The sequence below is a fragment of the Cellvibrio sp. BR genome (assembly GCF_000263355.1).
Classification (GTDB): Bacteria; Pseudomonadota; Gammaproteobacteria; order Pseudomonadales; family Cellvibrionaceae; genus Cellvibrio.
Genome location: NZ_JH668200.1, coordinates 749,729 through 865,071, shown reverse-complemented (window position 1 = coordinate 865,071; position 115,343 = coordinate 749,729). Strand labels below are relative to the sequence as shown.

The following is a 115,343-nucleotide window of genomic DNA, read 5'->3' as shown; positions in this document are numbered from 1 at the left end:
GACATCCGCTGTGGTATCGGTCATGGCCGGTGCACTGGATGCCGCTGCCGAGCTGCTCGTGGCGATAGCCTGCAGGCGTTCACCCAATTCGCGGATACTCAGGTTCTGTATTTGCAGGCCATCCAGATTGCCATTTACCTGGCTATTGAGCGCCAGCGCGGGGGCATCGGGCAGCTGGATCGCCCCCTCTACAGTCGCGCGATAGGCCTGCCAATTCCCCTCGGCTTTGAGCAGACCGCGTGTTACCGGCGCAGTTTTCTCTGCCATCCACCAGGCGGCGGGCAGGGTTTGGGCGGGCCACTCCAGCACCAGTTGCAAGGCGGGTGCAAGATCCAACTCGCGCTGTTCGTTGACCAAAGCCCCCGAGGCCTGGGCGCTCAGCTGCACCGGCGAGTCAAGTTGATTATCCAGCTGCAGCTGCAACAGGCTGCCCTCCAGCTGGCTCAGGCCGCGATAAAGTAAGCCCTCGGTGTTAGCGTCTGGCGCGGGCTGTTGCCACTGCCAGTTCAGCGCCGCATGGGAATCGTAGGGGTAATCCAGACTGGTGCGGCCGGTCAGGCGCAGTTGGTAGTCGCGGTGAATCAGGCTCAGGTCGCGGTAGCGCAGGTGAAAAGTACCCAAGCTTAAATCGCCACTGAGCCTTTCCCACTGCAGCGGCTGCTCACCTTGCTGGAAGCTGATGTGGCGCAGATCCAAATTGCGCAGTTGCACCCGCACCGGTAGCCGCAGGCTGGGCCAAGCGCTAAAAGGGGCGGCAGCGGGTTGCTCCTCCGGAGCGACGGGTAGTTTCAGGCTGATGCGCTGGGCGCTGAGGGAATCGATCATCAACGCGCTGTAAAGCAAGTCGATAGGACGCCAGCGAAAAGAGACCTGCTCGGCGTGAAACTCCACCTCGCCCTGCTGGTAATCCACCGTTTCGATATCCAGGCCAGTGCGCAAGTTGCCCGTCATAGGCCCCAGGGCGACATCGGCCAGCGCCGCAAGACGCGTGACCACCCAGCGGCTGCCGGTTTGGGTTTCCAGCAGCGCACTCAGGGTCGCAAGCAGAATTAACAGCAGCGCGACAAGACTAAAAAAACCAATTGCGAAACTTGCGTAAGGTCATGATTACAAATCCGGCCCCATGCTGATGTGCCACATCCAGGACTTTTCATCGTCCAGCGCTTTGGCCACATCGATACGAATCGGGCCGATGGGAGAGATCCAGCGCACACCGACACCGGCGCTACGCTTGAAATCAATATTGGTATCGTCAGCGGCGTTACCCTGATCGTAAAACAGCGCCGCCACCCAATTGGAATCCTCCAAGCGGTAGTCGTATTCAATACTGGTCACCAACAGGTTATTGCCACCAATCACTTCCTCGGCGGCGGCCGGGTCCTCCAGCGGGCCGGCAAAATCCTCACCATAGATATTGCGCGTTGGCCCCAGGGATTTATATTCATAGCCGCGCACGCTGGAATCGCCACCGGCAAAAAAGCGCACCGAGGCCGGCAGTTGATCCACATTATCGGTCTCGGTGATGCCCAGCTCGGTGCGCAGCAAAATCCGCCCATAGGCAAAGCCCTTCACGTATTTGGCGCGGCCATAAAACTGCGCAAAACTGAAGTCCGAGCCGATACTTTTGGGGGAGCCGGAAATGCGCCCAAGCGCCGACCACCCGCTCAAGGGGTAGGGCGAACCGTCGGTTTTGGTGCGCAAAACCGACCAGGACGGGATAATCAAATCGCTGCGCTGGGGCAACATACGCCCAATGGTAGATTCCTCCTGAATGTAATCCAGCGCATAGGTCTGCAGCCATTTGTTGTCGTGATAATAGGAATAGCTGCTGCCGTAGGTGTATTTTTCGCTGAGCGAGGTCACCGTCTCCTCTTCCAGATAGCCGGTGTAAAAGCGCAGAAATTCATAGGCCGGGCGACGCATGGGAATGGTGTAGGTGGCTTGCGCGCTTTTTTTGATGTCGGACGCCGCCAGGTCCGCGTTAAAGCGGTGGCCGCGCCGGTTTACATAGCGATCCTCAAAACCGAGCAATACCCGCGGCTCATCGGCTTCAATACCAGCACCCATGGAGTAGGCATGACGCTTGCGCTGCTCCAGGTCGATATTGATAGGCACCTGATGATCCTCCAGCGCCTGCAGGTCGGGCGACACGCTCGCCACTGCAAAATAATTGCTGGCGTTGTACACATTTTTTAACTCCAGCAATTCATCGGTATCGTAATAATCGCCGGGTTTGATGTTGTAGTAGCGCTGCAGAAAATCCTCATCGAGGATCGAGTGCTGCAGGTTGATCTCGCCAATCCGGTAGCGCTTGCCGGTGTCGTACACCAGCGCAATGACCGCACTTTTTTCCGCGACATTGACCGATACCTGCGACTGCTTGAACTCGGCATCAAAATAACCGTGCAGTGATGCGAGCGAACTGAAGCGCGCCTTGAGGGTTTCATAGCGGCCGTGATTGAGGCGATTGCCCAGTTTGATGCCGGGTTTGTCGTAGAGTGATTGGAAAATTGAATCCTGGCTGCCCTCGCCGAGGATTTCAATGCGCAGCTCGGTCACCAGGATCGGGTCGCCCGGCGTGAGCTGCATATTCAAGCCCCAGCAATCTTTATTGCGCACCAGCTTGGCCTCGTACTCCAATTCGTAAAAGCCGAGCGCCTGGGCGGCAGCGGTGATTTCTGCCGCGCTGTCATTGAGCATGGTATTCAGCCGCCACAGCGGCGTGGTGCAGCTCTCCTCGGCCAGGCTCAGGTGCAGGCGCACATTTTCGCGCAGGCCTTTGGTGCCGCCAGTGATATCGATTTCCGGCTCGGCGGCCTGCACCTGCGGGCTGCCCGTCAGCCACAGCGCAGCCACGGACAACACCGCCACCACAGAGCGCATGCGAAATGGAAAAATAAAGCGAGTGACTGGGGGAGAGAACAATCCGGGTATCTTCATGATGTAGACGCAGGCGTTACTGTAACTGCTTGGTTCCTTCACTAAAAGGTTAATCGTGTGACAATCTTGTTCGGGTATTTATCCCCTTGGGCCGCTATAATTCCGCCCCCTTGCCTGTCTCCCTGGATCGCCCCCTATGCTCAGCTACCGCCACGGTTATCACGCCGGCAATTTTGCCGATATTCTCAAACACACCGTGCTGGTACACATGCTGGAGTATATGACGCAAAAAGATAAACCCCTGCGCATTATCGATACCCACGCGGGCGCCGGTGTGTACAAACTGAGCGGCCCACAGGCGCAAAAGAACCGCGAGTTTGATACGGGCATAGGCCCGCTCTGGACTAGCAGTGAAAAACCCGCCGCCCTCGCCCGCCTGCTGGAGCTGGTACACACCCTGAACGAGCGCGGACCACTGCAAATTTACCCCGGCTCACCGCTGATTGCGCAGACCCTGATGCGCCCCATCGACCGCCTTTTCCTGCACGAACTGCACCCCAGCGACTACCAATTCCTGCGCGATGCCATGCGCAGCGACAAGCGCGTCAAAGTGCTGGATGAAGACGGCTTCGCCAGCCTGCAAGCACTGCTGCCGCCACTGGAGCGCCGCGCGCTGGTATTAATCGACCCCTCCTATGAAATCAAAAGTGACTACCACCAGCTGGTGAAACAGGTGATTAACGCCCACAAACGTTTTGCCGTGGGCAGTTTTGCGATTTGGTACCCGGTGGTGAATCGCGCGCGGATTGACGAAATGGAGCTGGCACTGAAAAAATCCGGCATCAAAAATATTCAATTGATGGAATTCGGTATCGCACCCGACAGCCTTGAACACGGCATGACCTCCAGCGGCATGATAGTCATCAACCCGCCCTGGACACTCTGGGGCGCGATGGAGGAAACCCTGCCCTGGTTAGTGGATAACCTGAGTGAACCGGGTCAGGGGTTTTACCGCCTGGAACAACTGGTCGCCGAAAAGTAGTTTCCGCAACAGAGACGTTAACCCGCACGGGAGCAAGAAATCGCTATGAGCACCATGACTCACGCCAAACGCGCCGCCATCGCCAGTGCATTTATCTTTCCTGGCGCTGGCCTGTTTATGCTCGGCCAGCGGCTACGCGGCTGCGTATTCGCGGTGCCCGCCGCGCTGATTATCGGGCTGCTGTTTATCAACCTGTTGCAGGTTGCGCTGCAGCTTTCCAACGAGTTGGATGCCAAAGCCAAACGCGGTGATTTTGGCTTGGACATCCCCTATCTGTGGAATAGCCTGCACGGCGCCGTGTTTGAATCGCCCTATTGGGCCGAGGGCAAATGGCTGCTACTTGCCGCCTGGCTGTTCAGCATTATGAGCTCCTACGCGGTGGGCAAAAAACGCGATCTGGAAGAGCAGCACGCCACCACAACCCCCGACACCCACGAACAACACTAAACCATCCAGCGCTGGAGCAACCATGCAGGCATCCCTTATCGCCATAGGCCTATTGTTTTGCAGCAATATTTTTATGACCTTCGCCTGGTACGCCCACCTCAAGGAGCTGAATAACAAACCCTGGATTATCGCCGCCTTTATCAGCTGGGGCATTGCACTGTTTGAGTACCTGTTGCAGGTGCCGGCCAATCGCATTGGTTACACGGTGATGTCAGTGGGCCAGCTCAAAATCCTGCAGGAAGTGATCACCCTCAGCGTGTTTGTACCCTTTGCGCTCTTCTACCTCAAAGAGCCGCTCAAGCTGGATTACCTCTGGGCTGGCTTATGCCTTTTGGGCGCAGTATTTTTTATGTTTAGGGACAAAATAACAGGATAAAGCCCCTCGCTTTTCCGGCAAATGGCGCGAATATCAACTATAAATAACTAATACGCGAATGCCATTTGCTCCCGGACATAACCACAACAACTCCGCAGCCAGGGCGTCAGCATCAACCGCTTACCCGTAGCAGACCTGCCCCTCATCACAACGGAACCTGTACTCAGTCAGAGCGGAACTTGTCTCAGCCACACTGGCGCAGCGCCGCTGGCAGGTCGCTATCATTATGACCAAGGCCAGATCGTGGATCATCAACCGCCCAACACCAAGGCTGTAAGCGACCCATTACAGCCACTGCCCGCAGCCAAAGGCGCCCAACCCGCCCGCACCGGCGTCGCCTGCGACAGTTTTACCAAAACCAAAACCAAACGCCTGGTGCAAATTCTGCGCGTCACCCAAATCGCCCTGCTGCTGGTAAGCATTATCACCATGACCGCCGCGCGTTATGACGACAGTTTTATCATGATCGCCACCGGCATTTTTTTATTCAGTGTGGACTGGGCGATTTATAAAAAACGCGCGCTGCTGGGTGCGACGATTTTTCTCATCACCCTCACCCTGATGCTCTCTTATCTCGCGTGGATGGGCAGCGGCATTCGCGATACCGCGCTGCTGGGTTACTGCGGGGTAATGGTATTTGCCGCCATGCTCGGCAACAAACGCCTGCTCGTGTGTTTAGTCGCACTAATGGTGGCCGTACTCGCCGCCATCAGCTACGTCAACCACTTCCAACTGCATCAACATGCGATTGCGCCAACCAACCTCGCCACCGGCAGTATTACTATTATTATTTTATGTGTGATTGCAATTGCAGTGGCTCTGCTCGCGCAGGACTACCGCGCGGCACTCAATGAATTAGCGCGCGAAAACGAGCGCATGATCAATATTCAAAATCATATAGAGCGCCTCATCAGCCACGATTCACTCACCGGCCTGCCCAACCGCAATTTGGCGCAGCGCAATTTTCAAAAAATTTATACACAAGCCAAACAACAGCGGCAATTGCTCGGCATTATTTTTATCGATCTGGATAATTTAAAACCCATCAACGATTCACTCGGGCATCAAGCGGGCGATCAGATTTTAAAAGAAGTGGCGCTGCGCCTGCTCAGCTACACCAAAAAAGTCGATTCGGTATGTCGCTATGGCGGCGATGAATTTATTGTATTTTTGCCCAACATTGAATCCGCCGACCAAGCATCACAAGCGAGTTTGGACATACTGCAATTGGTGTCAGAAAATTACCTCTACCGCAATATTGAAATTTTCTGCACCTGCTCCATCGGTATCGCCCTCGCCCCACAAGACGGTGAAGACCTGGATACACTGATTAAAAAAGCCGACATCGCCATGTATCACTCCAAGGATTCCGGGCGCAACAGTTTCCGCTTTTTTAACCCGGCGATTAATCGCAACATGCTCGACCATATCAGTTTAATTTCCGGCATGCGCAAAGCGCTGCAAGAAAAAAATTTCAGTTTGCACTACCAACCCAAAATTGATTTACGCACCAATCGCATTTGCGGCTTTGAAGCACTGCTGCGCTGGCAACACCCCGAACAGGGTTTTATTTCACCCACTATTTTTATCCCGCTCGCGGAATCCTCAGGTTTAATTATTCAATTGGGCGAATGGGTTATTCAAGAAGCCTGTCGCCAAGCCAAACACTGGTACGACAGTGGCCTGCTGCAATTTACCATCGCTATTAATATTTCCTCCATTCAATTCAAACGCGGCAATATCGACAACCTGGTATTAGGCGCACTCGCCACCAGCGGCCTGCCACCGCAATATCTGGAATTGGAATTAACCGAATCACTATTAATTGAAGACAGCGACCGTTTGGCGAGCACACTGGCACACCTGCGCAGCGAAGGTGTTCACCTATCCATCGACGATTTTGGCACCGGCTATTCCAACTTGGGGTATTTGAAAAAATTTGAAGTAGAAGCACTGAAAATTGATCAGTCCTTCGTGCGCAAAATGGATGACCAAAGTAACGACGCCGCCATAGTGCGCGCCATCATCCAAATGGCCAACAGCCTCGGCCTAAAAACCATCGCCGAAGGCGTAGAAGACGCCCCCACCCTCGCCCTGCTGCGCAGCCTGGGCTGCACCCAAGCACAAGGCTATTATTGGGCACGCCCCATGGCCGCCGATGAAGTCCCTATTTTTTGTGAGCTGTGGGACAAAAACCACTCTGCTTAAATTAGCGTCAAGACTCGGAGCGGTAAAGATTTTTACCGCAGGTTTTACATACATGCAGATTTAATACTTTGGAACCAATATTACCGGCCTGCCTAATATAAATTTGCCGTCCACCGCAACGAAAACACTCAACCCCATGGGCATGCACTAACTGCGGGTGCTGATTTTTATAACATTCAAACGTAGCAAGTGCCTTGTATTTTCGTAGCGACGAGAAAATCGCATAACCGATAATGACGGCTACGAAAATAATAAAAAATGGCACCAAAATTAAAAGCGTAGCCGACATAAATAGTCCCTATCTCACAAATAGATTAAACCATCACCTTGGTCATAAACATACTGTAAGGGTCTTCCGGGTAATCACCAAACGGGCCGCAGTATTCAAAGCCGTAGCGCTCGTAAAGTTTACGTGCAGGGATGAAAAAATCCGGTGATCCGGTCTCCAAACTCAAGCGGGTGTAATTGCGTTCGCGCGCCACCGTTAAAATATGCTCCAACATCGCCTTACCCACACCCTGCCCGCGAAACCGGTTCGCCGAGCGCATGGATTTAATCTCTGCATGCTGTGCATCCAACTCTTTCAGGGCACCACACCCCATTAACTGCTCACCATCCCATAAGCTCCAAAAGGTAATTTCTGGCTTACGCAATTTTTCCAAATCCAACGCATATACACATTCTGGCGGCGACGCGGCATACATATCCTGTAAGTGCTCAGTCAATAAATCTGCAATTGCAGGGCTGGTCAGGTCATCAACTTTTATTAACATAATTACATTTCCTTTTTAGTAATAAAAAACTCAATTCCACAACGATACTGCTCCTCACTCCACTCAAAGCGATTGCACATGCTTTTTAACTTATAAGGTGCAAGCTGCTTTTCGATGGTGGCAACCCATAGCGCCGCGCTTTCAATATAGGCGTCTTTTACCAAGCTTTCTGCGACTGCAGACAGCGAGGTTTTATCGCCATCGGCGACAATCAAACCTACGTATAAAAACTTATCGTAAGCGACTTTGCATTCGGCATGAACGGGTAATGAGCGGCCGAGATTTGGCAAGCTGGCGATAATCTGCGCGTAAGAATTTTCACCCTTCGCGCCTGCCAAATAGATTGCCGCCAGAATCCATGCATCGGTAAAGTTAAAGATATACATGGATCTATTCCCCGTTCAGTGAGGGCAATTAGTGCTTGGTTAGATTATTCATCCACTTACGGCTCGCAATGCGTTTGATGACGGGAATAAATTTTAAGCCGTCTTCAAGGAACATGAGTGCGTATAAATAGATAAACGATATTTTAGTGAGAAAGACGGCGGCGATATAAATCGGCAAGCCAAAAACCCACATCACTATAGTGTCTGTAATAAGCGTGAAGCGGTTATCGCCACCGGCGCGTAGTACGCCGATAATACGCATCATGTTGATGACTTTTACCCACACCAGCAAACAGAATACACCGAGGGTATTAAATAATAATTCGGTGGATTTAGCATCCAGCTGATCGAATATGTGCAGCATCAGCGGGCGGGCGAACCAGAGTGCGCTGCAAAAAATAATTAATAAGATGAAGGTGATGCGGTCAAAAAACTGATGCAGCTGCCACGCGGTGTCATTGTTACCCGCACCCAGTTCGCGCCCGATTAATACTGCCGAGGCATTGGCGAGGCCGACAAATAATGCAAAAAAGGCGCTTTCAATGGGCACTATAACGCCCATCACCGCCAGCGCTTCGGTGCCTGCAAAACCCGTTACTAAATGATAGGTGGAATTGCCCACCGCCCAGATGGCGTAGTTGGCAACCAGTGGCAATGAGAAGGCGAGATAGCGATTAATTTGGGTTTTATCCAAACCCATTTTTAATTGCGCAAGATTCAATGCAAAGCCATGTTTTTTTGCGTAAACCCAGCCCACTACAATTAATAATTGCAATGCACGTGCACCCAGTGTTGCCCACGCCGCACCGGCAACACCGAGCGCAGGAAACCCCCAATTGCCACCAATCAGCGCGTAGTTACCGGCAATATTTAATGCGGCGGCAAATACGCCGGCAATTAAGGGCATAGTGGTATTACCCAGCGCGCGCAGCGAGGCTTCGTAAATCACAATCCACTGGGTAAATAATAACGCGGGCGCGGTGATGATGAGGTATTGCGCGGCCAGCTCTACCACTTGCGGGTCAGGGTTGATCCAGCTAACCCAGGTGCGCGAGCCAAAACCAAATACTAAAACAAAAGGCAACATCACCAGGGTGCCCACAATCAAGGTTACGGCAAGGCTGCGCTGACAACTCACAAAATCTTTAGCACCAATGTATTGCGCGACCAGAATACTGCATCCAGTGGCAAGGCCACTCATTAGCACTAACAATAAAAAATGGATTTTTGCCGCAAGCCCCACCGCGGCAATGGCGCTGGAACCTAAATCGCCCACCATAATTACGTCGGCCATTCCCAGCAGCGATTGCAATAACATCTGCGCCGCCACTGGTAGCGACAATAAAATTACACCGCGCCAAAACGCGCGCTTGTCAGTGAGGGAAATTAATTCGGGAGGCGTGTGCACAGCTGGCTCCAGTGCGGATAAGGAACCAGCATTATAGTGGTTATCAACAAAGGCGATTGTTAATAAGTGGTAAGAGCCTAAACAATGGCACTACCCAACGGCGTAGTTACGATGTAGCGTCCGGGTTATTTCCTTGCACACCATTCGCTTGCGAATCAGGCTCTTGCAAACCATTGCTGACCAATCTATCTACCACCACACTGCCCACCATATCGCCCTGCACGTTTACCGCAGTGCGGATGGTGTCGAGCAGGCGATCAATCGGCAATAAAATGGCGATAGCTTCTGCCGGCAAGCCTACCGACTGCAGCACCATTACCATAGTGACCATGCCCGCACTGGGCACACCGGGTGCACCCATAGAGGCGATCATCGCGGTGCAAAATACAATTAACTGCTGCGCGAGGCTTAATTCAATTCCCACCAGGTTTGCGACAAATAAGGCGGCGGCAGCTTCATACAGCGCAGTGCCATCCATATTAATGGTGGCGCCCAGAGGCACTACAAAACCGGCAATATTTTTGCGCACCTGTAAATTAGTTTCCACACAGCGCAGCGTAATCGGCACAGTGGCAGAACTGGAACTGGTGGCAAAGGCGGTAATTAATGCCTCGCGTGCACCACGCCAAAACCAGAGCGGCGATTTTTTGGTAAACAGATACAAAATGAATGGCAGTACCACCATCGCATGAAATAAGGTGGTGGCAAATACCAACACAATAAAACCGCCTACCGTAGTGAGTAATTCAGTATTTTGGGTGGCCACTAATTTAAATAACAGCGCAAAAATTCCCAGTGGGGCCAACCGCATAATCCAGCCCACCATACGCATAATCAAATCCAGAAATTCCTGCATCATATTCAGGATATGCTGGTAGCGCGCACCGCCCATCACCAAGGCTACACCCAAAAATAATGCAAACACCACCACGGGCAAAATATTGCCTTGAGCCAGGGCGGCAAACGGGTTTTGAAATAAACTGCGCAGGAATTGGGCAAAAAAATCGGCGGGAGTTAATTGTTTGGCCTGAAAGTTGTGCATGGCATCAGCAAACATCGCCAAGTGCAAACCAGCGCCGGGCTTAAATATATTACTCGCCACCAGCGCAACCACCATTGCCAGTGCCATGGTGGAAACAAAAAATAGTAGTGTGTATTGCCACACACGTCGTGCCTGATGATGCGCTTGCAAATTAGCAACACCCACGACGATGGAGGTGAAGATCAGCGGAATCATCACCATTTTTAATAAATCGACAAATACATTCCCCACAATACCGCTGCCGTAAAACAGATACTCTTTGGTGAGCGAGTCATCACCCAGCAGGCCGATACTCGCGCCAAGCAGTATGCCCAGCAGTGCGGCGATGAGAATTTGGGTATTTAAACGGGGCATGGTGGAATCCACTGGGAATGTCCACCCATTAAAGCGGAAAACGGCTGATTGCTCAAACGCCTGCAGCCATCAACAGAATTTAACCAATAATTGTTAACGGCCTATCCGGTTTGGCATAGGACAAGCGCGCAATTTTCTGGGTGTGATGATAAGAGTCCAAACCCGACAGAGTCACAGTGCCCGCCGCTTCCAAATCGACAAAACCATCGCTGCCCACAATCTCATCGGGCAGATAGACATCGAGAATATTGCCAATCAATAAAATTGTCCCATTGACTTGCAGGTCGATGCGCTGTGCTAATTGCACCGCCATTTTTACACGACTCTCTTTCACAAAGGGCGCAAAAAATCCGCCCAGCCATTCTTCACTCAAACCCGTCGCCGCAAATTCCGATTGCGCGGCCGGGTAACTGGCCGAAGTCTGGTGTGCCTGCTGGTAAATCGCCTCATGCACATGGTTAAGGGTGTACAGTTCCGTATTCATAATATTGTTGAGTGTGTGGCGATTGCCATTGTCGGGGCGCACAATCAAGCCGCACAGCGCCGGGCTTGCACCCAAGTGAAAAAATGAACTGAACAGCGCGAGGTTAGTTTGACCCTGCAGGCTCTGGGTGCCGAGCATCACCAAACTTTTAAAGCCACCGAGAGAATTAATAAAATGCGCGCGATAGCGCTGTTCCAGCTGCGCCATGTCATCGAGATTGATATGCATACCACCAGATTCCTTTTGAAAAACTCAGGATTTAATCGCCGACATACCGCCATCCATCGCAATGATTTGCCCGGTCATCCAGCGCGCGTGCGGCGATAATAAAAATGCTGCCATCGCTGCTATGTCTTCAGCCTCGCCAACTTGTTGCAGCGGATGACGCTTGGCAGCAGCCTCGAGTTTTTCCGGTGAGTTAATTAATTTTTCGGCGAGTGAGGTTTTGGTGAGTGAGGGCGCGATTGCATTTACCCGAATGGCGGGTGCCCACTCCGCCGCCAGACTTTTTACCAGCCCCTCCACGGCGGCTTTACTCGCCGCAATACTCGCATGGAAAGGCATGCCCAGTGCGACCGCAACGGTGCTGAATAACACCACACTCGCGTGCGGGGATTTTTTTAACAGCGGCGCTACCGCTTGTAATGCACGCACCGCGCCAAGTAAATTAATGTGAAAATCTTGCAGGAAATCCTCTGCCGCAATACGCGCAAAGGGTTTTAAATTAATGGTGCCGGGGCAATAGACCACACCATCTAACACTTCGGGCAAACCACTGATATCCGGCGCTTGTTCGGCGGGGTTATTCACTATCACGCTGGCTCCGGCAACGTCCACCGCATTGCGCGCCCACACAGTGACATTGTGTCCCTGTGCCAACAACTGCATCGCCAGGGCGCGGCCAATTCCGCGGGTGCCACCCACAATTAAATAGTTGCTCACACTCGTCACCTTTTACCTAATCGAATTTCGGGATTATTGGTAACTATACGTGGCGGGTGACAAACTGGATCTACTGTAGTTGGTTCACTCCGCGTCGCTCTTGCCAATCACCCGAAAGCGGCGCTGCAGGCGATAGCCCTGCTGATCCACCAGTACCAATTGGTGTAAGCCCGGCTCCAATGCGATTTCACGCTCGTGAAAAATTTTTGTCTCGCCGATAAATTCATCGTTCAAGTGCCAGTACAAAATCGCTTCGGGATTGCGGTGTACCGCTTTTAATACCGCGCGGCTGCGCTTGCCGTCCAAATCCATCGGGATATAAATGCGGCTTTGCAATTGCGGATAAATTAATTCGATGGGTTGGTCATCATCCAATTGATTGAGATTCGCCAAACAATCGCTGCGCCAGGGTGGCAGCGGTTGGTAATTGCTGTGATGCTGACGCCAATAAAATTCCTGTGCTGGCGGCAATACAAACCAGTTTTTGGATTGCATATTACTTACCGCTTCACATTGGCTATGCACGCGAAATTGCGCGTTTGTATCCAGGTGAATACGCCGATGATTGGCGGTGACTTTGGCAAAATGGCTGTTGCGCGGCACTTCAATATCCACCGCTGTGCATTGCCCGCCCGCGAGATAACCGTCGTCATCGCAGACTGAAATGGTTTTCAAACTGTGCAGCGGTTTGGCAAACCAATTTATTTTGGGCAGCGCATCAAATACATCAAACAATACTGGTGCGGCGCTACTCTGCCCGCTTAAAAATGTCGCCGGTTCACCGCTGGCATTGCCCACCCACACACCCAAGGTGTAGCGGCCATTGCTGCCAATCGCCCAGGCATCGCGCAGGCCATAACTGGTGCCGGTTTTCCAGGCGATAGTTTGGCTGCCGGAAAAATCGCGCCAGTAATTGTCGTAACCGGGGCGCGCCACATCGATCAATGCCTGCAAGGTGAGCCAGGCGGCGCCTTGTTGTATCACCGGCTTAAGCACAGGTTTTATAACCGGTTTAGCAAAATGCCTAGCGGGTAAATTAGTTGCATCCGCGGTTAATAATTTCACCGGTGTTTGCGCTAAATCGCCATCGCGTGCGCTGGCGGCGAGGCGCGCATAAATCCCAGTGAGTTCCCACAGGGTTCCCTCGGCACCACCCAAAATTAACGTGAGCCCGTAATCCTCAGCGGGGCGAAACAAGGTGCTCATGCCCATGGTTTGCAATTGTTTTTGCAAACGCCCGATACCGTAATCGCGCAACATATAAACCGCAGGGATATTCAGCGAATGGGCGAGCGCAAATTGCGCCGGTACCGCACCGCGAAATTGACGGTCGTAATTGCGTGGACTGTAACCACCAAACTGGCTGGGAATATCGGGAATTAAACTGGTGGGCGCCAGCTCGCCGGATTGCAACATCAAACCATAAAGCAGTGGTTTTAAAATGCTGCCGGTGGAACGCGGGCGCTGGATTAAATCCAGATCCGCAGCAAAAGGAGCCGTGTTATTCCAAGGCTGGTTGCCAACATAGGCCAAAGTCTCCATGGTGCTGTGATCCAGCAATAACAGCGCGAGATTGTGCGCACCTTCATTGGCTAAACGCGCACTGTGACGCGCGGCAATTTGATTCAATACTTGCTGTAAACCAGCATCAATAGTGGATTCAAATAGCGCGTGATGAGCATGTTGTTTTTTTAATGTCACCAACAAATGGGCGGCGCTTTGTGGCAAGGGTGCAGGCCGCTCCGGCAGCGGTTCCAATAATGCGAGCTGTAAATCCAACGCCGACAAATAGCCCTGCTGTTGCAAACGGGTTAACAAACGATTGCGTTTGTGCAGTAATTTATCGCGCTGACGACCGGGATGGATTAATGCCGGACTATTGGGCAATACCGCAAGCAATGCCGATTCCGCCCAGGAAAGATTTTCCGGCGCACGCCCAAAGTAGCGCCAGGCCGCTGCCCGTAAACCGACAATATTCCCGCCAAAGGGCGCGTGGCTGGTGTAGTGAATTAATAATTCATCTTTACTGAAGCGCCACTCCAATTGCAGGGCGCGCGTTGCCTCAATTATTTTACTGGACAAGTTGCGCGCAGGCGTTGGCAAGTTGCGCTGTTGATAATCCGCCTGCCGCAATAGCCGCGCCAATTGCATGCTGATTGTGCTGCCGCCACTGGTGACTTTTCCCGCCGCATAATTGCCGCGCAGCGCACGCACCAACGCAACTGGATTTATACCCGGATGCTGATAAAAATAATGGTCTTCAAATAACAACAACGCTTTTTTGTATTTTTGTGGCAGGGTGGTGACAGGGGCAAAACGCCATTGCTGATCCGCCGCGATGCTGGCGCCCAACAAACTGCCGTCGCGCGCCACCAACATAGTCGCATAGGGGGTATGCGCGAGGGATTTAGGCAGGGGAAAATATTGCAGTGTCAGCGCTAAAACAACGACACAGCCAATCACCCAAAATAAAAACCAGCGCGTGCGATGCAACGCCCAACTCCTTTAGTGCCAGCGGTTGGCAACTATGTGCAATACACGCCGCTTGCTGGCAGCAATTATTTTTTCTGTTCGGCGAGCAACAAACCCTGCTGGTATAAATCCGAACTTTTTTTATGGTCGCCCATTTTTTCCATCAGGCGCGCCATTTCCATGGTGGTCTCTACACTCGCCTGTAAATTCATACTGCGCTGGAAATAATCGCGCGCCAATTCCCACTGCTGGTTGCGCAACATCACACGCCCCATGCTGAGCAAGAGTGTTGCATCCTGGGGTTTTTGTTTGAGCCAAGCTTCCAAGGTGCGAATTTGACCGTGAATTTCCTTCACCTGCAATCGACCATAGAGGTTTATCAAGGGCTCATACCAATCATTGTTAAGCGCTTTACGCACCAGTACTTCTGCATCCTGATCCTGATAGTGAGTCGCCAATGCCTCGGCATACACAGCAATCACCGCCGGATTTTTTTGCAGGCTGCGCGAGTAGGATTTCCACAGGCTTTGCAACGCTGGTAAACGTTCGGCCACCAGAAGCGATTTAACTTGCTCGCTCAGGGCTCTCATTTTTTCACAGGCCAGCAATTGCTCCAGCGCGTCAAATTCCACGTTCGACAAAACCTTGGCTTTACGCATCGCCGGGAACATATCTTCCAAAGCGCGCCAATTTTTTTGTGCGATATAAATGTGGTGCATTAAATCCAGCACCGCTGCCTGGCGCGGCATTTTTATATCGATAGGTTTGAGGATATTAATCGCTTCTTCATAGCGCTCTGCCTGTACATGCAAGCGCGCACGGGTGAGCGCTACCGGCAATTCGCTATGACTGATACTCAAGGCTTTGTCGAGAATGTTATCGGCTTCCGCTTCATCGCCCATTTCAAAACTACTGCGTGCAGCCGCAATATAATTCGCCAGTGGGTACTCCACTTTATCCAGCGTGCGCAGTAATTTTTTGCGCGCCTCCAGCCAGTCACCGGTAAGATAATCCACCATGCCGTTGGCGGCGCGCTTTTGCGCGCGCTCTACACTGCCGAATAAAAATATCTCACGGAAACGACGCACCATTTCTGCACTGCCCAGTAATAACTTGCGCGCAAACCACAGCACCAGATAAAGCGCGACCACCGCCAGTGCGGCAACCCATAGTGTCATTTCAATCGTTTTTGTGCCGTAGGCAATCAGCAGATAACCATCACCACGCCAGAGTAAAAATAATAATCCGGCGGCGAGCAATAAAAAAACAATCGCTTTTAGCAGACGTAATCTCATTAGCGCACCCCGCGGCGTGCTGCAGCCATTTTTTCACGCTTGGCAATATATTCTGTAAGCGCGGCGGAAGAGTTACTGAAGTTGGTGAGTTCTGGCGCAATGATTTCAGACTCCAATGCTTTAAGCTCCTGCAACACCGCTGCGGCTTTTTCATTGAGGCTGAAATATTGGTTAATCCAGTTTTGGGCTTTAACCAAACTTTCCTGATAAATGCCTGCCTCGTTGCGCAACAGAGCGACCTGCGCCTGCTCCAGCATTAAACGTAAATTTTGTTGCAAATATTTTTGTTCTGCCGGTGGTAATACCGCATTAATTGTTTTGCCGTGGTCGCGCACCCGTACATAGGAGCCAAGCTTGTGGAGCAGATCGTAAAAACCGCGCGTAATACGCTGTTTAACAGTTTCGTTCTCGGGCACTTCTTCCGTTTCAAATACATCGCCCTGATTTCCCAGCGGTTCAATAAAGGGAATAGCATCGATTTGATTTGCAACAGCGGACAAGCGCAAATAAATACCTTCGCGATCAATAATCCCTGCAACTTTTAGTACCGCAATTTCCTCAGCCAGCAGTTTGCGCACACCGACCAAATCAGCCTGATCAATATCGCGCAATACATCATCTGCTGAGATTGCCAATGCCAATGCATTTTGACTGTCTTGTTCCAACAAAATCCGCTGATCCGCCAAGCGCAACAAATACTGCGCTTCCTGCAATTTCCATTCGTCGCGATTTGCGCTGGACAAAGCCAATACGCGGGCATTGTTGCTATCAACTTGCTCCGCCAATTCATTGAGATTTAGTTGAATTGCCGCTTGCTGCTCAATAAATTCTTTATTGAGTGAATCTTCCAGTGCTTGCTGGCGACGCTCAAACAACGCCACCTGTTCTTCCAGCTGGATGCGCAAACTATCCACCAATTGCTGCTGGCTTTTCCCCTGTTGTAATAATTGCCAGGCACCAAACGATAATGCCGCAATAATCAGCAACACAAACAACCACAGGAAGGCAAAATTTACTGTGTGTTTTTTTACCGGTACGGGAGCAGGAGCCGGGCTAATTGGCGCGGCGTTAGCAGGCACTGCTGAGCTGGAGGTTTCAATATCAGTCACTGGATTAATCCTGTAATAAATTGCACTTATGAGTGAATCAATTGCTGTGAATTCAAGGGCGACGCGTTCACTGATTGCCAGTGTAATTGAGCAGCGCTGCCGTCATTGCATGATCAGTCGCATTTTCTGCGGTAATCAGGTGTTTAAATCCCGCTGTTCTCGCCGTTTCGGCCACGCGGACACTCGGCACTAATAAAGGCAGAGTTTGCAGCTGCGCGAGCGCATTGGCTTGTGCTGTTCTTTGTGCCGGGCTATTCAGATTTTCACCCAGGTTAGCCGTTAGCCTTAATAAATTTTGCAAACTTTCACCGCTGTGTAGGGCCAGAATAAATCGCTCCTTCACGCCGGTGCCCGCTGGCTCATTGCCAATGGCCTCTGCCAATAACTGCTGCAGTTGCTCCTGTGCTTCACTTGGGATCAACCGCTCATAAAGTTCGCAGTAGTCAACCCAGGCACCGCGTTCGCGCAAGGTTTCGGCGAGATGCCCGCGCCCGCCAAGACCGCGAAAAATTAATATCTTGTCGCCCTGCACATCTTGCAACTGCGGCGCGCGCAGCAAATCCTCACTGGTCATGCCGCCGCTTTCACTTATCGCTAAATCCGTTACGGCAATACCGTAGTGCGCAAGTTTTTTGGCCGTTGTCGCACCCACCGCAAAATAGTCTATACCGATGGGCAATTGCGGCCAGTAATCTTCCAGCCATGCCATGCCGTAATCCACTGCGTTTTGGCTGACAAAAATAACTTTCTGGTACAAATCAAAATCCAGAATTTTATTTTTAATCGCGCGCTGTTGCGCCTCATCCTGCACGACGCGCAATTCCAGTAGCGGCAAGCGACGGCTGGCAAAACCCAGCGTTTGCAAGTCCGCCGCCCAGGTTTCGGCCTGAGCTTGCGGGCGGGTAATCACGACACAAGGTTTAGATGCTAACAGCATAGTGCTATTCAGCGTCGGCATAGACGGCAGCGAGAATTTTATCGGCACCTGCAGCGAGCAGGCGATCCGCCAGCGCTATGCCCATTTGCTCCGCCTCGGCCACCGGGCCGGTGATTTCATCAAATAACATCTGGCTGCCATCGGGCGCCCCCACCAAACCGCGCAGCCAGAGCTGGCCATTGCGATGCAGCGCGTAACAGGCAATCGGCACCTGACAACCGCCCTGTAAATGGCGATTCATGGCGCGCTCGGCACTGACTTGCTCGGCGGTGCTGCTGTGATGCAAGGGTTTGAGCAATTCAATCGCCGCCAGATCATCCATCCGGCATTCAATGCCAACCGCCCCCTGGCCACCAGCAGGCAAGCTCAGCTCGGGTTCAATATAAGCGCGGATACGGTCTTTCAATTCCAGACGAATAAGCCCCGCAGCAGCGAGGATAATTGCATCGTATTCGCCATCGTCGAGCTTTTGCAGGCGCGTTTGCACGTTGCCGCGCAGGAATTTGATCTGCAGATCCGGACGCGCGGCCAACAATTGGCACTGGCGGCGCAAACTGGAGGTGCCCACCACCGCACCCTGCGGCAGTTCATCCAACGACGCAAAACGATGGGAAACAAAGGCATCGCGGGCATCTTCGCGCGGGCAAATGACGGCCAAACCCAAACCCGCCGGGAACTCCATGGGCACATCTTTCATCGAATGCACGGCGATATCGGCATCGCCTTCAAGCAGCGCGGTTTCCAGTTCTTTAACAAACAGCCCCTTGCCACCCACCTTGGCGAGGGGAACGTCGAGAATTTTGTCACCCCGACTGGTAAGGGGAACCAGCTCCACTACCAACCCCGGGTGGTGTTTTTCCAATTCGGCTTTGACATATTCCGCCTGCCACAGGGCAAGGAGGCTTTTACGGGTGGCGATGCGCAGTGGACGCGATGAAGAGTAGGACATGGTAGATCACGCGATAAAAAAGTTAACGCAATCATACCACTATGAAAACCGCTCTGGGTTTGGGCATTGGGGTTTGCGGATCGGGTTTTACTTTTTTGTTCAGGGGCTGCGCCCTGATCCTGGCCACCAGAAAAAACGCCAGCACAGGGCTGGCGTTGTCAGGGTTATGCAATCGCGCGGCTTATTGGCCCGCTTTCAACAGCTCCCAGTATTTTTCGTAAACCAGAACGGTATCACCCAGATCCTGATGGAAACTGCCTTTGGCAATGTCTCCAGCAGCAGGGAATACAGTTTTGTTGGTGCGCAGGGCTTCGTCCAATAACGCGATGCCAGCGGTGTTGGGTGCGGCATAACCCAGTTCTTCAATTGCCGCTTTGGCGCTTTCGGCACGCAGCATAAAGTCGATGAACTTGTGTGCATTTTCCACGTTGGCGGCACCTTTGGGAATCACAAAGCTGTCTACCCACAACACGGCACCCTCTTCCGGATAAATGTATTGCAGGTTTTCCATCTCTTGTTGCGCCATGTAGGCTTCGCCGTTCCAGATAGCACCAATGCTCACATTGCCCTGGATCAACGGGGTTTTGGGCGAGTCAGAGTTGATGACTTTGATGCTGGGCCAGAGGGCTTTTAACTTCTCGTAAGCAGCTTTGATTTCCTCTTCATTAGTGCTGTTGTTTTGGAAACCCGCCACGCGCAGACCGACGTAGAAGTTATCGCGCACATCATCCATGATCATCAATTTACCGGCGTATTCCGGCTTCCATAAATCCGCCCACTTGGTGATCTGGCTGGCATCCACATCGTTGCCATTGATCGCAATTGAAGTGGCGCCCCACAGGTAGGGCACACTGAAATCGTTATTCGGGTCGTAGGGTTTGTTCATCATGTTGGCGTCGAGGTTGCCGTAATTCGCCAGTAATTCTTTTTTGATCGGCTGGATCAAACCCTCTTTGCGCATTTTTTCTACGTAGAAAGTGGACGGCACAGCAACGTCATAACCCTTGCCTTCCATCAATTTGATTTTGGCGTACATCGCCTCATTACTTTCGTAAGTGGCGTATTCAACCTCAATGCCCGTCTCTTTGGTAAAGGCTTCCAATACTTCCGCAGGAATGTATTCAGTCCAGTTGTAGATAACCACTTTTTGCGGAGTAGCCGGGGCGACGGCGGTATCGGCGGTTGCCGGGGTGTCGGACTTTTCTGAACATCCAGTGATAACGAGGGCTGCGGCCAAGGCCAACCATTTTTTCATCTTATTTATCCTCACGTAAGAGAAGTTGGGAAACAATAACCAGAACCAGAGACACTACCAGCAAAATGGTCGATATCGCATTCACTTCCGGTGACACGCCCACCCGCACCATGGAGTAAACCTTGAGTGGCAGGATTTCATAACCCGGGCCAGTCACAAAAGCACTGACAATCACGTCATCCAATGACAGGGTAAAACTTAACAACCAACCCGCCGCGACCGCTGGCAGCGCCAGAGGCAGGATGATTTTCCAGAAAATGCTGCTTTCACTCGCGCCCAGATCGCGCGCTGCCTCCAGCATTTTCATATCAAAGCCTTTGAGACGCGAGTAAACCGCGACTATCACAAAGGGCAAACAGAAGGTGATGTGGCCTATCACCAGCGACACAAAACCCAACTTGATACCCAGCGCCATAAATACAATCAGCAGCGAAATGGCCATCACAATTTCCGGCGTCAGCATGCTCACAAACACCATGGAGGAGAGTAGCGCCTTGCCTTTGAACTGGTAGCGATGTAAAGCAACAGCAGCAAGCGTGCCAATAATAGTTGCGACCGTCGCCGCCACAATTGAAACGGTGAGTGAATTGAGCGCGGCGGTCATTAAACCGTCGTTATTCCAGAATTTTTCGTACCATTTGAAAGTGAAACCGCCCCATTTGATGCCGTACTTGGATGCATTAAATGAGTTCACTACCAGCACCAAAATGGGGATGTAAATCAGGGTCAGGATCAACCCCATAAAACCCCATCTAAAAATCGGAGCCATTGAGTCCTCCTTGTTTATTCACAAAACGCGCGGCGCGGAAATAAAGCCACAGCATGAAGCCGAGCAGCACTATCAGGATGACACTGAACGCCGAACCAAAGGGCCAATCGCGAGTGTGCAGGAATTGGGTTTTAATCACATTACCGAGCAGCAGGTTCTTGGCGCCACCGAGCAAATCAGAAATGTAGAACATGCCCATCGCGGGCAAGAGCACCATCAGGCAACCCGCCACAATCCCCGGCGATGTCAGTGGCACGGTGATATGCCAAAACCGGCTGAGTGGGCCGGCACCCAAATCTTTGGCGGCGTGGTGCAGGCGCACATCAAGCTTTTCCAGCGCCGAATAAAGCGGCAACACCATAAACGGCAAGAGGATGTAAACCAAACCCAGAATCACTGCAAATTGGGTGTAAAGCAGCTGTATCGGTTTATCAATCAAGCCCAACCCCAGCAGCGACTTATTGATAATGCCTTGATTGCCCAAAATAAATTGGATGGCATAGGTGCGCACCAGCGAGTTGGTCCAAAACGGCAGTATCACCAAAAATAAAATCACGGGTTGCCAGCGTTTGGGCAGGCTTACGATTGCCATCGCAAAGGGGTAACCAATCAGCAGGCAGGCGATCATCGCCAACAGTGACATGCGCAGCGAATCCCACAACACTTTTAAATAGAGCAGATCCAGAGTGCGCACATAGCTGTCGACATTCACCGGCAGGCTGACTGTCGCCTGCGGATCGCGGGTAAGGAAACTGGTGAAAATAACCAGTAAATTCGGGAAAAAGACAAACAGCGTCAGCCAGACACTGGCGAGGCCAATTGCCCAAAAACGAAATTGGCTGACACTAGACTTCATAAGGCAACACCACTTCCCAACCCGGCACCCACTTAATGGCCACCTTCTGGTTCAAGCTGTAGTCGAATGAGGGGGCGTCTTCATCGAAGAATTCACTGGCGATCACTTCCATACCGGAAGGCAAACGAATTAACGAATCGAGTGTTTTACCTTTGTAGTTGCGCTCCACTACGGTGCCCACCAGGTATTGGTCGGGGTGCGGGTCGTCGATGTATTCCACACGCACATCTTCCGGGCGCAACAGTACGTTGACCTTATCACCTGCTTTGAAGTTGTGCTCGGCGTGCAAACGCCACTGCAGCCCTTCCACTTTTACTTCGTATTCATGATTGCCGTCCACCGCGACAATTTCACCGTCGAGCTGATTGATTTCGCCGATAAATTTCGCCACAAACAAGTTGGCAGGCTGTTCATAAATCTCGCGCGGCGTACCTAACTGCTGCACCTTGCCCTTGTTCATTACCACTACGCGATCCGACATGGACAATGCCTCTTCCTGATCGTGGGTTACATAGACAAAGGTGATGCCGAGTTTACGCTGCAGGCGCTTCAGTTCGATCTGCATTTGTTGGCGCAGTTTGTAATCCAGCGCCGAAAGGGATTCGTCGAGCAACAGTAATTTGGGGCGATTCACTACCGCACGTGCGATAGCCACACGCTGCTGCTGGCCACCGGAGAGCTGCGCCGGTTTGCGCTCGGCAAATTCGCCCAGGCGCACCATTTCCAGCGCTTCCATCACCCGGGGTTTAATTTCTTCTTTCGCCACACCGCCCATGCGCAAACCAAAAGCAACATTGTCGAACACAGTCATGTGCGGGAATAACGCGTAGCTCTGAAATACAGTGTTGATGGGGCGCTTTTCAGCGGGCACAGCGCCAATGTCCTGCCCCTCCAGTTTAATCACACCGGTATCCGTATCCTCGAGACCGGCAATCATGCGCAGCACGGTAGTTTTACCGCAACCGGAAGGACCGAGCAGCGTAAAAAACTCACCGTCAAAAATCGTGAGATCGAAGTTATCAAGAACCCGATTACTGCCATAGGTTTTAGACAGATTATTGAGAATCAGCAGGGGGCGCGGATCATTCACCTAGACAGTGCTCCTCTAGTTATTTCACAAAAGCCGTATCGATGCACAAATGCACGGGGCTATACAGGTAATCAGGAGCAACCAGGGACACGCAACTTACAAACACAGGCAGACGCACTGAACTCGTCAGGACATACCTCGTTGCCGGGCAAGCGCCCCAGGTTTACTCGAAAATGTTCGTTCTTTTGCGCCGCTTTGAATGGTGCGAATGGCACAGGATCACAGTAAACCTTGCAACGATTTAAGGGTGTGGAGCCTACGCAAAAGACAGGCCATTCTACTCAATCGGCCCGCTAAAAATCCAGCATTCACACGCTTAAAAACTGATCGACAAAAGCAATAGGGCTTAAAAACAAATCGGCTCCGTAAAGGAGCCGATTGGTGCAACAGGTTCAGCGCTAGATTATTCCGTAAGCGCCTGACAAAGACTTAAATGGGACGGCCACCGTAATCCGGTGTCGGCTTTTTCGGTGGGTCGGCAGTGACATTGGCAGGGACTTCATTGATCTTGCCCCCCCGCGCCAAAAAGGCCGCAATTTGCGCTTCCAGTTCATCTCGCGCTTTTTGTCGTGACGCTATGCTGAAATCCTCCAAAGCCTCGGTTTCTACAACCTTGGTTTTGGCTGCATAACTGACCTCATCGCTTTCCAGCGCCTCTTCTACGTCATCGGCGTCATCTTCCCCGTCTACGCCGGTTTCATCTAATTCTTCATCGGTAATGGGGTCTTCATCAGTCATAATGTCACCTGAAAACTTGTACAATTAAATTCTTTGTTGCTGCAGTCGTTTGGCCAGCCCGCGCGTTCACCTGCAACACGGCTAATATATAGCGCAGACTTATTTAAACGTCATGATGATTTGCGATGAATTTTTAGGCTTTTTTTGTCTTACCATCGGCAATCGCGGCGGATTTTAGTTATTAACCCTGAGCAAGTCTAGCACCGCCCGGAGCAGGCAAAAAAAATAATAACAACCGGTCAAAACAGCTGCGCAACTTCTGCACAGCTTCGCTCGGTACAGGTATAGATACCACACAAGAATTGAGAATTTTTTACCCGGAGCAATAAAGCCCTATGAATCCAAAACGTTTGATCAAACACTTTCCGGAGCTGGCCAATTTGCCAGAAACCGAACAGCGCGCTCTGCTGGACAAAGCCTATAAAGATGTTTTCAGCCAGGAAAATAAAATGAAAAACTGGCGCTCTAATTTAATCAGCGCCGCACTGATGACCAGCCTGTGTTTTTTGTTTGTATTGGTGTTGCGCCCGGCGCTGGGCATATCCTCACAAACTAGCGCCTGGGTGCTGATGTTGGTGGCCTTACCCGTGTATTTTTTCATCCAGCAGCGCCGTTATATTCAACAGCTGCGCGCCAGTTTGAAAAAAATTCAGGCATAAAAATGGCTAGGGGCATGGATCACACGCCATAAAAAAACGCCACACTGGGTGGCGTTTTTTTATTCACTGCGAGTGCAGCAAAACATTAAACAGCATCTGAACCGGTTTCACCGGTGCGGATACGAATAATCTCATCCAATGGTGCGATGAAGATTTTACCGTCGCCGATTTTTCCGGTTTGTGCTGCTTTGGTAATGGCTTCTACCGCTTGCTCAACCATGGAATCGTCTACGGCCAATTCAATTTTCACTTTTGGCAGGAAGTCCACCACATATTCAGCACCGCGATAAAGTTCAGTGTGACCTTTCTGACGGCCAAAGCCCTTTACTTCGGTGACCGTCATACCCTGCACACCCACGTCGGACAGTGCAGTACGCACGTCGTCGAGCTTGAAAGGTTTTACGACAGCTGTAATCAATTTCATTATTAAATCCTTTGCTGGAGTTTTGCGAATGCTGATGCCGGAACAGCGGGAGTAAGACTGGCTCCTGCCCAGCGGCTTGAGGCTAAAGATACACCCAAGCTTTACCGATCAACAACAACTTTATAGCAGATCAAATTGCAACGGCGACCAGCGCTGACGCTGATCGCCGTTATTAGGCATTATTTGCTGCGAGTAAACTCTGGGTAAGCTTCCATACCGCACTCGGCAATGTCCACGCCCTCAAACTCATCTTCTTCAGATACACGGATACCCATGATCAGTTTGATGATGTACCAAACTACCAGGCTCGCACCGAATACCCAGGCAAAAATGACTGCTGCACCCACCAGCTGTCCGAAGAAAGTAGTACCTTCGGCAGTGAATGGAACTACCAACAGACCGAACAAACCTGCGGTACCGTGAACAGAGATAGCACCAACCGGGTCATCGATACGCAGCTTGTCCAAACCAAGGATGGAGAACACCACCAGAGCACCAGCCACTGCACCGATAATGGTGGCAACCAACGCACTTGGAGTATCCGGGCTGGCAGTGATGGCAACCAGGCCAGCCAGCGCGCCGTTGAGAATCATGGTCAAGTCAGCTTTGCCGAACAGCAGACGCGCAACACACAGTGCACCGATCAAACCACCGGCAGCGGCAGCGTTAGTATTGAGGAACACCATAGCAACAGTGTTGGCATTGCCGATATCGCCAAGCTTCAGTACAGAACCGCCGTTGAAACCGAACCAGCCCATCCACAGGATGAATGTACCCAGAGTTGCCAGTGGCAAGTTTGCACCGGTGATGGCATGGATTTCGCCGTTAGGGCCATATTTGCCTTTACGTGCACCCAGCAACAACACACCAGCCAAAGCAGCAGAAGCACCGGCCAAGTGGACAATACCTGAACCAGCAAAGTCTTTGAAACCGAATTGATCATCGAGATTCAAACCAAACATACCTTCAGCACCCCAGGTCCATGAACCTTCCATTGGGTAGATGAAGCCAGTCATTACGATGGCGAACAACAGGAATGCCCACAGCTTCATACGCTCGGCAACCGCACCAGACACGATTGACATAGCGGTAGCTACAAACACCACCTGGAAGAAGAAGTCAGATGCACCAGAGTAGATAGAGCCACCGGTGAAACCATCTTCGCGCTCAGCGAAACTTTTCAGGGTTTCAGCGGCGTCCACATCACCAATACCGGTAAGGAAAATACTACCGCCGTACATAATCGCGTAACCACACACCAAATACATGATGCACGACGTAGCATAGAGCGTGATATTTTTGGTCAAAATTTCAGTGGTGTTTTTAGCGCGCACCAAACCCGCTTCCAACATGGCAAAACCAGCCGCCATCCACATCACGAGAGCACCGCATACTAAAAAGTAAAAGGTGTCCATCGCGTATTGAAGATGAAAAATATTCTCTTCCATTGGTTGTTCCCCGTTTCGTTTATTAAAGTGAATTACAACGCTTGGTCGCCGGTTTCGCCGGTGCGAATACGCACCACCTGCTCCAAACTGGATACAAAGATTTTGCCGTCGCCAATCTTGGAACTGTTGGCCGCTTTGCTGATCGCTTCAACCACTGCATCGGTCTCGGCATCTGAAACGGCAATTTCCACTTTGGTTTTGGGTAAAAAATCGACTACGTATTCCGCGCCACGATAAAGTTCGGAATGGCCTTTCTGGCGACCGAAGCCTTTCACTTCAGTCACGGTCATGCCATGCACACCGATATCGGACAGGGCTTCACGCACTACATCCAGCTTGAACGGCTTGATGATTGCTGTTACCAATTTCATTTACTGCGCTCCTGAAAAAATCCCCGCACCGGAGGGTGCGGGCAACACCGGAAATACTGCCCAAGTAAAAACCTGCCGCTGCATGCGCCAAAGCAGCGCTTACTCTTTGCCAAAACCCGCTTGGCCAGATCGGCGATCTCTACCCGCATCAACTGCTCGGGAAGGTTTTTGCATAGAGCAGGCCAATTTCATAATTTCTATATAAAACAAATAGATAAGCTAATTTATTGATCCAGATTGCATAAAAAATCACATTCCCTCAAAACGCCCGCACCAACTTGGAACAGTTGCGCAAATAACAAGCACCAATAAGGGACATAAATAGAAAAACAGAAACAATAGGGGAATTGGGCGACAGCATTCCGTGCACAGCACTGCGTGATCGCCCTCAAAAAAGGTACACTGACATCCCGAAAACCGGGGTTTAATGGCGGCAGAACCGCCCAGCAGGAGAGGATATGCTCAAAGATCTGGCGCAACGCCTGTTTGAAGAACTGCAACAACAACTGCCTAACAACACAGCGAGCCTGCCCCAACGCGAACTGCATATCGCTTTGCAGGCGGCGCTGGCGCGCTTGGATTTGGTCACGCGCGAGGAATTTGATGCACAAGCGGCTGTGCTCCTGCGCACACGGCAGAAATTGGAGGCGCTGGAGCAGCAATTGGCGCAATTGGAAAAGTAAAACTGTGGCCTGTGCCAATTGTGCACAGCGCCGGGCTTGTTTTATAGTCGAACATCGAGCGTAACCAGCGCCCGGAGGATTCCCCTCATTTATCACAAGGATTGTTTATGTCTCTCGCCATAGTTCATTCACGCGCCAAATTAGGCATTCATGCCCCTCAGGTTACGGTGGAAGTCCATATTTCCAATGGTTTACCGGGCTTATCCATAGTTGGCCTGCCCGAAACAGCCGTGAAAGAAAGTAAAGACCGGGTGCGCAGCGCGATCATCAATAGCCACCTCGAATTCCCCGCCCAGCGGATTACCGTCAACCTTGCCCCTGCCGACCTGCCCAAAGAGGGTGGTCGCTACGATTTACCCATAGCCTTGGGAATACTGGCCGCCTCCGGACAAATTCCACTGGAAGCCCTGGAGCAAAGCGAATTTTTGGGAGAGCTGGCGCTGTCCGGTGAATTGCGGCCGATAAGCGCCGCATTACCCGCAGCGTTGGCAGCAGGTGATGCGCAACGAAACCTGATTATCAGTGGAACCAATGCCAACGAAGCCGCCTTTAGCAGTATTACGCGCGTTTTTGGTGCAGAAAACCTGTTACAGGTTTGCGCCCACCTGCATGGGCGTGAGCTTTTACCGCGCGCCGAAGCAATCCGCGACCAACAGGACAAGCTGCTGCATGCACTGGATATTCTGGATGTTAAGGGGCAATCGCAAGCCAAGCGGGCATTGGAGATAGCCGCCAGCGGTGGTCATAACCTGTTGTTTTACGGCCCGCCGGGCACGGGTAAAACCATGCTCGCCAGCCGCTTGCCGGGAATTCTGCCGCGCTTGAATGAACGCGAGATGCTCGATGTCGCCGCAATCTATTCAGTTGCCTCCCAGAGCAAAGACTATCAATGGCAGCAGCGCCCCTTTCGCGCACCGCACCATACCGCCTCCGCTATTGCGCTGGTAGGTGGTGGCTCCAATCCCAAACCGGGCGAGATTTCCCTCGCCCATGCCGGGGTATTATTTTTGGATGAGCTGCCCGAATTTTCGCGCCAAGTGTTGGAAGTGCTACGCGAACCGCTGGAGAGCGGCGAGGTGCGCATCTCCCGCGCACGCAGCCAGGCGTGCTTCCCCGCACGTTTCCAGTTAGTCGCGGCCATGAATCCTTGTCCCTGTGGTTATCACGGCAGCGATGCCAATCGCTGCCGCTGCACCCCGGATCAGGTAAAACGCTATCGCGATAAGATATCGGGGCCATTATTGGATCGTATCGACATGCATGTGCCGGTGCGCGCCCTGCGGCAGGGGGAATTGCAAACCAAAACCCTGGGCGATGGCAGTGAGGCGATTCGCCAGCGGGTAGAGGCGGCGCGCAATCTGCAGTTGGCGCGCCAGGGCAAAGCCAACCACCAGCTGAGTGCACCGGAATTGGAAACTTACTGCGAGTTGACGCAAGCGGATAAGAACTTGCTGGAGCAGGCAATTGAAAAGCTGGGCTTGTCGACGCGGGCTTACCACCGGGTATTAAAACTGGCGCGCACCCTGGCGGACATGGCCGCGCGCGAACACTTAACTACGGTGGATATCAGTGAAGCGCTGAGCTATCGCACGTTGGATCGACAACTCAGCCAATAGCCAATTCACCGATAACCGGGCGCCCTATCAGTTCAATTTGGATTGATGGGGTACGCTGGTTTCCTGCAGCCATGCCAGCATTTCAGCATAGGATTTGGACTCAGCGATGTAACGCCCCTGCATCAAATTGCAGCCCATCTCTTTCAGCCAATCTTTCTGCTCTTTGGTTTCCACCCCTTCTGCTACTACCAATTTACCCAGGTTGTGCGCCAGACTTATCATTGCCGACACCAGCCGTTTATCGGTATGGCTGCGGTTTAACTCCTGCAAAAACCCCAGATCAATTTTGACGGTGCTGATTGGTAAACGCTGTAAATGCAGCAGTGATGAATTGCCCGCACCAAAATTATCGAGCAGGAAGTTGATGCCAAAAAACGACAGCGGGCGCATGCACAGCGATACCAAATCGATATTGTCGGCAAACACTGTCTCGGTAATTTCAAATTCGATATCGCCCGGTTGGATATCGTTATCCGCAAAAATCCGCGCGACTTCGTGCACCAGATTCTCGTCTTTGAATTGGCGCATCGACAAATGGATCGACATCATCAACTGCTCATCCCAAAAACCCTGCAGTAATTTGATGTCGTGACAGGCCTGGCGCAACACCCAATAGCCAATCGCAGTAATCACACCCGTCTCTTCGGCGGTGGCGATAAACTCGCTGGGGTTGAGTAGCCCTACGCCCGGTTTATCCCACCGCAATTGTGCTTCGATGGCAACAACTTTGCCGGTTGCCATATCGATGCGCGGGCTGTAGTGCAGGACAAATTGTTGGTAGCGCAAGGCCGCACGCAGATCCGCCTCTTGACGCAGCTGGCGGCGCACATCCTGATTCATCATTTCCGTAAAGAAGCGGTAGTTGCTGCCCGACACTTGCTTGGCTTTGTACATCGCCATATCCGCATGTTTGAGCAGGCTATCGGCATCACGCCCGGCTTCGGGGTAAATGGCGATGCCAATACTGCAGCCCACCACCACTTCGTGACCGTTGATATCGGCCGGTTGTTGAATGGAATCAATCACTTTTTGCGCGATATGGGCTACATCGGTGCTGTTGGCGATATTTTGCAGCAGCAGGGTAAACTCATCGCCGCCCATGCGCGCCACCGAATCGCTGCGGCGCAAGCAGGAATTCAACCGCTCGGCGCAGATGCGGATGATGGCATCGCCCGCATCGTGGCCAAAGTTGTCATTGACTTGTTTGAAACCGTTGAGGTCGATAAACATCAGGGTAAAACTGGTGTGATCGCGCTCGGCCAAATGCACTGCGTGCTCCAGACGATCGCGAAACAAAATGCGGTTGGGAATATCGGTCAGGGAGTCGTAGTGGGCGAGACGGGTGAGGTGCTGCTCGGTTTGTTTGCGCTCGATGGCATAGCGCAGCGCGCGCTCCAGCAGCAGGTGATCGATTTGGCCTTTAATTAAATAGTCGGCGGCGCCGGCGCGAATCGCCTCGCGATCCACCTCAGTTTCCATTTCATCGGTCATTACCACTATCGGGGTTTGGCAGGCTTGGAGCCGTGCGGCGTTGAGCAAATCGCGCGCACTTTCCGCACCCCAGTAGTAGTCCAGCAACACCACATCGAACTCTTGCGACAGAATTTTAGGCAGTGCGGCGTCCAGTTGATCGCACCACACCAGCTCGTAATTGACTTGCCGGATATGGGATAAAATTTCGGCGATGAGCAGGTATTCACCCTGTTCACGGTCGACAAATAGAATTTTTACTTTGTTGCTCATGGAACTCCATCCCTCACACAACTTGCTTCACGCTTGAACCAATTGGCTCAATGGTAACAGCGCACCCAGGCAAACTAAACGGCTTGCCTATAACAAAAAAACACTCAAATCACGCTAAATCACTAATGCAGTTATAGCGATTAGCCATACTTCAAACCCGTGCAATCTGCATTACAACCGGGGGGTAGCTTGCTAGAATGCACCCCCATTTGACCCAGGCATTACCCGTGACCCAACTCAACCCGCGCCAAAAAGAAGCCGTGCTCTACATCGATGGCCCCTGTCTGGTTCTAGCGGGGGCGGGCAGTGGCAAAACCAGCGTAATTACCCGCAAAATCGCCTATTTGATTGAACAGTGCGATATACCCGCACGTCATATCGCCGCCCTGACGTTTACCAACAAGGCCGCGCGCGAGATGAAAGAGCGCGCCAGCAAATTGGTCAAAGGCAGCGCCTCGCGCGGTTTGACCGTATCGACCTTCCACAACCTCGGCCTGAATATCATTCGCCGCGAACACAAAAGCCTCGGGTTTAAACCCGGTTTTTCCATCTTCGACTCCGAAGATGCGCGCTCCCTGCTCAAAGATTTAATGATGAAAGATGGCGATTTAGACAGCGACCATCTGGACTTGGTGCAGCACCAGATCTCCAATTGGAAAAACGACCTTGTCATTCCCGCGCGCGCCTTGAGCATGGCGCAGAGCCCCGGCGAGCAGGCCATCGCGCTGATTTACCAGCGCTACAACCAAGCCCTGCGCGCCTATAACGCCGTGGACTTTGATGATTTGATCCTTATCCCGGTGGAATTGTTCCAGACCAATGCCGAGGTGCTCGCGCGCTGGCAGCGTAAAATCCGCTACCTGTTGGTGGATGAATATCAAGATACCAACTCCAGCCAATACCTCTTAGTGCAGTTGATTGTGGGCAATCGCGGCGCGCTCACGGTGGTGGGCGACGACGACCAGTCCATCTACGCCTGGCGCGGTGCGCGCCCGGAAAACATGTCACTGTTAAAGCAGGACTACCCCAGCCTGCGGGTGATCAAACTGGAACAGAACTATCGCTCCACCAGCCGCATCCTGCGAGTGGCCAACCATTTAATCGCCAACAACCCCCATGAATTTGACAAGGCGCTGTGGAGTGAAATGGGCTTGGGCGATCCGATCCGCGTGCTGCGCTGCAAAAACGAGGACGCCGAGTCCGAGCGCGTCGCCACCGAAATCCTTACCCAGCGCATGCGCAACCAGTACAAGTACCGCGATTTTGCGGTGCTCTATCGCGGCAACCATCAGGCGCGCCTGCTGGAGATGAAACTACAACAGCATCAGATTCCCTACAAAATCAGCGGCGGCTCCTCGTTTTTTGCCAAAACCGAAATCAAGGATGTGATGGCCTATTTGCGCCTGATTGTTAACCCTGATGACGACAACGCCTTTTTGCGCATTATCAACACCCCGCGCCGCCAGATCGGCACCAGCACCTTGGAGGCGCTGGGTGGTTACGCCGGCGAACGCAACATCAGTTTATTTGCCGCGCTCGATGAGCTTGGCCTACAAAGTCGCATTCCCGAGAAAAATCTGGAGCGATTACAACGATTTGCGCACTGGATCAAACAAGTGACCCGTAATTGCGGCGGCGACAGGCCGGTGGATGCTATCCGCGAGATGCTTAACGATATTGATTACGAAGGCTGGCTGCACCAAAACTCGGCAAGTAGCAAAGCCGCCGAGAAGCGCATGGAGAACGTGTTTTATCTGGTTGAATCGCTGCAAAAAACTATCGACAAAAATAGCAGCGATGACGACGACGGCGAGGAGTCACGTATTGAAGATGCCGTCGCCAAACTGGTATTGCGCGACATGATGGAACGGCAAGAAGAGGAAGACCTGAGCGATCAGGTACAGCTCATGACCTTGCACGCCTCCAAAGGGCTGGAGTTCCCCCATGTATTTATGGTGGGTATGGAAGAGGAACTGCTGCCCCATCGCAATAGTATTGAAGACAATAACATTGAAGAAGAACGCCGCCTGACCTATGTGGGCATCACCCGCGCCCAGCGCACCCTGACCATGACCCTCGCCGGCAAACGCAAACAGTTTGGCGAGATGAGCGAAACCACCCCCAGCCGCTTTCTGGATGAGTTGCCAGTAGAGGATGTGGAGTGGGAAGGTTTTGGCGAACAGAGCCCGGAGAAGAATCTGGCCAAAGGCGAGGAGACCCTGGCGAACCTGCTCAATCTATTCGATTAGCCTGCCCCACCAGCACTTTTCACCGCACCAGTTTGCCACCTCTGCGCAAACTGGCATCTGCAACAGTCGCATTTTATTAGTCATCGCTCCGACAGGTTTAGCCTCACAAACCGAGCCTCGCCTGGACAACAGCCCCCAATTTACACCCGCCGCAATAGCTCACCCCGCTATACCCGCCTTGGTTTTTCAAAATAGTCACCAGTTTGCGCTGCCTGATCAAACTGGTGCGACGGCATCGCCAGATAAGCCGAGCATGGCGCCCATGTCCTCGTTCCATTGAGCGGCATCCATCGCAGTACTTAATTCAGAAGCACCTAATAATGAAAACGAGAGGTTAGCTATGCTCCCCCACAACCCTAAACAAGGTCATTACGCTTTCAACGCAGCTCCAGTCTTTCATCGCTCCCTGTTAACCCTGTGCATCATGGCGCTGACTGCCCCTGTGTTGGCCCAGACAGGCGACAACGGCAGCCTGGAAGAAGTGGTTGTCACCGGTGTGCGCGCCAATTTGCAAAACGCGCAAGATATCAAACGCAACGCCAACACCGTGGTGGATTCCATCTCCGCCGACGACATAGGCTCCTTACCCGACCGCAGTGTGCTCGAAGCTATGCAGCGCATTCCCGGTGTGTCCATTGAGCGCTTTGCCTCAGCCAACGACCCGGACCATTTCAGTGTGGAAGGTTCAGCGGCGGTCATTCGCGGTATGAACGCCACCCGCTCGGAATTCAACGGCCGCGATTCCTTCACCGCCAACTCAGGTCGCGGGTTGAGTTTTCAGGATGTACCACCCGAATTGATGGGTGGAGTGGATATCTACAAAAACCAGACGGCTGACATGATCGAAGGCGGCATTGGCGGCACCGTCAGCCTGCGCACCCGCAAGCCGTTTGACTCCAATTCCCGGCAAATCGCCGTCTCTGCCGACTACTCCTATGGCGACATGGCAGAAGAATGGACACCCACCATTTCCGCCCTCTACAGCGACCGCTGGGAAACGGCGGCGGGCGAATTTGGTGTGTTATTCAATGTTGCCGATTCATCACTCACCGGCATGTCCAACGGTATCCAGAGCGATGCCTATGTGAAATACGATGCAGCGGTATTGCCCGGCGCCGAGCGTTTTGTGGGTGAAGACGGCAAAGGTACCGTGTGGATGCCTAACGGCTCCAACGCCTTGATGAAAACTGACGAGCGCGATCGTCAGGGTTTCGCCACTGCCATTCAATGGGGCAACAACGACGACACACTGCTTGGTACTTTTCAATTTATGCGTTCAGACGCTCAGCTGAACTGGACCGAATACGCCATCAAATACCAAGGTGGCTACTACGATGAAGGCGCCAAACAAGATATCCGCCGCACTCGTCCGCTTGAAGGAACCGAGTTCGAATTCGACAATGACGGTATTTTCCTCGGTGGCACTCTGGTGGATTCCGATGGCTGGCGTGCCGCTGACGGCAACACCAATCGCATCCCGCGCGCCTGGGGCGATGACCCGGTCAATATTCCGCAGTGGGGTCACTTCTTCTCCACCGATACCCGCTTTAAAAGCACACGTACACTGGTGGACGATTATGCGTTCAATCTGAAATTCACTCCCAACGACAACTGGGAATACAGCCTCGACTTGCAGTATATCGACGCCACTACTGAAGATGATGACGTCACTGTGATGATGGCGACCCACGCCATGCAGGATTACGACACCCGTGGCAGCACCCCATCGCTGACCCTGATCGAACCCTGGAACGGCTACCGCACCAACAACCCGGACATTTATGCCAGCGGCTTCCCAGGCTTCTCGGATGATCCAGCGGGCGACAGCAACTACTTCCAGGACCCAACCTCCTACCTCTGGCAATCGGCGATGGACCACTACGAGCGCTCCGAAGGTGACTCGCTGGCGAGCCGTATCGATATCAAACACACCCTCGATGATAGCTTCATCACCGCACTGAGCGGTGGTCTGCGTGTGGCCGAACGCGAGCAAACCGTGCGCTACAGCGTCTACAACTGGGGTGGGCTGGGTCCGCGCTGGCAATCAGATATCTACTGGGCCGACCTGGAAAAAGTCTCAGGTCAGGAATACACCCTGGTAGATTGGAGCGACTTCCACCGCGGTGGCGTAGTGACTATTCCCGGCAACGGCATGCTGCACGCATCGCCATCTCTGGTGAAGGATGTCATCAAAGGGCGCGAGCTGCTGGCTGATGCCGGTTCATTTGTGCCCGCCAATAAGCGCGCTGGCACCACCGACTACTTCACTCCGTCGGAAATCTTTGTCACCAAAGAAACCAACGAAGCAGCCTATGTGAAAGTGGATTTTGGTTCCGACGATTACGCAATGCGTTTCAGCGGTAACCTCGGTCTGCGTTATGTACGCCTGGAGCGCGATGCCCAAGGCTCGGTGCAATACCCGGATTTGGTACCGGATTTCGCCGCACCTGCAGATATGAGCCTACCGTTGACTGCCGCCTCAGTAGAGGCCTGGGCAACCCAAGCCAGCCAGGCACTTTATGACCAAGGTGGGTACGCCGACTTGGCCGCTGCACGCACTGCGCTGATGGCAATGGATTCATCGCGCTGGGCAAGCGATCCGAACAACTTCCTGAGCAATGACGAGCGCGGTTTTGCCAACAACGCCTTTAGCGTACAAAACGCCATCGCCGACTATTCCACTACCCTGCCCAGCTTCAACCTGAAAGTGGAGTTGACCGATGATTTGATCTCCCGCTTTGCGGTCGCCAAAGCCATCGCCCTGCCGGATATGGAAGCGGTAAAAAGTCAGGCGAACCTGAGCCAGATCGGCTTGAACATCGAGCAACCGGAGCAGGATCCTAACAACCCATCTGCCGGTGGCGGAATTTTAGGTGCAGAAGTGGCAGGCTGGCGCGGAAGCTCAGGCAATCCTGGCCTCAAGCCAATGGAATCTACCCAGTTTGACGCATCGCTTGAGTGGTATTTCGCCAATGTTGGCTCGCTCACCACTACCCTGTTCTATAAGGATCTGACCAACTTCTTTGTCTATGGCACCTTCGCGCGGGACTTCACCAACCCGGTGTCGGGCGTCACCCAAACCGTTGAGGTAGAGGGCACCCGCAATGGTGGCGATGGCACCATGCAGGGCTTTGAAATTGCTTATCAGCAGTTCTACGACATGCTGCCCGCCCCTTGGGACGGTTTAGGTTTGCAGATGAACTACACCTATATCGATGCCAGCGGTGTACCCAATGGTGGCGATGGTAGCGCCGATGGTTTTGCTGGCACGGCCAACGATACCGGTGCGCGCGTCGACTTCGATAAGGTGCCGCTGCAAGGCCAATCCAAAGACACCTTCAACATTGTCGCCATGTACGACAAAAATGACTGGTCGCTGCGGTTAGCCTACAACTGGCGCTCCAAGTACCTGCTGACTACCCGCGATGTGATCAGTAAGTATCCGCTGTGGAACGACGATTCAGGCTTCCTCGACGGCTCGGCGTTTTACAACATCAACGACAATGTGACCGTTGGCCTGCAGTTGACCAACATCGCCAATACCCAGACCAAAACCATCATGATTCTCGATGGCCAGGGCGCGGAAGCGGGTCGTTCATGGTTTGTAAATGACCGTCGTGCGGCGTTGATTCTCAAAGCCAACTTCTAACCCGCAATCCGGTTGCCCCTGACGGGGCAACCCAAACAGGGTGTTAAAAAACAAAACCCCCGCCATGGCAACCATGGCGGGGGTTTTTCGTTCTAGCTAGGCGACAGCTTACTTGCTGTTTTCAACCATGTAATCCACGGCGCCTTTGATTTCATCATCAGAACAGGCGGCACACATACCCTTGGCAGGCATAGCATTAAAACCACCAATCGCATGGGTGTAGAGGGTTTCCAAACCCTTGCCCGCCCGCGCAGTCCAATCGGCAGCATCACCCAATTTAGGCGCGCCCATTACCCCGGCACCATGGCAGGTAGTGCAGAAGCTGCTGTATACATCTTTACCTGACTTGGGGCCAGCAGCGGCTGCCGGCGCTGGTGCTGCGGCGCAATCATCGCCTGACATACAGCTGGTACCCACCGGAGCAATACGCGCCTTGATGTCATCTTCACTGTTGGCAACAGCAGACGCCGCCACCAAACCTGCAACAAACAGAATTCCGAACAATTTTTTCATCTGGATCACGGCGTTTTCCTCGTTGGTATAAAGGCCGCTGAAGTTGCTTCAGCAAGGCCCAAGTAAAATCTGCCCCCGCGCATGGGGCTGGTTAAGCGTCGGCGCGCATTATAGCGGCAAATACCCACACAGGCGATGCCAGTATTCGCCCCGGTACCCGGATGCCCGGGGCAATGATTTTATCTACCAATCGCAGCTGTTATGCTTATCGCCAGGATTTATACCTACTACTTATTACCTACTTCGGGATTTCGCCCACAATGGAATATAACAGCGTCACCTTTGTCGCCTACTTTAGTGCGGCAGTGGTAGCCTCCCTACTCACTGGGACCTATCTCTTCCAGTTGCTGCGCGGGCAGAAAACCTGGGTTTTCCTCTGGGCGGCAGCGCTGCACACCATCCATTTGGGCGTGATCGCCCTGTCCTTTTCCGGTTACGAGATCCCGCTCTACCTGCTGATTATTTTTGAATACCTGCACTTTAATGCCTGGGTGTTCTGTATCTGGCTCAGCCTGCGACACAACAGCCATCGCCGCCAACTACCCGCCAGTCTGCAGCTGCTGTTCAGCGGCGGCTGGCCGATTACCGCGCTGGCGATCGCGATGTTGTTTATGCCCAATATGAACCAGGCCGGATTATCGATCTGGTTTGCCTTGGGGCTGGCGGTGATTGCGCTGGTAAGCGTTGAGCAGCTCTACCGCTTTGCGGCCGAAAATGATCGCCAGATCAAACTGTTGTGCATGAACCTCGCCGCTATTTTCCTCTACGATATTTACCTGTTTACCCATGCGCTGATTTTCAAGGGGCTCGATCCCATGCTCTGGCAGTCGCGCGCTGCGGTTTCCATCGCCACCTGCTTATTTATGGCACTGGGCGGAATTTTGCTGCTCCAGCGCACTGACCGCCCTGCCAACTTTAATTTATCGCGTCCGATTGCCTTCTACACCACCTCATTAGTGGGTGTGGGCATTTTGATCACCGTGTTGTCGCTCGGCGGTTACTATGTCCGTTTATACGGCGGCAACTGGGGAACGGTTTTCTACAGCTTGTTATTAGTGGGCGCCGTACTACTGATTGCCACGGTGTTTATTTCCAGCCGTATTCGCATGAAATTGTCGGTGCTGATCAATAAACACCTGTTCCGCTATAAATACGACTATCGCAACGAATGGTTGCGTTTGATTAACTATCTCGCCCAACCCGCCGAAGCCAGTGAAGTCAACCAGCGCGCCTTTTATGCCGTCGCCTCCACGACCAAAGCCCCCGGTGGCGCTATCTGGCTGCAGAAACAGGGCTTTTACGAGCCGGTCTATCGCACCAACCTGCCCAATTACGTGACGCTGCAAGAAGAACCGGTCGACAGCCCGTTTTGCCGCGCATTTATCGACGCCGAATGGGTGTTTATCCCCGACAGTGGCGACAACAAAGCCCTCAGCCAACACAATGAGTTACTGCCGCACTGGGCACACAATATTCCCGATCTCTGGCTACTATTCCCGCTAATTGTGGGCGAAGAGCTGGTGGGCTTTATGGCACTTACCAAACCGGCGGGCGATCAAACCCTGACCTGGGAAGATCTGGATCTGCTCAAAACCATGGGGCGTCAAATCGGCAGCTATCTGAAACGACATCAGCAGGCGGAGCAGTTGGTGGAAGGGCGCCAGTTTGATACCTACAACAAACTCGTAGCCTTTATTATCCACGACCTGAACAACCTTATCGCCCAGCAGGCACTTGTGGTGCGCAACGCCGAAAAACACAAAGGCAATCCGGCGTTTTTTGAAGATGCCATCAAAACCATCAGCAACTCTGTCGACCGCATGAACAACCTGCTCAAAAAACTCCGCCGCGACGAGTCGGATCTGGTCAAACGGCTATCGATTCTGGAAGTCGTAAACCAGGCAGTTAGTGAATGCCAGCGCGCCAAACTCACTGCCGATATTGAACCCACCACCCGCACCCTCAATGCTGACCAGGTGCGGTTAGTGATGACTATCACCAACTTCATCAAAAACGCGCTCGAGGCCACGCCAGACGATGGCCGGGTTCATGTTACACTGCGCGTCAATAACGACTGGGCCACAGTTATTATCGAAGACAACGGCTCAGGCATGGATTGGGATTTTATCCACAACCGCTTATTCAAACCCTTTGAAACCACTAAATCCGGTAAAGGTATGGGAATCGGGGTTTACCTGTCGCGGGAATACATCAGCGAACTGAGCGGCACCCTCAACGTCGCCAGTGAGCCAGGCGAAGGCACCACCATCACCATCACACTCCCACTGAACAAGGATTAACGGGGCCGCATGAGTAAAACAACTGCATCCAAACCTATTCTGCTAATCGTAGAAGACGACGCGGGCTTGCAAAGCCAATTGCGCTGGCACTTTGATCAGTACGAAACCGTGGTTGCCGACAACCGCCAGGACGCTATTGCCGCCATGCGTCTGCATGAAGCGTCGGTAGTGATTCAGGATCTCGGCTTACCCCCGGACGAAGACGGTGTCGATGAAGGCTTCAAGTGCATTCAGGACATACTCCGCATCTCCCCCAACACTAAAATTATCGTAATGACGGGGAAAACCGACCGCGATAACGCCCTGCGCGCCGTTGCCATGGGCGCCTACGACTTCTACCAAAAGCCGGTCGACCCCAACACCCTGGATTTGATTGTGCAGCGCGCCTTCCACATTTTTGAGTTGGAGGACTACAACCGCCGTCTGAATCTGTCGCAACAGGAACCATTGGAAGGGCTAATCACTAACGACCCCCAACTACTCAAGATTTGTCGCCAACTGGAAAAAATATCGCCCACCACCGTTACTTGCACCCTGCTGGGTGAAAGTGGCACAGGCAAAGAAGTTTTGGCGCGCGCTATTCACCAACTCAGCCCGCGCAAGACCAAGCGATTTGTAGCTATTAACTGCGCGGCAGTGCCGGAAAATCTGATCGAAAGCGAACTCTTTGGCTATGAAAAAGGCGCTTTCACCGGCGCGAATAAAACTACGTTAGGCAAAGTGGAAACCGCTAATGAGGGCACCCTGTTTCTGGATGAAATCGGTGATATGCCACTCAACCTGCAAGCTAAACTGCTGCGTTTTTTACAGGAGCGCGTGATCGAGCGGGTTGGCGGGCGCAGTGAAATCCCGGTGGATGTGCGTGTGATCTGCGCTACCAACAAAGATCTCGAAGCCATGGTTAAAGCGGGCAGCTTCCGCGAGGATTTGTTCTATCGCATCTGTGAAATGACCGTAAATATCCCCCCCTTACGTAACCGCCTGGGTGACAAAGTACTACTCGCGCGCCACTTCAAACTCAAGTTCGCGAAGGAGCACGGCCAGAACGTCACTGGCTTCACTCCCGATGCCATTGCCGCCATCGAAAATTACAACTGGCCGGGCAATATCCGCGAAATGGAAAATAAAATAAAACGCGCTGTGATCATGGCGGATGGCAAATATGTGACGCGCGAAGATTTAGGTTTGGCTGAGGCAGGAGAACTCTCACTCAACTTGCGCCATGTCCGCCAGGAAGCCGAGCGCGGGGCGATTCTGCGTGCCCTGAGCATGACCGATAACAACATCTCTGCCGCTGCCAAATTGCTGGGAATCACCCGCCCTACTTTCTACGACCTGATTAAGAAATACGACATGAATGTGGTGGCAGCAGTACACCTTGATGACACAGACCCGAGCAGCGAATAGGGTTGCCCCCAGCACCGATATAATCAAAAGATATATAAATTACCGTTATACACAGAACCAATTATCTCAATATGGATCGACCATTTCGCTTTATGAAAAAAAACTCCCCATCAAGGTCATGGCACCCCCGTGATCCTGCTAAATGTGACACCTCGCCGTAAAGCCGCGCGATACAAGCCTTTACCCGCTGCATCCAATCGATGATTCCACTAAGCACACACGCTTTTTCAGGTAGTTAGAATGATTTTTAGCTTCAAGAAATATTGTACTTTTGAGTTTGCTATCACCGGCTTACTAACAATCATCCTAACCGGTTGCGGCGGAGGTGGCTCCGAGGGTAGTAATACACAGGGAAACAGCAATAGCAGCATCCCGACAGCTCTACCCAGCTCTACCCCAGTGGTAGTGGCTTCCTCTGTGCCGATAAGTAGTTCAGCACCTTCAAGCAGTAGTTTGGCGATAAGCGTAACAACCAGCAGCAGCGCACCAAGCAGCACCCCGATACAGGCTACCAAGTCGTCATCACCCACCCAATCAAGTTATGCCCGCTCCTCGCGTGCAAGTAGTTCCTTGGCCGACATGGATGACGATGTTATCTACCCGGAAGAGCCGGAAGAATTCTTTGACTTACCGCCAACTGCACCGCGCAACGTAAAACTCGAGGTTATTTCATCAAATACTGCAATTATTAGCTGGAGTCCAGCAACCGACGATGTTGCACTGTCACGCTATGAAATACGCCGCGATGGTGTTGCCATAGGGACCAGTGTCGCTTCAAATCTTGAATATGAAGATACTGGGCTAAACCACAACACCTATTACACCTATACGGTGCGTGCCATCGATACTTCCGGCAACAGATCAAACTTTTCCACTGCCCTAATTGTCAAAACCACCTCAATTAACACCCACAACACTTCAAGTAATAGTTCAACCACAACAAGCTCAGTCAGCTCGATCAACAATACAAGTAGCAGCGTGTCAGAAACAAGCTCAACTAACAGCACAAGCAATAGCTCGGTTGCTCTAAGTTCAAGCGAAGCAACAAGTAGCAGCACGGCTTCGATAAGTGCAAGTAGCGAAGCTAATGCAAGCAACTCAAGTACGAGTGCAGAGACTAGCAGCAGCGCAACCGCAATAAGCTCAAGTAGCGAAGCGAATGCGAGCAGCTCAAGCAGCGATAATTTAGTTAGCGTAGAGTGGATTACACCATCACAACGCGAAAATGGTGACTATCTGGAATTGGATGAAATCGGTGGATACGAATTACGTTATAAGCCGATTAATAGCAGCGTATATATTCGTGAGATCATTACTGATAAATATGCAACAAGCTATGAAACCACCAATGCATCAACAGACGGTCTATTTCAAATCGCTGCATTTGATACCAACGGACTCTATAGTCGCTTCATCACCTTATCGCCGCGATAGTACGACTGCAAAATTAGCTATCTTCTATAAACATAATAGATAATCAGCGCCCGAAATCTCTCTTAAGGAAGCCACATGAGGTTACAGGCGCTCGATTTACTCCGATTTATTGCCGCACTGGCAGTAGTGCTCTATCACTACACAGCACAACCAAACCCTACATTCCCTCAAATAGCCCAATTCACGCAATTTGGTTATTTGGGTGTGCCGCTGTTCTTCATGATAAGCGGCTTTGTAATTGCAGCATCAGCAGAGCGTCGCTCACCCCTGATATTCATGATTTCGCGCGCCGCACGACTGTATCCCGCTTTTTGGATAGGCGTATTATTTACCACGACGATAATGTTCGCGCTGGGAGCATCGACACCAAGTACTACAGATATTCTTCTCAACTTGACCATGCTCAACGATTACGTAGGCGTTAACAATATCGATGGGGTCTATTGGACGCTGCAGGTAGAACTTAAATTCTACGGCTGCATATTTTTATTGATGATATTTAGGTTATTTACCCGCTATTCGTTGTGGTTACCGATTTGGCTAGCTATCACCTTAAGCTATTTGCTATTCGGCCAACCATCCAAAATGGGTTGGGTTATTAACCCAGGTTATTCCTGTTACTTCATCTCGGGCATCTGTCTGTATCTGCTCTGGAATCAGAAGCACACCCCGGTTACCAATGCTACATTGATCATTTCAAGCTTACTCTGCAGCTACCAAAGCTATCATCAAGCAGCGGGGTTCATGCACTCCAGCGAACCTTATGAGTGGGTAATCGCCGCGATTATTGCAGGGATTTTTCATGGGTTTTTTCTATTGATCGCCCTAAGCAAATTTACATTGTCACCACTTAATATCTACACCATTCTGGGCGGGCTAACCTACCCTCTCTACTTACTCCACAATCACGCCGGAAAATTATTAATTGATAGACTCAAACCACTGCTAAGCGAGTCAATTGCGATCTTTTTTACCACGTTGTTGATGCTAGCTCTGTCGTATTTGATTTACCGATTCATCGAACCCCAAGGTGCAAGATTCTTTAAAACAAGCTTTGAGCAACTCTTTCGTATTAAACGTAAATCACCGAGCGAGGCGATTAGTAAAAACAACTAAGAAAGTGAAGCGGATCGCATAAGCAGTCGAAAAAATTTACATCGCCAGTCTTAATAATTCGAAAAATAAACATATGCATATGATTTTAATAGTCTTTTTAAAATAGGCACGGTTTATGCTTTATGTACATGCAGCTTAGGCTACTTTTAACTCACTCATTAGCAACAAATTAAAGGATGACCCTCATGAAACTTATCAAATTTGCAGCGGCAGCGCTTTTGGCTCTGAGTTCGCTGAGCGCAAGTGCTGGCTTAATCACCGTTGTCAATAACGGAATGACAGTTAACCCTGGCGACTTCAAGCCAGACGAGCCCGTTTCTTTGGTTAACGACTTCACAAATAATGGCTACGTGGACGCAACGAGCTATACGATAGCTGGCAGCCTAAAAGCGAACGAGAAACTTAAAGTAACATATTACTACTTGGGCCAAGAAGCCAGCTGGACGAACCTTCTCTCAGTTCCAGGTGACGACGAAGCTGCTCTCAGTGTTTTTAACAAAAAAACTATCACTACATATGTTGAAAAAGATGCTCTATTCGACTTTGTTTTCTCAACACCTAGCGTTGGATACAGTGCCAGCAATGCTCAAGGATCAACTGTCGCTGGAAGCCGTATATATTCTTTTGCAGTCGCATTAGATGCGTCTTTCACCGGCCAAGGCCCAGGCGCTAAAGCAGCTCACGCAGGAAGCTACGATGCTATTTTGTTTCTTGATGATACAGGCCCATCTAAAAAGGACGATGACAACCATGATGACTTGGTAATAGGTATCAAAGTTACTCAAGTTCCAGAACCAACTACTCTGCTCTTGATGAGCATGGGCTTGCTTGGTTTGTTTGGTGCGCGTCGCCTGAAAGCTTAATTAGCCTTCAAAGCATAAAAAACCCAGCGTTAAGCTGGGTTTTTTTATGGGTGCAATCTTTACGACACAACTATTTTCGCAAAAGACCGCCACACACCTAATGAAAAAGGGTTAATACCCAAGGCTATGCGAATAGCTTTATAGGCTTCTTTTTTATCGCTAGCCGCATAATGGCGAGCTTTGCGAGTATAAAATGCGGTCAACCCTGCTTTTTTCTCATATTCGCTAACTGCATCAGGAAAAGCGGCGAGAAAATCCAGAATAATTTTTTCGTTGGTTTCAAACCGTAGCTTTTTGTTGCTAGAGATCTGATTCTCCATAACACGGTAATAAGCCAAAAACTCCGGAATATATTGAAAGCGATAACGCGCAGAAAATTTAAGCCACAAATCATAGTCATCCGCTACACGACGCTTACCGCTCATTCCCCCCATTTCATTGAAGCACTTACGGCGAGTCATCGTGGTATTCATGCTTACAAAGTTATCTTTTAACAAAAGTGCAGCTATGTTCCCGGAATAACGGCGCATATTATTACGATGTAACTCATTGCCCTGCTCATCGATAGTAATACAATCCCCATAAACAATATCCGCCTCGGGATGTTGCTCAAAGGCTTTGAGTGACTTTTCAAGTTTATCGTGTGGCCAATAATTATCTGAATCAAGAAAACAAATAAAATCACCCTTGGCAATAGACAATGCATAATTACGCGCAACACTTTGACGCTGGTTTTCCTGATATAAATACTTAACACGCTGATCCTTGTCAGCATACGCGTTAATTAACTCACGACTGTTATCGGTAGAGCCATCATCTACAATAATTAGCTCAAACTCTTTATAGCTTTGTGCAAGAACACTCTCTATCGCGGCAGGAAGGAATGCCTCGCGATTATAGGTTGGAGTAATAATCGAAATGAGCATAGTTTTATCCATAAATAAGCGGCCTTTACCAACTAAAGTGAGCGAAAACTATAGTTTTTTAATTGCTATTGCCAGATTGTTATAAAAATCTTGTTTCAAGGCCGTGGGCCTTAGCTGGGCATTCCCAGTGAGCTGTTGGATTCTTTCAGAGCTCAACTGCAACGCACATTCTACTGCTGACTCAAGCGCAGAAACTCCTACAGAAAATCGAGGGGAAAACCATTTCTGCCCGGAATAACTAGCACCTATTAACAACGCACAATCTGAATTTGCTATTTCGTTCATAGGCGGGGCATCTGTTACCAAAACTACCGAGCCGTACCCCATAGCTTCAACAATCGAGTGGCCGAACCCTTCCGTCTCTGTTGCATAAATATGAAACAACGCAGAGCTTGCACAGGCAGTGTATTCTTCGGCACTAGAAAAAATATCAATATACTCCACATTTTGCGGAGGGCTTTCCGGCCGGCATGAAACATCTATTACCAATTTTAATATTGGCCACTCTGGGTGAAGCCGCCAAACCTCCACTAGCTTATCCGCACCACGAAAACGACTTAACCCCACTCGAGAGAAAAAGTAATTGGCAGACTTTTCAATCCTGTAGTGCGAATCAACGTTAGAGCAAAAACCTATGCGATCCACTTTTGATTTAAATTCCGAGAAAATATCTTTTGCGAACCAGGTTTTAGTCCAGACGTGATCAATACAATACAGCAGAGGAAAATATCGGGGATTGAACCATTCCTGATTAGGTATCAATATCTGCTTTCGATGAGAAAATAGCCTCCAATAGAATATTTTTTCCAGATGAATAGAAACAATATCCGGCTTTCCCAACAATAACCGCTGTAATTTCCTATAAAAAAATAAAATCCCGCAATGCATCAATATTGTCACCAGAGTTTCAAAAAACCTCCCGGTAAAAGTTTTATTAAGCAAAGGCACTTCATTAACGATTACCTTATGCCCCAACAACAGCAAGGCCTCTTCTAATATTTTTGCATCCTTCGCCAACCCTAACCCAGCGCGAGAATAGTAAATGTAGAAATTCATATACCTCCCCTTTGCGAGCGACTAACAAGATTCATTATTTTTTTGGTATAAAACTTCAACCAAAGGCGACTACAATATACAGCACCTACCCACGGCGAGGAAAAGTATTGCAGAGTATAGAATTGGGTCAAATCGCCCCGATAATGCTTTTTATAATCTTCGGCGCGCCCGAAACCAGCAAGAAAGTCAAAATAGTTCACTTCGGGAGATTTGAATGCATATTCCAAAAGCCAGCCCATATGCAACGTACCGAGAGAGATTTTTTTATCAAAATCTTCAAGATATCCAGATTGAATATTATAAATGACATCATCTATCTGAATATTATACGACGCAGAAACAATCAAACCATCAACCACCAAATAAGATAATAAAGCATTAACACCAAGAGCACTTTGCAATAGTTGCTTATGAAACTCTACTGCACGTTGTTCAAAACAAGGCTTACCCCAACGCAACAGATGGAAAGAATTTAAATGATTGAAAAATTCATCCAGTTTTTTTTCCTCAAGAGTAATCAATACAAATTCTACATGTGCATAATGTTCCTCAAGATAACTTCGGCGATTAAATGCCTTAAGGCGTGTCATTCGTCCTAATGATGCGATGTAATGATCAAAGTCTCCTGACACAGGAGTTCTATAACCAAAATCTTTCCTATGCTGCCAATAGCTTAACATTGGCATTTGATTGGTTGGTGTATCAGAAAATATATAACTAGTATTACAAGGTCGGGATAGAATATATGCCTGCAAACTTTTATATAATTTTTTTTCTTTTTCACGATCAAAAATAGGAGAGATATACTCTGATCGGACAGTAGGAAAAATGCCCCAGGCATTTCCAATAAACTGATAATTTTCCATAAGAACCCTTTTATATTTATAAAAAGGCAATATTCCAATCAGGCGATCTTTTTCGAAGACAAGAAAAATACTCAGATCTAATTTTAAGTAACTACCCCATTGCCGCCACCAACTCACCATCCACTGCCAACTCATGAACAATGCATTAGCATCCGCCCTGTCCATTAATTCACGCCAAGCAACCTCCATAGCATAAAACTCTTGCTCGGTGATCTGCCGATAAACCAACGCCTCAGCACAATAATAAATCGGTTTTCCAAGGAGATTCACGGCAGGTAGAGCCGCAGGATTTTCCGCAAATACATTATCTATAACTGTTGGAAAAACAAACTGCTCCTTAGCAACGCGCAAAAAGTCACCGTCAGAATCGCCAGCAACTAGCCCCCAATTGCCCTTCACATGATCGGATAGTGTGGCAAAACGTGAACCGTAACTTTTTTTAACGAACCCATTAGCAATCAACCCAGGGCGTAGCGCAGAAATAGACGTATTCCAGTGAATTGCAAAGACCGATGCGTAACATCGCAACCAAAATGAACATGCCGCCGAAACCACCTCGGATTTTTTTGAACCAATAAAATCGACCACTTCCAGGCTGTTACCTGGTGTAATACGAAAAATGATTAGCGCTTGTGCTCCTTTATTGGCAGAACCGACATGTAAAAAGCGATACACATTAAACGGACAATCAACATAACGCCATTTTAAATATTCGTAATCTCGTAAAATCTCTACATCGTTTGAATGCTCACGATGTAATTGCCACAAATGCTGGATAACTGCTTTTTGCGGCAGCTGGTTTAGCTCTTCAACACGATATTTTCTATATAAATTTCTTGTGGTAAGGAATAAATATGCCCGACAAATTTTTGACCAACTGAACAACATAATTTGTTTTAATGTTCTGGGATGATTCATTAAATCCCAAACATCAAGACGTGCAGGAGAATGCCATCCTTTTTTCAATAATAATGGAAACGCACTGTCGCTAATACCCAACGACATGATTGGCATTTTGAATGCATTTGCCATTTCGTCTTTTATAGATTGCCCTAATCCCTTACCACGGTATGCAGGCGCAACAATAAAATCACAGCTCCATATAGCATCCATAACCTGATTGGACTCTGCGACGAGCTTTATGGGCATAGTCGCGTTAAAACCAACTATACGATCACCATCCCGCGCAACAATACATTGTACATCTCGACCAAACCGCGGACAAAACTGCCATTCCCATAAGGATTTTTTATATTTATCCGCCGCATACAAACTAGCAACTTCAGTTAGCAACGCAGCAGTAATAATTTCCGTGGAAACGGTGATTGTCATAATTACATATATTTCCTGTGCCAGGATTGGAACATCAGCACTGACCATAAATGGAAGGAGTAATCATGACTGGTGGTCAGATGTGCCTGCCATTTTTGACGAATTAAGTCGCTATTAAATACATTGCTATCAGCAAGCGACTTTTCGGATAACAAATCCTCTGCCCATTCACGTAATTCATTTTTTAACCAATGCCCCACCGGAACCGCAAAACCTTGTTTTGGTCGATCAACCAATTCGCGCGGAACATACTGGTATAAAATATTGCGCAAGGGTTGCTTGGTCACACCATTCACCACATTAATCGCAGTGGGTACAGTTAAAGATAACTCAACCAAACGATGATCCAGTAAAGGCACACGAGTTTCCAAACTGTTTGCCATAGCGGCACGGTCAACTTTCACAAGAATGTCATCGGGCAGATAGGAATTAATATCACACCACTGAAACGTCGATGTGGGATCTTCACGCAGTGGCATATCATCCAACGCATAGGGCAAACGTGTGGCAGATTTCAAATGAGCTTCAGGATTAAGCCAGTAGCCAATCTGATTTTGATAGTAATTACGCGCGTCAGGTGATTTAAAGCCCACGCTATAACGCTGTACTTTTTCCAATAGCAACGCTTGTGATAATTCGCGCTGGTTTGATTTAAGTACGCGAGTCAACTGCACAACCAAGGATGCCGGTAAACCATTCATTAATTTATTTACAAGACCCTGTTGGCGTGATGCGAAACCGCGTGCATAACTGGCATAACGGCTATAACCGGCAAACAACTCATCACCACCGTCACCGGATAAAGCAACCGTAACCTGCTGCCGAGTCATGCGGCTCACAATAAAGGTCGGAATCTGCGACGAATCTGCAAATGGTTCATCATAAATTTCAGGAAGTTGACTAATGATATTCAAAGCATCCTGAGGTTCTACATAAAATTCGCTGTGATCTGTTCCTAAATGTTTAGCTACTGCTTTCGCATGCTCAGCTTCATTAAAGCCAGATACATTAAAACCAACTGAGAATGTTTTTACCGGGCGTGAGGATTGCCGCTGCATGAGTGACACAATTGTGGAGGAGTCTATACCACCGGATAAAAACGCACCGAGCGGTGCATCTGAAATCATTTGATCAGCAATAACCTGACTTAAGAGCGGTTCCAACTGCTCATGCAGCGCTTGTGTAGTAAGCGACTGATTCCAGTTTAACGATGGCTGCCAGTAACATTTTTTTACCGGCGTCGCTGCGATATTTAATAAATCAAAGCGCAAATAATGGGCCGGCTCCAACTTGAAAGTATTTTTAAAAATACTCCACGGTGCAGGAATATAGTTGTGGCGCATTAACAAACCAACCGCGCCCTGCTCTATGTCCTTTTTAAATAAAGGGCACAACATCAAGGGTTTTAGCTCTGAGGCAAACAACAGGTTGCCATCTGCCTGATAATAATAAAGCGGCTTCTCTCCCATGCGGTCGCGAATTAACCACAGCTGCTTTTCTTGATGATCAATCAACGCAATCGAAAACATACCCACAAATTCAATCAGCGCTGCATCGACCCCCCAGGCCTCAAACGCCGCTAAAATAACTTCGGTATCTGAGCCACCTTTGAACTGAAAACCTAGGGCAACCAAACGGGCTTTAAGTTGTTTAAAATTATAAATTTCGCCATTGAAAGCAATAGTAAAGCGATTGGTGCTGGACTGCATAGGCTGAGCACCCAAAGGTGATAAGTCCTGAATGGCAAGGCGCTGATGCACCAAACCCACACCAAGTTTGGCATCTAACCAAACACCCTGATCATCAGGCCCACGCAACCGAATACTATTACCCATTGCACGCAGCAATTCAGGTGTTAGCGCACCTATCGCTTTGGAAGTCACCACCATTCCGGCATAACCGCACATAAATTTCCTTACCCTTGATGTTTCTTGCGTTTCAGAATAGCAGCTAACTGTGAACGCTCATTTACCGTTAATGCAAATAACCAACCAAATAATATAAATACGAGAGTTGCACTAGCGGCAACCATCAACAGCACCAAATAATTGTTAATAAGGAAAAACTCTTTGGCGAAAAAAATAGCTATTAGCATACCGACGCAAGGAACCAACCAAGGGAGAAGTGCGGCATGCAGATACACAACAGGGGAAAAACCCAAATTTTTGCAACAAATACTCAATAATATTGGCTGAAAAACCAAGGCAGGAATGAGTGAACCCAACGCAACCCCTAAAATACCTAAGGGATAAATTAGTAGTACACTCAAGCCCAAATTCGCCAATGCAACTATGGGCTGCCATTTAGCAAAAAAGCCATGCTTGTCAATGGCGGTCAGATACCGACTTGCCATAGGATTAAATAATGGTAAAACCAGAAATGCTATTAGCACACCGAGAAAACTATTCGCTGAATTAGCAATCTCCTCCCCTACCCACAACGCAAGAAAATCAGCGCCCAAGGCGTAGGCACCAATCGCCAGAATTAAACAGGGCGCCACCGTAAACTTGCTGCCAGTCAAATACACTTCCTGTATTTTTTTCTGATCATTCAGTGCGCCAAGGGAGCTGAAATAAGGCATAAATACATGGGTGAAATTATAGGAAATAAGGCGAATATAACTCACTAAATTTGCAGGGATACTATAAAGCGGCACAGAAGCCGGCCCCATAATAAAACCTATTACCAAGGTATCGGTTGCATTTTCAATTTTAGTAGCAACGCCTTGAACCAGGGTTTTAACACTAAACCTTAATAATTCTTTCAATTGTGCCAGCGAAAAATAGGTGCGACGCAAGCGTAAAAATTTACGTCGATACTGCATTAGCCAGACCAGGAAAAGATATTTACTGCAAGTTCCTACAGCGTTTACACCGGCCAATAGCAGCAGTGCATTCTCTGGCGTAATAAACACGAAAATAATAGTACTGCCAATTATTGAATTAAAAATAGTGACATTATTTTTTAGGTAGTATTCTTGATACGCCTCCAAATAACTTTCTGCGGTGTAAGAGGGAAATGTAATCAGTAACTGTGCCGCGAGTATCAGCAAAAACCAGGTGTAGCGTAAATTATCTGAGCTATCTGCCGGTGCGATTAAATCTGCAAAGAAAAATCCGGCAACCGATAAAATAATCGCAATAAAAACTCCCACTACCAATAAAAAAAACCAAGCTGTCGCATAGAGAGTGGTGAGCGCTGCCTCATCTTTTTGGGCAATAAAACGGGATGCAAACCGGCTAACAGCGGGGCGGATACCTAAATCCAGCATACCCATATAACCGATAACAGCACCCACCATTTCCCACAAGCCGTAATCGTAATTGCCCATGTTTGTTATTAGAATCGGCGTCATCACAAAGGTGATGCCCAACTTTAAAAACAGGGTTCCAAGATTAGAAGCAGTATTAAAAGCGAGACGCTTATACATTGGGTGGAGTTCCGGATATTTCACGATAAAGTTCGTGTAATACCTGTGCGTGCTCATGAGCTGAAAACCTTTTTAGTGCCAAAGGTTGGTACTCAAAAAACCGTTCGCCGCCTTCTTGCAATTGTTCGGAAATGGCAACCGCCAATTGCTCTGCATTACCCACAGAAACTACCTTTGCAGGGGTATTTGACAACACCTCGCGCAACCCAACACAATCAGTCCCGACAATAGGCACACCACAACTTAACACCTCCATCGGTAGCAAGGGACACGCCTCCCAACGGGAAGGCATCACTACCAGATCAACTCCGCGAATCGCCGCAGGCATATCGTTAGTCCCAGGCAGCTGGATAAAATAATCTTTTAAACCCTTGGACTCAATTAAAGCAAAGTCCTCACGAATAAAGCCACCCCATCCAAATGTCAGCACCAATGGCTTCATAGCAGCTGGAGATTGGTTTACCAAAATTTCAATCGCTTGTACGAGTTGTCGAAATCCTTTTTGTGCCATAAACCGCCCAAAAAAACCAATAATCGGTCGATGACCCGCATTCAACTCAGTCCGCAAATCGCGAGCTAATCCCTTGGAAAAAAAATCGGTATCTATGCCGTTGGTAATGTTCTTTACCTGTTTAGACGGCAGCCGAGGAAAATATTCATATATATTGTTGCGCGCGTCTTGAGATACGGACAATACCCGGAAAACAGATCCTAGCAGCCAACGCATAGCGAGCTTTTTAAGCCACCCGCCGCCACCCTTAAATGTACCGGGTAAAAACACATCATGCGCAGTCATAATATGAGGGACCTTCCTTTTCCACATAACTTGCTGCACAAAAAAGGAGGCTGAAAAACCATGCGAATGAACCAAGTCATAATTACCAGTCGCCAACTCAACTTTAAGTCTAGCCCTGATTGATTTTCCATCGCCTTTTACCGGCAATAGTTTTATTCGGCCGACAGGAAGTTGGGTATCAAGAAATTCTTTCAAACCGTCTGCCGGTGCAATCAAGGAAATTTCTACATTTTCAAACGTTCTTCTACCATAAATGTAGCGAAAATAAGTTTTTATTCCGCCAACTGGCCAGCGTGCCACCAATAATACTTTCACGCTTTCACCCCCTTGATTTCATTTACTCTCATTAATAGAGAGGCCGCCACTACAAAACCTGCCAAGTTGTACCAGTAATACTGGCTTAATCCCCAATAGTTGATGCTATATACAGCAAACATCCAAAAAACAATGTTAAGTATCTTGAATAGGATTTTATAAAATGGATAGCTATCATTGGTATTAAGTATCGACACATTAAGCTGACGTTTAATCGCAAAAATAAAACGACCAAAGAAAATCATACCTACAATTCCAACTTCTATAAGTAATTCCATATACATGTTATGACTTGCTTGCGACCTACCAAAAGTATTAAATTTCGCCTCATTTGTGGTCCCCAAACCGTAACCGAAAATTGGCCGCGTTAAACCCAACTCAAATTCCTGAATCATGCCGTTAATGCGCCCCTCCGCAGTATTTGATTGTTTTGCCTCTGATGAAAACAACGACAGATAACGATCACGCTGTATATCATTCATAACACTTAAGGCAGCCACAACACCAACTGCAGCAAAAACAAGAAGGAACATCTTTTTTTTGCTTTCCTTAAATATAAACCAGCAAACCACAAGTAAAGCCAAGAATGCTCCACGAGACATGGTTAATATCAATGCATAGAGTAGAAATGCTAGCAATAAAAAATAGAATAGCTTTACTAGAATAGCGCGACTTATAAGAAAATAGTGAAGAAACGGAATAGCGGTTACTATTACAAACCCTAGTTCATTCGGATTAATTATATCTGCTGGAGCACCTCCCAATCGGTTTGCAAACTCACCCTCCCCCATATAAGTAGAGCTGCCCCAATAACCACTAGTGAGATTCAAATACAATGGTTCCAACACCCTAAATACCTGTAGTACAACAAATACTAATAGTGCTATTTTCAACCTCTTTTCTGTATCTAGAATGAGCGCAGTAAAGTAGAGGAACACAATTGCTTTTAGGAAAGTGGAAAAATTAACTTTTAATACACTACCTGGAAAAGTCACGAAGGGTAAGGTAACAAAAATCATAATAATGAAAACACCCAGAGCTTTAAAAATTGGGTGTGCTAATTTTTCACTGAACTTATCACGTTGAAAGAAAAGCAACATGGATATAATAAAAAACAACAAAAACGTCGGGCGCAGCACTCCTAAACCAGGAATACGCGCTGGTAGGTTTAGAAAAAATACAGCGAGGTAACAGATATAAAAGAAAAATGTCGCTGCCGATACACTGAGCAACTGATTGCCGCCAAAATTATTACGCGAAATATAACCAGCCATTAGGATGCCCTTTAAACTCGTGACAGCCACGAAACTATTTCAGCATTAAATGCTTCTACAGCAGCGCAATAATAGTTTTCCTCAATAAGAGCAAACTTGGCACCTGAATAGAGTGACGCCGACGGGGAGTTCCTATCCGACGGCACATACCTTCCGTAGACTTTAGTAAAACCTTTGTTTCTTAGGAAGAATACAACTTCATTGATGAGTGCTTTCTCTAACGAAAAACCCATTGCCCTACAACTCATAACAAAAGTATCTATTTCCGCAACGCCCTCTTCCTTGAGTGCCACGACGATTACCGCCACCAAACCCAAGTCACCGAACTTATCGCCTAAGCTCGACGTAAACACGAGATGACGCTTGCTTGAATAGAATTCAAGCACTTCCTTTTTTGAGTAGCGAATGGTTGTGAGGTTAAATTGATTAGTTCTATTGATAAGCTCTAACACCCGCTCTATATTTTCCAGCTTCGCTTCATTAAATGTATACCACAAGCCTAAGGCGCTTAAATTCTCCAGCGAACCAGCCACTGGTGCAAGAGCTGCATTACGCGCGGCTTGCTCCTGATACATTGCAGTTCGTTTCATTGCTTCTTCTGTGGCTTGCGTATTTGGATAGCTCTTTAAGCGCTCTAACGCGACCCAAGTTGAATCTGCTTCAGCATCTAAAATAATTACATCGGGATGAGCATCTGCCACCAGGGCACGTTCATGTCTATTATCATCAATAAATACGAAGCTATCTTTACCAATATTTAATGCGCCGACAGTAGCACTCACTGACTCAGCTTTTGGATTCCAATGAATCTGTAAAAACGCAAAATCTTCCCTTTTTAGTAACATTTCATGCCAACGGATATTCTCTTCCGTATTTTTGCTAACAGCCACCAGAATTATCCCAACATTTTTTAATTCTTTTAATAGCTGCTGCCTTGCCGTAAAGTGCTTCACCTCTCCGTCAGCCATAACACCTGACCAAAGAGTATTATCGAAGTCAACCAAGATTGCTTTGCATTTTTTTAGTGAAAGATATGCTTCCGCTTCTTGAATATATATTTCAGAAAGGTATACACCAAAATATGAGGTATGAAACATGCCGTGGTATTTACGCTGAGGGGCAATTTCTTTTGCGCAATGCTTTATGCCCTTTTCTATTGATACACTTAACTCATCAACCAGAATTATATTTTCAATATTGCGAATAACCTCAATCAATTTTTCATTGAGGTATTTAACTGCATTTTTTTTCTTTGGCCCCATGGGAGGTACTAGCGGCAAATATTTACGCCAACGCCCCAAAGGTAATCCGGAAACATTATGAACCAGAAAGGTTTTATTAGTTTGCGCGCGCAACCCTATTAAAAATAGCTGGACCTGACTAATCATTCCATCACAAAAATGTTCTATCTCCTGGTAGGTCATCTTCTCGGCATGAGAAATAATTCTTGAATACTCAGGAAGCGCCTCGAAACTAAAGAAACTAAAACTGACAATATCAATATTGTTGGCGTTTACATACTCTAAAATACTCTCCGAATTTAACCCACCACTAGAATTAGCGCTAAAATAGATACACCTAAAGTCTATGGAAAAATCTTTTTTAAAATAACTCGGGTTTGAAAAAACCCTCACCTCGTTCATCAAGCAGTCACCCACCGCTAGAACTTTTACCGTATTGTTATTTATTGATATCAGCGGTGCATGCAATGCCATCCAATCTTCATACTTTGGCGCTCTTTCAAGCAATATGTCGCAAAGTATTCTGTAGTCTGCCTTTACCATATATGTATGATAGGACAACTGTATTTCGGAAGTGGACAGATGGGGGCTATAACGCTTTCTCTCGTCAAGATAGATATAAAGCAATTCGCGCCGTGAGCTACGCAGATATTCAATCAATATCTTTAATAATGGAATTACGAATCCAACTCGCATTTCCTCAATATTTTCTTTTTTTTGAATTCCAAACTGCGTTATAGAAAATTCAGAGAAATAACTATCAGCCATTTTTTCGGACAGCAATGAAATTTTATCTTGCATGCCTGAAGCAATATTTTTCAACATACTCAATTCCTTTAACGCCCATATAGAATAAGGGCTCAGATTTTTGTTCTTTCATGCTTCTTGATGATATTGCCCATATGCTCAACACCATAGAGCGACTTTTTAAATTGAAAGCTTTCCTCTGCGGCGGTAAACCTTCTCCAACTATTTTCCAAAGCAATATTATGGCGATCAGAGAAGGCGGTTACCGCTGTTAAATAGCCAGCCTCTTTTACTACCGACTTAACCGCTTCGGTGTAGTCCTGAGGCTGCCCATTGGGATAACAGAATGTTCTAGCCGCTAAACCAAGTTCGCGCTCAATATCTTTTTTGGACCCTATTATTTCCAATCTTGCCTCATCAATAGATGCCATACCGAGTGATGGGTGAGTTACCGTATGCCCGCCTATTTCAATTCCCTCCCGCTGCATTTCGGCTAACTGTGCCCAAGTCACCGCTTCATATTCACGTGGAGCCACTGCCGGAACACTGACATTACACCCACTAATTAACTCTTCCATTCCCAGCAACCGATCCCTATTACTGATTTGCAGAAAATGGTTAACAATTAGCGACCATAGGCTATCGCTATCTTTATCTAGATCGACACTTAACCGTGAAACTGTGATTCTTTTATGGCTATTTTTTTTGTTTAATAATACCCATCGCACCTGGTCGTACCACAGCCACAGATCCTGATTTACAAACCCCGTAGTCACAAAAAATGTAGCGGGCACCGCGTAGTGTTTTAACAGCGGATAAGCAACTTCATAAAAATCGCGATAGCCATCATCAACCGTAATTACCACTGCATTCTTGGGCGCATTACCAGTCTGTTGAATAGACTGCGCGAGTGTTGCCAATGTCATTGGCTGAAAATAACGTTTCATCAACTGCAATTGGCGCTCGAAGGTAGCTGCCGTAACTTCATGACCTTTTTTTTCTGCAGAGAAACGGTGATACATAAGAATTTTGGGTTGGTTGCGGGTAAGTACGCGCGCGATTTGATAGCCGCCCAATTTACCCGCCAACTCAATAACGGCTGACTTCATGACTTAACTCCGATTAACTCGCGGTACAGCGACAAGTGCTGGTTCAGCATCGCATCAATGGTGTAACGCGATTCCGCTTCTTTTTTTGCAGTAGTACCCATTGCCTTCGCACGCTCTGGTGTATTTAGTACTGCAGCCATAGCCTTGCTCAATTCAGCCACATCACCGACCTCATACAACCAACCGGTTTGATCTTGTGTAACTGCTTCCGGGTTGCCGCCGGTTCGGCTGCAAATAACGGGTAGCCCCGCGAATTGATATTCCACGATTGCGTTAGAAAAACCCTCAGACTCCGAACACAAAAGCCCTGCAGAGAGGTATTGCAAACAGTCAGGGATATCACTGCGAGAACCAAAAAAATGTACACGTTCGCCAACACTCAGGTTACTCGCCAGAGATTTCAATTCAGTTGTATCACCGGCACCAATAATTACCAGGTGCGGGTTATGGCTGTTGAGATCCAACTGAGCCAGTGCAGCAATTGCATCTTGCATACGTTTTATCGGGCGGATATTGGCAACCAAACCGAAAATAGTCGCACCAGACACCTTAAGCGCTTCCAACTCGGGAACTCTCGCCTCAGCAGAAAGCGTACGATTAAAACCGTTATAAATAACTCGCAATTTGGATTGGGGAATACGCTCAACCTCGCCGGTGACATTTGCCACTGCACGGCTGTTGCTCAGCGCGCAGGACACAAATTTTCCAGTGAATGGAAGGACCGCGCGATAAATACTGTTATACCAAAAGCCCATATCACGGCGCGAGATAATGGATTTGATACCCGCCAGCGAAAACATGGGAGGGCACACCACGGAGGCGTCATTAAAAAAAATGTGTGCTAATTGAAAGCCATCCACTTCTGCCTGGCGCGCCTGCCTGTAAACGCGCCACCATGTTTTGGGGGATTTAATTGACGATGAGCCGATAACAGCAGTCGAGCACGACAGCGGATTTTTATTCAGCCAGTCACTGTTTGCCAATATTACTACTCGCAATTCACATCCCGCGTTTTGCAGTAGATTAATCAGCAACAAAAACTGACCCTCAGTACCCGCATGAGGGTTTGTAAGGCGGTCAATGACCAACAAAATTTTCATCTAATTTTCTCTTTGCCAGTCACGACCGCAATCGATCTTACCGGATCTAACAACCCTGCCAATAACATCCGCCACACCATTTCAAAACGATTGGTTTTCTTTTGATAGAGCGCTTGAGCCAAACGAAAGTTGACCAAGGCGCGACGCTTACGCAAGGTTGATTTTTGGTAGGGATACCGCTGTGCGGCTTTTTCAAGAATAATCAGGCCACACCGCCAGCGGGTCTCTGTTCCTTTGGCACTGATTGAGTCACCGTGGCGGCGATAACGGAAGGAATCTATCGATTGGTGGGCGATTTTAGTTTTTTCGGCCAAGCGGATGAGCATGTCATGATCCTGACCAGAGCGTAGTGTCTCATCAAAATTACCAGCTTGTTGGTAAACCGAAGCACGCACCAATGAATTTTGTGGCAATAAAAAATAGCAATCCAGCAGCAGGTCATTGGGGTCGCTGCGCTCTATACGATTATCGTAATTAATTTCGTATATCACATTGCCGGCAGCATCAATGCCCTTACCGTTACCATAAACCAAACCCACTTCAGGGTTTTGCTGGAAAAACGCTACTTGCTTAGCAATTTTCCCGGGAGCATAGAGGTCATCGCTGTCCAACACGGCAATAAATTCACCGGTCGCCATCGTTAAACCAAGATTTAAAGCTGCCGCCTGGCCTTTATTTACATTGCCAGGGTGACGTAAAAGAATTAGTTTTGTTTGATCCGCTATTGCTTGGACTAATAAGTCGCCGCCATCAGAGGAACCGTCATCAATAACAATTAACTGAATGTTTGGATAGTCCTGAGAAAGAACTGAATGAATGGTTTCTTCTATGTATTGCGCACGGTTAAAAAGAGGGATCAAAACTGAGACCAAACTGGGAGTGTAACTCATGCTACCTAATCCTTTTCAAACTCGATAATAGGTGCGCATCTTAACAAAATTAGTGGTTGCTTACATTATGTCCCGCTCTAACCGAAACAATATGATGATCAACCAGACCTATTTTGTTCTGTGAGCAGACATTGCCTGCTGAAAACTCTATTATTTAGCCCCCCCAAAAAACCTTTCGTCTTATCGGATGAGAACAAATGGAAAAAAACCAAGCACCATCTTTAAGTGCACAAGACAGTGAATATGTAAACTACCTAAAGGGAGCGTCAATTCTAAGGGTTGTATTAGTTCATCTAGGGCTGAGCTGGGCATATCTTCCCTACAGCTCTTACATCGGCATTTTTTTACCCGTTTTATTTTTTTGTTCTGGGTTTATATGTATTTCGCTTTTCCTAAAGAGGAAAACCACCAAAGCTTATCTGATAAAAGCTTTGATTGGTTGCGTAACACCCTTTTATCTCATTTATATTTTGTCGCTAGCGGTCAAGTCGACTTTTGCAGAAGTCGACTTATCGGTTGAACACTTGTTTAGAGTAATATTGCTCTCTCCGAGTTCAGACCAGATGCCCTACCCATTAGGCCAAATTTGGTACCTACGTGTTTTGCTATTTTGCCTAATCTTGAGCCCTTTGATTTTTACTATATCAGCTAACAAGCACTATTTAATTCTTATACCCGCAATTACTGGACTAGCTCTCTCATCATTTCAGTTCTTTATTCCGTTTGGGAAAGAGTTAAATTTCTTTGGCCACAGCTTCTTCCAAGAATTAGTTTACTCATCCTATTTCTTTATTGGTGCCTATTGTTTTTTGATTGATTGGAGGAAAAAGTTAAGGGGAATTACTTATTTGTTTGGCATATGCATTCTAGGATTGCTAGCCATCATATCCCTTACAAATACAAGCAATAACCTTTCTGATCACGCGTACTACCCAGATATCTATTATTTTCTTTTCGGATTAGTAGGTGTTTTACTCTGCCTTTTAAGTGCGAATATCGTTCAGCCTTTAATATCGCATTTGAGCTTGCTAAAAGTTATTCTCAACTATTTTGCAAGGCACTCATACGGAATATTTTTGATACATTCACTGCTCATAGTTGCTACTGAAGAATTTTTTGGCTGGAAGGATATTGGTGAAAACTGGCATATTGCGTTATTCAAAATAGCGACAGTGGTGATTGGCTCGATGCTTCTTGCATACCCTATAACTCTTACTTCAAAAAAAATAGGGTCCCTCATTTTTAATGCCGTAAAGGCTTGATATACATTTTAAATCTCAATATGGCTTGACCCCAAGCGGGATCAAGCCTGTAGACTTATCTAATTGTCCATTTTTGGCGGACTTTCAAATGCTATACCAGCTTCATTGGGAATGTCGTCATCAGAGAAAATATAGATATAAGCTGGCTTTTTGCGATCAAGCCCTCCGTAATATGGTTTAAATCTGATTTCCTCATTTTTCCAAGAGCTAAAAAATTGTACTTCTTGATGAGTTACATCAGAAAACTTGGGGGCATTGCCCAGCACAATACGACGAAAAGATCCATCCAGATAAATATCATCCATCCAAATTTCTTGATGCATCTCAATCTGATTCACGTCTTGCCCAATCAAGCCTATGGTTGGCGAATAACCTGCAGCGTCAGATGGCTCGGAATAACTCCCCTCAGCATCAATAAGACCGTTGACCTTGGTCTTAATGTGCCCCTTTACCTGATCGATAAACAACTCCATGAAATTCCACTCCCGAGGAATAACATTCGACCTATTTACTACACTGAAGTCTGCCTGATGAACAGAAAAGTTGGTCCATGAGAGACGGAAAGTCCCCTCAGTTCCATCACTCTCCCAAACACGTATGTATTTGTTGGAGCCAGGCCCGCGGGTATTCACTGCAAGCAGCGCAGATTTATTGGTAGAGCTTAATGTAAGACGGTTACCAGTTAAGCGATTGGTATTGTATTGGCCATAAAAATTAGCATGTAAAGTTTTGGTTGCGGGGTAGTACGCTATTACCCTTCCATAAATCGTGGTAACACCTGACCAATGAGCACCGGCATCAACCACAAACTCCTCTCCCTCTGACGGATTAAATTCAGTATCGACATCACTCAATTCAAATTGAAAATAATTGCGCGTCTCATTTTGTTGCCGAAACCACCAGCTTATGTAGGTTTTTTTGACCTCAGGGGAAGTGCCAGAACGCGAATGTACACGAGGGTTCTGTAAATTAACCTTTACTCCAATGCCGTTGTAATACTTACCTGTCGCCGCCCCTCGAGCCAAAACGGGATCACTACGAATAAATAGTGCACCATAAGAATTGGACCATGGAGAACTTGTGTTCCCCATCGTATCTTTTTGGGTAATCTCACGATCAGGAGGAAAACTATCGAAATATGAATTGAGCAGGCCTTTTTCATACACGGGGCCAACCTGATCATAGAATATAGGAACAGATTTAGCACCAAAGCCACTACCTTTAAGGATAACACTGGCAATCTGACCATCACCAGTTTTCTCCAAGGAGACCAGACTAACCACTTGAGCAAATCCCAACACTGGAATTATTGACAGAACCAACAATAGGGCTCTCATTATTTACATCCCCTCATTTAACGATATACAGCGCACAATATAACCACTTAATCATAGTAGCTATGTTTCAGCGAAGGCATATCAATTTATTTCTAATAGCGACTTTTTTATCATTAATAATATTGAGCTTAGTTAGTATACCTTTTCCTCAGGAAGCGCCGAACCACCCCTTGAAAGAGCCCAACAGTTCACTGCTAAGAGACTGACCTGGCTTCTTAGCATCACTTAAACAGAATTACTTTAGAAAATATGGTAATTCAGTTATTAAGATATACTTTTTAAGTCTGATGATTAGAAAAAAGGTCATTTATACTGAATAACATTCTTTTTGAGTCAATCCCCCAATTAAAGCTGTTAAGAATAGCCGCTTGACCTTTGCTTCCAAGATCATTTCTAAGCTCAAAGTCTGTGAGACTTATCAGATTGGCTGCAATCTCATCGATATCTCCATTTATCGTAGTCAAACCGCAACCGACTGAGTTTAGTATCCTAGCTATAGGAATCACATTAGTGCTTAACACAGGTAAGCCAGAAGCCATATAGTCGAAAATTTTATTAGGTATTGTGTGATTCCAATGTCCGCAAAATCTGTAGGTGAGAGCCCCCACATTCGCTTTAGCCATAATCGCTCTAACTTCGTTGTGATCAAGCCAACCATGAACTGTAATATGATCACTTAACCCTAGTTCATTTACCAAACTCTCAATTTCTTTTTTAGCTAAGCCAGTACCAATTATGTCGACAGTGATTCCCCTGTCACCATCCACACGCGCAATAAATTGTGATACAGCCTTAACCAATAGATCGATTCCCCTGATTTTAGTAATGAAGCCCACATAAACAATATGCAATTCTTTACCACTATGTTTTTTAAGTGCAAGAGAAGCACTCGACAGAACAGGGGTATTGCTTACGATTGTTATTTTCTTAGGATCGACTCCCTTGTTAATAAGTCGATCTCTCGATTCTTCGATCATGACAAAAATATGATCGCATAACCTCAAGCATATCTTTTCATAAAGATCTGCTGCACTGGGATTTTTCAACAAACGATTTATTTTTGACTCAGAACCATATTCAGCTACCGATCTATACATTTCAGGATAGCATTCTGCCATGTCGAAAATAACTTTCTTACCAGATAAGCGAGCAACAATGATTCCAGCAAGCATTAACGGCAAATCTCTTATGATGATTCCATCACATCGCTTCGCAATAGCAATTTTTGCAATTAAATAGAGCCAGAACGGATTGAACCAAAGAGGATAATTAATGATAGAAGCTATTACTTTCGGAAGCCTTTCAGTTCTTGGCAGTCGATAAACATCAAAATCTTCCATCCTCTCTATGGGATCTCTTTGATTTATATTTCTACAAACCAAATTTATAGCGTGCCCATTGATACTTAAAGTTTTTACAATTTTTTCTACCCTTACATCCCAAGGATAATCTTCTTTATAAACAAAACAAAAATTCATGCAGGGTTAACTCCGTAGGCGTGATTATAGGCATTACCTTTTTCATTGGATGCATACCTAGTAACCGGACTAGAAATTCTATTTATCCTTAGAAATTAGGACTGCGGGATTTCCGCAAACTATAGAACAGGATGGAACATCATTTTTTACAACACTATTAGCTGAAATAATTGCACCTTTCCCAATTTTTACTCCGGGAAAAATCAATACATTACACCCAATCCAAACATCATCTTCGATAACAATTTCTTTTGGTTCATCAACAGACAAATATCTCTTTTCCACATCGCTCAAGAACGCCCTATGCCCATGAGAATCAATAATGTTTGTGTTTGCAGCTATTAAACATCGCTTACCTATACTAATTCCCTTTCTCGCATGAATACACGAGCCATGAATCCTTGTTTTTTCACCTATTCTTATAAAAGCTCCGTCACCTTCAACATACAGCTTGATAGGACCATACATATTTACATGATAATCATCATTAAAGGAATTAAGTATAACATCACCACCTATCTTTATAGATGCGTTGTCATCTATGTTAATAATAGGAACTCCAAAAACTTTAACACCTCTCATTATTTCAATATTATTAAAAATCCTTAATATGGATATATATAAATTACCCACTAAAAGATAGAAGGCTTTTTTAATCTTTATTCTTGTAATTTTCATATATCTTAATCTTAAATATTTTGTTTAAAATTTTCCCGAAAATGAATTTTATTTTAAGAAAAAATTCACCACGAAAAATGTTTTTTATAAAGAATATATTTTTTTGAAAACCAATTCTGGAAAAATCAGGACTATTGCTATAAGGATCAAAAACTCCCTCACCTAAACATTTTGTAGAGCCCGAAATGGATGGAACTCCATTTCTATCTAAAGAAATGGGAGTGAATGCAGCAGTGAAAGTGCTTGCATTTAGCTCCAAATGTAAAACACCAGATTTCATTAACCGCTCATCCCAGCAAAGATCAAATACAAAATTTCCTAAAGAAGGCGCAGATAAAAACTTCTCGGAAGCCTCAATTGGATAAAATATATGTGGATGATGGCCAATAATAAAATTGGCACCGTCTAACTTAAATGCATCAATAAGATTCATTTGATGTGGATTAGGAAGCACACAATCTTCCTTACCCCAATGCAAAAACAAAATAACCCAATTAACCTTATCTTTAACATTTCTTATCTGATTTTTTATTTTTTCAGAATCGAGCACATCATAAGAAGATTGATTTTTATCAGTGTTATCAGGAACATCTGACGCTACGATAATAGCAACTTTAATTCCATTCTTTTCAAAGATTGGAGTGTCTCTACCAGAAACCCCCATAGGAACAATTTTATTCTTTTCAAGTTCTTTTATCGTATCTCTAAAAACATCTTCACCATGCTGCACGATGTGATTGTTTGCTATCGATAATGCTTTAAATCCAGCATCAGCGAGCATTGACAAGTGATTTGGATCACCGCGCAAGACTGCACTCTCGGGATTTTTACCATCTAATCCAATGTTGGATACAGGCGTCTCTAAGTTACCAAAAACAAAATCCGCATCGGATAACACATCTTTAACATTTTCAAAAATGTTTCTTTTATGTGCATAAGATTTAGGTCCATGACCAAAGCTTAGATAATATTCTCCTAAGGAAATATCCCCTACAAAAGCTAGCTTCATATAGTCCTCACAAACCTACTTACAACCGATTTAAATTTTCCATTTTTAGATTTTTCAATTTCATTCACTAAAACTAGGTTAATCACACAATCACAACCCACTCTTTTGATAAGTTCATTTTTTAATGCAACGCCAAGACTTTCCGAATAACTATCATCTGGAAGTATACGTAACTCAACATTCCCATCCTCACTCTGAAAGATCTGCGCAGCTTTAATACCAGAACCACCTTTAAAAATGGGATCTAACCGCCCGACCGGAGTCCCGTCACGCATATAAATAACATCATCCTTTCTGCCCTGAACGTCTAACAACTGCATAAAACCATTGTTGTTATAAGTTCCTAATTCAACATTGTCGCCAATAACATAGCGAATAACCGGCATTGAAAAATTTACTAGCCCAGTAACTACAAGCTCTCCTTCTCCACCATCTTGTAACGCACCAGATGAATCTCTTACTTCTGCTATCCCGTGTTCCGGGTGCAGACAGAAATCGCCGCTAGGAAGGGTTGATGCAAAGAAGGCCATTTCGGTACAGCCGTACTGGTTAACAATTGGCGCATCAAAGGCGCGCGCCAGCTTTTCGCGCTGATGATTATGCAGATGCTCTGCTGTTGTCATGAGCAACTTTAGTTTAATCGGCTTTAAATTTTCTTTAATAATAAAATCAGCAAGCTGCACGATACTTGAGGGATAGCTAAATATTTCCTGCGGTTTGTAATCAATTAACGTGTTGTAGTAATGAATCAGGTTTTCATTTTTTAAATGGTATGAGGACATTAGCAGGTTTTTGTTTATAGCGTCGTAACGCCAAAACGGCGGTTCTTTTTGTGAAGCAGGCATAATAATTCGGCCAAACATTGTAGCCCTTCGATCAACTGGCTGTAGGCCATACCATGAACGTAGCCGCGAAAAAAAGGCATAGTGTTCACTTCTGGAATCTTGATCGGTATAAACACTCAACGGTGTACCCGTAGTACCGCTGGTGTGCAATGTAAATTGTTTTGATTTACCAGATATTGGTTGCGCCCTGAATTCTTGGGCATTTTCGCGAATATAGGACTTTTCAATAACAGGAAAGAGATTTAGATCCTCTATCGATTTTATATCCCCTGCAACTATTCCATTCCTACTCGCCCAGTTGTTATAAAAAGCGGTATTGTTGATAGCGTGCTGAGCTATTTTTACAAATGCTTCTGATTGATATTTCAACATTTGATCAGCACTGAAGTATTGTGTTTTTATTAGCTCTGCTAATTTTTTCTCGCCTGCGACCCGATAGCGCTCATTACGCAGTTTAAATCCCATTGCTGTAACTGCAAGATTCTGAAAGAAAACCGGACTTTTATAGTAAACACTTTCCATCCAGGGGTTCATTGTTTACCTCCCAGCGACATAAGCTGTTGATACAGGCTCATATAGTTGATTGCCATTTTTTCAGCAGAAAATCCTTCGGTGAAACGGCGATAATTGTCATCAACAAGCTGTTGCTTGTGTGTCTCCTCTTTAGAAAACCAGGCGCGAACTTTATTCACAACCTCGCTAACACTGGCTGGCTTGATTAGAAATTCGCTATTTGCACCCAGCACCTCAGGAATGCCACCTACCGCCGATGCAATAATAGGTGTTCTATTTCTCATGGCTTCCAATAAAGTGACTGGAATACCTTCGGTTAATGACGGCATTACAATCAACTGGTATTTGTGAAAATATTGTTGCGCGTCTGCAACGAAACCGGCGAGTGTTATGTTGTTTTGCTCTCCAAGTTCATTAACCAATACACTCAAAGAATCGCGCAGCATTCCGTCACCAAAAATAGTGAGCTGGCACACAACTGCATTCTTATTCAGCTCAGCAATGGCGCGAATCAGATAATCAAACCCCTTTTCCGGTGACAACCTGCCGATGGCCAGTAATTGATAGGGATCAGCCTCTAGTGAGGAGTCAAGCAAAGGAGCATTTGCGCTAATGCCATTTTTTATCACGTATATTTTTTTACCGTTGCGAAATGCAGATATGTCCTGCATTTTTTCACTCACTAGCACGATTGCATCAAACCGTTTGAGAAAAATACGGTCCAGTAATTCGTAAACCCACATTTTTTTCGGGAATTTGGCTTTGACATAACCGTGCACGGTGGACACTAAAGGCAAGCCAATTTCTTTTTTTCCGAGAATACCGAGCAGGATATTGAATTTATAACCATGCGAATGAAGCAAAACCACATTTTGACTTTTTAACTGCGCGATCAAGTCCCTAGTACTGCGTAGATTTATACCTGCAGGCATTCGCCAAACAAACAAATCAATACCCTGTTTGCGCGCAGCCTCCTCGATAGGCTTTTGAACTTCGCCCGGTAAGCCACAGCTTACAATAAGAGGATGCAAGCCTTGTTTCTGCTGCTCCTTGCACAACATTAATAAAACTTGCTCAGCGCCATACAGGCCTCCGCTGTCAATAAGATGGGCTACTTTCATCATCCTACCCGCGGCTTCCACATGACAATTTTTTCGCGTTTTATGAATTTGATGAATGCCATGGCTGCTGCAATGTTGATGAGGCAAAAATAATTAACCAGCGCGAGCCAACGGTTTTTAGTGCCATCGTTAAGCGATACGAATGCCGCAACAGAATAAAAAATAATTTGCGCGAGGAATGTCAGCTGATATAACCAGCCCTCACCGGTAATAAGGCCATTACTAACCAACGCAAGGAACAATGGAATAAAAGCGAGGTAGCGGAGTAGTTTATGCGAGGTAATTTGCAAGGAAAATAAACCGTACTTAAACGGATTAAATAAGTGTTTCATATCCCACATCGCCCAATACGCTCTTAGTGAAACACGCACCCGCATGCGAAATTCCGATTGTGAACTGCTAAGTGACTCTTCATTTAATAACGCCTTTTCACAATAGATAACACGCTTGCCTTGGGTAATCACTTTTAATGGCAAAACAAAATCGGGTAATTGATCAGCATTCATTGGTTGATACAACGATTTACGAATCGCGTCTATACCACCATCCACACCAACTACGGAAGACACATTGGCCTCCAGGCTGCGCAGATGATTTTCATATTTCATGTAGGCACTGCAACCATCGCCAATTACGTTACCTTCTTCATTTACGTAAACCATTTTTCCAGTTACGTAACCTACTTCCGGGTCGTTAAAACAGTTGACCAATTGACGCACGGCATCGGACTGATAGTGGCTATTGGCGTCGGAAAAAATAACTATCTCACCGTTTGCGTGAGGCATTGCCAAATTTAAACCGGAGGTTTTTCCTTGACGCGGCACTTGTCTAACAAGGCGAACACGTGAATCTTGTGCGGCGATTTCTTTCACTATGTCGTCGGTGGCGTCTTCGGATTCATCGGAGATTACAATAATCTCCAAACGATCGCTGGGGTAATCCTGGCTTAACTTATTTTGAATAGTCTGACCAATTACGGCGGCTTCGTTAAACGCCGGAATCAGTATGGTCACAGTAGGAAGCTCATTTAACCCTGCCGATTGCACAGGTGGACGCCTGGGTAAATAGCGCAATAAAATCGGATAGCCGATGTAGATATAAACTATCAACAATGCTGACAACCAAAAAAGCAGTTCCATAAATTACCTTTCTATTGAATTGATTCGCTAAAATGCAGCAGGGATTGGAGGGTTTTATCACAATCAAGTTGCATGCATTCTGCTTGTAACGTAAATACCGAAAAATATTGCTTTCCACTCAGTACAGCCGGAATTTGGAGCAGCTTGGCCTGCGCCACTGTTGCTGTTGTATATCCACCCACATCAAACCACTGTGCCTGTATAACCCGCTTTAATCCGGACTTTTGTCGCAGCTGTTCAACGCGGACTTTTTTACCACCAACGACAATAACCTTTACGCTTTCCTGTAACCAAAATTGGCTGTCATATTGGCGCGCGATGTAGGGCACCAAACGATCCCGTGGTGTTTGAGGAATATATTGATTAATTTGTAGATAAATATTATTCGGAGCAATAAATTTTCGTGTAAGCCTTGCTGCAGGCAACGAAGGAGGCAAAGGTAAACTCGATGTATGTGATACAAACCCTATATCGCCCAAACTGTAAGTGGGCGCTGTAGTGTCATTAGTAGCAGCGACCAATTTTCCCATTAAAAAACCGGGCATTAATAACAAAGTTAATAGCAAAACTCTTTTGGACCCAAGAGACTCACCTGCAACGCCTGTGGTTGCTTGCACTCTCTTTATAACGGGGGCGAAATAAATTGCGGGAAAACAAATCAACGCAAAGACAATCCAACCAAAGGTTTCATGATCTTCCATTAACGAGCTTTGCATTTCGGTGTAGTAGCCCACCAGAATCAGGACAAATATTCTTATCCAGTTTGCCAACAACCCCAATGCACCCGCAATTAACAGAGAAAGGATCAGACCTTTTTCACGATAACCATTGAGGTAACTAATGGTGTAACCCAGCGCAAGCGATATAATTAAATACCGCAGCCCGGAGCAACCATCGGCAATCATAATGTGACCGGAAGGAATAAAAATACTACTGCCATCGATCAATGCCGGGATGCGGATCATGCGCACCATTTCACCTACCACAGCACTGGCAAGCTGAACCAAAGTATTGTTTAGGTAATCCCAAATAGGAAGAGCGAACACAGGCATTAGCAATAGGAATCGTAATTGCCATAATATTTTAACGCCAAAAGCGAAAGCTAATGCCAGAAAGAGTATCGGCAAAAGAATTAACTGTTCCAGAATTTTTATCTGGATGGTGTTAAACAAAAACCAACAAATAGATACGACGACTAATCCAATCGCCAACAATAAATCTATCCATAAATTCTGACGTGCATGACATAGAGGTCCAACCTTATACAGCAACACCAAAAACCAAAGTAATAACGGATAGGCATGCGAAAGCGACTCATCCCATTGAGTCCATTGTGCTGAAAGACCGACGAATGTTGGCAAGTAAATAGCAACTATAATAGTAATAACCATAAACGGTGCTACGCGCTGCCATACTTCCTGCTTCTGCAATTTAACCTCCATCACATCTATCCTTCAGTGTCCATAATGTAATACCTATTTCTGTTCGGAGAGCGGGAATTTGATTTTTGTTATAAACAAAACTGGGCCAAAACTGGCCCAGTGTTTTATACAACTTAATATAAAAATACCTACTGGTTTTTAAGCCTTTCACGCGCTTGTGTAAGATGCTCCTGGATCTCGGCATTATCTGCAGCGAGATTGGCAGCGCGCTCCAAATAACTAATTCCTTCACTTACCTTGCCATTCTCTACCAAAATCCATCCGTAGGTATCTAATACCGCTGCGGAATTTGGAGCCAGCTCATAAGCCTTTTTTGCCGTTTCTTCTGCGCGCGAATCCTTTTCAAGGTAATAACTCCACGCGAGGTTATTTAATATAACGGGGGAATTGGGTGCTTTTTGTAAGGCACTCTCATAACCTTCAATAGCGGCGGGAACGTCATTATTTTCCTGGGCATCCAAAGCTTTCAATAAACTGGCCCGGTAACTTTGTGGGAACTTTTCCAACCATTCCCCAACAAATTTTTCGGCCTGCTCTTTTTGATCCTGTGCCAGATAATGTTTATAAATAGAATCGGCCGCCAGTTCAGTTGGCCTGGATTGCCAGGACTGCTGATAAAATGTAAAGGCTTCATCTGCTTTACCTTCTGCACTACGGATCATCCCTTGTAAATAAAGCAACCCTGACTCTGTTTGTTTATTTTTTTCAAATTGATCGAGAAGTTTTTGTGCTTCTGCATAATTACCCGCTGCAATTTCTGTCTCGACTAATCCGGCAAGATAGGTGATGTTGTCGGGAAATAATGCACTTGCCTTGAGCAGATAATTTCTCGCTTCCCCAACATTATCAGCCGCAAGCAATTCACCAGCATAGGTGGTGTACAGATTGGCTGCTATTTGCTGCACATTTTGTGCGTTATTACTTTTTCCCAGAGCACGCTCCAAATGAACCAGCGCCGCTTTATTTTGTTTCTGCGAGGATAACAACTGAGCCAGCACAGCGGACGGTTGCCAGTCGCTGCTGTTTTGTTCCAGGTTTTCCAGGAAGCTGATCGCCTCTTTAATACGATCCAAACGCACCATTTGAACTAACCACAAACGGTATGAGTTTAAGTTTTTAGGATCTAACTCAATGATAGATTGCCATGCAACAACTGCTTTGTGCGGCAATTTTTGCTCATTGTAAACTTGGGCAAGACCAGCAAAGGACAACTGCTTTTCGTTATTCCCTTTAATAGATAACGCCTGCTCAAAGAATTTTTCTGCTTCTTTGTAATCTTTTTTATACAGAGAAAACCAGCCCTGCAAAAATGCACCGCGTGGGCTACCCGGGTTTTGACGCTGAAACTCCTTTAAAACTTCTTCTGCGCGATCATCAAAGCCATTTGCGAGCAGAGTTTTAAAATAGGTTTGTTGCACCATCAAATCCATTGGTTGCTCTTCAAAGGCTTTTTGCAGTTGTGCAATTGCCTGTTCGGGCTGCTCTATCGCCATATATCGCTTAGCTAAGGCAATGCGAATGCGCTGCTGTTTTGGCTCCAATGCGAGGCTCTTTTCCAGCGCGATAGCTCCATCAGCACTGGCAGGGTCGCGATCCAACAGCGCCAAACCATAGGTTGCTAAAATAGTAGGGTTGTTTGGTTGACGCTCGGCCGCATTTTTTAATAGGGTAATCGCCTCATCCATTTGATTACTGCGGAATTTTGCCAATGCGGCGGCCTGGATAACTGACGGCGCTGCAGTTTCTGGGTCAATAAACTGATCAAACAAATCTATCGCGTTTTGATCTGCGCCCTGTTGAAATTCAACCATTCCCAACAGCGTCGCTGTATTTCTGTCATCTGGATAGTCTTTACGTAATTCTTTCAACAGCTTTTCGGCGTCGCTGAATTTTCCCTGTTGATACAATTCCATCGCATCGTTAAATTTTTGCTGGGCAACATTACGCTCAGGGTTGGCATCCGCTAACAGTTTTTGATAGGTGTAAGCTTCGCTGGTGCGACCCTGCTGGATAAGCACTTCTGTTAATTGCGTTAATACTTTTGCGCGATCGACTGTGATGACATCAGTGTTTGGAACCAGCGCCAACGCTTTGGTTAAGTATTCTTCTGCAGCGGTTAATTTATTTTCATAAAGCGATAAATTACCCAGCAAAACCAGCGCTTCAAAATGTGTTTCATTTTGCGCTACAACTTCTTGCAATAATAGAAGTGCAGCTTCGGATTGACCTTGTGCGAGCAGAATACTGGCTTCCAGATATTTTACATCCTGCGCGCTATTCGGCAGCGACTTGAATGACTCCAATGCTTTGGCGTAAGCATCCTTCTCACCCAAGGCGATATTAGCTTTGACAGTTAAATAAGATTGTTGATAGTGAAGTGCAGCATCGCTGACTGCGGCCGGATGCGTTTGCATTACATCAAGCGCTGTACGGTACTTTTTCATCTCAATATGGGCGCTGGCAAGCTCTGCTGAAACGCTCGGCAACTCTGCCACCACATTGTCGAGCATGGTTACAACGGATGAATAAGCGCCTGTGGCATTGAGTATGCGCGCGAGTGAAATGTACGCATCCGCCGAATCTGGAGCCAACTGGATCGCGTTACGCGCTTCAAGCATCGCCGCACGCAACTGCCCTTGCTGTTGATAGACTTTGGCAGAATTTTGATGGCGCAATGCCGTTTCTGCATTTTCGCTTTTGTCTTCACCACATCCTATCAATGCAACACCCAGTGTAATGGCTGCAATCTGTGCAATTTTTTTCATGGAATTTACCATTCCTATTGTTAATGAAGGTTGGTGAAGCGATTAAAACCTGTAGCCAATTGTGGCTCCAGCTCTTAACTCCTGATATTCGTTGCTGGCATCTACAGAACTACGCTCGTATTCGGCGGCAAATAACCGCAGGTTAAAGCCACCCGCAAATGCATAGTTGTAGTACACCGTTATTTGATCAAGAGTGAACTCGCTGTCGTTCACCGTGGCTGCAAATTTGTTCTCGACCCTACTGGCATTAAACCCCAGTGTTGCGCTGCGCGATAATTGGTATCCCAAACCCAAGGCACCACCTAAACGCTCTTCATCGCGCTCCAGGGATTGGAATTGGTGCTCATCGCGATACACGCTCAGGTAAAAATCGCAGCGTCCACACAGCACCGAAGTAGACCAACGCAACTCTGCATGGCGCAACAACACCTGATCCAATTGATCAGCAGTTACATCGCTGCCACCGGGGATTTCACCCGGCGCCGCATTGGCATCAAAACCACGCGATGAATCAGTAATTTGTTGATTAAACGCTAGCCCGAGCTGATGATGACCGGCGTCATAATTCATTTGCACGGCGTAATAGGGATCATCACTTTTGCCGAGACGAGATGAGTCTGTACGACTCTGCCCTAACTCAATCCGATAATTTATTTTGCGCAGACGCGTTTCCAAAGCCACGACAGCCATGGTTTGGCTGTAATCAACATCAGGGTTAAATTCAAATTCAACATCGCTTTGGGTGAGATATACCGAGAGCGAATCGACCGCCGAGAATGCGTGAATTACACCAGTGCTACCGCCTGTACGCGATGAGTTTTTTTGCTCTTCAAAACGGTATTCAACTTCGGTGGCATTGGCGTTAATAAAAAAATTATCGGCGCCAGTAATACGTGTGCGAAAGCCCGGTTGAACACTTAATATTTGTTTTTCATCTGTATTGGATTCCAGCTCAAGTGCGGCGGATGACTTGGGCAGCTTTTGCAGACTGTGTGAAATTTTTAAATCAAACGGATTGTGTGGTTTACCCAAAACAAAATCGGTTTTACCAATAGTTGTGGTTCGCTCTTCCTGACTGTCTTTTTCATAGCGCATTTGACTTACGGCGTAGTCCGAGTTGAGCGCAATATACTCGTTGTTATAGAGCGCAAACGCACTTGCCATCAGCTGGTTTTGTTGCTCTGACAGTTCATCAGTTTGGGTTTTGAGCGCGTTATCCGTTTGCTGCGCACTCAGGGATATAGTTGCACCAAAATCACTGCCCGCAACCTCAGTTGGTGCCGCGAGTGCAGATGCACTGGCATAGGCGGCAACCAGAAAAGCAATTGGCGATTTGTTCATTTGAGCATCCCTCACACAATTACTGCGTTAGTTATTGAACACCAGCCCTGCAAAACGCTCTTTCCCTACTGCATCTACTGCAGCGAGAACCTCATCCGTCACAGCAGAACCGTAAGGCACTACCAGAAGCGCATGATCACAGTATTTGGCGAGAATTCGCGCCTCTGTAGACTGCTGTACCGAAGGAGCATCCAGCACGATGAAACGATCGGGATAGCGCGATTTAATTTCTGCCACAAATACTTCCATGCGTTTTGAGTTAAAAAACTCAGCGGCTGATTCACTGGAACCCCCGGAAGGAATTACCCGCAACCGCTCAATACCACTGGGATAAATAATGTTTTTTAACGGCACAGTGTAATCAGTGAGATATTGGGTTAATCCCTCATTTACTTCTTGAGTGACATATTTGTCTGCCGCCGATGAGTAGGGATTGCAATCGACATAAAGCGCGGTCTTGTGTTGATCCAGTGCGAAAGTAGCAGCGAGATTAAAACCAACAAAACTTGAACCGCCATGGGTAGACACAGAGCTGACCAGTACCACCATGTTGTCGCTTTTGCTGCGCTCCAACAAACGAATGCGGACTTCACGAAATGCATTTAGCAGTTCGCGTTGGCGCATACCGGTGAAGATAACTTTCTTTTCATAAAGCTCGTCTTGCGTCCATAAACAAGGCAGCTCCATGTTTTTAATTTTTTCACGCTTGCGATGTTCAAGTACGGCGGTTTTGACTAATTGATCACTCGTCTCCACCAACGCGTCGACGCCTGCCATCAACTGTTTAAGACTGCGCTCTTTTGCCTGTTCCATGTTACCTACCCGGTATTAACCTGTGGTTATTTGCCAATAGACAGCGATTGCAACATACAAGGTCATTGCGAGTACGCTGGCGGCCAATATCAACAACATATCCTTCTTCAACAAACGATCACCCAGTGGTGAACGATAATGGGGAATAACACCAATCAACTGGATATCGTCCGGCAATTGTTTTTGCAAGGTGCGCGCCGAACGTAAATGCGGATCAAACATAACGTAGGCAACCAACAAACCTATAGGCAATAACAATCCAAGCAGCGGGCCGAGAAGTGCGAAGTGAATAAAATGTAATCCTGAAGGTTTGAGCGGGAAAGTGGCCGGTTCCTGAATACGATAGCTAACACCCTGCCCTTCTATATCGAGCGTCATAGACAGACGTGCAGCTTCTTTTTTCTGCAACATATCGTCATAGGTTTTGCGAATAACATCGTAGTCGCGCGTTAATTCAGAAAGTTGTGCCTGATTGGCGGCGACGCGCTGTTGACGAGCGAACTCTTGCTCTTGCAAAGCCATCAGCGATTGCATACGGCGTTTTTGTGAGCGCAACTCCACATCGGCGTTGGCGAGCTGTTTGCGCAATTCTTCATACAGCGGATTTTCGGCTTTTTGCGTATCGGCATACATATCGCCAGAACCTTGCAGGCGAGCGATAGTTGTATCCAACTCAGCGATCTGCGTGCGGATAGAAATAATATCCGGATAACCTTCTTCGTAGCTGAGCAGTAGCTGCTCCAACTGAATTGCGAGGGTTTGGCGGCGCTGACGCAAATCATCTACCTGACCCTTGGCCTGTAAATATTGCCCTTCTGAACCCAATTGCTGCTGGATAGTCTTGTAACGCGCCTGGGATTCTTCAATGGTGATATTTAACATTTCAATTTCTTGTCGCAGCCCCGCAATACGCGACGCAACCTCAGATTCGGTACCATCGGTATTTTGCGAATTGAAATCTTTCAGGCGCGATTCCGCTTGCTCCAACTGCTTTTTATAGGACTGCACCTGGGCATCGATAAAGTTATAGGCACCCAAACTTTCTGCCCGCTTTTTCTTCACCGTATCTTCCATAAACACATTAACGACGGTGTTCAGGACTTCAAAGGAACGATCCGGATCACTGGCAATGTAGCTGATTCTGAAATAGGAGCGATTGCCTTCCGCTTTCACGCTGAGGCCACTGCGAATCCGGCGAATTGCCTGTTCTTCCTGCTCCTGGGTTGCATTTTTATCGACCATCCCGACTTCTCTGGCCACTGACAGCATAATGCCGCGCGTCCAGATAATTTCACGCGCCTGTTCAGAGCGATCAATTTTGGTCATTTCAGCAGAGCCCTTCAGCAGCGGCTCAATAATGGTTGTCTGGTCGGCAAACAACACCGCTGAAGTGGTGAACTTTTTAGGCCAGGTAATCCCCAGCAGTAACACCAGAGCACTGACGGCGATAAACAGCACCACGCAGATGTAGCGAAACCTGACCAACTCCGCCCGCAATGAATTCAATAAGTCTTTGAGATAGGCTTTATCCATGAAACATCTCTTGATATGCAAGCACCGGAGCGCTCACCAATTTAGTTATCTGACTCACACAGTAGAAAACCAGGAAAATTAAAAGGCGCGCTCCGGGATGCTAACAATATCCGAGGGCTGCAAATCGTAATTTGTTGCCACCTCGCCATCGGCCATCAGGTCATCCAGACGAATGCGGTAAACCTTTACCTCACCGTTGATACGGCGGTAGAGCTTGGCATTGTTGGCCGACGCAAACTCGTTCGGGCCGCCCGCCATAAGTACCAGATCCAGCACCGTCATACCCTCGCGATAGGGGATAGACTGGGGCGCCCGGACCGCACCGGTAATACGCACGCGACGCTGGAAATCAGAACTGCTGGGATTGGCCACAATCACCGTCACTTGAGGATTGCGTACATAAGAAGACAAACCCGTGGTAATCGCTGCCGAAAGTTCGGTGGCGGTTTGGTTGGCTGCCAAAATATCACCGATTAGCGGCATGGAGACCTTGCCATCCGGGCGCACCGGAACTGCCAGCGATAACTCGGGGTTGCGCCAGACGTTAATCTGAATGGAATCGCCTACACCAATGCGATACTCGCTAAGTAAACCCGTCTCCGAGAGGGGTGGCATATCGGAGGGCTTGCTGCTACTACAGCCCGCCAGAACTACCAGACTTATTAACTGAACAAACCAGACGATTTTTCTCACGAGACATCTCCTTCGCAGTGGTTGCGATAATAATGGCGGTACAGATCGATCAATGCACACCCTTGCCTAACAAAACTATTTCCACCGTCTGGATCATGATCAACATATCCATGAGAAAACTGTGGTTTTTGGTGTAGTAGAGATCGTACTGAAGCTTGTTCTTGGCATCTTCGACGGAGGCGCCATAGGGATATTTAAGCTGCGCCCACCCCATTAACCCGGGCTTCACTTTGTGACGAGTTTCATAGAAAGGGATCTGCTTTGCAAGATCTACCACAAATTCAGGGCGCTCAGGGCGCGGTCCGACGAAAGACATCTCGCCCACGAGTACGTTGTAAAGCTGGGGCAACTCATCCAAACGGGTATTGCGGATAAAAGCGCCGACGCGGGTAACGCGCGCATCGTTTTTCTTCGCCCATACCGCCCCGTTCTTTTCCGCGTCCTGACGCATACTGCGAAACTTGTAAATGCGAAAGCTTTTCCCGTTAAGCCCGACGCGGGTTTGGAAATAGAGCACTGAGCCCGGGCTTTCCAAACGCACGGCAATAGCGGTAAGCAACATAAAAGGCCACAGCACCAGAAAAAATAATGACGCCAGCGTCAGGTCAAAAATCCGCTTGGCAATCGAGCGTCGCTTGGAGTATTTGAAACCGTCAGAGAACAGCATCCAACTGGGCTGCAACAACGTGATATCAATCTTACCCAGCTCACGCTCACAAAAACTCAGCGCATCGCTGGAAGGTACGCCAGCCAATTTGCAATCGAGAAATTCACTCAGCGGGAATGCATTACCACCGCTGCGGCGACGCTCATCAGGAGCGATAACAATTTCGGAAATCTGTGCGGCTTTTACATAGGCCAACCAATCAGAGGGCTCGGCGATAATCAATTCAGAGTTCACTGCCAGCACTTCACTGGCACTAGGCACACAGCCAACAATTTTCACGCCTAAGGCATTGACCTCTGGCGCCAGGTCTTCGAGCAACTTTTGCGCGCGGGCGCCTGCACCGTAAATGATGACCCGACGCTTGAGTTGATTAGCATCAACCATTTTTACAAAGATAAAGCGGGTGACTATGACAACCGCGGTTGAAATCAATACCCCCCAAAAAATCAATGCCTGCGGGATCAGCCCCCCCAATAGCGCACTGATAACAAATAAACCCAAACTACCCAAAAGGAAAAAACTAACCAGTGTGCGCAATACCATGCTCGAGAATCCCTCTCGCACCAATGCGGTATAGACACCCATCGATAAAGTACAACAGCTCAACAGCGCCGCGAAAATCACCAGCGCCAAGGGCGAATATTCCAACTCACGAGCCGGATCGGCAGACGCTATTAATTGGCTTGCCGCCCAAAAGGACAAACCCAATAAAATAGCTTCAGCAATACCGAGGAAGAGATAAGGCAGATGAATATAATGTTTATTAAGTCTGATATAAGACAAATGCGATTCCTTCAGGCGAATTGTGTGGGTAAATCTTTTGAAGCCGCGCATTATAGCGACATTGTGTTACAAAAGCTCGACCAATAGTGACGGCATTTTGTCACATCAATCAAACACCTCACGGCAAACCCAACAAGTGTCAGGATACATGTAGAGTGATGCAAAAATTCACCTCAAATGTGGTAACTTAGCGCACCTCTGGATTCACCCTTCGCTAAGGAATTTTCCCATGCTCGCAAGCAGCCCTTCGCTTTGCATTATTGGTTTAGGTTATGTCGGTCTGCCGCTCGCCGTAGAGTTCGGTAAAAAAATTAACACCATTGGCTTTGACATTAACCCTGCGCGGGTAGATGCCCTGCTTCAAGGTGTGGATAGCACCCTCGAACTCACCACCGCCGAACTGGCCGAAGCAACACACATCAGTTACACCACCCGTGAAGAAGATATTAGAGGGCGTGACGTATATATAGTCACAGTCCCCACCCCCATCAACGACAGCAAACAACCAGACCTGACACCACTGGAAAAAGCTTCCGCATTGCTAGGTCGAGTCATCAGCAAAAATGCCGTGGTGGTCTTTGAATCCACTGTTTACCCTGGTTGCACCGAGGAGATTTGTGTACCGATCATCGAAAAAGTTTCCGGGCTGAAATTCAATGTGGATTTTTTTGCTGGCTACAGCCCCGAGCGCATCAACCCGGGCGACAAACAACACCGCGTACACAACATCACCAAAATCACCTCAGGCTCAACACCGGAAGTAGCAGAGTTCGTCGATCAGCTATACCGCAAAATTGTAGTAGTGGGCACCCACAAAGCCAGCAGCATTAAGGTTGCCGAAGCCGCCAAGGTGATCGAAAACACCCAGCGCGACATTAATATTGCCCTGATTAACGAGCTGTCGCTGATTTTCAAGCGTCTCGATATCGACACTATTGAAGTGCTGGAAGCCGCAGGGACCAAATGGAACTTTCTACCCTTTCGTCCCGGCTTGGTCGGCGGCCACTGTATCAGTGTTGACCCTTATTATCTGACCCACAAAGCACAACAAGTGGGCTATAACCCCGAAGTGATCCTCGCTGGCCGCCGTATTAACGATGGCATGGGCACCTTTGTGGCTGAGTCAGTCGTGAAAATGATGACCCAACGCAAATGCCACGTGGTGGACTCCAACATCCTGATCATGGGTCTGACCTTTAAAGAAAACTGCCCCGACCTGCGCAACACTCGCGTAATCGACATTATTAACGAGCTCAAAAACTACAACGCCAATGTCCATGTATTCGACCCTTGGGCCGACGCTGCCGAAGCGCAACATGAATATGGCCTGGACTTGATTGAGTCACCCAAAGCCAACAGCTATGACGCCATTATTTTGTGTGTTGGCCACGACAAATTCCGCGCGATGGGCGCCGCTGAAATACGCGCTCTCGGCAAAGACAATCATGTGCTGTTTGATGTAAAACATATTCTCCCCAAAGACGCGGTAGATGCCCGTCTCTAAGCTCAAGGAAAACTCATGAAAGTATTGGTCACAGGCACCGCCGGTTTTATCGGCTCCACACTTGCCAAACGTTTACTCGCTCGCGGCGACGAGGTTATCGGAATCGATAACCTCAACAACTACTATGATGTACAAATCAAAAAAGATCGCTTGGCACACCTGACCGGCAATAGCGCGTTTACCGATATTCGTTGCAATCTGGAAGATAAAGCCGCTATCGATAACGTGTTTAAAACCCACAAGCCGGATCGCGTAGTTAACCTCGCCGCTCAAGCAGGCGTGCGCTACTCACTGGAAAACCCCCAAGCCTATATTGATGCCAACATCACCGGCTTTTTGAATATTCTGGAAGGTTGCCGCCATTTTGGCACTGACAACCTGGTCTATGCCTCCAGCAGCTCGGTCTATGGCATGAATACCTCCATGCCATTTGATGTGCACAACAACGTCGACCACCCCGTTAGCCTCTACGCGACCAGCAAAAAAGCCAATGAATTGATGGCCCATACCTACAGCCATCTGTTTAAGATCCCCACCACCGGCCTACGCTTTTTTACCGTTTACGGCCCTTGGGGCCGCCCGGACATGGCACTGTTTATCTTTACCAAAAAGATTCTTGCCGGTGAACCGATTGATGTATTCAACTACGGCAATCATCGCCGCGACTTCACTTACATTGATGACATAGTGGAAGGCGTAGTGCGCACCCTGGATAACGTTGCCACACCCAACAGCAACTGGAGCGGCAACCAACCCGACCCCGCCACCTCCAGCGCGCCGTACCGCATTTACAACATCGGCTCTAACAACCCGGTTGAACTGTTGCGCTACATTGAAGTGCTGGAAAATTGCTTGGGTAAAAAAGCGATCAAGAACTTGCTGCCACTACAAGCGGGCGATGTACCGGACACCTACGCCAATGTGGACGCACTGATTGAAGATGTGGGCTACAAACCAACTACGCCGGTAGAAGTGGGCATTGAAAACTTTGTGAAGTGGTATAGAGATTATTACAAGGTCTAAATAAAGAGCCACAAGGTTTAAATGAAGAACTACGAAACTTAAAGAATCAAAACGGCATCGCAAGATGCCGTTTTGCTGACCGGATACCACTGCAACCCAAGAGCAGCCAATGATGAACAAAAACACCATCACCCATGCAATGACCGTTGATGTAGAGGATTATTATCAAGTCGCCGCGTTTGCCAAGGTGATAAAGCCCAGTGACTGGGATAACTGGCCATCCCGGGTTGAACAGAACACTGAGCGGTTACTGCAGCTTTTTGCAAATCACAATATAAAAATTACATTTTTTATTCTTGGCTGGGTGGCGGAGAAATACCCGCAACTGGTAAAAACCATCAGACAACAGGGTCATGAAATAGCATCCCACGGTTTCAGCCATCAACTTATTTATAACCAATCACCGGAAGTCTTTCGCGCTGAAACCGCAAAATCCAAACAAATTCTGGAAAATCTGACCCAAATCCCGATTACCGGTTATCGCGCTGCCAGCTACTCCATCACACGTAAATCACTATGGGCATTGGATATTTTGGCTGAACTGGGGTTCACCTGGGACTCCAGTATTTTCCCCACACACCACGACAACTACGGCATTTCCGGTAGCCCCGAAGAGCCCTACCGGATTATCACCACCAACGGCGCCAGCCTGCTTGAATTCCCACTTACTACCGCCAAAGTAATGGGCCAAGCCATTCCAGCTGCAGGTGGCGGTTATTTTCGTCAGTACCCTTACGCACTATCCAAATGGCTATTTGAGCGCGCCAGTTTGAATCAGACCAAACCACAAATTTTTTATCTGCACCCCTGGGAAATAGACCCGGAACAGCCACGCGTGCCTAACGCCAGCTGGTTCAGTAACTTTCGCCACTACACTAACCTTAAACGTTGCCTGCCACGTTTGGAACAAATGATTAGCGATTTCCAATTTGGCACTATGAGCGAGAGCCTAGGCACAGCCAAAGTGCACAAAACACTTACTATTCATGAGCTCGCCGCCAACACCGGCAATAAACAATCGCCAGCGCCGACCTAGACGACGTTGATCAACAACAGTAGAATCGCGCCCCTCACAGTAAGGTTGGACGATTATTTGCAAGTAATATCGCGCAGAAGTCGTCGTTGACAGGTCGAAAACTGCAAGAACAGAGTTATTTCATTCAGCACCCGTAGCTCAGCTGGATAGAGTAGCGGCTTCCGAAGCCGTTGGTCACAGGTTCGAATCCTGTCGGGTGCGCCACTTTTTATTCTTCATTTACACTCTAGGCACCGTTTGGCTCTGTCTGCCCACATAAAACAAGGTGTCGGGCATACACACACCCCCAAGGAGGCAGTGATGATATTACCCGTAATAATGGCTGGTGGTTCAGGGAGTCGCTTATGGCCACTATCCCGCGATTTAATGCCCAAGCAGTTTTTAAATCTGGATGGCAAATCCACCATGCTACAGGCGACAGTCAAACGCCTGAATGGCTTGGATACCCTGCCACCGCTGGTAATTTGCAATGAAGAGCACCGCTTTATTGCGGCCGAGCAACTGCGCCAAATTAACCAACTCAACAACAATATTATCCTTGAACCCGCCGGTAGAAATACCGCCCCTGCCATCGCCCTGGCGGCTATGGCTGCGCTGAAAAAAGGCTTGGATCCACTGCTGCTGGTTCTGGCTGCCGATCATATTATTGTGGATGAGCAGGAGTTCAGGCGTATTGTTTCAGCCGCCATTCCCTGCGCACAGCAAAACAAACTGGTTACCTTTGGCATAGTGCCGACCGCCCCCGAAACCGGTTACGGCTACATCCAAGCGTCAAGCTCCATGGCAATTGCCGGTGAAGAGACCGCTTATGCGGTTAAACAATTTGTCGAAAAACCCAACTTGCAGACCGCCGAGCAATACCTTGCCAGTGGCGATTACTACTGGAATAGTGGCATGTTTTTGTTTAAAGCCAGCGTGTATCTGGACAACCTCAAACAATACCGTCCGGATATTTTTACGGCGTGCGACCTGGCGATGGCCGATGTCGATCCGGATCTGGACTTTATCCGCGTCAATAAAGAAGCTTTCTTACAGTGCCCCGATGACTCCATTGATTACGCGGTGATGGAAAAAACCGACAGTGCGGTGGTCATTCCTCTGGACGCAGGGTGGAGCGATGTCGGTTCCTGGTCATCGCTGTGGGAGGTATCGGAAAAAAATACCGACGGCAATTCACACAAGGGCGATGTGCTGTCGTTTGAGAGCCACAACAATTATGTGTTTGCCGAGACTGGCCTGGTCGCTACGGTTGGCCTGGAAAATACCATTGTGGTGCAAACCAAAGATGCAGTACTGGTGGCCTCAAAAGAGCACGTCCAGGATGTAAAAGCCATCGTAAATAGCCTGAAAAAAAGTAGTCGCCCGGAGCATCGCGTGCATCGCGAAGTCTATCGCCGCTGGGGCAAGCAGGATTCTATCGATACCGGCTATCGCTATCAGGTAAAACGCATCACCGTGATGCCGGAACAAAAAGTCTCCATGCAAATGCACCATCATCGCTCTGAACATTGGATTGTAGTGTCTGGCACCGCCAAGGTTAGCATTGATGGACAAGAGGCGTTGCTGTCTGAAAATCAGTCGGTGTACATCCCCTTGGGTACTGCGCATGCACTGGAAAATCCCGGCAAAATTCCCCTTGAACTGATTGAAGTTCAATCCGGCGCCTACTTAGGCGAAGACGACATTGTGCGTTTCTCTGAACGTTGAGGCGGGCTTGATTATGACAAAATCACTAGAACAGATTATTGGCGAGAGCGGCATCAGCTTCGGCACTTCCGGTGCGCGCGGTCTGGTGAGCGACTTTAGCGACGATGTTGTCGCAAGCTTTGCACAAAGTTTCCTGAGAGTCATGCAGGGCGAATTTCAGGTTAGCCGTGTCGCGATTGGTATTGATAATCGCCCCAGCAGTCCGGCCATGGCCGCCGCCTGCGCGGGTGCTGCTCAGGCACTAGGTATCGCCGTGGATTACTACGGTATTCTGCCCACGCCAGCACTGGCCTATCAGGCAATGCAAAACAGTGTGCCGGCAATTATGGTGACCGGCAGCCATATCCCTTTTGATCGCAACGGCCTGAAGTTTTATCGACCCACCGGTGAAATTACCAAGGCCGATGAGCTGGCAATTATTAGCACTGATAGCGAATTGACGAGCTATACAGCCGTATTGCCCGCAATCAACCCGCTGGCGGCCGCGAACTATATCCAGCGCTACCGCGATGTTTTTGCCCCCGGCATTATGCAGGGTTTGCATATCGGCCTCTATGAACACTCCAGCGCCGGGCGCGATCTCTATGCAGACCTGTTTCGCAGCTTGGGCGCGCAAGTGACTAGCCTGGAGCGCACCGATACCTTTGTGCCCATAGATACCGAAGCTGTGGCGGAGGCCGATGTAGAAAAAGGCCGCCGTTGGTCACAGGAATATGGGTTTGATGCGCTTTTTTCCACCGATGGTGACGGCGATAGACCACTGATCGCCGATGAAAATGGTCAGTGGCTGCGCGGGGACATTGTCGGATTGCTCTGCGCGCGCCAACTAGAGATCAGCGCCTTGGCCGTTCCCGTTAGCTGCAATACCGCCATCGAGAAATGTGGCGCCTTTGCCAAGGTGACTCGCACCAAAATTGGCTCGCCCTATGTGATTGCAGCGCTGGAAGAACTCGCGCCGCACTTCTCAGCCATTGCCGGCTTTGAAGCGAACGGCGGCTTTTTATTAGGCTCGGATGTGCAACTCAACGGCAAACTACTGAAAGCCCTGCCCACCCGCGATGCCCTGTTGCCGGGCATCGCCTTGATTGCGACAGCGGCCAAAACCAAACTTTCGGCTCAAGTTGCCACCCTGCCAGCGCGCTTTACCGCCAGCGATAGAATCCAAAACATCCCCACCAGCAATAGCAAAGCTTTTCTGGCTGAAGCCAGTGAGGATCAGTCAGCCCTGTTAAACCTGCTGGAGATGAGCAGTAAAACTGTCGATTCCATCAATACCACCGACGGCCTGCGCATCAGCTTTCGCGAAGGTGAGATTATCCACCTGCGCCCATCGGGTAACGCCCCGGAGCTGCGCTGTTATGCCGAGGCGGACAACCAAAAGACCGCTGCCACATTGGTGAAAAACGTACTTGATAAACTTCAGGTTAGATTGACCCAAACATCGACCTGAATATGAACCGCTTTTTCTCTTTGTCTTATAAAGCTTCTTATTTACAAGGAATAAACTCACCATGAAAGTTACCGTATTTGGAATTGGTTATGTTGGCTTGGTACAAGCCGCAATTCTCGCCGAAGTAGGCCACGATGTTGTCTGCGTCGATGTGGATGCTGACAAAGTGGAAGCCTTGAAGAAAGGCCAGATCCCTATTTACGAACCAGGCTTGGAACCCTTGGTAAAAGAAAACTTCGCCGCAGGCCGACTGAGCTTCACTATCGACGCCGCATTGGGTGTTAAACACGGTGAAGTACAGTTTATCGCTGTTGGTACACCGCCCGATGAAGACGGCTCCGCCGATTTGAAATATGTACTCGCGGTTGCCAGCACCATTGCCGAGCACATGGAGTCGCACAAGATTGTGGTGGATAAATCCACCGTTCCGGTAGGTACCGGTGACAGAGTCAAAGCCAAAATGGCCGAGGTGCTTGAAAGCAAGGGCAAATCGCAAATGACCTTTGATGTGATTTCCAACCCGGAATTCCTGAAAGAAGGCTCGGCAGTTGCCGACTGCATGAAGCCAGATCGCATCGTTATCGGCACTGACAACAAAGATGCCGAAGATGTGATGCGTGAACTCTATGCCCCCTTCAACCGCAACCACGAAAAAATTATCGTGATGGATGTGCGTAGCGCCGAGCTGACCAAATATGCCGCCAACTGCATGCTGGCCACCAAAATCAGCTTTATGAATGAAATGGCCAACCTCGCCGAAATTCTGGGTGCCGATATTGAAGCGGTACGTCACGGCATAGGCAGCGACCCCCGCATTGGCTACCACTTTATTTACCCCGGTGTTGGCTACGGTGGCTCCTGTTTCCCCAAAGATGTTCAGGCGCTGATCCAGACTGCCGATCAAATCAAGTTCGATGCCAAAGTCTTAAAAGCGGTAGAAGCACGTAACAACGAACAAAAAACCACCTTGTTTGCCAAAATTAACAAGCACTTCAATGGTGACCTCAAAGGCAAAACCTTTGCATTGTGGGGGCTGAGCTTCAAACCCAATACCGACGACATGCGCGAAGCACCCGCACGCGTAGTGATGGAAGCGCTCTGGGAAGCCGGTGCCAAAGTGCAAGCATTCGACCCGGAAGCCATGAACGAAACCCAACGTATCTACGGCAATCGCGATGATCTGTTGCTCTGCGGCACTAAAGAAAGCGCCCTGAAACATGCCGATAGCCTAATAATTGTCACCGAATGGCAGGCCTTCCGCGCCCCGGATTTTGACCTGATCAAAAACATGCTCAGCCAAGCAACCATTTTTGATGGTCGCAACATGTACGACCCCAAACGCTTGGCAAAACGTGGCTTTACCTACTACTCGGTCGGCCGGTAGTAATAGCCGCTGCCAGGATTATTGCCAGTGAAGCTGAATCAGTCAGGCTCACTGGCAATAATCTACGCACACGCCGAACAAAAACAGGCAACAAAAAACAATGACTATTCTTATTAGCGGCGCAAATGGCAAAGTGGGTACGGCGCTAACAGCACAACTTAAGAGTAGGAAATTAGCCTATATTGCGCTTGACCACGCCCAGTTGGACATCACCAACAGCACAGCCATTAAACAGCGCCTGCGCGAATACCGCCCCAGCATCATCATCAATACCGCCGCCTTTACCCATGTAGATCTTGCCGAGCAGCAACAGGAAAAAGCCTTCGAAACAAATGAACGAGGAGCAGAGCTACTCGCGCAAACAGCAGCCAGTCAACAGATTCCGATTATTCACCTGTCAACAGACTATGTATTTTCTGGCGATAAGCCACTAGCGGAATCTTACGTAGAGGGCGATGCAGCAGAGCCAGCAAGCATTTATGGCAAAAGTAAACTTGCAGGCGAACAAGCCGTACGCAACGCGAATGCTCACCATATTATTATTCGCACGGCGTGGCTATTTGATGAGCACAGCGATAACTTTGCCAAAAAACTCATTACAGCAGCCAAACAGCAACTCGATTTGCCCAGCCCCACATTACGTATAGCTGCCAACCAGTATGGCTGCCCGACCGACACAAGTGATCTAGCCAGCGCTATTGTCCACTTGCTACAAACCTACGCATCCAAAACAACACTGCCTTGGGGAACCTATCACTACGCCGGGGAACCTGCCATATCACGCCTCGAATGGGCGCAGGAAATTTTGGCAACTGCGCAGACACACGGGCTTATCACACACCAGCCAATACTTGGCCCCACTACAGATTCCCTTTATATAGGTCGCGCACCAAGGCCAGTAAACTCAGCACTCAACTGCACTAAAATCCAACAGCTTTTGGGGATAAAACCCAGCCAATGGCGCAATCGCATGAGTCGATTAATACAAACAATGAACCACTATGAAAATAACTAACACCGCGATACCCGATGTAAAAATTATTCAGCCGCAACTATTTGAGGACGAGCGTGGATTCATTTATGAAAGTTACAATCAACAGCAATTTGAGCTTGCACTAGGGCAGCAGGTCAATTTTGTGCAAGACAATCACTCGCTATCCTATAAAGGGGTGTTGCGCGGCCTCCACTACCAATTAGCACCTATGGCACAAGCCAAGCTAGTTAGAGTCACACGCGGTGAAGTGTTCGATGTAGCCGTAGACCTGAGAAAAGCATCCCCCTCATACCAGCAATGGGTGGGCGTTTATTTATCCGCAGAAAACCGCCAGCAGTTATGGATTCCCGAGGGTTTTGCACATGGTTTTTATGTGCTGAGTGATGTAGCCGAATGCCTTTATAAAGTGACCAATCATTACGCTAAAAACCATGAACGAATTATTGCTTGGAACGACCCGCAATTGAATATTAACTGGCCCCTAAACGGAGCGCCAAACCTATCCGACAAGGATCGAAACGCCAAAATAATGACCAGCCTGGATAATTAATCACTGCAGGATTAATAACTGTCAACAGACTGCTGTCATGAGCCAACCAATCATTTTTTAACATGGAAAAACAGGTTCAAAAGCTTTACTGGCTGCGAAATTATTTAAACCTGCTAGAATATGCCACCTCAAATCATACCTTTCTGCGCTATCAATCAGCGAACTGCTTGCCATTGCCAATACCTATGGAAGTCAGCGCAAATACTGTGCGGGTAACACACCGCTCATGTATGGATTAGTAAATTATCAGTAGGATCTAATCAATGAAGATTATTGTTACTGGCGGCGCCGGTTTTATCGGCTCAGCTGTCATTCGGCACATTATCAACAACACCAGGGATGAAGTAATCAACCTTGATAAGCTCACCTACGCCGGCAATCTGGAATCCTTAACCAGTATCGATAGCCATGAGCGCTACCGCTTCGAGCAAGTAGATATTTGTGACCGCAACAAACTGGATAGAGTTTTTACCCAATACCAGCCAGATGCCATTATGCATCTCGCTGCCGAAAGCCACGTGGATCGCTCCATCGATGGCCCCGCCGCGTTTATTGAAACCAATATTGTGGGCACTTATCAATTACTGGAAGCCAGCCGCAATTATTGGAAGGACTTGCCGGAAACACGCAAAGCCGCCTTTCGCTTTCACCATATTTCCACTGATGAAGTCTATGGCGACCTGGAAGGGCCAGAGGATCTGTTCACCGAAACAACACCCTATGCTCCAAGCTCACCATACTCCGCCAGCAAAGCCAGCTCGGATCACTTGGTCCGCGCCTGGCGCCGCACTTACGGCCTCCCCACACTGGTGACTAATTGCTCCAACAACTATGGCCCCTACCACTTCCCCGAGAAGCTCATCCCGCTGGTCATCCTCAACGCACTGGAAGGCAAACCACTGCCGGTCTATGGCAAAGGTAATCAAATCCGCGATTGGTTATTTGTAGAGGATCACGCCCGCGCACTTTACAAAGTCGTTACCGAAGGCAAAATCGGCGAGACCTACAATATTGGCGGCCATAATGAAAAGCAAAATATCGACGTGGTGAATAAGATTTGTGAACTGCTGGATGAATTAAACCCGGCTACAAATCTAAACATCAAATCCTACAAAGAACTTATAACATTCGTGCAAGATCGCCCAGGCCACGACCTTCGCTACGCCATTGATGCAAGCAAAATCAAACGCGAACTCGGCTGGACTCCAGAAGAAACATTTGAAAGCGGCATCCGCAAAACGGTTATGTGGTATTTAGCGAACCTGCCATGGGCACAGCGCGTTCAAGATGGCAGTTATCAGCGTGAACGTTTAGGCACAAAATAGGAAGATATATGAAAGGTATTATTCTTGCTGGCGGCAGCGGCACAAGGTTGTATCCAATCACCAAGGGAGTTTCGAAACAATTACTCCCTATATACGACAAGCCAATGATTTATTATCCGCTCTCTGTGCTCATGCTGGCGGGCATACAAGATATTTTAATCATCACCACACCTGAAGATCTGGCGAGTTTTGAGCGATTATTAGGTGACGGTAGCCAATTTGGAATACGCCTACAATTTAAAGTGCAACCGAGCCCGGATGGATTAGCTCAAGCTTTTATTATCGGTGAAGAATTTATCGGCAACGATTCTGTATGCCTAGTCCTTGGCGACAATATTTTTTATGGTCAGGGCTTCACCCCTATGCTGCGTGAAGCAGCAGCGAGACCAAGTGGCGCCACTGTTTTTGGTTATCAGGTAAAAGACCCTGAACGCTTTGGTGTGGTTGAATTTGATAAAAACCAAAAAGCCATTTCAATCGAAGAAAAACCCGCAAAACCCAAATCCAATTTTGCTGTAACCGGTTTATATTTTTACGACAACGCTGTTATAGAAATCGCAAAAAACGTTAAGCCATCCCACCGCGGCGAGCTTGAGATTACCAGCGTTAACCAAGCTTATCTTGAACAGGGAAATTTACACGTAGAATTACTAGGGCGCGGTTTTGCGTGGTTAGATACCGGGACTCACGAGAGTTTGCTTGAAGCAGGAATGTTTGTACAAACCATTGAGCATCGTCAGGGTTACAAAATTGCATGCTTGGAAGAAATTTCCTTTCACAATAAGTGGCTTTCTGCCGATGACTTAAAGAAAGTTGGCAACCAGTTAAGTAAAAATAGTTATGGACAATATCTTTTGGATTTGGCGGTGGAATCTTTATGAGTCTGTTAAAACGTATAGATTTAAATTCATTAGGCGATGAACGAGGCCAACTCTCGATACTAGAAGCGCAAAAAAATATCCCGTTCTCTATAAAGCGAGTCTATTACCTGACCAACATGAAGCATGATGTTCCCCGTGGTTTCCATGCACACAAAGAGTTAGAGCAAGTAGCAGTATGTGTGGCAGGAAAATGCCGCATGCTACTGGATAACGGGCAAGCAAAAGAAGATGTGTGGTTAGATGCACCGAACAAAGCTATTCGTATAGAGCCAATGGTTTGGCATGAAATGCACGACTTTAGCGAAGACTGCGTTTTACTGGTTCTTGCTAGCGAACACTACGATGAATCAGATTATATTCGCAACTATTCAGATTTTATTGAGATGGTATAAATGCCTCAAATACATGATCTCGCTGATGTAAAAAGCATCAATATCGGAACCGACACCCGCATATGGCAATACAGTGTCATTTTTGAAAAAGCGCGAATAGGTAGTAATTGTAATATCTGCGCTCACACTTTAATCGAAAATGATGTGATTATTGGAAACAATGTAACCGTGAAATCCGGCGTGTTTATTTGGGATGGATCTCGCATAGAGGATGATGTTTTTATTGGCCCGAACGCAACATTCACCAATGACATTATGCCTCGCTCCAAGATATATCCCGATACATTTAAAGGAATCACTGTAAAAAAAGGAGCAAGTATTGGTGCAAATGCAACTATTCTGCCCGGCATAGAAATTGGTGAGTACGCCATGATAGGTGCTGGCGCAGTAGTAACTAAAGATGTTCCTGATCGCGCAGTTGTAGTAGGCAACCCTGCAAAAATTATTAGGTATATAACAGAATGATTTCTTTCCTTGATCTTAAATCAATAAACGCCCAGTCCCGCTCTGAGCTTATAGATGCCTGCACACGAGTAATAGACTCTGGTTGGTATATCTGCGGCAACGAACTAATCACATTCGAAAAAGAATTTGCAGAGTATTGTGGTACTAAATATTGTATTGGTGTAGCAAATGGGCTCGATGCGTTAATTCTGACGTTACGCGCATGGAAAGAGCAGGGCAAACTAAAAGACGGCGATGAGGTCATTGTCCCTGCCAATACTTATATTGCCAGCATTCTTGCTATAACAGAGAACAACCTCACCCCAGTGCTTGTTGAGCCAGACCCAGCAACTTACAACCTTTGCCCGATTAACACCAAAGCGGCAATCACCCCAAAAACCCGCGCAATTTTAGCGGTACATTTGTATGGCCAATTAGCAGATATGCCAGAATTAATTGATATCGCTAACAACCATAATTTATTAGTGCTGGAGGATTGCGCTCAAGCTCACGGTGCAAGTATCGATAACCGCAAAGCAGGAAACTGGGGACATGCTGCTGGCTTTAGCTTCTACCCAGGTAAAAATCTGGGTGCGCTGGGCGATGCAGGAGCAATAACCACAAACGATGACGAACTTGCAAAAACACTCTTTGCTTTGCGCAATTACGGCTCACATGAAAAGTATAAAAACTTGTATCAGGGTGTAAATAGTCGTCTGGACGAAATCCAAGCAGCCATACTCAGCGTTAAATTAAAATATTTGGATGTGCAAACACAACACCGTCGCCAAATCGCACAAATTTATATGGACGGGATTAAAAATCCAGCAATCAAATTACCTCTCGCAGAGGGAACATCACCCCTAACACTCAATAGCCATGTGTGGCATTTATTTGTTATACGCAGTGAGCATCGAGATAATCTTCAACAGTTTCTTGCGGAAAATGGCATACAAACGTTAATTCACTACCCCATCCCGCCCCACAAACAAAAAGCCTATGCAGCATGGGGAAATCTTAGCCTTCCCATCACTGAGTCTATACACCAACAGGTATTAAGTTTACCTCTGGGACCGACACTGAACGAAAAAGATGCATTGAGAGTTACTGATACAATCAACTCAATGGAAATTTGAAAATGCCAAATAAACTTGCGACTCTTGAAGCTAAATCACTACACGTGTCAGTAATAGTTCCTTGCTTCAATAATGGCAACTTTCTCCATCAGTGCGTAGCTTCACTAAACAACGGAGTACACCCAAATGAAATTATTATTATTGATGACAGCTCCACTGATAATTCAGTAGCCATTGCTAAAGAGCTAGCATCACATTACGACAACATAAAATTAATTGAGCGCAATAAAAATGGCGGTGCAGCAGCTGCACGTTATGACGGATTTAAAGTTGCAAAAAACGAATGGATCGCAATAGTAGATGCAGATGATTATATAGAGGATGATGCGCTGTTATCAGCATACAATAAAGTAAAAGCTCACGGTGCAGACATGTGTATCTGGAACTTATGGCGATTTGACACCGAAAAACAATGGCCTCAGATAACATTTAATGAAACAGACTTCCCCAAAACGGGTAGGCAATCAGTATTAGCAACACTTGGTAGATGGCAGATTCACCCTTTGGGGATAGCACAAAAGAAACTATACCTTGAAGCATATAAATCATTTCCAAACGAAAACATTCACCTCATGAATGCAGACGAATTGATAACACGGCTCGTTTTTTCTAAAGCCAAAAAAGTTACTTTTACTGAGGAGAGGTACTTTTACAGGGTGAACCTAAGCTCAACAACGCTAAAAAAATCACCCAAACAACTGTCAACAATACATTCAGATATTTGGTTATTGAGCTTTATTAAAGAATACAATGAAATATCTTCCGGCACTATTGCAAAGGGTACAATAGGGAAATTGTTCCAATTTCATCTGGACCGTAACCATTATGGCCATGAAGCCGTTCAAACAGAAATAAAATATGCGCTCATAAAAATAAAGGAGCTTGCTCCACCATGGAAATGGCTTTGGCGTCACCCCAAACATCTCATCGCATACATATATATATCCCTGATTTATCGAAAAGCCATTTGGAATACAAAACCCAGTGAATAATGAAGAAAAAAGCAACTATTCAACAATATTGAAAGTTACGAAAGTAATTGGCTCTTCAACGCTAATAAGCATGATCCTTAACATGGTCAGGATGAAAGTAGCAGCAGTTTTCTTAGGTCCAGCTGGCGTTGGGTTTATCGGCCTACTACAAAGCTTTGTTCTTTTAGTATCTTCTATCATTGGAGCCGGACTCAATCAATCAGCAATCAGACAAGTTGCTCAAGTAGCAGTAAGCGATGATGAAAAGAAAAAGGCATCGACACAGAATGCAGTTAACTCTCTATCTGCAATATTGGTCATTGTAGGAACAACTCTTCTTTTTTATTTTAGAGATTTAATTGAGCCACACATTGCGGTGTCCGATCAATACGTATTTGGATATAGCTGGATAGTCCTGTGTATAGCACTAGTCACCTTATCAGGCATTTTTACTGCACAACTAAATGGCTATAGAAAAATAAAAGAATTAGCGCTGATTAATGTACTCTCCGCTTTTTTTTCTCTAACTTTGGGCTCATTGGGATTATACTTTTCTGATGCATATGGGTTTTTGATATTTTTCGTCTCCTTTTTTCTATTAAGATTTTTATTTGCAAGTTTTTTTTTAAAAACAATCTATCTCAATTCCTACGACTTTAGCAATTTAAAATCTCTTGCCATCGAGTATCAGCCACTTTTAAAGCTTGGTTTTGCAATGATGATAGGGGCGCTTGCTTGGAACTTTGCACATCTTTTTGTTAAGAAATTGATAGAGGAGGATATAGGCCTATCAGAGGTTGGAGTATTTGAGGCAGGCTGGACATTGGGCACGGTGTATTTGGGCTTCTTGCTAGCCTCAATTGGCGCCGACTATTTACCCAGATTAACAGCCGCATGCGAAGATCCAAAAACATTCAACGATATAATTAATCATCAAACCGAGGTGATTTTTTTATTTGCAGGCCCTATTGTTATTTTAACAGTTGGCCTTGCCCCTTGGATTGTAGTTTTAGCATATAGTCCTGAGTTTTCACGCTCAAGTGACTTGTTAAGGCTGTTCATTGTTGGAGACACACTAAAACTGCTCACATGGCCATTAACATATGCGATTATAGCTTCAGGGTATTCACGCTATTTTCTTTTTGTTGAACTTACTTCTGTATTTTTCTATTGTTTCGTGATTTTTCTATTCTTAGATTATCTAGGGGCATCTTCCGCTGGCCTTTCCATCATATTCATTTATTTAGCAGCGCTCCCGCTCTGTTACTTTAAATTGAGAAAAAACTTCGCATTTAAGTGGTCAACGTTTTCCATAAAGCTTTTTACCGTCATATTCTGCACCACACTACTAGTTTTTTTGATTGGTGAATTTTCACCAGTTTATGCAGCGCTTTCATCCGTAGCTCTTTCAATAATAATCGCTATTTATTCTTTTCTTAGTTTTTGTAAACGAACAGGACGCCCCCATCGGTTGCAACGATTTACAAGACAAAAGCTTTAACTGACATTTTTTGGTGATTCATATGCATCTTAATACAGAAAAACTAGTATCGGTTGTTATACCTTGTTACAACCATGAAAAATATGTGCAAGACTGCATAAAAAGTATTATTGCGCAAAATTATAAAAATATAGAGTTAATAATCATTGATGATGGTTCCAAAGATAGCTCAGTTGAAAGAATTAAAGAGCTCGTGCCCGCGTGCGAAAAGCGATTTGTAAGATTTCACTTTAGAAGTCGGCCAAACAAAGGATTATGCGCAACACTTAACGAAGCAATTGACTGGTGTGAAGGTGAATACTATTGCGCAATAGCATCAGATGATGTGATGCTTCATGATAAAACAACAAAACAAGTGACTTATTTAAATGAAAATCCTTTATGTGCTGGAGTTTTTGGAGGCGCACAAATATTAAAATCAGATGGAACTATGGTAGCTGAACGCCCATGCAAACCAAACAGGTATAAATTTAAAGACATCATATTAAATAATTTTAACTTTTTTACGCCCACACAAATGCTTCGAATGCATATAGTTAAAGCAGTGGGAGGCTATAAACCTGATGTTTTACTTGAGGATTGGTATATGTATCTTAAGATCACTAGTGAGGGACATAGCCTAGACGCATTACAAGGCATGCTTGTGGGATATAGGCGCCATGAAGAAAATATGTCCAACAAAGTTTATTTAATGCACGCGGACAGAAGAAAAATTCTTGATCAATATAAAGAAAGTGAACTATACACCAGAGCTTTGATTGAGTTTAATTATACTCGTGCTATCGAACTGGTTTATTTCAACAAAAAAGAGTCCTTTGGCATTTTTTTACGCGCACTAGTTAAAAACCCAAAAATTTCATGGAGAGCGGGCTCTCTAAAATATATAGTTAAACTTTTCTGCAGTAAAAAATACCTTCTCGGGCGAGTTAAAGGATTTTGATGTTATTTAGCTTAACTGGAGATGAAAAATGAAAGTAATGATGATAATCACTGGTCTTGGCATGGGCGGCGCAGAACAAGTAACAATAAATTTAGCCGATGAACTAACAAAACTAGGCCATAAAGTGATGATCGCCTATCTAACGGGCAAAGCTTTAGTATTACCCGCAAATACCGGCACTGAAATTATCTCCATCGGGATGACAGGGCCCAAAGATTTTTTCATAGCCTACCTCAAGTTAAGAAGACTTGTTCGTGATTTTAAGCCGGACGTAGTGCACAGCCATATGGTACACGCCAATATTATGTCTCGGCTTTTAAGAATCAGTATTCATATTCCCCGACTAATTTGCTCGGCACACAGTAACAATGAAGGCGGCCCAGCGAGAATGTTGGCCTACAGGCTAACAGATTCATTAGCTGATATTTCGACAAATGTAAGCAATGATGCAGTGAGAGCATTTATTGCTCAAGGCGCAGTTAAAGAAGGGCGCATGATATGTACACCAAATGGTATAGATACTGATAAGTTTTTTTTTAATTTGTTGGCGAGACAACAAATCCGCTCAGACTTAGCTTTAAATTGTAAACTTATGATTTTGGCCGTCGGTCGACTAGATACTGCAAAAGACTACCCAAACTTGCTTCACTCGGTTGCATTAATCAAAAATCAACGTGCGGATTTTAAGGTGTTCATTGCTGGCGATGGACCACTAAATACCGAACTCAAAAGCCTAGCTACAAAGCTTAACATAGATAGCCATGTGTGTTTTTTGGGCGTTAGATATGACATCGCCTCATTGATGTCAGCTGCCGATATATTTGTGCTTTCATCAGCATGGGAAGGCTTCGGTTTAGTTGTCGCCGAAGCAATGGCATGTGAGCGCTTAGTCGTAGCGACGGATTGTGGTGGCACAAAAGAGATCTTGGGAGATACTGGACGACTCGTTCAGTCTCGAAACCCCACCTTACTCGCCGAAGCAATACTTGATTGTTTTAATATTAGCGAAACAGAATATTCATCACTGGGCAAATCCGCAAGACTTAGAATAATCAACAATTACTCCCACAAGATAACACTCAAAAAATACCTGCAAGCTTATTCAGGCCAGATAATTTAAATTTTATTTAATTGAAAATTAAAAATATGTTATTACATAAATTAAGGTGTAGTTTATTTTCTATCTTTTTTTGTCTTTTTTTTATAGGGTCTTTTTCATATTTTATCGAAGATATTCGATTTCTTAGAACCCCACTCGTATCCTCCTCTATGATTTTCGCACTATTAGGGTTCATTTTAAATTCTAAAAGCTTTTCAAAAACGCCCAGCAATATCGCACTATTTACATTTGCATCTATAAGTATAATATTTTATATTGCGTATGCGCATATCACCTATGAGGTAGATTTTGATTCTACAATTGCATTAGGGTCATTTTGGCTTTTATTTTTTTATACGCAATCACTACAAAAAGACGAACTATACGTCAATAGCTTTTTAATTAGCCTCACGCTTATAACAAGCTTGTTTATTCTACTATTGTTACAGCTAGGTATTTTGAGCGCAATAAATCCAAATGCCATCGGTATTCTCGCTGTTGCAGTCTTATTGCTTTCCTCATACTCTCACCTGATAAAAAGAATTAATTTTTGGGCTTGGATAATTATCAGCTTCAGCTCTTTGTATATTTCCATATACCACCAATCAAGAGTATCTTTTGTAATTGTTTTCGCAATATCGTTACTTTATTCATCGCACTACCTGAATAAAAAATATTTTTTTTACTACGCTATCATTGGATTGATTTCAGCGCTTTCCTTCTATTATTTAACCTCAGATTACATGAATGATCTGACACTGAAAAACAGTAGTACATCAGGCGCTGGAGACATTACCAATGGAAGAATGCATGTTTGGGAGGTAGCCATACAAAACTTAAATTGGTTTGGTCATCACCCTATCCAAATTGATGCTTTTTTGCCATATGGGGTTCACAATTCCTATCTAGCCTTTATATTAAAATTCGGCCTCTTTCAATTTTATATTATAATATTTCTACTGTTAATATTTTTTATGAAGAACTTCTTCAGGCTTTTTAAAAACATTAGAATTGTTGCGTTTATTATTCCATTTCTTTTGATCGGTATGTTTGAGGAAATCTTAGGCAGCCATATTTTTCTTTTTCTTTTACTGGCTTTTGCGATCGTCAGGCTTAGAGTTAAGGTTTTTTAATTGTATTAGTAGTCCCCCGGCAGGGCGAACATTCCATTCAAATACAAAAATGAGCTTTTATGAAAATAGTACATGTAATTACTCGATCAGATGAAATAGGTGGGGCTCAAATACATCTAAAGGATTTATGCGTCGGTCTTAACAGTATGGGCCATAATGTTACAATTGCAGCAGGAGGTAATGGGATTTTTTTTGAAAAATTATCGCAGTCAGGAATTAAATATTTCTCATTAAAACACTTAGTTCGCCCCATCAATATTATATCGGACATAAGAGCCATATCAGAATTAATACATTTACTACGAGAAGTAAATCCAGATATTGTTACGGCACACTCATTTAAAGCGGGATTAGTAGCTCGCCTTTCCTGCCTTCTAATACACAAACAATGTATTTTCACCGTACATGGATGGTCATTCATTAAATGCGCCACTTCATTAACGAAATTGATTTATATTTGCATAGAAAAGATTTTATCGATAGCGTCATATCAGATTATTACTGTATGCGAAAACGATAAGCTCTATGCTATCACTAGTGGGATATCTAATAAAAAAAAGTTGTCGATGATTTATAATGGAGCACCCGATATTGATAAATCTCTCATTGCACACCATAGAAATATTTCCCCGAAAATAGTGATGATTGCTCGTTTCGACTGGCCCAAAGATCATAAATCTTTAATCGAGGCATTAAGTGAGTTAAAAAAATTTGACTGGATTCTACAACTTGTCGGTGATGGACCTCAAATAGAAAAAATCAAAGATGATGTTAGACGATTGGGACTTACAGATCGTGTTGAATTTCTAGGAAGACGCGAGAATATTGCGGAAATACTTAGAGACTCAGATATTTTCGTTTTAACGAGTCACTCAGAAGGTTTTCCCATTAGTATAATAGAGGCGATGAGAGCATCGTTACCCGTAATTGCAACTGATACGGGAGGGATATCCGAGTCAGTAATTGACGGTAAAACTGGCTTCATCGTTAAAGATAAAAACATTATCGACCTTAGAGAAAAACTAACTATATTACTTTGTGATTCTAATCTACGAAAGAATATGGGGCTTTGTGGCCGAGATCTCTACTTGGAATTATTTACCATTGAAAAAATGACCTGCTCAACTGCTGCCATTTATGAACTAGCGCTTAATAAAATACACTCTAGAAAGGTATAGATTTTATGCCAACTCAAAAAAAAAATATGATAATAACCGGCGCAAGTGGCTTCATTGGAAGACACTTAGTTTATGAGCTTCTTAAAAACGGGGAAAATTATAAAATATTTGCCGTAGTTAGAAAGCCAACATTCACCGACGCAGATGTACATGAGATTATAATAAATGACATAGATGACATTACGTGGATAGAGAGTTTTCCGGAAGAAATTGATTGCATCATTCATACCGCAGGTCTTGCTCACAATAAGCTGACCGACCGAAGGAAAAAGTTAGAGCACTTTAGAAAAATCAATACGATTTGCACACAACGCCTAGCTGAAGCCGCAATAAAAAAAGGTGCCAAGAGATTTATATTTTTGAGCTCTGTAGGAGTGCTGGGAGCATCTACAAAGTCAAATCCATTTAACGACTTTTCTCCCGTATTGCCTTTTTCTGAATACGCAATTTCAAAGCGCGAAGCAGAAATAGAAATTACAAGGCTGTGTACTAATACATCTATGGATTATGTAATAATACGCCCACCACTAGTTTATGGCTTTGATGCGCCTGGTAATTTTGCAAGCCTATTACGCCTCATCCACACAGGTATTCCGTTACCTTTAGGTTTGGTGAATAATAAAAAAACCTTTATTAGCTGCTCGAATTTGGCAAGTTTCATAGTTTGCTGCGCCAACAACCCCTTAGCATCAAATCAAATTTTTCTAATAGCTGATGACCAAAATATATCCACACCTGAACTTGTCAAAGTGCTAGCTTTAGGAATGGGTATAAAGCCTCTTTTACTTCCTATTCCCATATTTTGGATAAAAACAATATGCACACTGGGAAGAAAGCTTAACACCTATGAACAACTTTGTTGTTCTTTAGAAATCGACTCCACAAGAGCAAAGCAACTACTGCAGTGGACTCCTCCGACTAATACTATTGACGGCCTAATCAGAGCTGCATCCGAATACAATAAGTCACTACCAAGCAATATTTGACATTCGATACCAACCTAATGAGTAATAACTGCCTATACACCCTTAACTATTTTGGCTATTTATTTAAAGGCAGGCGATACTACCTGCTCTGGAATAAAAAATGATTAAAATTCGAATATGGTTACCATTGGTATTATTATTATTATTATTCATAATAGAACGTAAGGGTTACTTAAAGAAGCCAGAATCCTTAGAAATAATACCAACTGTGGCTCAACACCCCGTTTCTGAAATTAATGCGAATATAAGCGTAGAAATAAACGATCTATTAATGATCGTTTATGCCCTAGAACGCTATAAAAGAGATCACTGGAGTTACCCGAAAAGTTCGCATGGAGGAACCAAATGGGATGGGATTTTTAGTATTTATGGCGAAAGTCGGGAAGATTGGGTTCCCGAAATTGTTCCAAAATATATCAATCAATTGCCTAGAGATCCTAGGATGTTAGCAGACGGAACTAAGCAATATATATATGTGTCTAATGGCATTAGTTACAAACTAATTGCTCACAATGTAGATAATTGTGCGCATATTAAAAACATTTATCCTATTTTGGTGGACCCTAAAAGAGATTGTTTTGCTTATGGTTTTTGGACAAAAAATGCGGCACTTTGGTAGCAGTTGACCCTGCAGTATAAAACCCAATTAGGATTGATAATTTATGGTAAGAGTTTTTGATTTTCTTTTTTCTTTTTTTGGAATACTAATAGGCATGCCTATTTTTATTATTATTTTTATTGTTGGTATGTTTGATACTGGCTCACCACTTTTCTTTCAGCAGCGAGTAGGGAAAAATAAAAAGCCCTTTGTCCTGATTAAGTTCCGAACGATGGCAATTGACACAAAAGATATTGCCAGCCATTTAGCTCCAGCGGCTTCAATCACATCCCTAGGAAAGTTTTTACGCAAAACAAAGCTGGATGAATTACCTCAATTATGGAATGTTCTGATTGGAGACATGAGCTTGGTTGGACCAAGACCATGCCTATTTAACCAAACGGAACTAATATCTGCACGCGAGGCACTGGCAGTATTCAATGTAAGACCCGGCATAACCGGCCTTGCGCAAGTCAAGAATATTGACATGTCGACACCAGACTATTTAGCCAAGACTGATAAAAAAATGTTGGATTCACTCAACACAATAAACTATTTTAAATATATTTATTTAACTGTATTAGGAGGTGGTCGCGGAGACGCGATCAAGTAAATAGCTCATATTGAGAGTTACACTATCAAACAACTCTCAATTTACTACCCTTGTCTTTTCTTACCCAAACTGAATCATCTAATGATTCAGTTGAGCGGTATCCTGCAGGTGCAGCCAGTAAAATGCTTTTTACATCATCACACTTATAACTGTCACAAGCTGTTGCAAGCGATAAAATAAGAGACTCTGCTTCTGGCCAACTCAAACACACTTCTTGCGCAGACATAATTCTTGAATGCTCGGTACCGCTCACATTATCGCCAATCAATAACTCTTCATACAGTTTTTCACCAGGGCGCAAGCCAGTGTATTCAATTGCAATATCACCATCTAGATGCGCTTCATCTTTAATTTCCAAGCCAGACAAATGAATCATACGGCGCGCAAGGTCGACAATTTTTACCGGGTCCCCCATATCCAGAACAAATACATCACCACCCAATCCCATTGAACCGGCTTGAATTACCAACTCTGCGGCTTCGGGAATCGTCATAAAATAACGAATAATATCCGGGTGAGTAACGGTTACAGGGCCGCCTGCTTTGATCTGTTTGCGAAACAAAGGAACAACAGACCCCGACGAGCCCAGCACGTTACCAAAGCGAACCATAGTGAAGCGGGTTGTTTTTTGGCGCTGCGCCAGTGCCTGTAATACAAGCTCTGCCATACGCTTGGTCGCACCCATAATATTGGTTGGGCGCACGGCTTTATCTGTTGAGATAAGCACAAAAGATTCAACCTTGGCAGCAATAGCGGCCTCTGCGCAGTACCACGTACCAAATATATTATTGCGTACACCTTCAACAATATTGTGTTCAACCAAAGGAACGTGCTTATAAGCAGCGGCGTGGTAAACGGTTTGTACAGCAAAGATGCTCATTACAGACTCAAGGCGCTCTCTGTTTTGCACTGAGCCCAACAAAGGCACTAACTCTATTTCCTGACCACATATTTCACTGCGTAATTCCTGCTCTATGCTATAGAGTGCGTATTCATTAAGCTCAAATAAAATAAGAGTTTTAGGGCGCTGCTTAACAATTTGCCGGCACAATTCAGAACCAATTGAACCACCGGCTCCCGTTACCATAACAATTTTATTTTCTATGCAAGCATGCATAAGTTTGGGGTTTGGTTTAACGGGGTCACGCCCTAACAGGTCTTCAATATCTACATCTTTAATTTGTTCAATTTTGGTTTTACCACTGAGAATATCGGCAACGGCTGGAACCGTTTGCACCTCAATGGCCAAAGGTTCCAACTTCTTTAATACTGTGGCGCGCGCGGCATGGCTTGCACTGCCCAACGCCAATAAGACTTTTTCTGCATTTTTATTTTGCAACAATTGCGGCAGTGAATGAGCGCCGTAAACTTTAATGCCTGCTACTGTTGTGCGATGCAATAAGGGGTTGTCATCTATAAAACCTACCACCTTATAAGGAGTTGCCTGTAAGGCTACAGCTAATTGGTGACCGGTATGCCCAGCACCATAGATCAATACAGATGTCGTTCTGTCTACAACCCGGTGATTGAGCATCTGGACAATGCTGCGCACCAGCAGCCTGGGCGTACCAATAGTAATAAAAAGCAATAGGGAATAAATAAAGGGAACAGAACGCGGCACATAGGAGTTCACGTAAAAGCTAACAATTGCCAGTACCAAACCAGAAACGCAGGCGCAAATACCTATTGTGATCATTGCCTGTGCCGACATATAGCGTAATACAGCTCTATACATTCCCAGCCGAATAAATATAAACAGACTAATAGCAATGGTGATGCTTATAGTAAACACCTCCCTGCTCTGAATTGGCGGTACTAATGTACCTAGCCGCATACAGCTGGCCAAATAATAGGCTGCAGCCATGGCTAGAGCATCAAAACTGACAGATAGGAAGCGTTTAACTATTCGCGGGGCGTTAAATAATGCGTGAATCATATAGTTCCTGGCTTAATGCGGTGTCCATACTGGCGCTGAATTCTTTGAATAAACCGAACATTTATAGTAGAAGAAAGGCTTTCTGGAAGCTTAACTTAACAATCTGGAAGCAACTGTAAATATATGCACCAACACCAAAGTAGTCAGCTGTTTCACCGTGGGAATCTGCGACTCAATATTGTTTTGCATCCCAATGGGACCCCAGAAAAGTGGCGAACTATACCGACAAGCTGAAAAGTTTTGAAATACTATTTTAGTGGTAATATGCCGTCATTAAATCGATCTTGGACTAGCGCTACCGCGTAATTTGCAAAGGATTAGCAATATAGCAACTTTCCCCCTAATCCAGCCCTTTAAGGAGCTCATCTTGTCACAGAACAACCCAGCGCCAATAATCCCAAATAGCACCTATGATAAAGATGATGAAATAGACCTTCTTGGTTTGTTGCGCGCATTGCTAAAAACCTGGAAAGTCTGGCTTGTTGCTTTAATAGTTGTGTCTTGCATATTTGGTACTGTGAAAGCAATACAAACACTAGCGACAACACCAGAAATCGCTTACAGCAAGCCCATTCGTTTAACATTTCCTAATGTGCACTTACAAAAATTCCCCAGCGGTGCAAAATTTGTACACAGCGATATAATTGCTCCTGCGATAGCACAGCAAGTATTTGAGCGCAACAACTTAAGCTCTTATGGACTAAAGGTCTCTGATTTTCAGGGTGGATTAAGTGCTACGCCCTACTCGCCTAGCTACCCGTTGATTATTGAACGCTACAATCGTCGCCTTAGCGACAAACGACTCACCGCAGAGAATATCGCCGATCTGCAAAAACAAATGAATGAAGAGATTGCACAAGTAACCGCAGGTGAAGTACTTATTAGCTGGCGCCTAGATAAGCACGTGGTACCGAGGGATGTCGCTGAAAAAGTTCTAGCCGACCTACCTGCTCTTTGGGCAGAAAAAGCAATTAAAGAGAAGGGTGTTCTTGAAATACAAGCCCATTTAACAACAGCTAAATCATTGAATCTGGCACTTATCAAAGAAGAAGAGCTGCTGATTGCCGGGGATATATTGACCGATAAAATTAATCTACTAAGGGGCAATATTAACGAGCTGAGCCAGTTTGAGGGCTCTCAAACCATCGCCGACCCCAAAACTGGTATGCGCTTAAATGATCTTAATAACGCTCTGGATGACTTGAGCAACTATGATATTGCCAGTGTTTTAGCCTCTATTCGCATACAGGGTTTAAGCAACTTTCCAGAACTGTCTAAGTATTATTACACCGACAAACTGAACCGCTTAAATATCAAACTCAAAGGCCTTGAGTATGAAGCGTCATCGGTGCGAGACTCCTATCGCCAACCTAACACCAGTGCTGGTTTAGGCGCTGATGGAAATACCAATAACCAGATGCTAGCTCCCCAGCTTAACAGTGACATACTTGACAAGCTGGCCAGTCTTTCCGGTGATCTGGAGCGTGAAAAGTACAACCAACAACTCAACCAAAGGTGGTTAAGCCTAACCAGACAAATCAGCACGGTTAAAAGCACTATTGCTGAGACCGAACAGTTACTAGCGGCAATCAAACATCCTACCAATGCAAATCCAGGCGCAATTGAAGCGCTTGCGCAGGCAAAAGCACGCCTACCTGGAATTCTAAATCAACTGACTGAGTATTTTGATGTTTCAGAGCGAATTGCCTCCCAAATGCGTACAGAGCTAGTGGGAATCAAAGACGAATTGTTTGTACCTGTTTCTAATTCTGTATTGGAAAACAAAGCATCTATTAGTATAAAAGAACTACTAATAACCTGGATTGCCTTGATGTTTTTGACAAGCGTAGTAGTGATCCCAACCTGTATGATGCGCAATGCATTGAAGGCAAAAAGCCTACAGCAAACTAATCTGTAATAATTCGCCAATCACATATGCACGCTTTGGATAATTGTTAGTTCTGAAGCGTGCCTATTAATTTATACGCCCTACCATTTCAGTGTGACTTTATGAATTCTTCTGCACGAAACATTTGAAATATCGAATGCCAAAAAATAATAACAGCTGCACACCAATCACTATGACAGTATTTCTAACCTAACTGGACTTCCTAGGCTTTACTCAACACTTTCGAGCTTCTCAAAATACACTTAGTCAAAGCTATTAGTAGCGAAACTATTCCTTTTATCCAATAATCAATTGTCCTATTGCACACATATAGAACGACCAACCGCGCCAATACTGCTAACCTTAGAGCGGCGATAAAAACAAAAGCAGCGCCAATAGGCAAGGTAATTCACTACTCTAGATGATTATACCAATCCATGAATGACAAGCGTTTCAATTCCATATTGCTGCTCGCCATAGCCGCCACGCTTATCGCGCTGTTATTACAGCAATACCTACCGCAAAAACGCCTGACCCTCTTACCTAGCAACACCCCCAGTTATTTTTTTCATGCCGGCCCAGGCGAGGATGGATCCCCAGCGGCATTTTGGGTGGATGAACGCAAGCTTCACTGGCGCTGTACGCCTCCCCGCGATAACACCACTCCCTATTTCCCTTGCAGCTTCAACTTACTGCTGACCAATGACGGGCTGCGGGGAACCGATTTATCAGGCTACTCATACCTGAATGTCAAACTGAGGGTGATCGGCAAATCGCGCAAAATTCGCTTTGCAATGCGCAATTTCAACCCCGCCTATTCCACACCGGAGGATGCCAACAGCGGCAAGTTTATCTCCGTCAATATCCCTGTCGGCGACCTGCAAGGTGAGACGCGTATTGAACTGAGTGAGTTCAAGGTGGCCGACTGGTGGTTGGATCAACTCAACATTCCCCGCATCCATGCACAACCCGAGCGCAGCAATATTACTACCCTGGGTATTGATTACACCGAGAGTATGGAACCGGGTAACTACGACATGATCATCGAGAAAATTGAATTTGTGGGTGAATGGGTGAGTGCGGAGACCTGGTATTTAGCGATTCTCACTGCTTGGCTGCTGGGTATTTTTAGCTACGCCATCATCCATTTAATCCGCCTGCGCGAGCAGTCACGCCACGATGTACAGGTGATCAATACCCTTAATCAATACACTACTGAACTACGCCGCGAGACCGACAAGTTCCGCCGTTTGTCTACCGTCGACCCACTGACCCAAGCCTACAATCGCTTTGGTATTGACCAGATTGTCAGCACTATGATCGCGCTGAATGAACGCGAAAGCGGTGCCGGCACGAATCCGGATTTTGCCTTGATCCTGATCGATATAGATCACTTCAAGCGCATCAATGATCGGCGCGGCCACGACACTGGCGACCGGGTTTTACAAGCGGTGGCCACCATTATCGCCAAGGCCATCGGCCGCAAGGATTATCTTGGGCGCTGGGGCGGTGAAGAATTTATTGTGCTGCTACCCAATAAACGCAAGGAATTTGCTATCGCCATGGCGGAGAAAATCCGCCTGTCAATTGATGGAACCCTATTTGAACCGGACAACCCACTCGCGGTAACTGCCAGTTTTGGGGTGAGCGACCGCTTGCCGGGAGAAGAGTTTAATGACACCTTCAAGCGCGCCGATATAGCGCTCTATCAAGCCAAAGCCCAAGGGCGCAACTGTTCAGTGATGGCAAGCGATCGCCTTGATGACCACTGAGTTTGCAGTACCCGCCCATTAAAAAACCCGCCGTAGCGGGTTTTTTAATGCTTGCCAATACCATTTGTCCTAGAGCTTGTCGAAGGAGTCAGTAATCAGGCAATCGAAACGGCGCGCATCATAATCCACCACTCGCGCCACATCTTGCGGTTGAATGATGTTTTTAGCAGCCGCATCTTTGGCCAGCTCTTCAATAGAAGAGCCACTGATCTTGCCGGTATTTTTCGCCTTGAGGAATGACTGCCACACAGGACCAAGTGACAAAAGCATTTGATAGGTACCCTCCACGCGACCAAATGCATCCTCCGGGTCGTGACTGACATAGAGGTACTGGCCGAGCATGGTGCGCACCGGATTCTCCTCCATGATTAAATCTCCCAGTTCGCGAATCAGATGATCATTGGGTTTCTTCACAATACTGCCAAACGGCATAGCGACAAAACTGATCACTTTGGCGAGGAATTTCACCGGGAAATTATCGGCAAAGTCACGCAGCGCCTCCTGTGCAATATAAAGTGCCCGGGTTAAGGCGTACTCTGCGTGCGCATCTTCTGCGCGGGTGCGTGCATGAGCAGAGTGGAATTTCAAAATCGCACAGGCGATAAACAACTGGCTGTGCACATCACCCAAGCGCGCTGATAGCAACTCGCGGCGCTTGAGATTGCCACCCAGAACCCCGAGGGCAATATCCGACATGGACGCTAAGGCCGCACTCAACAAATTAATGCGCTGATACCAGCGCTTGCTGAAATCATCGGCATTGGCGGGCAGGCTGCTGAACCGGCCGCCCACTATGCCCAGCAATTTGGTGCGTAGCATGTTGTTGGCGATATGGCCAAGGTGCGAAGTAAACAACTTATCGAACTTTTTCAGGCCCTCGCTGCCGTTTTCCAACTGCATGGCTTGCATCTCTTCAAACAGGAAAGGATGGCAACGCATAGCGCCCTGACCAAAGATCATCAGCGAGCGGGTAAGAATATTGGCACCCTCAACAGTAATCGCCACCGGTACCGAGTGGTAAGAAGCGACTAAAAAATTGCGCGGGCCTTTTTGAATGGCGCGGCCACCCACCACATCCATCGAGTGCTCGACCGATTTACGCATCAGTTCAGTGGCGTGATATTTAGCCATGGCGGTCATTACCGATGGTGCGCCGGTTTCCAAGCCCTTGGTAACGAACTGGCGCATCGCCTCCAGGGTATAACCGGTCGCCGCGATTTCGGCAGTAGCTTCTTGCACCCCTTCAAACTTGCCGACTTCGGTATTGAACTGGCGACGAATACGCGCATAGGCGCCGACCATGCGGTAGTTCATTTCACCGCTGGCGGTAGACAGTGCCGGTAGCGAAACCCCGCGACCAGCGCCGAGACATTCAATCAACATGCGCCAACCCTTACCGGCCATGGCGGCACCGCCGATAATCCAATCCACGGGGATAAATACATCCGTCCCGTAAATGGGGCCATTCATAAAGGGTGAGCCGGGGTTGTGGCGCTTGCCAATCTCTACACCGGGGTGGTTGGCGGGGATCAATGCACAGGTAATACCGTAGTCAGTTTTGCTGGCATCCCCCAACAAACCTTCAGGGTCGTACACTTTAAAGGCCAAACCCACTACCGTTGCCACCGGGGCGAGGGTGATCCAGCGCTTGCTAAAGGTGAGCTTCAGGCCGATGACTTCCTGCCCTTCAAACATACCCTTGCAGACAATACCGGTATCGGGAATTGAGCCCGCATCGGAGCCCGCTTCGGGGCCAGTCAGGCCAAAACAGGGAATCTCGGTACCGTTCGCCAAACCGGGCAACCAGCGCTGGCGCTGCTCTTCGGTGCCGTATTTGACCAGCAACTCACCTGGGCCGAGGGAGTTGGGAACCATCGCCGTAACCGCCGCCGTGCCGGAACGGCTGGCGATTTTGCTCATAATGCGGCTTTGTGCGTAGGGGCTAAAATCGCGCCCGCCGTACTCTTTGGGGATAATCAACCCAAAGAAATTTTTGTCTTTGAGGAACTGCCATGCCTCTGGCGGCAGGTCTTTAAGGTCATTCTGGATCTTCCATTCGTCCAACAAAGCACAGAGTTCACTGACCTCGTTATCAATAAAGGACTGCTCTTCGGCGGTGAGCTGCGGCAGGCTGATTTCGGCAAACTCATTCCAATCGGGACGGCCGCTAAACAGCTGCTTTTCCCACCAGGTAGTACCCGCTTCCAGGGCATCGCGCTCAGTGGCGCTAATGGGCGGCATGGATTTTTTGAGCATGGCAAACACCGGTTTGGTGAGCAATGCGCGGCGCACGGAACCTACATTGAGCACAACCAGAATCAATGCCAAGGGCACCACTAACCAAGGGGAGAGCATAGCCGGGGTGATAGCACCGAGCACCAGCCAGGCGATAATCACAATCGATGACGCAGCAGCCAAAGCCACCTGACGGTAAGTCAGCACGGCGACCAATATCCATATCGCGAGTAAAGAAAGCAGTAACATCATTTTATTGACCTCTGATCCGTCTATCTGTGTTGGTTTTTATTGCTGATTTATTCTAATCATGGTTTTGCGGCGCAAACCCTACCACTAACCTTAGCCCAATACCGTTAAGTCGGTGATATTTCCATTGCAACACCCAAAACCTTGCCTTGCTTGCGGGCTGGCACAATTTACAACCGGCGTGCACCCAACAGCTGTTGCTCCAACTCATCTACCGCGAGCAATCGATCATCTATTAACTCAATACGACTATCGAGCAGATCCAGCTCAGCGTCCGCGTCCAGTGGTTTCACACTCAGTACACCCTGCTCGGCATTAAACATGTAGACACCCTGATCAGTATTCATCACCGCTTTGGCGCGCACCAGCGCCAACCCGGTCATCCAGCCGAAGAGTTGATTGAAGTCAAACACGATTGCGGGTTGGAACATCCAGCCACAGGAGTAAAACCCCTGCCCGCTATTTTCGCGGCGCAGATACTCCTTACCTTCCGGCAACTTAATTGCCGCATTGTAAAGCTCACGCTGGGGACTGAGGCGGTTGGGTTTGGCTGCCGCGTGTAAACCGGGGTGAGTCAGTGTGTGAGCCTGGCGCGGATAATCCAGCCAGGGCAATTGTAGAGCCCCCTGCTCCACCGCAAACGACGCTTGTTTAGGCGGTGTAAAACTGGCGACAAGATCGTCGAAATTGGCGCGATCCAGCGGCGAACACTGGTCGATCTTGTTGGCAACCAGCACATCGGCCACGGCGATTTGATCGTTAAATGTCGCATTGCCGGTATAGCGCTCGTCACTCAACTTGCGCGGATCAACGAGAGTCAGGGTCGCGCGCAAATCCAGCACTGTGTCGTAATATTCGCCGGTCAGGGTATTGATGATTTCTTCCGGGTGACCAAGGCCGGTGGGCTCAATCAAAATGCGGTCGGGTTTGGTGCGGGCAATAAGCATGTTCAGCGCCATTTTCATCGGCAGCCCCGCCACACAGCAAATGCAACCGCCCGGCACCTCACGCACATGGGCGTTACTCTCTTTGAGCAGCGCGCCATCGATACCGATTTCACCAAACTCGTTCACCAGCACCGACCAAACCTCGCCCGCCGGTTTAGTCGCAAGCAAGTGTTTAATCGCCGTGGTTTTACCCACCCCTAAAAAGCCGGTGATGATATTGGTTGGAATCATGAAACATCCTTAACACGTTAAATGCCAAACAGGGTTGATGCAGGCAGGCTGCGCGGCCGCCAGTCTAGTGATAATCCCTCCCCACTGAAACAGAGCGCGATAAATACTCCCCCCAAGACCATGACTATTTTTTATCAATACTGTGTAAAAATGTAACTTAATGTAATCGGTTGCAAATTTTTGTATGGATGACATAGGTCATAGTTTTAACTATTAAGCCCAAAGCCGCCCTCAAATAAAACTAACAAGTTGTTATTTTTCATATAGATAAATAAAAAACGTTAGAAGCCAATATTTTTATCTATCAAAAGACCCGCTTTTTTATAATTTTTTTTACGCACAAATCATTTGAAAATGTAAACGATTACAAATAGGATTCCGCCTTCTCGAGCATGGGACGGCAATTCATATACAAGCCTCACCCGACCGAGCGCCTGGTCTTGAGCAACCTCACGAGCAATAGACGACATAACAAATCAAAAAACTAGAGGACGTACGCATGAAGAGTTCTGCAAGTTTTAACCGGAAGTTACTTTCCACCCTGATCGCCGCCAGCCTTGCCACGGGTACCTACGCACAAGACCAAGGCTTGGAAGAAGTAGTGGTCACCGGTATTCGCGCCTCCCTGACCAACTCTGTCAGTGTTAAACGCAATTCTGCCTCGGTAGTGGACGCCATCAGCGCCGAAGACATTGGCAAGCTGCCGGATACCACCATCGCCGACTCACTACAGCGCGTACCCGGCATTCAAATTCGCCGCAATGCAGGTGAAGGCTCAACCGTGAACGTGCGCGGTATGCCACAAGTGAGTACGCTGCTGAATGGTGAACAATTCCTCAGCGCGGGTTCTATCACTACTGCCCAACCCGAATTTACCGATATTCCCGCCGAACTGCTGTCGCGCGTGGATGTCATTAAATCTGCCCAGGCCTCAACCCTGGCGGCCGGTGTTGCCGGTACTATCGACCTGAAAACCCGTCGCCCCTTTGACCTGGATTCAGGCTGGACTTTTGCGGGTTCTGCCGAAGCCTCACAAGGCCAGTACACCGATGACGATACCGGCCATAAAGTGAATGGTTTTGCCGGTTTTAATAACGGTGACAACTTTGGCGCCCTGGTCAGTGTTTCCAATTCCGAAGCCACCCTGGCCAACTACCGTTACGGTATGTACAGCGACTGGTGGTTCCGCGGTTATAACGAGTCATCCCAGCCTGTTAGAGGCACAGATCCGCTGTGGCCAGCTTACGGTACTCCTACCGATCTCACTGGCGATGGCGATACCAACGACCAGGTTTTTGGCACCATCGACTACGGCGTTACCAACCGTATGGCCGAGCGCGAGCGCACCGGTGTCTCGGCAACGGCCCAATTCCAGGTAAATGATCGCGTTGAATTATTGGCCGATGTTTTTTACACCAAGATGGACCAAGGCGACTATGTTAATGGCTTGATCGCCGATAACTCCTGGGCACAGTACGATTGGGTAAGGCCGGCCCCGTCCACCCTGATCAATCGCGGCCCAGCTGCGGACGCGAACGGCACCGGTAAAGATTTCTACACCTCATCCATTACCAATCTGGATGCCTTGCGGGTTATCGCCAAAGGTGAAACCCAAATGGATGAGCGCGAATCGCTGAACTTTAACCTGCAGGCCAATGTAGAACTGACCGACAAGCTGAGCGGCTCGGTGCGCTACGCTCACGGTAATGCGACTAACGATCACACCGGCAGTTTTGCCGATGCACTGCTGACCAGCGGCATGCAATCCGGTCTGCAAACCAGCTATGGTGGGGTAAAAGCGCCGGTTAACCCGGGTGGTTACGGCCCTAATGGCGAGCGCGTACCGGTAGTAGCCGACTTCTCTGGCAAACACCCCAGCATTCAATACCCCGCCGGTTTTGGTCAGGATATTAATAGCTACGGCTTGGTCTCCTCTTTCGCGCATCAAAACCGCGAAGAAGAATCGACGCTGGACGTGTTCCGCGTTGACGGTACTTACGACTTCCAGGACGGGGTAAAACTGGACTTCGGCTATCGCTTTGCCGACCGCGAAATCGAACGCTACCAATATGATCTGATCGCTCCCTTTACCGTGAAAGATGCCAATGGCGCGGATGTCACTGTCTACTCCAAATGGAAAGACTCAGGTATCGCCGGTGTGAAAGATGGCGACACCATTGCCCGCACCTTCAAGTTCACCGAGCTGCAAGAGCTGGGCTATATCCATCAGGTGAGCGATTTTGGCCCGGCTAGCGATGGCAATAGCTACTACTTCATCAACCCCAAAGCGATGAAAAATACGGCGGCGTTCCACGAGGCGCTCTACCCCGGCAACGTGCGACAAAAAGATGGCTCACAAAGTTTTGTAGTGGGCGACCAAACCCAAACCTTCTACATTCAAGGTTCATTTGAAGGTGAAGCTGGCCTGCCATATCAAGCCAACTTCGGTATGCAGTACGTAGAAACCAGCCTCGACATCACCCAATTTATCCCTTCGGTCGATACGACCAAGGTGACAGTGGATGGCGTGGTGTATCCGGCACTGGATGGTGTTGCACCGACTATCGCCGATACCGAGGTAGTTGAACGCAAATTCAATGACTTCCTGCCACGTTTCAATATCGCCTTTGATACCAGCGAAGACACCAAGTTGCGCTTGGCCTACTCCAAAACCATGACCCAGTTGGATGCCAACGATCTGGGCTTGGGCCGCACCTATACCACCAATAACAACCCCGAATTGGGTGTGTTCCAGGTGGTTAGCGCGTCGCAAAACGGCAACCCCTACATGGAGCCATGGCGCGCCGATAACCTGGATTTGAGCTACGAGTGGTATTTCACCGAGAGCGGCATCCTGAGCCTGGGCATGTTCCGTGTGGATGTAGAAACCTCTATCGCCACTACCACGGTTCGAATTCCAACTGTCGCCGACTCGGACGGCGTCAACCGCAGACCGGGTGAAACCATGGATTTGACTACCCGTGGCAATACCGACGGCGGCGTGGTGAAGGGAATGGAATTGGGCTATCAGCAAGCGTTTGATTTCTTGCCTGGCGCCTGGGGTGGTTTGGGTGCAACGGTAAACTACACCTTTACTGATGGCACCGGCGGCGAAAAAGACTTCTACGGCGCAACCATGCCGATGGCCGATAACTCGGAAGATCAGGTCAACGCCGTGCTCTGGTACGAATACGACCGGTGGCAAGCGCGTGTTGCCTACAACTACCGCAGCGAGCGTTTTATTGGTCGCGCCTGGAACGACGGCAGCCCGGCCGCTTGGTGGCAAGCGCCTACCTCATACGTGGATGTTTCGGTTAGTTATGACATCAACGATAACCTGACGGTCTATGCGCAAGGCACAAATGTCACCGAAGAGTATGAAGAGACTTACATGCAATGGAGCGACGTAGTCGTTAACCAAAATGTGTATGAAGCTCGTTATACCCTGGGTGTCCGCGCCAAGTTCTAGGTAGAACGGGAGCCAGCCTCCCGTTCAAATAATCCGGAAGCCCATAAAAAAACTCTGCCTGGTGCAGAGTTTTTTTATGGGTATAAGAATCAGGCCGAAAAGCACCTCAACCCGATAATTGCCAGCGCATCAACAGCGCGCGATGGTCGTTAAAGTTCAAACTGCAGCGACGCAAAAATTCATCGACAGCAGCGATGTCGAAACACGCCTCCTCCGCAGTTGCCCTACGCAGCTGTTCACCTTTGGGCACAATTCCCATGCCGGTAAAAATGCTGTACCAGGAAGGTGCCGGATAATAATTGCCCAGCTGGAGCCGATTAATTTCCGCCGCTAAATCCTTACCGGCATACCAGCTGCGGTACAACTCCAACATAACTGGCGATACATCCTGCTGATTGGCAGTGTTAGCGCACCAATAGTCAGTGTCGCGCCGCGAACTGGTTTTGTAGTGGGTAACAATATAATCGCGCACGCCATCAAAATGATTATTCATACGTTGATTAAATTCAGCCTGTAGCCGATTGGTAAATTCCCCACGCGCAAAACATTCCGCAAAAATCGCGACCGTCTGCTGCACCAAAAATAACGCGGTCGCTTCCAACGGTTCGATAAAACCCTGCGCTAATCCCACCGCCAAACAATTGTGCGCCCAGTGCTGCTTCACCCGCCCAACTTTCATTTTCAAATGACGCACCGGTACGTCAGCATCCAATAACCCCAAGTGCGCACGCAATTCTGTTTCGGCTTGATCTGCCGAGCAAAAATCAGCGCTATACACATAACCATTGCCATAGCGATTGGTGAGTGGAATTTGCCAGGCCCAACCGCATGACATTGCAGTCGCCAGTGTTTGCGATGGAATTTTTTCTCCGATAACCGAAGGCATAGCCACAGCCGCATTGTTCAACAAATTATTGGCGTAACTTATAAAGGGAACCTGCAAGGTTTGTTGCAGCAACAAGCTGGAAAAACCGGTGCAGTCG

At 47.3% G+C, this 115,343-nt stretch carries 92 protein-coding genes and 1 tRNA gene (2 of these 93 running past the window's edge); 41 read left to right on the top strand and 52 right to left on the bottom strand.

Going from position 1 to position 115,343, the window contains the following annotated elements; genetic code table 11:
• Both O59_RS03590 and O59_RS03585 read right to left on the bottom strand, forming a co-directional pair.
• Positions 1–996, bottom strand: the 5' end (the start) of a protein-coding gene (locus O59_RS03590) for a translocation/assembly module TamB domain-containing protein (RefSeq protein WP_007639594.1). Its footprint begins 2,826 nt before the window's first position; 996 of the gene's 3,822 nt are visible here — the first part of the coding sequence; the start codon lies at positions 994–996; its stop codon lies beyond the left edge, outside the window.
• A gap of 111 nt (positions 997–1,107) precedes the next feature.
• Positions 1,108–2,940: an autotransporter assembly complex family protein gene (locus O59_RS03585; RefSeq protein WP_232283029.1), complete on the bottom strand. Its 1,833-nt coding sequence runs from the start codon at positions 2,938–2,940 to the stop codon at positions 1,108–1,110.
• Positions 2,941–3,076: 136 nt separating this feature from the next.
• Here O59_RS03585 and O59_RS03580 point away from each other — a divergent pair, with 136 nt between their 5' ends.
• From O59_RS03580 to O59_RS03565, 4 genes are all read left to right on the top strand, one after another.
• Positions 3,077–3,922 (top strand): 23S rRNA (adenine(2030)-N(6))-methyltransferase RlmJ, encoded by an 846-nt coding sequence (locus O59_RS03580; RefSeq protein WP_007639590.1) that lies wholly within the window; start codon positions 3,077–3,079, stop codon positions 3,920–3,922.
• 45 nt (positions 3,923–3,967) lie between these two features.
• Complete coding sequence (locus O59_RS03575; protein WP_007639588.1) at positions 3,968–4,369, top strand: hypothetical protein; 402 nt, start codon at positions 3,968–3,970, stop codon at positions 4,367–4,369.
• A 22-nt stretch (positions 4,370–4,391) separates the two neighbouring features.
• Positions 4,392–4,745: a DMT family protein gene (locus O59_RS03570; protein WP_007639586.1), complete on the top strand. Its 354-nt coding sequence runs from the start codon at positions 4,392–4,394 to the stop codon at positions 4,743–4,745.
• Between the two features lie 243 nt (positions 4,746–4,988).
• Positions 4,989–6,953, top strand: a complete 1,965-nt coding sequence (locus O59_RS03565) for a bifunctional diguanylate cyclase/phosphodiesterase (protein WP_007639584.1) — start codon at positions 4,989–4,991, stop codon at positions 6,951–6,953.
• A gap of 314 nt (positions 6,954–7,267) precedes the next feature.
• On the opposite strand, the gene O59_RS03555 is transcribed toward O59_RS03565, so the two are convergent.
• The 16 genes from O59_RS03555 to O59_RS03480 form a co-directional block, all read right to left on the bottom strand.
• Positions 7,268–7,726: a GNAT family N-acetyltransferase gene (locus O59_RS03555; RefSeq protein ID WP_007639580.1), complete on the bottom strand. Its 459-nt coding sequence runs from the start codon at positions 7,724–7,726 to the stop codon at positions 7,268–7,270.
• 2 nt (positions 7,727–7,728) lie between these two features.
• A complete protein-coding gene (locus tag O59_RS03550; protein WP_007639579.1) occupies positions 7,729–8,112 on the bottom strand; it encodes a hypothetical protein in 384 nt (127 codons plus the stop codon).
• 28 nt (positions 8,113–8,140) lie between these two features.
• A complete protein-coding gene (locus O59_RS03545; protein WP_007639577.1) occupies positions 8,141–9,520 on the bottom strand; it encodes an MATE family efflux transporter in 1,380 nt (459 codons plus the stop codon).
• 106 nt (positions 9,521–9,626) lie between these two features.
• Positions 9,627–10,916, bottom strand: coding sequence for a dicarboxylate/amino acid:cation symporter (locus tag O59_RS03540; protein WP_040391123.1), 1,290 nt, complete (start codon positions 10,914–10,916; stop codon positions 9,627–9,629).
• A 79-nt stretch (positions 10,917–10,995) separates the two neighbouring features.
• Positions 10,996–11,628, bottom strand: a complete 633-nt coding sequence (locus O59_RS03535) for a flavin reductase family protein (protein WP_007639571.1) — start codon at positions 11,626–11,628, stop codon at positions 10,996–10,998.
• 24 nt (positions 11,629–11,652) lie between these two features.
• On the bottom strand, positions 11,653–12,342 hold the full coding sequence (locus O59_RS03530) for an SDR family NAD(P)-dependent oxidoreductase (protein WP_007639570.1): 690 nt from the start codon (positions 12,340–12,342) through the stop codon (positions 11,653–11,655).
• Positions 12,343–12,426: 84 nt separating this feature from the next.
• Positions 12,427–14,835 (bottom strand): penicillin-binding protein 1C, encoded by a 2,409-nt coding sequence (pbpC, locus tag O59_RS03525; RefSeq protein WP_007639569.1) that lies wholly within the window; start codon positions 14,833–14,835, stop codon positions 12,427–12,429.
• Between the two features lie 65 nt (positions 14,836–14,900).
• Positions 14,901–16,109, bottom strand: coding sequence for a heme biosynthesis HemY N-terminal domain-containing protein (locus tag O59_RS03520; protein ID WP_007639568.1), 1,209 nt, complete (start codon positions 16,107–16,109; stop codon positions 14,901–14,903).
• Complete coding sequence (locus tag O59_RS03515) at positions 16,109–17,218, bottom strand: uroporphyrinogen-III C-methyltransferase (RefSeq protein WP_007639567.1); 1,110 nt, start codon at positions 17,216–17,218, stop codon at positions 16,109–16,111. Before O59_RS03515 ends, O59_RS03520 begins: the two co-directional genes overlap by 1 nt.
• Before the next feature lie 67 nt (positions 17,219–17,285).
• Positions 17,286–18,155 carry a uroporphyrinogen-III synthase gene (locus O59_RS03510; RefSeq protein WP_040391443.1) on the bottom strand — a complete coding sequence of 290 codons (870 nt, stop codon included), beginning with the start codon at positions 18,153–18,155 and terminating at the stop codon, positions 17,286–17,288.
• Between the two features lie 4 nt (positions 18,156–18,159).
• Positions 18,160–19,104 (bottom strand): hydroxymethylbilane synthase, encoded by a 945-nt coding sequence (gene hemC / locus O59_RS03505; protein WP_007639563.1) that lies wholly within the window; start codon positions 19,102–19,104, stop codon positions 18,160–18,162.
• A gap of 181 nt (positions 19,105–19,285) precedes the next feature.
• Positions 19,286–20,359 carry an extracellular solute-binding protein gene (locus O59_RS03500; protein ID WP_007639562.1) on the bottom strand — a complete coding sequence of 358 codons (1,074 nt, stop codon included), beginning with the start codon at positions 20,357–20,359 and terminating at the stop codon, positions 19,286–19,288.
• A 1-nt stretch (position 20,360) separates the two neighbouring features.
• Positions 20,361–21,128: a spermidine/putrescine ABC transporter permease PotC gene (gene potC, locus O59_RS03495; RefSeq protein WP_040391120.1), complete on the bottom strand. Its 768-nt coding sequence runs from the start codon at positions 21,126–21,128 to the stop codon at positions 20,361–20,363.
• Positions 21,112–21,984: a spermidine/putrescine ABC transporter permease PotB gene (potB, locus tag O59_RS03490; protein ID WP_007639558.1), complete on the bottom strand. Its 873-nt coding sequence runs from the start codon at positions 21,982–21,984 to the stop codon at positions 21,112–21,114. The genes potC and potB overlap by 17 nt, the downstream gene beginning before the upstream one ends.
• Entirely contained in the window at positions 21,974–23,074 is a 1,101-nt protein-coding gene (gene potA / locus O59_RS03485) for a spermidine/putrescine ABC transporter ATP-binding protein PotA (protein ID WP_007639557.1), read from the bottom strand. The genes potB and potA overlap by 11 nt, the downstream gene beginning before the upstream one ends.
• A 429-nt stretch (positions 23,075–23,503) precedes the next feature.
• Positions 23,504–23,812 (bottom strand): hypothetical protein, encoded by a 309-nt coding sequence (locus O59_RS03480; RefSeq protein ID WP_007639556.1) that lies wholly within the window; start codon positions 23,810–23,812, stop codon positions 23,504–23,506.
• Between the two features lie 335 nt (positions 23,813–24,147).
• On the opposite strand from O59_RS03480, the gene O59_RS03475 reads away from it, so the two are divergent.
• Positions 24,148–24,471, top strand: coding sequence for a hypothetical protein (locus tag O59_RS03475; protein ID WP_007639555.1), 324 nt, complete (start codon positions 24,148–24,150; stop codon positions 24,469–24,471).
• 85 nt (positions 24,472–24,556) lie between these two features.
• Here O59_RS03475 and O59_RS03470 read toward each other — a convergent pair whose 3' ends face one another.
• The 3 genes from O59_RS03470 to O59_RS03460 form a co-directional block, all read right to left on the bottom strand.
• The gene (locus O59_RS03470; protein WP_007639554.1) at positions 24,557–24,895 is read right to left on the bottom strand and encodes a P-II family nitrogen regulator; all 339 of its coding nucleotides are present in this window, start codon (positions 24,893–24,895) and stop codon (positions 24,557–24,559) included.
• A gap of 179 nt (positions 24,896–25,074) precedes the next feature.
• On the bottom strand, positions 25,075–26,343 hold the full coding sequence (locus O59_RS03465; RefSeq protein ID WP_007639552.1) for an ammonium transporter: 1,269 nt from the start codon (positions 26,341–26,343) through the stop codon (positions 25,075–25,077).
• 32 nt (positions 26,344–26,375) lie between these two features.
• Positions 26,376–26,714 (bottom strand): P-II family nitrogen regulator, encoded by a 339-nt coding sequence (locus O59_RS03460; protein WP_007639550.1) that lies wholly within the window; start codon positions 26,712–26,714, stop codon positions 26,376–26,378.
• A 458-nt stretch (positions 26,715–27,172) separates the two neighbouring features.
• Here O59_RS03460 and O59_RS03455 point away from each other — a divergent pair, with 458 nt between their 5' ends.
• Together O59_RS03455 and O59_RS03450 are read left to right on the top strand one after the other, a co-directional pair.
• On the top strand, positions 27,173–27,397 hold the full coding sequence (locus O59_RS03455; protein WP_007639548.1) for an accessory factor UbiK family protein: 225 nt from the start codon (positions 27,173–27,175) through the stop codon (positions 27,395–27,397).
• A gap of 107 nt (positions 27,398–27,504) precedes the next feature.
• On the top strand, positions 27,505–29,013 hold the full coding sequence (locus O59_RS03450) for a YifB family Mg chelatase-like AAA ATPase (protein ID WP_007639547.1): 1,509 nt from the start codon (positions 27,505–27,507) through the stop codon (positions 29,011–29,013).
• 27 nt (positions 29,014–29,040) lie between these two features.
• Here O59_RS03450 and O59_RS03445 read toward each other — a convergent pair whose 3' ends face one another.
• Complete coding sequence (locus tag O59_RS03445) at positions 29,041–30,756, bottom strand: bifunctional diguanylate cyclase/phosphodiesterase (protein WP_007639546.1); 1,716 nt, start codon at positions 30,754–30,756, stop codon at positions 29,041–29,043.
• A 227-nt stretch (positions 30,757–30,983) separates the two neighbouring features.
• Between O59_RS03445 and rep the strand changes: the two genes are divergently transcribed.
• Both rep and O59_RS03435 read left to right on the top strand, forming a co-directional pair.
• Positions 30,984–33,005 carry a DNA helicase Rep gene (rep, locus tag O59_RS03440; RefSeq protein ID WP_040391117.1) on the top strand — a complete coding sequence of 674 codons (2,022 nt, stop codon included), beginning with the start codon at positions 30,984–30,986 and terminating at the stop codon, positions 33,003–33,005.
• Between the two features lie 340 nt (positions 33,006–33,345).
• A complete protein-coding gene (locus tag O59_RS03435; RefSeq protein WP_232283028.1) occupies positions 33,346–36,654 on the top strand; it encodes a TonB-dependent receptor in 3,309 nt (1,102 codons plus the stop codon).
• 108 nt (positions 36,655–36,762) lie between these two features.
• On the opposite strand, the gene O59_RS03430 is transcribed toward O59_RS03435, so the two are convergent.
• On the bottom strand, positions 36,763–37,167 hold the full coding sequence (locus tag O59_RS03430) for a cytochrome c5 family protein (RefSeq protein ID WP_040391116.1): 405 nt from the start codon (positions 37,165–37,167) through the stop codon (positions 36,763–36,765).
• A 173-nt stretch (positions 37,168–37,340) separates the two neighbouring features.
• Between O59_RS03430 and prsK the strand changes: the two genes are divergently transcribed.
• The 5 genes from prsK to O59_RS03400 all read left to right on the top strand — a co-directional run bounded on the left by prsK (position 37,341) and on the right by O59_RS03400 (position 44,287).
• Entirely contained in the window at positions 37,341–39,467 is a 2,127-nt protein-coding gene (prsK, locus tag O59_RS03425; protein ID WP_007639511.1) for an XrtA/PEP-CTERM system histidine kinase PrsK, read from the top strand.
• A 9-nt stretch (positions 39,468–39,476) separates the two neighbouring features.
• Positions 39,477–40,874, top strand: coding sequence for a PEP-CTERM-box response regulator transcription factor (prsR, locus tag O59_RS03420; protein ID WP_007639510.1), 1,398 nt, complete (start codon positions 39,477–39,479; stop codon positions 40,872–40,874).
• A gap of 240 nt (positions 40,875–41,114) precedes the next feature.
• Positions 41,115–42,308, top strand: a complete 1,194-nt coding sequence (locus tag O59_RS03410; RefSeq protein ID WP_007639509.1) for a fibronectin type III domain-containing protein — start codon at positions 41,115–41,117, stop codon at positions 42,306–42,308.
• A 75-nt stretch (positions 42,309–42,383) separates the two neighbouring features.
• On the top strand, positions 42,384–43,424 hold the full coding sequence (locus tag O59_RS03405) for an acyltransferase (protein WP_007639508.1): 1,041 nt from the start codon (positions 42,384–42,386) through the stop codon (positions 43,422–43,424).
• 185 nt (positions 43,425–43,609) lie between these two features.
• Entirely contained in the window at positions 43,610–44,287 is a 678-nt protein-coding gene (locus tag O59_RS03400; RefSeq protein WP_040391110.1) for a PEP-CTERM sorting domain-containing protein, read from the top strand.
• A gap of 59 nt (positions 44,288–44,346) precedes the next feature.
• On the opposite strand, the gene O59_RS03395 is transcribed toward O59_RS03400, so the two are convergent.
• Genes O59_RS03395 through O59_RS03345 form a run of 11 tightly spaced genes read right to left on the bottom strand, consistent with a single transcriptional unit; the run spans position 44,347 to position 59,369 of the window.
• Positions 44,347–45,225: a glycosyltransferase gene (locus O59_RS03395; RefSeq protein ID WP_007639503.1), complete on the bottom strand. Its 879-nt coding sequence runs from the start codon at positions 45,223–45,225 to the stop codon at positions 44,347–44,349.
• A gap of 36 nt (positions 45,226–45,261) precedes the next feature.
• The gene (locus O59_RS03390; RefSeq protein ID WP_007639501.1) at positions 45,262–46,269 is read right to left on the bottom strand and encodes a glycosyltransferase family 1 protein; all 1,008 of its coding nucleotides are present in this window, start codon (positions 46,267–46,269) and stop codon (positions 45,262–45,264) included.
• Positions 46,266–48,467 carry a GNAT family N-acetyltransferase gene (locus O59_RS20870; RefSeq protein WP_007639498.1) on the bottom strand — a complete coding sequence of 734 codons (2,202 nt, stop codon included), beginning with the start codon at positions 48,465–48,467 and terminating at the stop codon, positions 46,266–46,268. Before O59_RS20870 ends, O59_RS03390 begins: the two co-directional genes overlap by 4 nt.
• A gap of 2 nt (positions 48,468–48,469) precedes the next feature.
• Positions 48,470–50,374 carry an asparagine synthase (glutamine-hydrolyzing) gene (gene asnB, locus O59_RS03380; RefSeq protein ID WP_007639497.1) on the bottom strand — a complete coding sequence of 635 codons (1,905 nt, stop codon included), beginning with the start codon at positions 50,372–50,374 and terminating at the stop codon, positions 48,470–48,472.
• Between the two features lie 8 nt (positions 50,375–50,382).
• A complete protein-coding gene (locus O59_RS03375) occupies positions 50,383–51,897 on the bottom strand; it encodes an oligosaccharide flippase family protein (protein ID WP_007639496.1) in 1,515 nt (504 codons plus the stop codon).
• Positions 51,890–53,008, bottom strand: coding sequence for a glycosyltransferase family 4 protein (locus O59_RS03370; RefSeq protein WP_007639495.1), 1,119 nt, complete (start codon positions 53,006–53,008; stop codon positions 51,890–51,892). The genes O59_RS03375 and O59_RS03370 overlap by 8 nt, the downstream gene beginning before the upstream one ends.
• Positions 53,005–54,282: an O-antigen ligase gene (locus O59_RS03365; RefSeq protein ID WP_157152442.1), complete on the bottom strand. Its 1,278-nt coding sequence runs from the start codon at positions 54,280–54,282 to the stop codon at positions 53,005–53,007. The genes O59_RS03370 and O59_RS03365 overlap by 4 nt, the downstream gene beginning before the upstream one ends.
• 11 nt (positions 54,283–54,293) lie before the next feature.
• Positions 54,294–56,348: an HAD family hydrolase gene (locus O59_RS03360; RefSeq protein WP_007639493.1), complete on the bottom strand. Its 2,055-nt coding sequence runs from the start codon at positions 56,346–56,348 to the stop codon at positions 54,294–54,296.
• Positions 56,349–56,383: 35 nt separating this feature from the next.
• Positions 56,384–57,379 carry a polysaccharide deacetylase family protein gene (locus tag O59_RS03355; protein ID WP_007639492.1) on the bottom strand — a complete coding sequence of 332 codons (996 nt, stop codon included), beginning with the start codon at positions 57,377–57,379 and terminating at the stop codon, positions 56,384–56,386.
• The gene (locus tag O59_RS03350; RefSeq protein ID WP_007639491.1) at positions 57,376–58,479 is read right to left on the bottom strand and encodes a glycosyltransferase; all 1,104 of its coding nucleotides are present in this window, start codon (positions 58,477–58,479) and stop codon (positions 57,376–57,378) included. Before O59_RS03350 ends, O59_RS03355 begins: the two co-directional genes overlap by 4 nt.
• Positions 58,476–59,369: a glycosyltransferase gene (locus tag O59_RS03345; RefSeq protein ID WP_040391108.1), complete on the bottom strand. Its 894-nt coding sequence runs from the start codon at positions 59,367–59,369 to the stop codon at positions 58,476–58,478. Before O59_RS03345 ends, O59_RS03350 begins: the two co-directional genes overlap by 4 nt.
• A 197-nt stretch (positions 59,370–59,566) precedes the next feature.
• Here O59_RS03345 and O59_RS03340 point away from each other — a divergent pair, with 197 nt between their 5' ends.
• Entirely contained in the window at positions 59,567–60,631 is a 1,065-nt protein-coding gene (locus O59_RS03340) for an acyltransferase (protein WP_007639489.1), read from the top strand.
• A 59-nt stretch (positions 60,632–60,690) separates the two neighbouring features.
• On the opposite strand, the gene O59_RS03335 is transcribed toward O59_RS03340, so the two are convergent.
• From O59_RS03335 to O59_RS03270, 14 genes are all read right to left on the bottom strand, one after another.
• Positions 60,691–61,968, bottom strand: a complete 1,278-nt coding sequence (locus O59_RS03335) for a hypothetical protein (RefSeq protein ID WP_007639488.1) — start codon at positions 61,966–61,968, stop codon at positions 60,691–60,693.
• 278 nt (positions 61,969–62,246) lie between these two features.
• A complete protein-coding gene (locus O59_RS03330) occupies positions 62,247–63,446 on the bottom strand; it encodes a glycosyltransferase family 4 protein (RefSeq protein ID WP_007639487.1) in 1,200 nt (399 codons plus the stop codon).
• A 78-nt stretch (positions 63,447–63,524) separates the two neighbouring features.
• A complete protein-coding gene (locus O59_RS03325; protein WP_040391107.1) occupies positions 63,525–64,124 on the bottom strand; it encodes an acyltransferase in 600 nt (199 codons plus the stop codon).
• The gene (locus tag O59_RS03320; protein WP_040391105.1) at positions 64,099–65,133 is read right to left on the bottom strand and encodes a CapA family protein; all 1,035 of its coding nucleotides are present in this window, start codon (positions 65,131–65,133) and stop codon (positions 64,099–64,101) included. The genes O59_RS03325 and O59_RS03320 overlap by 26 nt, the downstream gene beginning before the upstream one ends.
• On the bottom strand, positions 65,130–66,512 hold the full coding sequence (locus O59_RS03315) for a phenylacetate--CoA ligase family protein (protein WP_007639481.1): 1,383 nt from the start codon (positions 66,510–66,512) through the stop codon (positions 65,130–65,132). Before O59_RS03315 ends, O59_RS03320 begins: the two co-directional genes overlap by 4 nt.
• Positions 66,509–67,612 carry a glycosyltransferase gene (locus O59_RS03310; RefSeq protein ID WP_232283026.1) on the bottom strand — a complete coding sequence of 368 codons (1,104 nt, stop codon included), beginning with the start codon at positions 67,610–67,612 and terminating at the stop codon, positions 66,509–66,511. The genes O59_RS03315 and O59_RS03310 overlap by 4 nt, the downstream gene beginning before the upstream one ends.
• Entirely contained in the window at positions 67,612–68,751 is a 1,140-nt protein-coding gene (locus O59_RS03305) for a glycosyltransferase family 2 protein (protein WP_007639477.1), read from the bottom strand. The genes O59_RS03310 and O59_RS03305 overlap by 1 nt, the downstream gene beginning before the upstream one ends.
• A gap of 11 nt (positions 68,752–68,762) precedes the next feature.
• Positions 68,763–70,193 carry an archaeosortase/exosortase family protein gene (locus O59_RS03300; RefSeq protein ID WP_007639475.1) on the bottom strand — a complete coding sequence of 477 codons (1,431 nt, stop codon included), beginning with the start codon at positions 70,191–70,193 and terminating at the stop codon, positions 68,763–68,765.
• Between the two features lie 128 nt (positions 70,194–70,321).
• Positions 70,322–72,958 (bottom strand): tetratricopeptide repeat protein, encoded by a 2,637-nt coding sequence (locus O59_RS03295; RefSeq protein WP_157152441.1) that lies wholly within the window; start codon positions 72,956–72,958, stop codon positions 70,322–70,324.
• 42 nt (positions 72,959–73,000) lie between these two features.
• Complete coding sequence (locus tag O59_RS03290) at positions 73,001–74,299, bottom strand: hypothetical protein (RefSeq protein WP_007639473.1); 1,299 nt, start codon at positions 74,297–74,299, stop codon at positions 73,001–73,003.
• Positions 74,300–74,326: 27 nt separating this feature from the next.
• Positions 74,327–75,112, bottom strand: a complete 786-nt coding sequence (locus tag O59_RS03285; protein WP_007639472.1) for a CpsD/CapB family tyrosine-protein kinase — start codon at positions 75,110–75,112, stop codon at positions 74,327–74,329.
• Positions 75,113–75,127: 15 nt separating this feature from the next.
• Entirely contained in the window at positions 75,128–76,645 is a 1,518-nt protein-coding gene (locus O59_RS03280; RefSeq protein WP_007639471.1) for an XrtA system polysaccharide chain length determinant, read from the bottom strand.
• Positions 76,646–76,723: 78 nt separating this feature from the next.
• Positions 76,724–77,260, bottom strand: a complete 537-nt coding sequence (locus O59_RS03275) for an XrtA/PEP-CTERM system exopolysaccharide export protein (RefSeq protein WP_007639470.1) — start codon at positions 77,258–77,260, stop codon at positions 76,724–76,726.
• Positions 77,261–77,387: 127 nt separating this feature from the next.
• Positions 77,388–78,788 (bottom strand): TIGR03013 family XrtA/PEP-CTERM system glycosyltransferase, encoded by a 1,401-nt coding sequence (locus O59_RS03270; RefSeq protein WP_040391100.1) that lies wholly within the window; start codon positions 78,786–78,788, stop codon positions 77,388–77,390.
• A 229-nt stretch (positions 78,789–79,017) separates the two neighbouring features.
• On the opposite strand from O59_RS03270, the gene tviB reads away from it, so the two are divergent.
• From tviB to O59_RS03155, 23 genes are all read left to right on the top strand, one after another.
• Positions 79,018–80,292: a Vi polysaccharide biosynthesis UDP-N-acetylglucosamine C-6 dehydrogenase TviB gene (tviB, locus tag O59_RS03265; RefSeq protein WP_007639467.1), complete on the top strand. Its 1,275-nt coding sequence runs from the start codon at positions 79,018–79,020 to the stop codon at positions 80,290–80,292.
• 15 nt (positions 80,293–80,307) lie between these two features.
• Positions 80,308–81,315, top strand: coding sequence for an NAD-dependent epimerase (locus O59_RS03260; protein WP_007639465.1), 1,008 nt, complete (start codon positions 80,308–80,310; stop codon positions 81,313–81,315).
• A 109-nt stretch (positions 81,316–81,424) separates the two neighbouring features.
• Entirely contained in the window at positions 81,425–82,351 is a 927-nt protein-coding gene (locus O59_RS03255) for an XrtA system polysaccharide deacetylase (RefSeq protein ID WP_007639464.1), read from the top strand.
• A 127-nt stretch (positions 82,352–82,478) separates the two neighbouring features.
• A tRNA-Arg gene (locus O59_RS03250) sits at positions 82,479–82,555 on the top strand.
• Positions 82,556–82,651: 96 nt separating this feature from the next.
• The gene (locus O59_RS03245; protein ID WP_040391098.1) at positions 82,652–84,058 is read left to right on the top strand and encodes a mannose-1-phosphate guanylyltransferase/mannose-6-phosphate isomerase; all 1,407 of its coding nucleotides are present in this window, start codon (positions 82,652–82,654) and stop codon (positions 84,056–84,058) included.
• Positions 84,059–84,071: 13 nt separating this feature from the next.
• On the top strand, positions 84,072–85,508 hold the full coding sequence (locus O59_RS03240; protein WP_007639462.1) for a phosphomannomutase: 1,437 nt from the start codon (positions 84,072–84,074) through the stop codon (positions 85,506–85,508).
• A gap of 61 nt (positions 85,509–85,569) precedes the next feature.
• Positions 85,570–86,892, top strand: a complete 1,323-nt coding sequence (locus tag O59_RS03235; protein ID WP_007639461.1) for a UDP-glucose/GDP-mannose dehydrogenase family protein — start codon at positions 85,570–85,572, stop codon at positions 86,890–86,892.
• 100 nt (positions 86,893–86,992) lie between these two features.
• Complete coding sequence (gene rfbD / locus O59_RS03230) at positions 86,993–87,907, top strand: dTDP-4-dehydrorhamnose reductase (protein WP_007639460.1); 915 nt, start codon at positions 86,993–86,995, stop codon at positions 87,905–87,907.
• Positions 87,894–88,436, top strand: a complete 543-nt coding sequence (rfbC, locus tag O59_RS03225; RefSeq protein ID WP_007639459.1) for a dTDP-4-dehydrorhamnose 3,5-epimerase — start codon at positions 87,894–87,896, stop codon at positions 88,434–88,436. The genes rfbD and rfbC overlap by 14 nt, the downstream gene beginning before the upstream one ends.
• Positions 88,437–88,699: 263 nt before the next feature.
• Positions 88,700–89,761, top strand: a complete 1,062-nt coding sequence (rfbB, locus tag O59_RS03220) for a dTDP-glucose 4,6-dehydratase (RefSeq protein WP_007639458.1) — start codon at positions 88,700–88,702, stop codon at positions 89,759–89,761.
• An 8-nt stretch (positions 89,762–89,769) separates the two neighbouring features.
• A complete protein-coding gene (rfbA, locus tag O59_RS03215; RefSeq protein ID WP_007639457.1) occupies positions 89,770–90,642 on the top strand; it encodes a glucose-1-phosphate thymidylyltransferase RfbA in 873 nt (290 codons plus the stop codon).
• Positions 90,639–91,034, top strand: a complete 396-nt coding sequence (locus tag O59_RS21790; protein ID WP_040391096.1) for an FdtA/QdtA family cupin domain-containing protein — start codon at positions 90,639–90,641, stop codon at positions 91,032–91,034. The genes rfbA and O59_RS21790 overlap by 4 nt, the downstream gene beginning before the upstream one ends.
• On the top strand, positions 91,035–91,499 hold the full coding sequence (locus tag O59_RS22215) for an acyltransferase (protein WP_007639455.1): 465 nt from the start codon (positions 91,035–91,037) through the stop codon (positions 91,497–91,499).
• Positions 91,496–92,614: a DegT/DnrJ/EryC1/StrS aminotransferase family protein gene (locus O59_RS03200; RefSeq protein WP_007639454.1), complete on the top strand. Its 1,119-nt coding sequence runs from the start codon at positions 91,496–91,498 to the stop codon at positions 92,612–92,614. Before O59_RS22215 ends, O59_RS03200 begins: the two co-directional genes overlap by 4 nt.
• A 2-nt stretch (positions 92,615–92,616) precedes the next feature.
• Positions 92,617–93,606: a glycosyltransferase family 2 protein gene (locus tag O59_RS20865; RefSeq protein ID WP_007639453.1), complete on the top strand. Its 990-nt coding sequence runs from the start codon at positions 92,617–92,619 to the stop codon at positions 93,604–93,606.
• Positions 93,599–95,086, top strand: coding sequence for an O-antigen translocase (locus tag O59_RS03190; RefSeq protein ID WP_007639452.1), 1,488 nt, complete (start codon positions 93,599–93,601; stop codon positions 95,084–95,086). The genes O59_RS20865 and O59_RS03190 overlap by 8 nt, the downstream gene beginning before the upstream one ends.
• A gap of 22 nt (positions 95,087–95,108) precedes the next feature.
• A complete protein-coding gene (locus O59_RS03185) occupies positions 95,109–96,026 on the top strand; it encodes a glycosyltransferase family 2 protein (protein ID WP_007639451.1) in 918 nt (305 codons plus the stop codon).
• Between the two features lie 28 nt (positions 96,027–96,054).
• Positions 96,055–97,146 carry a glycosyltransferase gene (locus O59_RS03180; protein WP_007639449.1) on the top strand — a complete coding sequence of 364 codons (1,092 nt, stop codon included), beginning with the start codon at positions 96,055–96,057 and terminating at the stop codon, positions 97,144–97,146.
• A 149-nt stretch (positions 97,147–97,295) separates the two neighbouring features.
• On the top strand, positions 97,296–98,258 hold the full coding sequence (locus O59_RS03175) for a hypothetical protein (protein ID WP_040391093.1): 963 nt from the start codon (positions 97,296–97,298) through the stop codon (positions 98,256–98,258).
• A gap of 59 nt (positions 98,259–98,317) precedes the next feature.
• Positions 98,318–99,436, top strand: coding sequence for a glycosyltransferase family 4 protein (locus tag O59_RS03170; RefSeq protein WP_007639440.1), 1,119 nt, complete (start codon positions 98,318–98,320; stop codon positions 99,434–99,436).
• Positions 99,437–99,441: 5 nt separating this feature from the next.
• Complete coding sequence (locus O59_RS03165; protein ID WP_007639439.1) at positions 99,442–100,422, top strand: NAD-dependent epimerase/dehydratase family protein; 981 nt, start codon at positions 99,442–99,444, stop codon at positions 100,420–100,422.
• 100 nt (positions 100,423–100,522) lie between these two features.
• Positions 100,523–101,041 (top strand): hypothetical protein, encoded by a 519-nt coding sequence (locus O59_RS03160; RefSeq protein ID WP_040391092.1) that lies wholly within the window; start codon positions 100,523–100,525, stop codon positions 101,039–101,041.
• A gap of 43 nt (positions 101,042–101,084) precedes the next feature.
• Complete coding sequence (locus O59_RS03155) at positions 101,085–101,633, top strand: sugar transferase (RefSeq protein ID WP_007639434.1); 549 nt, start codon at positions 101,085–101,087, stop codon at positions 101,631–101,633.
• Positions 101,634–101,658: 25 nt separating this feature from the next.
• Here the strand turns inward: O59_RS03155 and O59_RS03150 are convergent, their stop codons facing one another.
• On the bottom strand, positions 101,659–103,569 hold the full coding sequence (locus tag O59_RS03150; RefSeq protein ID WP_040391091.1) for a nucleoside-diphosphate sugar epimerase/dehydratase: 1,911 nt from the start codon (positions 103,567–103,569) through the stop codon (positions 101,659–101,661).
• Between the two features lie 367 nt (positions 103,570–103,936).
• Between O59_RS03150 and O59_RS03145 the strand changes: the two genes are divergently transcribed.
• Together O59_RS03145 and O59_RS03140 are read left to right on the top strand one after the other, a co-directional pair.
• Positions 103,937–105,487, top strand: a complete 1,551-nt coding sequence (locus tag O59_RS03145) for a hypothetical protein (protein WP_007639432.1) — start codon at positions 103,937–103,939, stop codon at positions 105,485–105,487.
• 407 nt (positions 105,488–105,894) lie between these two features.
• Positions 105,895–107,229, top strand: coding sequence for a GGDEF domain-containing protein (locus O59_RS03140; RefSeq protein ID WP_007639431.1), 1,335 nt, complete (start codon positions 105,895–105,897; stop codon positions 107,227–107,229).
• 69 nt (positions 107,230–107,298) lie between these two features.
• Here the strand turns inward: O59_RS03140 and O59_RS03135 are convergent, their stop codons facing one another.
• Together O59_RS03135 and O59_RS03130 are read right to left on the bottom strand one after the other, a co-directional pair.
• A complete protein-coding gene (locus O59_RS03135; RefSeq protein ID WP_225318511.1) occupies positions 107,299–109,716 on the bottom strand; it encodes an acyl-CoA dehydrogenase in 2,418 nt (805 codons plus the stop codon).
• Positions 109,717–109,883: 167 nt separating this feature from the next.
• On the bottom strand, positions 109,884–110,891 hold the full coding sequence (locus O59_RS03130; protein WP_007639429.1) for a GTP-binding protein: 1,008 nt from the start codon (positions 110,889–110,891) through the stop codon (positions 109,884–109,886).
• A 499-nt stretch (positions 110,892–111,390) separates the two neighbouring features.
• Here O59_RS03130 and O59_RS03125 point away from each other — a divergent pair, with 499 nt between their 5' ends.
• Positions 111,391–114,360 carry a TonB-dependent receptor gene (locus tag O59_RS03125; RefSeq protein ID WP_007639426.1) on the top strand — a complete coding sequence of 990 codons (2,970 nt, stop codon included), beginning with the start codon at positions 111,391–111,393 and terminating at the stop codon, positions 114,358–114,360.
• 106 nt (positions 114,361–114,466) lie between these two features.
• Here the strand turns inward: O59_RS03125 and O59_RS03120 are convergent, their stop codons facing one another.
• Positions 114,467–115,343, bottom strand: partial view of a tryptophan halogenase family protein gene (locus O59_RS03120; protein WP_007639423.1) — the 3' portion only. It continues 629 nt past the right edge of the window; the window shows 877 of its 1,506 coding nt (coding positions 630–1,506); its start codon lies off the right edge, out of view; its stop codon occupies positions 114,467–114,469.

Bases quoted from the DNA above. Each gene is read 5' to 3' on its own strand.
- O59_RS03585 (WP_232283029.1), bottom strand. From the start codon at position 2,940: ATGAAGATACCCGGATTGTTCTCTCCCCCAGTCACTCGCTTTATTTTT.
- O59_RS03580 (WP_007639590.1), top strand. From the start codon at position 3,077: ATGCTCAGCTACCGCCACGGTTATCACGCCGGCAATTTTGCCGATATT.
- O59_RS03575 (WP_007639588.1), top strand. From the start codon at position 3,968: ATGAGCACCATGACTCACGCCAAACGCGCCGCCATCGCCAGTGCATTT.
- O59_RS03570 (WP_007639586.1), top strand. From the start codon at position 4,392: ATGCAGGCATCCCTTATCGCCATAGGCCTATTGTTTTGCAGCAATATT.
- O59_RS03555 (WP_007639580.1), bottom strand. From the start codon at position 7,726: ATGTTAATAAAAGTTGATGACCTGACCAGCCCTGCAATTGCAGATTTA.
- O59_RS03550 (WP_007639579.1), bottom strand. From the start codon at position 8,112: ATGTATATCTTTAACTTTACCGATGCATGGATTCTGGCGGCAATCTAT.
- O59_RS03540 (WP_040391123.1), bottom strand. From the start codon at position 10,916: ATGCCCCGTTTAAATACCCAAATTCTCATCGCCGCACTGCTGGGCATA.
- O59_RS03535 (WP_007639571.1), bottom strand. From the start codon at position 11,628: ATGCATATCAATCTCGATGACATGGCGCAGCTGGAACAGCGCTATCGC.
- O59_RS03520 (WP_007639568.1), bottom strand. From the start codon at position 16,109: ATGAGATTACGTCTGCTAAAAGCGATTGTTTTTTTATTGCTCGCCGCC.
- O59_RS03510 (WP_040391443.1), bottom strand. From the start codon at position 18,155: ATGCTGTTAGCATCTAAACCTTGTGTCGTGATTACCCGCCCGCAAGCT.
- hemC (WP_007639563.1), bottom strand. From the start codon at position 19,104: ATGTCCTACTCTTCATCGCGTCCACTGCGCATCGCCACCCGTAAAAGC.
- O59_RS03500 (WP_007639562.1), bottom strand. From the start codon at position 20,359: ATGAAAAAATGGTTGGCCTTGGCCGCAGCCCTCGTTATCACTGGATGT.
- potC (WP_040391120.1), bottom strand. From the start codon at position 21,128: ATGGCTCCGATTTTTAGATGGGGTTTTATGGGGTTGATCCTGACCCTG.
- potB (WP_007639558.1), bottom strand. From the start codon at position 21,984: ATGAAGTCTAGTGTCAGCCAATTTCGTTTTTGGGCAATTGGCCTCGCC.
- O59_RS03480 (WP_007639556.1), bottom strand. From the start codon at position 23,812: ATGACTGATGAAGACCCCATTACCGATGAAGAATTAGATGAAACCGGC.
- O59_RS03475 (WP_007639555.1), top strand. From the start codon at position 24,148: ATGAATCCAAAACGTTTGATCAAACACTTTCCGGAGCTGGCCAATTTG.
- O59_RS03470 (WP_007639554.1), bottom strand. From the start codon at position 24,895: ATGAAATTGATTACAGCTGTCGTAAAACCTTTCAAGCTCGACGACGTG.
- O59_RS03465 (WP_007639552.1), bottom strand. From the start codon at position 26,343: ATGGAAGAGAATATTTTTCATCTTCAATACGCGATGGACACCTTTTAC.
- O59_RS03460 (WP_007639550.1), bottom strand. From the start codon at position 26,714: ATGAAATTGGTAACAGCAATCATCAAGCCGTTCAAGCTGGATGTAGTG.
- O59_RS03455 (WP_007639548.1), top strand. From the start codon at position 27,173: ATGCTCAAAGATCTGGCGCAACGCCTGTTTGAAGAACTGCAACAACAA.
- O59_RS03450 (WP_007639547.1), top strand. From the start codon at position 27,505: ATGTCTCTCGCCATAGTTCATTCACGCGCCAAATTAGGCATTCATGCC.
- O59_RS03445 (WP_007639546.1), bottom strand. From the start codon at position 30,756: ATGAGCAACAAAGTAAAAATTCTATTTGTCGACCGTGAACAGGGTGAA.
- O59_RS03435 (WP_232283028.1), top strand. From the start codon at position 33,346: ATGCTCCCCCACAACCCTAAACAAGGTCATTACGCTTTCAACGCAGCT.
- O59_RS03430 (WP_040391116.1), bottom strand. From the start codon at position 37,167: ATGAAAAAATTGTTCGGAATTCTGTTTGTTGCAGGTTTGGTGGCGGCG.
- prsK (WP_007639511.1), top strand. From the start codon at position 37,341: ATGATTTTATCTACCAATCGCAGCTGTTATGCTTATCGCCAGGATTTA.
- prsR (WP_007639510.1), top strand. From the start codon at position 39,477: ATGAGTAAAACAACTGCATCCAAACCTATTCTGCTAATCGTAGAAGAC.
- O59_RS03410 (WP_007639509.1), top strand. From the start codon at position 41,115: ATGATTTTTAGCTTCAAGAAATATTGTACTTTTGAGTTTGCTATCACC.
- O59_RS03405 (WP_007639508.1), top strand. From the start codon at position 42,384: ATGAGGTTACAGGCGCTCGATTTACTCCGATTTATTGCCGCACTGGCA.
- O59_RS03400 (WP_040391110.1), top strand. From the start codon at position 43,610: ATGAAACTTATCAAATTTGCAGCGGCAGCGCTTTTGGCTCTGAGTTCG.
- O59_RS03395 (WP_007639503.1), bottom strand. From the start codon at position 45,225: ATGGATAAAACTATGCTCATTTCGATTATTACTCCAACCTATAATCGC.
- O59_RS03390 (WP_007639501.1), bottom strand. From the start codon at position 46,269: ATGAATTTCTACATTTACTATTCTCGCGCTGGGTTAGGGTTGGCGAAG.
- O59_RS20870 (WP_007639498.1), bottom strand. From the start codon at position 48,467: ATGACAATCACCGTTTCCACGGAAATTATTACTGCTGCGTTGCTAACT.
- asnB (WP_007639497.1), bottom strand. From the start codon at position 50,374: ATGTGCGGTTATGCCGGAATGGTGGTGACTTCCAAAGCGATAGGTGCG.
- O59_RS03375 (WP_007639496.1), bottom strand. From the start codon at position 51,897: ATGTATAAGCGTCTCGCTTTTAATACTGCTTCTAATCTTGGAACCCTG.
- O59_RS03365 (WP_157152442.1), bottom strand. From the start codon at position 54,282: ATGGCTGGTTATATTTCGCGTAATAATTTTGGCGGCAATCAGTTGCTC.
- O59_RS03360 (WP_007639493.1), bottom strand. From the start codon at position 56,348: ATGTTGAAAAATATTGCTTCAGGCATGCAAGATAAAATTTCATTGCTG.
- O59_RS03355 (WP_007639492.1), bottom strand. From the start codon at position 57,379: ATGAAGTCAGCCGTTATTGAGTTGGCGGGTAAATTGGGCGGCTATCAA.
- O59_RS03350 (WP_007639491.1), bottom strand. From the start codon at position 58,479: ATGAAAATTTTGTTGGTCATTGACCGCCTTACAAACCCTCATGCGGGT.
- O59_RS03345 (WP_040391108.1), bottom strand. From the start codon at position 59,369: ATGAGTTACACTCCCAGTTTGGTCTCAGTTTTGATCCCTCTTTTTAAC.
- O59_RS03340 (WP_007639489.1), top strand. From the start codon at position 59,567: ATGGAAAAAAACCAAGCACCATCTTTAAGTGCACAAGACAGTGAATAT.
- O59_RS03335 (WP_007639488.1), bottom strand. From the start codon at position 61,968: ATGAGAGCCCTATTGTTGGTTCTGTCAATAATTCCAGTGTTGGGATTT.
- O59_RS03330 (WP_007639487.1), bottom strand. From the start codon at position 63,446: ATGAATTTTTGTTTTGTTTATAAAGAAGATTATCCTTGGGATGTAAGG.
- O59_RS03325 (WP_040391107.1), bottom strand. From the start codon at position 64,124: ATGAAAATTACAAGAATAAAGATTAAAAAAGCCTTCTATCTTTTAGTG.
- O59_RS03320 (WP_040391105.1), bottom strand. From the start codon at position 65,133: ATGAAGCTAGCTTTTGTAGGGGATATTTCCTTAGGAGAATATTATCTA.
- O59_RS03315 (WP_007639481.1), bottom strand. From the start codon at position 66,512: ATGAACCCCTGGATGGAAAGTGTTTACTATAAAAGTCCGGTTTTCTTT.
- O59_RS03310 (WP_232283026.1), bottom strand. From the start codon at position 67,612: ATGAAAGTAGCCCATCTTATTGACAGCGGAGGCCTGTATGGCGCTGAG.
- O59_RS03305 (WP_007639477.1), bottom strand. From the start codon at position 68,751: ATGGAACTGCTTTTTTGGTTGTCAGCATTGTTGATAGTTTATATCTAC.
- O59_RS03300 (WP_007639475.1), bottom strand. From the start codon at position 70,193: ATGGAGGTTAAATTGCAGAAGCAGGAAGTATGGCAGCGCGTAGCACCG.
- O59_RS03295 (WP_157152441.1), bottom strand. From the start codon at position 72,958: ATGAAAAAAATTGCACAGATTGCAGCCATTACACTGGGTGTTGCATTG.
- O59_RS03290 (WP_007639473.1), bottom strand. From the start codon at position 74,299: ATGAACAAATCGCCAATTGCTTTTCTGGTTGCCGCCTATGCCAGTGCA.
- O59_RS03285 (WP_007639472.1), bottom strand. From the start codon at position 75,112: ATGGAACAGGCAAAAGAGCGCAGTCTTAAACAGTTGATGGCAGGCGTC.
- O59_RS03280 (WP_007639471.1), bottom strand. From the start codon at position 76,645: ATGGATAAAGCCTATCTCAAAGACTTATTGAATTCATTGCGGGCGGAG.
- O59_RS03275 (WP_007639470.1), bottom strand. From the start codon at position 77,260: ATGCCACCCCTCTCGGAGACGGGTTTACTTAGCGAGTATCGCATTGGT.
- tviB (WP_007639467.1), top strand. From the start codon at position 79,018: ATGCTCGCAAGCAGCCCTTCGCTTTGCATTATTGGTTTAGGTTATGTC.
- O59_RS03260 (WP_007639465.1), top strand. From the start codon at position 80,308: ATGAAAGTATTGGTCACAGGCACCGCCGGTTTTATCGGCTCCACACTT.
- O59_RS03255 (WP_007639464.1), top strand. From the start codon at position 81,425: ATGATGAACAAAAACACCATCACCCATGCAATGACCGTTGATGTAGAG.
- O59_RS03245 (WP_040391098.1), top strand. From the start codon at position 82,652: ATGATATTACCCGTAATAATGGCTGGTGGTTCAGGGAGTCGCTTATGG.
- O59_RS03240 (WP_007639462.1), top strand. From the start codon at position 84,072: ATGACAAAATCACTAGAACAGATTATTGGCGAGAGCGGCATCAGCTTC.
- O59_RS03235 (WP_007639461.1), top strand. From the start codon at position 85,570: ATGAAAGTTACCGTATTTGGAATTGGTTATGTTGGCTTGGTACAAGCC.
- rfbD (WP_007639460.1), top strand. From the start codon at position 86,993: ATGACTATTCTTATTAGCGGCGCAAATGGCAAAGTGGGTACGGCGCTA.
- rfbC (WP_007639459.1), top strand. From the start codon at position 87,894: ATGAAAATAACTAACACCGCGATACCCGATGTAAAAATTATTCAGCCG.
- rfbB (WP_007639458.1), top strand. From the start codon at position 88,700: ATGAAGATTATTGTTACTGGCGGCGCCGGTTTTATCGGCTCAGCTGTC.
- rfbA (WP_007639457.1), top strand. From the start codon at position 89,770: ATGAAAGGTATTATTCTTGCTGGCGGCAGCGGCACAAGGTTGTATCCA.
- O59_RS21790 (WP_040391096.1), top strand. From the start codon at position 90,639: ATGAGTCTGTTAAAACGTATAGATTTAAATTCATTAGGCGATGAACGA.
- O59_RS22215 (WP_007639455.1), top strand. From the start codon at position 91,035: ATGCCTCAAATACATGATCTCGCTGATGTAAAAAGCATCAATATCGGA.
- O59_RS03200 (WP_007639454.1), top strand. From the start codon at position 91,496: ATGATTTCTTTCCTTGATCTTAAATCAATAAACGCCCAGTCCCGCTCT.
- O59_RS20865 (WP_007639453.1), top strand. From the start codon at position 92,617: ATGCCAAATAAACTTGCGACTCTTGAAGCTAAATCACTACACGTGTCA.
- O59_RS03185 (WP_007639451.1), top strand. From the start codon at position 95,109: ATGCATCTTAATACAGAAAAACTAGTATCGGTTGTTATACCTTGTTAC.
- O59_RS03180 (WP_007639449.1), top strand. From the start codon at position 96,055: ATGAAAGTAATGATGATAATCACTGGTCTTGGCATGGGCGGCGCAGAA.
- O59_RS03175 (WP_040391093.1), top strand. From the start codon at position 97,296: ATGATTTTCGCACTATTAGGGTTCATTTTAAATTCTAAAAGCTTTTCA.
- O59_RS03170 (WP_007639440.1), top strand. From the start codon at position 98,318: ATGAAAATAGTACATGTAATTACTCGATCAGATGAAATAGGTGGGGCT.
- O59_RS03165 (WP_007639439.1), top strand. From the start codon at position 99,442: ATGCCAACTCAAAAAAAAAATATGATAATAACCGGCGCAAGTGGCTTC.
- O59_RS03160 (WP_040391092.1), top strand. From the start codon at position 100,523: ATGATTAAAATTCGAATATGGTTACCATTGGTATTATTATTATTATTA.
- O59_RS03155 (WP_007639434.1), top strand. From the start codon at position 101,085: ATGGTAAGAGTTTTTGATTTTCTTTTTTCTTTTTTTGGAATACTAATA.
- O59_RS03150 (WP_040391091.1), bottom strand. From the start codon at position 103,569: ATGATTCACGCATTATTTAACGCCCCGCGAATAGTTAAACGCTTCCTA.
- O59_RS03140 (WP_007639431.1), top strand. From the start codon at position 105,895: ATGAATGACAAGCGTTTCAATTCCATATTGCTGCTCGCCATAGCCGCC.
- O59_RS03135 (WP_225318511.1), bottom strand. From the start codon at position 109,716: ATGATGTTACTGCTTTCTTTACTCGCGATATGGATATTGGTCGCCGTG.
- O59_RS03130 (WP_007639429.1), bottom strand. From the start codon at position 110,891: ATGATTCCAACCAATATCATCACCGGCTTTTTAGGGGTGGGTAAAACC.
- O59_RS03125 (WP_007639426.1), top strand. From the start codon at position 111,391: ATGAAGAGTTCTGCAAGTTTTAACCGGAAGTTACTTTCCACCCTGATC.